This window comes from Desulfarculaceae bacterium (genome assembly GCA_020444545.1).
Lineage (GTDB): Bacteria > Desulfobacterota > Desulfarculia > Desulfarculales > Desulfarculaceae > Desulfoferula.
The window spans coordinates 170321-283681 of sequence record JAHLKT010000001.1 but is presented as its reverse complement, the minus strand read 5'-3'; the positions used below and the strand labels follow the sequence as shown (position 1 = coordinate 283681).

Sequence of the window (113361 nt, the reverse complement as noted above, 5' to 3'; positions counted from 1 at the left end):
GCAACGCCGTCCAAATACTTGACCTCCCAACGCACATCGCGGGAGCCCCTGGTTTCGCGCATAATGACCGGGTAATGAGTGTTGGGCAGGATGAACTTGAGATCGTTGGGGTTGTCGGTCTCGAAACGGACCACCACCTCCCGCTCGCCAACCGGCTCGTCCAGATAGAACTCGTCAACCGCACCCCCGGAAGCATCGTGGGTCACGGTGCGGGTTCCCCGGAAGGTGCTGCCCAGGAAATCGTTGAATTGGGATATCCCGTACACGATCGGCAGGCTCCAGGTGCCCACCATGCCCCTTGGAAGGCAGTTCCCGGTAAGCGAGTGGTACCGGTAGAACGGCGAGTTGGTGCCCTCTTCGGGCAGATCCTCCCTGCCGTAGAGCGAGTCGTAATCTTGATACACCCCCCCGCAATAATTCCAGGAAGGGTGCACCCCGGGGATAATCGCGGCGACCAAGCCGGGGTCCAGGAAGTCCCACAAGGTGTTGTAGCTGATGCCGCCGCGCCACTCCTGGGTCAGGCGGAAGTCATAGCCCGCGGCGTGGGGCCAGGGGTCCAGGGGTATGACAAAGCAATCGCAGGTGGGGTGGCCCGAGGCCAGGCAGACGCGGTTGCGCCGCTCCACCGGCTCGCCGTTCATGGTCAGGCTCAGGTTGGCGCAGGAGCTCTCATGCAGCATGGAAGGGCGGGGCGGGGTGTAAATAAGCAAGGTTGACGGGGCGGTTACCGGCACCATGATCCCGGTTTCCTCGTCCAGGCGCACGGCGAGGACGTTAGGGAAAGGCTCCTCGAACATAAGCGAGAATTCCAGCGCCCGCCCCGGATGCTCGCCCCAGGTCCACTCCACTCTCAGGGCGCCGATATCCACCACCGGATAACGCACGCATCGTATGGTCACCGGGTCCGAGGCCATATCCACCGGCTGCCGGCTTTCATCGCAGGGAACGGTCCTGATCCGGCGCACTATCTCCGGATTCAACCCGCTGGGCGGCTGTATGGTCTCGGAGGCATCCACACCCCTTAATAAATCGATATTTTGGGCGGATATGAGCGTGCCCGCGGGCGGAGGGCCGTAACTGGTTTCAATCTCATCGTAGCCGCAGGACACGCGGGGAGGCCCCCAATAGTAATTGATGACCCCGGCGTCCTCCAAAACGTTGCCGCCATTGGGTTCGCTGAAGCCATCCGGCCCGCTGACCTGCAGAAGAACCCATTGGCAGCCGTCGATGTAGCTCAAGTCCCAATGAAGGCAGGCGTTGCGCGCAAGGAAAAAAGGAAGGTACACCTCGCCTGCCTCATGGCCCCACACCATGGCCAGGGGTTCGGTGGCGCCGGGGACCTCGGGAGGAGCCTCGCTGTCCCCGGAGCTTGCCTCCCCACGCAGGCGGATCTTCACCGGCTTGCCCCAGGCCACTGGCGCGGGAGGGACCATGTTCTCCCGCAGGGTGGCCCAAAGGGGCGCGGCCAGGGCGGTGCCGATCTCGGCGGTCACCAGGCCGCCTTCGGGCAGGCGAAACTCGCCGCCGATCTCATGGACCGGGGTGGAGATTTTTCGCACCTTGAAGCGGCGCTTTTCGCTCATGGCCGCCACCTGGCCGCTTTGGTCCAGGGCCTTCACCTGCCACCAGTAGGTCCGGCCGGGCTTGAGGCCTTTTTCGCGGATAGGCAGGTCGAAGTAGCCGCGCGTCAGTTCCTTGCTGGTGAACAGGGGCAGGGGCTTGCCGCGGCGGCCGGGCCGGGGGCCGGGGCGGGTGGCCAACACCTGCAAGACGTAGCGCAGGGGCCGGGTCCCGTCGGAGCCGCGCACCGGCTCCCATTGCAGGCGGCGAGAGGTGGCGGAAAGGGTCGCCTGGTCTTGCGGATGGGTGAGGTGGATTTTTTTCATGAAACCCCCCTGGGGGCTTGAAGGGTTCTTGTGCCTTTTCTCCGGGTGGGTGCTTTGGCTTGCCGGGCTGAAACCCCTATGGCCATACTGTTTTAATTGTAACCAAGCTTGGGCGGCAATTGCCATGCCTGCCCGAGGGGGCAGAGGCGGCGGGCCTGGCCCCAAAACAAACCATCCGTGGCCGCCCCTTGGGGACGCCACGGATAATTCAGGGGTTTTGCCTGGATCGCGCAAGGGCCGGGCAGGGGCCCTTGGCCGAAGACGGGTCTATTTCATCATGCGCAGGTTGATGAAGTTGCTGCGGTCGAAGCCGAGCTTCTTGAAAAAGGCCAGCATGTCGCCGGAGTCCCAGCGCACGGTGGTGTAGATATTGGCCACGCCGCGCTCGGCCAGGGTGGCGAAGAGCTTCTCGGCCAGGGCGGCGCCCACTCCGGCGCCCATCTCGCCCGGCTCCACTCCCACCAGCTCCAGCCAGCCCGAGAGGTCGGTGCCGAAATGGCCTATCTTGATCTCGCCCAGGATGAAGCCCACCACCGAGCCGTTCTTTTCGGCCACAAAGCCCAGGCGGTACTCGTTGTCCACATGCTTGGCCAGCATGTCCATCCAGGGTTGGGGGACCTCATGCCGGGTCACATGACCTTGGATGCGCTTGACCTCGGCCAGGTCCTCGGATTTCATGGCGCGCAGATTCACGGGTTCTCCCTCGCCTTGCCGTTAATCGATGCGGATGATCTTGACGTTCTTGCCCACCCACTCCGGCGGCAGGTACACCCGGCCGGAGTTGCCGCTCTGCTTGACCTCCTTTTCGATCATCTCCTCGCCGAAGACTTCGAACTTGGCCTTGTGGCGGCTGTCGGGGGCGATATCGCCGGGTTCGGGCTTGCCCCTGGGGCTGCTTTTGTCGCTCTGACTCATTAGAGAGGCCCTCAAGGTTGGTATAGACCGGCACGGTGCGGGTCCTTGGCGTCCCCGGGGCCGTGCTTGTCGGTACTTAAAATGTAGCTACATTGTGACTCTAGGCCACGGCTCGACGCCTTGTCAAGGAAATTATCAAGCGGTCCAGAAGCGATGGGGGTCGAAACGCCTAATTATTTCGAGCTCTTCCGTCGTGGGTTCCGGCGTGGTTTCCAGCTCCGCAGCCACAGCCAGCTCCCAGCCGGTCTGGTCGGCCACCTGCGCCCGGCTCACCCCGGGGTGCAGGCTGGCCAGCACCGCGCGGCCCTGCTCGAAGCTGAACACCCCCAGAGAGGTGATGAGCGCGTCGGGCCCGCCTTGGGTGAGCCCCTGGCCGCCGCGCCAGCCGGGGCCGTCGCCCCAGCCCGGCGAGGTGATGTAATCCACCCGGGGCACCAGGCGGCGGCGCTCGTGGTTCATGATGATCAGCAGGCGTCCGGCCAGGCAGGCGATGTCCGCCCCGCCTCCGGAGCCGGGCAGGCGCACCATGCCCCCCGGCGTGTCCACCCGGTGGGTGTTCACGTTGCCGAACTGGTCCACCTGGGCCCCGCCGATGAAGCCCAGGTCCACCCGCCCCCCGGACAAGAGGCTCATCACCTCGTCCAGGCCGCAGACCTTGAGCGCCCGGGCCTGGTTGGGCGTGTCGCCCATGGTGATGATGGGGCCCTGGGCCGGCTGGTCGCGGAGCACGCCGTTTTCGAACAGGCCCACCGCATTGGGGGCGTGGGTCTGTTTGGCCAGCATGAAGGCCAACAGCGGCAAACGCATGCCCACGAAGACCACCTCGCGGTCGGCGATGCGCCGGGCTGCGGCACAGACCATGATCTCGCCGGGGGTGTAGCCGCTCACCAGCCGTACTCCACCGGCGCGGAAGGCAGGCTGTGTTGGGTCATGAGCCCCCGCAAACGGGCGCTGCCCAGCTTGGCCAGATAGTCCTCCCGGCCGTTCAGGCCGAAGACCCACTCCTCCAGCCAGGCCTGGGCCTGGTCGGGATCGCGGGTAGCGGCCGCGTAATCAAGATAAAAGGGGTTGTCCAGGTCGTAGTAGCCCTGCACCGGGGCGGGGTGGGCCCCCCAGGGCACCTCGCAAACGTGATCCACCAAAATGCCCGGCACCAAGGTGCGGTCCGGGTCGCGGCGGATCACCTCCGTGTCCACCAGCTCCTCGCAGGTCAGAAGCACCTTCTTGCTGGCCATGGCCGCCTGGCGGGTGAAGCCGCTGGCCCCCCACGCCTGGCCGTTGCCCTGGGCATCGGCTCGCTGCACGTGGATCAGGGCCAGGTCGGGGTTGAGCGCCTTGATGGCCAAGAGCTCCTGCCCGCTGTGGGGGCAGGTCATTTTCTTGAAATGGGGGCTGTCCTTCACCATGTCGCTGCCCAAGGGCGAGCGCCCCACGGCCATGGGCAGGCCCCGCGCCCCGGCCTCCAGGGCCAGGGTGATGGAGAAGTTGCTGTGGTCGATCACCTCCAGCGGCCGGGGCAGGCCCTTTTCCACCGCGCGGCGAAAGTTGTAGCCGATGCCGGTGGACACGTTGCCCACCCAGGCGGCCACCACCCTCCGGGCCAACCCGGCGGCGATGATTTGGTCGAAGCTGATGTTGGATATGGGCGCGATGAGGGTGAGGTTACCGATACGCTGGCGGATCAGCTCGTGGGCCGCGGCATAGGGGATCATGCCCTCCAGGCCGCAGGACAGGGCCACGCTGTCGCCGGGGCGCGCCAGGCGCTCGATGGCCTGGTCCAGGCCGCATACCTTGTCCGCCGGTTTGGCCATGCCCTCCCGCTCCGCTGTGCTCCGAATTCAATAGCAGACCGGCGCGGCCGGCCACAAGGCGCTTTAGAGGAACTCCCGCCCCGCCTCGGGCTTCTTGCGCACGATTTTTTTCATGAGCGGCGCGGCCTCTTTCAGCACCGTGCCCACCGGCCGGGGCCGGGGCCCGGGCTGGTCCAGGCCCATCTTGGCCGCCTTGAGGGGCTTGAAGGTCAGGGCCTCGGCGCTGAGCATCTTTTCCTTGGCCGTGAAGTTCACTCCCAGGATCTTGCGCCGTTGCAGCTCCACCGGGTCCAGGGAGCGCAGATACGAGGCCAGCATCATCAGGTCGTGGTTGGCCTCGAAGGTCAGGATGTCGCGGTTGACCTCTTCCATGAGCTCCAGGGCCTTTTGGCGCTCCGCCTCCAGGGCCTCGGCTTCGGCCACCAGGCCCTGGTAGAGCCCCTTGATCAGGCTGGCGTAGCGGGCGCTCTTGGTCAGGCCCCGGATGCGGGCCAGCCCCACCGCCGGGGCCGCCTGGCCCACTCCCCGGGGGGAGGGCGGGTCCACCCCGGCGATGGCGAAGAACTCCTCCCACGCCGCCTGGGCTCCCAGGGCCCGGCCCAATAGGGCGCGGTGGCGCTCCCACAGGCTGATGCCCCCCAGCCAGGCGCTGGCCGCCTCGGTGACCAGGAGAATCTCCTCCTCCACGATGCGCCGCTCGCGGAAGTAGTTCTGGATGACCTCTTGCTTGACCGCTTGTTGCAGAGCTTGGATGTATTGTTCGTCAGGCATGGCTTCGCCGGGGGTTGGGGCCTATTAGCTTGTTAGGCGGGGCGCCTTTTGGTAGCTTTCCCTCATGGAGTACACCATGCCCCACGTAAGCATAATCTGCAAGGCCAAGACTCCGGCCGCCCGGCAGCAGGCCGAGCGCCTCGCCGCCTGGCTGAGCGAGCGCGGCTCCAGCTCCCTGGTCCTGGAGGCGCGGGGCGGAGAGCCGGGCGCGGGCAACGGCCCGGAGAGCCCCCTGCCGCCCGAAACCGGGCTGGTGGTGGTCCTGGGCGGCGACGGCACCATGCTGGGCGCGGTGCGCCAGGTGGTGGCCAGCGGCCTGGAGCAGGTGCCGGTCCTGGGGGTGAACCTGGGCGGCCTGGGCTTCCTCACCGCCCTGGGGCCGGAGGAGCTTTTGCCGGCCATGGAAAAGGTGCTCCAGGGACACTACGCCGCCCCGCCCCGCCTGATGCTCGACGCCGAGGTGCGCCGGGGAGGCGAGACACTCGACGGCTTCACCGCGCTCAATGACCTGGTGATCAACAAGGCGGCCCTGGCCCGCATCGTGGAGATGAAGGCGGCGGTGGACGGCCACGGCCTGACCACCTTCAAGGCCGACGGCCTGATCATCTCCACCCCCACCGGCTCCACGGCCTACAACCTCTCGGCCGGGGGCCCCATCTGCCATCCGGCCCTTAACTGCATCGTACTCAGCCCCATCTGCTCCTTCGCCCTTACCAACCGGCCCCTTCTGCTGGGCCCCTCCATGGAGCTGTGCGTCACCCTGGGCGAGCGCTCCGGGGACACCACCCTGACCTGCGACGGCCAGGTGGGCCTGGAACTGGAGCCCGGCGACGAGATCCGCATCAAGCGCTCGGCCCATTCGGTGCGCCTGGTGGAATCGCCTTTCCGCGACTACTTCGAGATTCTCAGAACCAAACTGCGCTGGGGGTAGCCCTAGTCTTCCTGGGGCAGGATCAGGCGGAAGGTGCTGCCCTCGCCGGGCGTGCTTTCCACCTGGACATGGCCGCCGTGGGCCAGGACGATCTTGCGGGCGATGGCCAGGCCCAGGCCGGTGCCGCCGCTCTTGGTGGTGAAAAAGGGGAAGAATATCTTCTCCAGCTCACCGTCGGGGATGCCCATCCCATGATCGCGCACCTCCACGATCACGTGGTCTCTATCCCGGCGGGCCTCCACCAGCACCTCGCCGCCCTGGGGCGAGGCCTGCACCGCGTTGTTGATCAGGTTGATAAGTACCTGCTTTAGCCGCCCCGCGTCCCCGGCCAGGCCCAGGCCGCCCTCGGGCAGCTTGGAGGCCAGGCCCACCCCCTGCTCGCTGGCGCTGGAGCCGGTGAGGGTGAAGACCTCGGCCAGGAGCTCCTCCAGGGCCAGGGGCCGCCGTTGCAGGTCCAGGGACCGGGAATAGTCCAGCATCTGGCGCAGCAGGTTCTCCATGTGGCGCACCTGGTCCACGATGATGTTGAGCTGGCCCCGGTAGGGGTGGCTGGGCTCCAGGTCGCGCTGGATGCGCTGGGCGAAGCCGCCGATGGCGATGAGCGGGGTCTTTAGCTCGTGGGCCACCGCCGCCGCCGCCTGGCCCAACAAGGCCAGGTTCTCGGCCTCCTTGACCCGCCGGGCCTCGCGCCGCTCCCGGTCCACCAAAAAGCCGGTGAGCCCGCCGGTGATGAAATACAGGGCCATCTCCGCCGCGCCCAGGAGCATGTGGTCGGCGCCAGCCCCGGCTCCCCACCACAGGTCCAGGTAGTTCAGGGAGACCAACGCCGCGCAGATGAGCCCGCCGGTGAGGCCGAAGAGCAGGCTGGACATGAACAGGGGCAGGAACAACAGGCGCTGCACCAGGGCGGCCAGCTCGGGCCGGGTGGGGGCCAGGTAGTGGTTGGCCAGGCTTAAGCCCGCCAGCAACAGCACCACCGGGGCCACCTTGAGCCAGGTGGGGATGATGCTCCAACGGCGGCGCATTTCGTTGAACAAGGGGCCGGCTTCTCCTTGCGGATCGGAGGGGCAATGGCGCGAAATTGCCCTCAGCATATCACCTGGCCTCGGCCCAACCAAGCTGCCGGGAATTCTTTTTACTTGGCGGTTGGGGCCGGGGCGTGCTACCAAATTCATTAGCGAACTTTTGCCGCGCCCAAAGCGCGGAGGTCTATGTTGCGAGCCCTGCAAGGAGACTCATCCATGGTGCGCCTACACCGCGTTTTGGCCCTCACGGCCCTCGTCGTCACCCTGCCCCTCATCATGGCCATGGGCTTCGGCGGCAGCGAGGCCCCCACCCGGATTCCCGAGCCCAAGGTCAACTACCTGGTAACCCTGACCGATCAGGGCGGCACCACGGTCGAGCTGAGCCACTTCTCCATCGAGGGCGTGGGTTTCGTGACCGGCGAGATGGGCCGGGGCGATCTGGCCGTGCCCCTGGACAAGGTGAAATCGGTCCAGATCCGCCGCCTGGACGGCGAGACCAAGGCCACCCTGGGCATGGCCGACGGCAAGACGGTGAAGGTGATCCTCAAGGGCGACCTCAAGGCCACCGGCAAGACCGCTTTCGGCAACTACCGCATCCCCCTGGACGAGGTCAGCTCCATCGTCATCAAGGGCATCGGCCGCTAGGGCCTTCCCCCTCAGCCGGAGGGCGGCCGCCGGGGCAAAAACAGGCGCACCAGCACCAGGCCGATGACGAAGCCGCCGATGTGGGCCATCCAGGCCACCCCCGGCCCTCCGCGACCCACCACCTGCAACAGGAACCAAACCCCCAGCACCACCACCGCGGGCACGCGGATCAGCTGCACGTAGAACAATAGCCACAACAAGACCACCACGTTGGCCCGGGGGTAGAGCAGGAAATAGGCCCCCAGCACCGCCGCGATGGCTCCGGAAGCCCCCACCATGGGCAGCTGGGAGCCCGGCGAGGCGATGACGTGGGCCAGGTTGGCCAACACCCCGCCCAGCAGGTAGAACAGCCCGAAACGCACCGGCCCCAGGCGGTCCTCGATGTTGTTGCCGAAAATCCACAGATAGAGCATGTTGCCCGCCAGGTGGAAAAATCCGCCGTGCAGGAACATGCAGGTGAGCAGGGTGAGCGGCTGGGGCAGCCAGGCCAGCATCTGGGGCGTGGGCTGCTCGCCGGTGAGCCAGGCGGGCACCACCCCGTACTGGTATAGGAATACGTACTCCGCCCGAGGGGCCAGGCTCAGCTGGTACAGGTAGACCAGGACATTGAGCCCGATGATGCCCAGGGTCAGGTAGGGGATGCCCTGGGTGGGGTTTTCGTCCTTCAGGGGCAGCAAGCCGCATCCTCCGGGTGGGCCGGGCCGCCCTTGCGCGTTGGGCGGACCTGGGTATAGGTTTTAGCATAAGCGTCAACCAGGGGGACAGGACAGGGCACGGCCTTGAGCAAGAACGCCCATATCGCCACCTTCGGGTGCCAGATGAACGCCTACGATTCCGAGCGCATGGCCGGGATGCTGGCCAAGCTGGGATACGGCCGGGCCGAAAGCCCCGAGGCGGCGGATCTCATCGTGATCAACACCTGCTCGGTGCGCCAGCGGGCCGAGCAAAAGGTCTACTCCTACGTGGGCGAGCTAAAGCGGCTCAAGGCGGCCAACCCCGAGTTGATCATCGGAGTGGGCGGCTGCGTGGCCCAGCAGGAAGGCGACAAGCTGCTCAAGCGCCTGGCCCATCTGGACTTCGTGTTCGGCCCCGGCGCCCTGGAGCGCCTGCCCGAGCTGGTGGACCAGGCCGCCCGGGGCCGCCGCCTGGCCCTCACCGACCTTAAGGTAGTTCCCCCGTCCCAGCTCATCGTGCCCGCCGACCCCGGCCTCAAGGCCCTGGTCACGGTGATGACCGGCTGCGACAACTTCTGCTCCTACTGCGTGGTGCCCCACGTGCGCGGCCGCGAGAAATCGCGCCCCGCCGGGGAGATCGTGGAAGAGGTGAGCGCCCTGACCGAAGCCGGGGTGCGCGAGGTGCAGCTGTTGGGCCAGAACGTGAACTCCTACCGCGACCCCGGCGAGGGCCTGGACTTCGCGGGCCTCTTGGCCCGGGTGGCCGAGGTGCCCGCCCTGTGGCGGATTCGCTTTACCACCAGTCACCCCAAGGACCTGGGCCGCCCGCTCATGGAGGCCTTGGCCGGTATCGACAAGGTGATGGAGCAGCTCCACCTGCCGGCCCAATCGGGCAGCGACCGCGTGCTCAAGGCCATGAACCGGGGATACAACCGGGCGCAGTATTTGGAGCGGGTCGCCGAGCAACGGGCTCTGGTGCCCGGCCTGGCCCTGGGCGGGGACATCATCGCGGGCTTCCCCGGGGAAAGCGAAGAAGAATTCAATGAGACCTTGAGCCTGCTGGCCGAGGTCCGCTACGATTTTCTATATAGCTTCAAGTATTCCGACCGGCCTTTCACCCGGGCGGGCAAGATGGGCCGCAAGCTGAGCGAAGCGGCCAAGAGCGAGCGTTTGGTGCGCTTGCAGGCCTTGCAGCGGGAGATCGGCCTGGAGGAGCACCGGGCCCAGGAGGGCCGGGTGGTGGAAGTGCTGGTGGAGGGGCCGGCCAAAAAAGGCGAAGGCCTGATGAGCGGGCGTTGCCGGGCCGGAAGGGCGGTGAACTTCCCGGGCGGCCCGGAGCTGGCCGGGCGGCTGGTCTCGGTGCGCATAACCCAGGGGCGGGAGAACTCGCTGGTGGGCGAGCTGGCCGAGGCCGGAGAGTGAGCGAAGCCATGATCCCCATGACAGTGCAAGGGCTGACCATAGACCCCGCGTCCAACAGCCCCATCCTGATCCTCCAGGAGATGACCGGCGAGCGGACCCTGCCCATCTGGATCGGGCTCCTGGAGGCCACGGCCATCGCCAGCGAGCTGGAGAAGGTCTCCTTCTCCCGGCCCATGACCCACGACCTGACCATGAGCCTGCTGGGGCACCTGGGCTGCGCCATCCGCAAGATCGAGGTCACCCAGCTCAAGGAAAACACCTTCTACGCCTTGATCCATCTCGAAGGCCCCCAGGGGACCAGCGCCATCGACTCGCGCCCCTCGGACGCCATCGCCCTGGCCCTTCGGGCCGAGGCGCCCATCCTGGTGGCCGAGGAGGTGCTCATCGCCGCGGCCGCCTCGCCGGACAAGGGCCGGGTCCGCCAGGGCAAGGACTGGAAAGATGTCCTGGAAGGCATGGACCCCGAGGATTTCGGCAAGTACAAGATGTGAGGCCCCTGGTCCGCGCCGCCCCAGCGGCCGGACGGCAAGAGGGCTGGGCAGTTCCTGCCCGGCCCGCTCTGGGGTATACTGAGCGACCGGGCAACAGGGCCCGGACAAGCTCGCCGGCCGGCGGGCGGGGGAAATTTCAGCCTTCGGCTGCCTCGCCACGCCCCGCAACAATCAGGTTCTTTGCCCTCCCGGAGCCCGGCCGTCGGCCCAGCCGGGAGGTCTGGTCAGAGGAATCGCCCTCAACCGCCTGCCCCGCGGAGAGACATGCTGGAGAACGGACCCATTATACTGATCGTCGACGACAGCCGTCTGGCCCGCGCCGCCACCTCCGCCAGCCTGCGGGCGGCGGGCTACCAGGAAATCCTGGAGGCGGGCAGCGCCGAGGAGGCCATGGCCCTCCTGGAGGATGGCGGCCCGGGGGTGGACCTGGTGCTGTTGGACATCGTGCTGCCCGATGCCGACGGCATAACCGTCTGCGCCCGCATCAAACAGAGCAAAGAGCTAAAGGGCATCCCGGTGATCATGGCCACCGCCCAGGACGACCAGGAAAGCCTCAAGGATGCTTTCAAGGCCGGGGCCATGGACTACATCACCAAGCCCATCAAGGAAGTTGAGCTCACCGCCCGGGTGCGCTCGGCCCTGGCGCTCAAGCTGGAGATGGACCAGCGCAAGGCCCGCGAAAAGGAACTGCAAAGGCTCACCCGCCAGCTGGCCAAGGCCAACCAGGAACTGCGCCTGCTCTCGGGCCGCGACGGCCTCACCGGAGTGGCCAACCGCCGCTTCTACGAGGAGCAGCTCGCCCGGCAGTGGGCCCATTGTCAGCGGGAGCAAACCCCCTTGGGTATGCTGATGATCGACATCGACCACTTCAAGGGCTACAACGACCGCTACGGCCATCTGGCCGGGGACGACTGTCTGCGCCGGGTGGCCCAGGCGTTGGAGGCGGGCCTCAATCGGCCGGTGGACCTTTTGGCCCGCTACGGCGGCGAGGAGTTCGTGGCCATATTGCCCTACACCGACGACCAGGGGGCCATGGTGGTGGCCGAGGCCCTGCGCCGGGCGGTGGAGAAGCTGGGCCTGGATCATGCCGGAGCGTCCACCGGCATAGTGACGGTAAGCGTGGGCGCGGCGGCTTGCCTGCCCAACGCGGAACTGGCCCCGGAGGCGGTGTGCGCCGCCGCCGACCAGGCCCTCTATGCGGCCAAGCAGGCGGGCCGCAACCAAGTGAGCCTGGGGAGGGTGGAAATCGCCGCCTGAGGCTGGCTAGCGCCGGGAGAGAAAACTGTGATCGATCTGCACACCCACACCCTGTTCAGCGACGGCGAGCTCTTGCCCTCGGAGCTGGCCCAGCGGGCTTCGGTCCTGGGCCTGGAGGGCCTGGCCTTCACCGACCACGCGGACATGAGCAATTTGGAGACCGCCCTGCCCGCGCTCCTGGCCGCCGCCCGCGCTCTGGACGAGCAGCACGCCATGCGCATAATCGCCGGGGTGGAGCTGACCCATTTGCCGCCCGCGCTCATCGGGCCCTGGACCCAGAGGGCCCGCGCCCTGGGGGCCCAGATCGTGGTGGTGCATGGCGAGAGCCCGGTGGAGCCGGTGGCGCCGGGCACCAACCGCGCGGCGCTCGAGGCCGGGGTGGACGTGCTGGCCCACCCTGGGCTCATCACCCCGGAGGAATGCGCCCTGGCCGCCGAAAAAGGCGTCATGCTGGAGATAAGCGCCCGGGGCGGGCACAGCCTGGGCAACGGCCGGGTGGCCCGTCTGGGCCTGGCCGCCGGGGCCTCGCTGGTCATCAACACCGACGCCCATGCCCCCCGCGACCTCATTGATCACGCCTTCGCTCTCAAGGTCGGCCTCAACGCCGGGCTGGAGCCGGAGCAGGTGGAGCAGTGCTTCACCAACGCGCGGCGCCTGCTGGACCGGGCCCAGGGAGCGGCGGTCTGATTCCGCGAGGCCATGCCTGAGGATTCCCCACTGATCATGCGCCTGCAAGCGGCCCTGGCCCAAGGCCCCGCCGCCCTGCTGGCCGTGTGCGCGGCGGAGCTGAGCACCCGCCGGGGCATTGATGATCCCGGCGCGGCCCGGGCCGTGGCCAAGGACGCCGAGCTGGGCCGTCTGGCCGCGCGCCAAGCCCCCGCCTCGGAGCTGGCCGCGCGCATTGCGGTCCTGGCCGGGGCCGACCGCTGCCTGGGCTGCGGCTCCTGCTGCCGGGTAAGCAGCCCCACCCTTTACGCCGAGGATTTGCCCCGTCTGCAAGAAGCCGGGCTGGGCCATGAGGCGCTGATCACCCTGCGGCCTGGCGAGCGGGTCTACTCGGCCCGTTTGGGCCGCTTCCAGGTCTTGGCTGAGGAACTGATAAAGCTACGCGAAGAGGGCGGGGCCTGCTCCCGCCTTACGCCGCGCGGCTGCGGAATTTATGAGCAACGGCCCTTGCAATGCCGCTGGCTGGAGTGCTGGTCCGGCCGCAACGCGGGGCAACTGACGGAGCGTCCCCGCCTGGGCCGCGCCGAGCTGCTGGCCGATGACCACACCGCCCGAGCCCTTGCCCGCGAGTACGAGGCCAAGGTCCCGGCGGCACAGCTGCACGCCGCCTTGGCCGCCGCCGCCGAAGGCGACACCGAGGGTGCCGAGCAAGCCCTGGCCTTGCTGGAGCTGGATCACCGCCTGCGCGCGGGCATCAGCGCCAAGTTCGGCTATGCGCCCGAAACGCTGCCTCTGATCCTGGGACGGCCCGCCCTTGAGGTCGCGGCCAACTACGGCCTGGAAGTGGCCTTGGAAAACGATCAGCCGATTCTGCGCCGAAAAGCCTAAGGCCCGCCTTTTTCGGCCCACAGCCCCCGTTTGGCTTTGCGTGCCTCTCTCTCCGCTCGCCGAAAATCGGCCTTGTGGCGGTAGTTGAAGCGCCGGTACACCCGCGCCCAGCCGCCCGCGATCATCTCTTGGTTGAGCATACGGCCATCGGGCAGATACACGAAGGCCAGCAGCCGCCCGTAGCGGTCGCGGTAGTCGCTTAGGGGCCGGCCGTCCACCAGCTTGACCATGTCCCCCACCTTTACGAGCGCCCGCGCGGCCTGGCGTGCCGCCTGGCCCGCGGCCGCCTCCTGTTCCGGCGTGCGGTGGTGCCGCCGAGCCCGGCGGGCCAGGCCCTTGCTGTGGCCGGTCTCGGGCGCGTCCACTCCCAACAAGCGCACCAGCTCCTCGCGGCCCTTGATGCTAACCAGGATGGTGTCCCCGTCGTTAATGTAGACCACCTGGGCCGTGCGGCTCCCTGCCTGGGCGCTCAGCGCCAGGCAGAGAACCAGGCCCAGCGCGGCCAGAAGGCGTGCCGGGCGCATGGCTACAGGCTCACCCGCAGGCCGTCGTGGGCCACGGTCACCGGCATGGCCAGGCCGTGCTCCGCGAAGGCCCGCTCGGCCAGGGCCTGCCAGGCGGCGTGGTCGTGGGGGATGGGGTAGGGCGCGCCGTCCGCGCCGCAAAGGGGCTCGGCTGGCGCGTACTTCTTGAGCATGGCGTTGGCCGGGTCGTCGCCCGGTATGTGGTCCTGGCAGGAGAGATGCGCCAGGTACACCCGCCCCGGCTGCCAGCGCTTGAGCTGGGGCAGGGCGTTTTGCAGGCTCAGGTGGTTGGCCCGGTTCACCTTGGGCTCGTGCACGAAATGGCTCTGGCACACCAACAGGTCCAGGTCCGCGAAGGCGTCTGGATCCATCGGGCGCACCATGTCGCTGGTGTAGCCCAGGCGGAATGGGCCTCGCGGGGTGGCCAGGGTGATCACGTAGCCCACCGAGCCTTTGGGGATGGGGCCGTGGTCGGTCTTGACCGGCGCGCAGCCCAGCTCCAGGCCAAAGGGCGCGCCTGCCAGCTCCGTGCCCGGCTCGGCCAGGCGCTTTTCCAGCAGGCTGCCCAGGAGGTAGCCGAAGCGAATCTCGATCTGCTCCCAGGCCGTGGGGCTGGCATAGACCGGAATGGGCGACCAATCATCGGGCGGCAGGTTGCGGCGGTAGCAGAGCAGCTCGTCCAGGCCCAGGTAGTGGTCGCCGTGCTCATGGGTGATGAGCACCGCGTCGGGCCGGGGCAGGTCCTCGCGCACCAGCTGGGCGCGCAGGTCCGGGCCGGGGTCGATGAGCAGCCGGGCCGGGCCTTCCAGCCACAGGCTGGTGCGGGTGCGGCTCTGGCCGATAGCCCTGAGATGGCGGCAAGTGGCGCAGGGGCACTGGTGCTCGGGCAGGCCCCAGGCCCCGCCGGTGCCCAGAAAAATCAGCTCCATGCTATACTCCCTTGCACGGGGCTCGTCCCCGAAAGGCCCACTTTAGCATCCCGCTAATCGCGAGGAAACCATGCCCCCGGAGCAAGCAACCAAACGTCCCGCCCCGCTCAGGGTCTCGGCCACCGTGGTGGTGGACGCCGCCACCCTGGAGCGGGCCCGGGCCAAGGCCGTGGAGCACGAGATGAGCTTTTCCAGGTATCTGGAAAAGGCGGTGCGCCTCTACGGCAAGGTGCTGGACAAGAAGGTCTCGGTGGTGCCCCGGCCGCTCTAGGCCAAAGGCCGCTCGGCCACGTGCAGCCAGGCCACGCCCTTGGTCAGGGCATGGCTGCGCGCGCCTAGCAGCCCGGCGGCCTCCATCTCGCCCCGGAACTCAGCCGGGGTGGGAAACTCCCGGATAGTCTCGGCAAGGTAGCGGTAGGATTCCTCGTCGCCGCTGATGAGCCCGCCCACCTTGGGCAGCAGATGCATGAGGTAGCGCGTGTAGATGCGCCGCACCCAGGGCTTCTGGGGGGTGGTGAACTCCAACACGTAGACGCGGCCGCCTGGTTTGAGCACCCGGCGCATCTCGGCCAGGGCCGCGCCCCGGCGGGGGATGTTGCGGATGCCGAAGGCGATGCTCACCGCCGCGAAGGTCTGGTCGCCAAAGGGCAGGGCCGTGCCGTCGCCGGCCAAGAGGCGCACCCGCGCCCCTCGCTTGGCGACCTTTTTTACCGCAGGCCCCAGCATGGCCGGCACCAGATCCAGGCCCACCACCAGGGGATTGGTGGGCAGGGCCGCCTCGGCCAGGGCCAGGTCGCCGGTTCCCGTGGCCACGTCCAGCACCTTGTCGCCCGGCTGCAGGCGCATGGCCAGGGCGGTGAAGCGCCGCCAGTGCAAATCCTGCCCCGCGCTCAAAACATGGTTAAGCAGATCGTAGACCGGCACCACCTGGTTGAAGATGCGCCGCACCTGCCCGATCTGGGTGGCCTCGTCCCTCATGGGGCCAGCACCAGCCCGGCCACGAAGCGCGGGTCCACCTCGGCCTTGGGGTCCAGGCGGCCCAGCTCGTCCCGCAGGCGCGAGAGCAAACCGCGCAGGGCCCGCCCGGCCAGGGCGGCCTGGCCCGGATCGGGCAGGGCCTTGAGCGAGGCGGCCAGCTCTTTTTCCAGCTCCCCGGCCAGGCCCTTTTGCAGGGCCCTCACCGCCTCGCCCAGGCGATCCAGCGGTATGGGAGCCAGGCCCTCCAGGTCCATTTCGCGGCGGGCCAGCCAGGTGCCGATGAGGTGGCTCAGCTTGATCTCGGTGACGTCCACCGGGAACAGCGCCTCCTCCATGAGCCGCTTGATCGCCTCGGGCTCGATGCCCATCAGGTCCAACAGCAGCACCCCCCAGAACTCGGCCTGGTCCAGGGCGCTCCCCGCGGCCTCCAGGTCGGCCAGGCTAAGGAAGGCGCGGTACTCGCGGCCCTGGTCCATGGTGGGGTCGTAGCAGCGGGGGCGCGGGTAAAGCATCCCGGCCAGCCAGCGGTCCAGGGGCGGCTCCAGCAGATGCAGGCCCGTGGGGGTCTTGCTCAGCCAGCCCTCGCTGGTCAGCTCCCAGGCCCGCTTGTTCAGGCGGCGGATGGCGCCCGCGCCCTGGCGGGCCAGGGCGGCCAGGCCCAGGCGGGCCACGATCTGCGAGGCCTTGGCCTCGTCGCCACCGCTGAGCACTCCCAGGCCCAGGTTGACCAGGCCCAGGCTCTCCTTGGCCGCGCGGGCCACCTCCTCGGGCGAGGCCGGGTCGGCCTCCAGGGCGGCCACCCCGCAGGAGGCGATGTAGGCCACCTCGGAGCGCAACAGGTCCGCCGCCTCGCCGCTCAGACGGCTGGCGGCCACGGGCAGGGACTCGCCCTCGGGCAACAGACCGGCCATGCGGTCGCCCCGGGGCGCGCCGGGCTCCCCGCCTCCCGCCTTGGGCGAGAGCTTGTCCCAGACCGCCTCGCCGGGGGCGGGCTCGGCCCAGAGCTCCAGGGCCTCCAGGCGCGAGGGGAAGCCGTGGTCGGCCATACGCCCGTTGCGCCAGCGGGTGGCGTACTCGTCCAGCTCGGTGAGCCCCTCCCAGAGCACCGCCTCCAGGGCGCTGCTGTAGGTCTCGGGCTGCTCGCTCTTCATCAAGACCAATATCTGGGCCACGAAACCCTTGGTCTTGGGGTTGATGAATTCGATGAAGTACAGGCCGTCCAGGGTGAACTCGGGCAAATCGTCGGGCGGCTCCTGCTGCTCCTGGCTGGGCAAAAACTTGACCACCTTGATCCAGGAGTTAAGGAGCAGGGCCAGCACCTCCAGATCGGCGGCGGCCAGCCAGCGCTTGAGGCGCTCGGTCCCGGCGTCCATGATCAGGGGCAGCCACACCTGGTAGCGGGCCGGGTCGAAGCTCTCCTGCCACCAGCCGGTGAGGTCCAGCAGGTAGGCGAGCTGCTCGTCGCCGCACAGCTCGATCAGCTCGCCCGCGTCGCCCGGCCCCACCTCCAACACCGTGGCCGCGAACTCGTCCACCGGCAGGGCCTGAGTCAGGGCGGCGCTGTCCTGGGCCAGGATGATGAGCTTCTCGCGCTCCAGGCCCCGGGTGTTGAGCACCGTGCGCAGGCGCTCCTCTTCGCTCAGGCCGTGCCACAGGGCCTCGGCCTGGCGGGGGTCGCGCTTCTCCAGCTCCAGGATTTCGCCGGGCTGGGCGATGATGCGGCTGATTTCGTGCTTATCCATGATTCCTCAGGAGCAGGCGCCGCAACGGCGGCAGGTCTCGGGCGCGCAGGGCGGGCTCTGGGCTTCGCGGCGGGCCCGCGCCGCCTCGGCCCAAAGATAGTCCCGGCTCACCCGGTGGTCAACAATCTCCCAGGGGAAGGCCTCGTCCCGGCCCCGCTCCCGGTGGGCGTAGAACTCCGGGTCCACCCCGGCTTCCACATAGGCCCGCTCCAGGGACTCGCCCCGGGCCAGCACCTCCAGGAGCGGGGTGATGCGGCGGTCGCCCCGGGCCAGCACCGCCTGCAAGCGGGCGAACTTGGGCACGTCGCTGGTCACCTTGAGGTTGGCCCCGGGGGAAAGCGCCTTTTTGATGCGCTTCATGCGCTGGGCTATCAGCTTGAGCGGGGCCATGGCCTCCCACTGGAAGGGGGTCCAGGGCTTGGGCACAAAGGCGCTGAGGCTGGCGGTGACCCGCCCCAGGTGCCCCTTGGCCCGTGAGAAGCTGACCACCTGGGAGCGCACCCGCCCCACCAGGGCGATGAGCTCCTCGATGTCCTGGTCGGTCTCGCCGGGCAGGCCCACCATGAAGTAGAGGCGCAGATTGGGCACCCCCGCGTTGATGAGCGTTTCCACCGCGCGGGCCAACTCGGCCTCGTTGAGGTGCTTGTTTATCACCCGCCTGAGGCGCTCGCTGCCCGCCTCCGGGGCCAGGGCCACGGTCTGGTGGCGGCTGGCGGCCAGGGCCTCGGCCAGGCCCGGAGTCAGGCGGTCGGCGCGCAAGCTCGACACCGACAGCGAGCCGCCCGCGGCCACGATGTCCGAGGCCAGGCCCTCCACGCCCTCGATGTCGCTCACCGCGGCCGAGACCAGGCCCAGCTTGCCGCCCTCGGCGGCCACGGCCAGGGCGCGCTGGCTGAACTCCGGCCCCGCGCCCAAGCGGGGCGGGCGGTACACGTGCCCGGCGGCGCAGAAGCGGCAACCATGGCCGCAGCCCCGCCCCACCTCCATGAGGGTCATGTCGCCGAACTCCACCCCGGGCGCGGAGATGACGCTGCGGGCCAGACCCGAGGCCGGGCCCAGGTACTTGGGGGCCGCGATGCGCGCGGGCAGGCCGGACGCGGGGGTCACGTCTTGCAGGGTGCCGTCGGGGAGGTAGGCGACTTCGTAGAGCGAAGGCGCGTAGAAGCCCACCACCTCGCGGTTCAGCCAGGCCAGGGTCTCGGCGCGGGTGCCGCCGGGCAGGCGCTCCAGGGCCTCCAGGAAGGGCGTGAGCACCACCTCGGCCTCGCCGAGCAAGAAGGCGTCCACCACCTCGGCCAGGGGCTCGGGGTTGAGCATGGCCGCCACCCCGCCCGCGATGACCAGGGGGCCGCGCCGATGCGCCGCCCGGGTGCCCAGGCCGGCGTGGTCCAGCATTTTTACGAAGTTGGGCGCGTCGTTTTCAAAGCACAGGCTGGCCAGCACCAGGTCGAAGGAGGCCACCGGCCGCGAGGACTCCAGGGTGAGCAGCGGCGCCCCGGTCTTGGCGTAGAGCGGCTCCTCGGCCCGGCCGGGCAGGAAAGCCCGCTCGCACAGGGCGTCGGGCCGCGCATTGATGATGCGGTAGACGGTGTGCAGGCCCAGGTTGGCCATGGCCACCTGGTAGGTGTTGGGGAAGATCAGGGCCACGTTCAGGCGGCCGCCGGGGTCGGAGCAGACCGATCCGGTCTCCTGGGCCAGGAGGCGTTGATGATGCTCCACCAGGGGCCAGTTGGATGAGGCCAAGCTAAAATTATCCTTTGGTTACGCCCAGTAATCAGAGTTGGGCCAAATATAGCACAATCCCGCGCCCTTGACCCGGCTGCCCCGGCGTGTCAGGATTGGTTTCCAGCGCGCCTGCCGCGCGCCCCAGGCCGGGAGGGCCCATGGACGACAATACCAAGCTGGAATTCCTCAAGGCCGTGGCCGCGGCCGGCGACAAGGCCAACATGTGGAGCGTGGGCGAGGGCCTGGGCCTGGAGCGCACCCCCACCGAAAACCTGGCCGTGGAGCTGATGGAGATGGGCTATCTGGAGATGGCCAGCCTCAGCGGCGCGGTGCGCCTGACCGCCAAGGGCGGCGAGGAGCTGGCCGGGGCCGAGGGGGCGGAGAAGGCCCCGGACCTGGAGCAGCTTCTGGAGCGCATCCTCGGGGCCGGGCTGGACCTGGGCCCGGCGGCCAACGCGGACCTCAAAGTGGACATCGCCACCCTCAAGGCCGCCCTGGGGCGCAGCCGCCCCCTGAACCCGGTGGTCAAATCCTGCCTGGCGGCCATCGACGGAGCCTTGGAAAAAGCGGGCCCCCCGGCGGCCAAGCTGCGCGCCCAGCTGGCCGCGCTCAAACCCGCCTAGAAAAAACCAATCGCCACAAAAAAACGGGGACGGGCAAGCGCCCGTCCCCGCCTAACGCTGTATTGAGGCCTAGGAGCAGCTGCCGCTGCATCCGCTGGTGGAGCAGCTCGCGCCGCTGCCCAGGGGGTTTTCCGCGTTCACGGAGAAGCCCTGTTGCCAGCCGTTGTCCACGAAGTCCACGGTCACTTTGCCGCTGGACTGGGACAGTTCCTTATCGATGAGGTAGGTCAGGCCGTCAACCTCGTACTTGTCGTCATTGTCTTTTGGTTCGTCCAGAACCAAGCGCAGGGAAGGACCGCCTCAGCCGCCGGACTGCAAGAAGACCCTGAGCGGCTGGTCCAACCCCTTTTCCTTCATAAAGCTCTGGATGGCCTCACTGGCCGCGGGGGTTACTTCGACCATGATAATTCCTTTCTGCCCTGCAATCGGGAAGCTTATCTTCTCTGTTCCCATAGAATATGGCAACTAAAGTGGGCTTGTGCAAGTGGCGAAAGCGATTTTTCGGAAAAATTCCTAGGACAACGACTGGGTAATTGGGCGGGTATCGGAGGCCACTATCCCCTTATCATAAGTGGGTTAATATAATTTAAGTATAAATTAAATATACAATATAAAATTAATAAATAAGCAATAACCGCCAAACTAAAAGAGCCCGCCCGGGACCTCTCCCGCTCTCCGCGCCTAGTCCTTCCAGACCGGTTTACGCTTTTCAAAGAATGCCTTGCGGCCCTCGATGGAGTCGGTGGTCTCGCTGAGCAGCACCACCATGTTGCGCAAATAGGAGATGGCCTTGGTGTACTCCAGGTCGCCGATGTGGTTGAAGGCCTCCAGGCCCAGGCTCATGATGGAGCGGCTCAGGCCCTTGAGCTGGTTGGCCAGGGCCAGGGTGGTCTCCAAGAGCTCACCGCGGGAGGTCACCTGGTTGATCATGCCGATGCGCAGGGCCTCGCGGGCGTCGATGCGCTCGCCGGTGCAGATCAGCTCCAGGCCCTTCTTGCGCCCCACGGTGCGGAAGAGGATGGCCATGACCATCATGGGCCACACCCCGATCTTTATCTCCGGCACCCCGAACACCGAGTCGTAGGTGGCGATGGAGAGGTGGGGCAGCATGGCCAGGCCGCAGCCCCCGGCCAGGGCGTAGCCGCTGATCATGGCGATGGAGGGGGTGGTGATGCGGTTGAACACCAGGCACAGGTCCGCGTAGCCCTGGAGGTTCTCCTTGCCGGCCAAGACCGACTCGGCCCCGAAGTCGCCGATGTCGCCCCCGGCGCAGAAGGCCTTGCCCCCCTCGCCGGAGATGACGATCACCCGCACCCCCGGGTCCTGGTCCGCCTTGTCCACGCACCGGGCCAGCTCGCGCATGTTGGCGAAGTCGAGGCGGTTCATCTTTTCGGGCTGGTTGATGGAGATCCAGGCGATCTGGTCCTCCACGCGGTACAGGATCGGTGGGCCGGCCATGACTAGCTCCCCTTGCTGCCTGGTGTTACCGGAGCGGATACCCCTGATGCTCGATCACCTAGTATACTGATGCCGGCGGCAATGATCAAAAGCGCATCGCCCCGCCGCCGCAAGCCGCCGAGCAAATAAAAACGGCCCGCCCGATGGGGCGAGCCGTCTTCATTTTTGGGGTTGGTCGGGACGACTGGATTTGAACCAGCGACCCCTGCGTCCCGAACGCAGTGCTCTACCAAGCTGAGCCACGTCCCGACTGGGATAGAATATCTACCGCAGGGGCAGGCGCTTGTCCACCTATTTTCCTTCGGCCAGGGCGGCTATCTCCGGAGAGGCCCCGCCCACCGCATCCAAAAAGTTGAGCAGGATGCGCATGGTGGCGCCCCAAATCATGTCTCCGTCCTGATACAGGGCCACCTGCCGAAGCGGCATGCCCTCCCACATCATGTCCACGGTCTGGTAGGAAGCCCGGTCCAGCATCCGCGCCAGGGGCACTATTACCAGGTGATCCACCTCCACCGGATTGGGCTCGAAACGCGCCGCCGGGTCCACCAGGCCCACGAAGGGCGTGACCAGAAAGCCGGTGATGGTCACCACCTGGTCCAGGCGGGTGATCAGCTCCACCTGGTCCGGGGGCACCCCCACCTCCTCATGGGTCTCGCGCAAGGCGGTGGACTTGGAGTCCTGGTCCTCGGGGTCGCGCATCCCGCCCGGAAAGGAAACCTGGCCCGCATGGGAGGGCAAATGCTCTGTGCGCTTGGTGAACACCACCTGCACCCGGTCGCCGTCGTCCCACAGGGGCATGAGCACCGAAGCCGGGCGCACCTCGTCCAGGCGCTCGCGGGCGGGCCGGTGCTTGGCCAGGGCCGTGCAAAGGGCCTGGCTCACCGCCGCCTGTCTGGGGGTGAATCGGGTGTCCATAGAATTAAAAAAATACCTTAGCCCGGCGCGCGGGGAAAGCCCCTGGCCCAAAAAACCTGCCCCGCCGCTCGGCTTGACCGGCCTCGGCGGACAATGGCAACATGGCAAAATCCCAACCACCCCGCCAAGCGAGGCAAGGAAAATGATGCGAACCACCGCCCGGCTGTTGTTGCTTGCGGCGCTGGCCCTGGCCCTGGGCCTGGGCGCGGCCTGCGGCATCGCCCCCAAGGTGCCGCCCTCCGGTTTCCTGACTAACTACGACGCGCTCCAGCCCGACCCCGAGGTGGAGGGCCTGTACTGGTGGGCCAAGAAGGGGGTGGACTGGGCCCAATACCACGCCCTGTTGATCGACCCGGTGGAGGTCAAGGTGGCCAAATCCTCGTTCAAGGACTCCCTGGAGCCCGGCGAGGCCCGCATGATGGCCGACAAGCTCCGCCAGACCGCCATGAAGGCCTTGGTGGGCAACTATCCCCTGGCCAGGCGGGCGGCCCCGGGGGTGCTGCGCCTCTCGGCGGCCCTGGTGCACCTCAAGCCGGTGCAGCCGGCGGTGAACGTGGTCTCCGCGGCCCTGCTCATGGTGCCGGTGGACGTGGGCGAGGCGGCGGTGGAGGTGAAGTTTAGCGACAGCGTCAGCGGCCGCGTGCTGAGCGAGCTGGTGATCAGCAACCAGGGCAGCATCGCCCAGATCGGCAAGGTCTGGACCCGCTGGGCCCAGGTGGACGAGGCCTTCGTGCAGTGGGCCATCCTGCTGCGCAACGCCATCCGCCGCCCCTGAGCGAAACTTCTTCCATAGGGGCCTTGACAAGTCCCGCTCCGTGGTTATCTTCTGAGCATATGCACATAACTCGCCCGGCGGGCCTGTTCGCCGCCGGGACTTAAGCTATAAGCACGGAGTAATAAAATCATGATCATCGCAGTTCCCGTCGAGGGTATGAACGGCCTGGACGCTCCGGTGTCGGCCCATTTCGGTCATAGCGCCGCCTTTGCCTTGGTCCCGGTGGAGGGCCAGGATATCGGCGAGCCCCAATTCATCACCAATGGGGGCCACGGCCCCGAGGGCTGCATGGGCCCGGTGAACAAGCTCAAGGCCGCCGGCGCCGACGCGGTGGTGGTGGGCGGCTTGGGGGCGCGCCCTCTGTCCGGCCTGCAAGAGGTGGGCATCGCGGTGTACCACAGCCAAGGCGTGGAAAGCCTGGCGGATGTGGTGCGCATGGTGGTGGATGGCAAGGCGGCCCGCTTCGCCCCCACCCAGGTGTGCCAGGGCCACGGCGATTGCCACGGCGAGGGCCACGCCCACTAGCCGGCGGTAAAAATATCGAATCCGGAAGGCGCTCCCCGCACGGGGGGCGCTTTTCTTTGGGGGGGCTTAGAGCAGACGCTCCAACTCGGCGTCGATCTCGTAGCGGATGATCTTGTTGCGCAGGGTCTTGCGGTCGATGCCCAAGACCTTGGCGGTCTCGCTGCGGCGGCCGCCCAGGCGCTTGAGGGTGCCCAGGATGTGGCGGCGCTCCACCTCGGCCAGGGTGAGCCCCGTCTCTTGATGGCGCTCCACCTTGCAGGTGCCCGCCGCCTCCAGGTCGTCGCGGTCGATCAGGGGCTTGGAGGCCAAGACCACCAAACGCTGCACCGCGTTGCCCAGCTCGCGCACGTTGCCCGGCCAGGAGTAGCTGGTCAGGGCCTCCAGGGCGCGGGGGGTGAAACCGCGCACCCGGGTGGGGGCCAGGTAGCGGAAGCGCTCCAAAAAGTGATCGGCCAAAATGGGCACATCCTCGGGGCGCTCCCGGAGCGGGGGCAGGTGGATGTGCACCACGTTGAGGCGGTAGAAGAGGTCCTGCCGAAAGCTGCCCTGGGACACGGCGTGGGTCAGGTTCTGGTTGGTGGCCGCGATGAGCCGGGTATCCACCCGGATCACCCGGTTGGAGCCCACCTTGCAGATGGCCCGGTCCTCCACCGCCTTCAAGAGCTTGGCCTGCATCTCCAGGGAGATGTTGCCTACCTCGTCGAAGAACAGGCTGCCCCCGCCGGCCAGCTCGAACTTGCCGATCTTGTCGTCCGCCGCCCCGGTGAAGGAGCCCTTCACGTGGCCGAAGAGCTCGGACTCGAACAGGGTGGGCACCAGGGTGGAGCAGTCCACCGGCACGAAGGGGTTTTCGGATCGCTTGGAGTGCTCGTGCAGCAGGCGGGCCAGGAGCCCTTTGCCCGTGCCCGACTCGCCGGTCAAGAGCACCGTGGTGTCGGTGGGGGCCACCTTGAGCGCGGTCTCCATGACCTGGGCCATGGCCCTGCTCTGGTGGATCAGGTGGTTGGCCGCGGTGCGCCGGTCCAGCTCGGCCCGCAGATAGGCGTTCTCCAGCTCCAGGCGGCGCTTTTCGCCCGCCTTGTCCACCGCCTGCCTGAGTTCGTCCGGGGTAAAGGGCTTGGCCACGTAGTCGAAGGCGCCCAGCTTCATGGCCTGCACCGCGGTGGAGATGGAGCCGTGGCCGCTGATGATGATCACCACCGCCTCGGGGTCCTGCTCCCGGATGTGCCGCAGTACGGTGAGCCCGTCCATGCCCGGCATACGCAAATCCAGCAGCACCACGTCATAGGCCCAGCGCATGAACAGGGCCAGGCCGCTCTGCCCGTCCTCGGCCAGCTCCACCGCGTGGCCCACCCGCTCCAGGGTCTCCCGGCAGGCGTCGCGCATGATGAAGTCGTCGTCAATGACGAGGATTTTGAGGTTCTTTGAAACCAAGGGCGGTCCGGGTTGTGACAGGTGGCGGAAAAAGGCCAATCTAGCCCAGTTTGTTCCTTTTTTTACATGCGCTCCGCCCGGGTGTCAACCCGGAGCGAGGCCTGCTTTTCGTTGACAGCCCGGGCCTCAGGCCGTAGTTTTGTGCGAGCCTTAAACCCGGTTTCTCCAGAATTGCGGGACTCATGAGCCAGAACTACCAGGCCCTGCACACCGACTTTTATCAGCTGACCATGTCCGCGGCCTATCACGGCCACGGCATGAACCGCACGGCCACCTTCAGCCTCTTCGCCCATGGCCTGCCCGCCCAGCGGGGCTACATCCTGGCCGCCGGCCTGGCCGACGCCCTGGACTATCTGGAGCGCTTCCGCTTCACCCCGGATGAGATCGAGTACCTTGGCTCCCTGGACCGCTTCACCCCCGGGTTCCTCGACTTTTTGGCCGGGCTGCGCTTCAGCGGCGAGGCCTGGGCCCTGCCCGAGGGCACGGTCTGCTTCGCGGGCGAGCCGCTCATCGAGATCACCGCCCCGCTCATCGAGGCCCAGCTGGTGGAGACCAGGCTGATCCAGATCCTCAACCTGCACTCCACCCTGGCCAGCAAGGCGGCCCGCTGCGCCCTAGCTGCCCAGGGCCGCGCCTGCGTGGACTTCGGCCTCAGGCGCACCCAGGGGCGTGAGGCGGGCTGGGCCGCGGCCCGCTCCTCGGCCATCGCCGGGTTCGCGGGCACCAGCAACGTGGAGGCCTCCCGCGACCTGGGCACCATGCCCATCGGCACCATGGCCCACGCCTTTGTGGAGGCCTTCGGCGACGAGCTGGCCGCCTTCCGCGCCTTTGCCGACACCTTCCCCAAGGGCACCGTGCTCCTGGTGGACACCTACGACAGCATGGAGGGCCTGCACCGCGCGGTGCGGGTGGCCGCCGAGCTCAAGGCGGCGGGCCACCAGCTGGTGGGGGTGCGCCTGGATTCGGGCGATCTGGTGGGCATGAGCCGGAAGGCCCGCGAGATTCTGGACCAGGCGGGCCTAAAGGACGCCCGGGTGGTGGTTTCGGGCAGCCTGGACGAGACCCGCATCCACGAGCTGGTCAGCCAAGGGGCGGCGGTGAACACCTTCGGAGTGGGCACCAAGATGGCTTCCTCGGCCGACGCGCCCTATCTGGACCTGGCCTACAAGCTGGTCAACTACGACGGCCGCCCCACCCTCAAGCTCTCCACCGGCAAGGAGACCTGGGCCTCGGCCAAGCAGCTCTGGCGCCACCACGGCCCTGACGGCCTGATGACCCACGATGTCTTGGGCCTGCGCGATGAACAGCAGCCCGGCCGGCCGCTGCTGGAAAAGGTGATGGCCGACGGCCACCGCCTGGCCCCGGAGCCCGGCTGGCGCGCGGCCCAGGAGCGCTTCCAGGCCCAGGCCGTCGCCCTGCCCGAGGCCTGTCTGCGCCTGGTGGATCCCCAGCCCCTGGAGTACATCCCCAGCCCCGAGCTGGAACGAGTGCAGGCCCAGGCCCGCGAGGCCGCCCTCCAGATTCGCTGAACCCTCTTCAGCCCCCTTCCTCCCGGCCGCCCAGGTCTGCTACCCTTTTAGTTATGGGGGGCCAACTGCTCCAGGGGAGCAAGGAGGGCTGCCATGAGCATCATCACCATATCCGGAGAAATGGGTTCCTGGCGCGACGAGCTGGCCGAGGAGGTTTGCCGGCTGGGACGGCTGGAGTGCGTGGACCGCCGCACCCTCATGGAGGCGGTGGCCGGGCTGGTGGACCTCTCCCGCGACGAGCACCAGCTCCTGGCCGAGCAAGGCCCGGCCTTGCTGGACCTTAACAACCGCAAGCGGCGGGTCTTCGCCTCCTTCCTGGAGAGCGTGGTACTGCAATACGCCCAAAAGGGCGACGCGGTGCTGGTGGGCCGGGGGGCCAACCTGCTCTTGCGTCTGGTGCCCGGGGTGCTCCGGGTGCGCACCGTGGCCCCCCTGGAACTCAGGGCCCAGCGCCTGGCCCGGGGGGAGGGCCTGGAGCTGGACCGGGCCCGCCAGCTGGCCACGGTGGTGGACCAGCAGCGGCGGGCCTACATCGCCCATGTCTTCGGGGCCGACTGGGCCTCTCCCCTGAGCTACGACCTGGTCTTGAACATGGGGCGGCTCTCCCTGGAGCAGGCGGCCAACACCGTGTTGGGCCTGGCCGCGCACAGCGAGTTCGAGCTCACCGCCGAGGGGATGCGCCTGCTGGGCGACATGGTGCTGGCCTCGCGGGTGAGGCGCGAGCTGGTGGCCGAGATGGACCTGCACGCCCTGGAGGTGTCCTGCGCCGAGGGCCAGGTGACCCTGAACGGCTACGTGGCCGACGCCGAGGCCGCCCGCCAGGCCCTGCGCCTGGCCGGCGGGGTGGATGGGGTCATGGAGGTGGCCTCCAGGCTGGAGGTTTCGCCCACCATGAGCCGCTTCTTGCCTTAGCCCGGCGGCTTCGCCAGCCACCGGTTAACTGCGTTGCTGGCGGCGCTCGGGCCTCGACGTAGCATTGGCTACGCCTCCGGCCCGCGCTCGCCAGCGAGCCGCTGGCGGCATAGCGGGTCGTGAAGCGACCTGCTTTCACCAACGTCATTAGCTCCCGTTGAGACCATTTGGCGGCCCAAGCCTTGGGCCGCCTTGTTATCCGGCCGCTGGCTGTGCCGCTTCCGCGAGGCCTGAGTTTTCTTGGGAAATAATGAGAGATCTGATTCCGCCTGGTTTCCGTTTGATCGGAGGCCAGGCGGTTTTGTTAATCGGCGCTTTTCTGAGTTTCGGATTGAGGCTTGCTCGGCTTGGCGGCCGCGGGCTTTTTGTCTTCGTCGCCCAGGTCGAAGTCGCGGGTGAACACCAGGTCCACCCCGTTGTCCCGGGTGGTGCCCACGGTGCTTTCCACCGAGAAGTAGCGCGACAGGCGGTACTCCAGGCCCACGTTCTGGCCGCCGTAGGGCCCCAGGTTCTGGCGGTAGCGCAGGTAGAGGTCCTCGCTCAAGTACTTGCCCGCCTCCAGGGAGGGCCCGGCCGAGAGGGTGTTGTGCACCGTGACCACGTCGGGCGATAGGTCGGGCCCGAAGATGCGGCTCATCTCCTTGGCCCCCACCTGACCCAGCAGGGCCAGGGCCTGGGCCGAGAGCTCCTTGCTCTGGCCCTTGTTCAGGTCCGCGGCCGGGCGTCCGAAGATGATGGTGCTCAGGATGTCGGCCTGGCTCATGGGGGGCAGGGAGCCCAGGTTGACCACCGGGTCCATGGCCGTGCCGGCCACGTTGACGAACACCGTGGTGGAGCCCATGAACAGCCTGGCCTCGGCGCTCAGGGCCGGGTCGGGCTGGGTCTTGCCCTGGAAGTCGGCCTTGCCCTCGAGCACCTCGAAGCGCCTGCCCGCGATGATCACCAGGCCCTTCTGGATGACCACCGCGCCGTTGAAGATTAGGGGTTGGCCCGGCTCCTTGGTCAGGTGCAGCCCGCCGCCCGCGTCCAGCCAGCCGTCGTCCAGGCTCACTCGGGCGGGCTTGCTCAGCTCGGCCCGGAGGTCCACCTTGAGCCCGTCCAGGGCCGGGGGCAGCGCGAAGCGCTTGTCCTTCTTCTCCAGGGGCGGCGGCTCCTGGCCGGGCTTGAGGATCACCACGTCGCTCATGCCCGCGGGCTCGGCCAGGCCGTAGCGCACGATGATGTCGCTGATGCCCACCCGCCCGGTGAGCACCGGGCGCTTGAAGTCGCCGCTGAGCTTCACCTGGGCGGTGGCGTCGAACTGGCCCACCGTGCCCAGCACCACCAGGAGGTCCTGGCTCTTCAGGCTGAGGTCCAGGGCGCCGGGGTTTCCCAAGGGCAGGCTCAGCGAGCCCGCCAGGCTCAGCTCCCCCTCGCTGTTGGCCGAGGCCCGGCGGATGGCGATGCGGCTGCCCTCCAGGCCCAGATCCAGCTCGATGTCCTCCACGATCTGGCCGCTGGAGCTTATGATGAAGCTGCCGTCCTCCAGGGAGAAGTCGCCGTGCAGGCTGGGCTGGTAAATGGTGCCGTCCACGGTGAGTTCCAGGCGGGCCCGGCCCATTATCCGCTCCAGGCCGGGCAGGAAGGGCGCGGCCAGGCCCAGGGGCAGGTCGTGGGCCGAGGCCTTGAGCTGGATGCCCTCGCCGCCGGGCTCCCACACCGGCGGGCGCAGGCTGATGGTCAACCCGGCCCGGCCCTCCAGCTCCATTACCTCTTGCCCGCCATAGGAGGCGCGCCCGGCGATGGTGAGTCGTTCGTCCCGGTAGTTCCCCCGGAACTCCACCATGGTGGGCTGCATCCCCGGCCACTCCAGCTTGCTCACCCGGCCCTCCAGCTCCAGGCGGGGCTGGTTGAGCAGGCCGTCCACCTTGGCCAGGCCGTCCAGGCGGGCGGCGGCGGGCAGGCCGGGCTGGTGGCCCAGGGCGTGGGAGAGCTTGATGCCCTTGAAGGCGACCTTGGCGTTAACCGCCCCGTCGGCCGGGGAGATGTCGCCCTGGAAGCTCAGGCTCTCCCGGCCCTGACCGATCTCCAGGCCGCGCACCCGCACCTGCTCCCGGCCCAGGGTCACCCGGGCCTCGCCCTTTTGCGACCAGCGCCCCAGGGGCCCGCGCTCGATCCAGCCCTTGCTCAGGGTGGCCCGGAGGGGCAGGGTGAGCAGGTCCTTGCTGTCCAGGCGCAGCGCCAGGCCGGTGTCCGGCCCCTTGGCCTGCACCACCAGGCTGCTCGACTGGGCCCCGAACTCGGCCCGGAGCGCCAGGTCCTCCAGGAAGATCTCGCCCGAGATCACCCCGGTGGCCAAAATGCTGGCCGTGCCCAGGAGGCGGGGCCCCAGGTTTTGCAGCTCGGCGTTCACCATCACCGAGCGGGCCAGCAGGTTGCGGGTCAGCATGTGGTTCAGGTTGAGGCGCACCCGGAGGTCCGGGCTCTTCCAGGGGCCGCTGATGCCCCCCCGCGCCTCCAGGCTGCCGCTGATCACTATGGGCGGCACGATCTTGGCTTCACGCAGGGCGTGGTTCAGGCCGCGCACGTCCGGGGTCTTGAGGCCGAAGCGCAGGCTCAGCTCTTCGGTCGAGACCTGGCCCCGGGCGTCCAGGTCCAGCAGGGGGGCCTCCAGCTTGAGGCGCTCCACCCGCCAGGCCGCTCCCGCGTGGGCCCCGGCCGCCTCCAGGCGGCTTATCTCCAGGCCCTCTCCCGCCCGCGAGCCTTCCAGCTTCAGCTCCCAGGCCAGGTCTTGCCAAGCGCCCCGCACCGTGGCCCGGCCGTTGAGCAGCGCCCCGCCCGCCCAGGCGGGCAGCTTGCCCAGGATGGCCTGGGGCGGCTTGAGCCCGTGGAAGGCCAGGTCGCCCTGCAGGGTCAAGGGCTTGTCCTTGGCGGGCAGCACCAGCCGCCCCTGCCCGGCCAGGCGGCCCCAGGGCGCGCTCAGGGCCAGGCTGCTTATGCTCACCGCCTCGCCCTCCAGGGCGGCCTCCAGCTTCAGGGGCCCGGCGCTTATGCCCTGGTAGGCGGCGTGGCTCAGGTCCAGGGCCAGGCGGGGCTTGCTGCCCTCCAGGCCGGGCCAGGCCGCGCTGCCCAGGCGCCAGGAACCGGCCAGCTCGGCCTTGACCGGCAGGCCCCAGGAATCCAGGCGCACCCGCTCCATCTCGCCGCCCAGGTTCATGGCCCCGCTTTCGGGCTCCACCTCGCCCAGGAAGCTCACCGTCTGCTTGTCCTGCCGGAGCGAGCCGCTGACCTTCAGCTTGCTCCAGGGCCCCTTGGCGTTGAGGGTCAGGGACAGGGGCCCGGCGGTCGGCGCGGGCAGGGGCCAGGCAAAGGGCAGGGCGGCCGGATCGATGCGTTCGGCGGTCAGCTCGGCGCGCAGGAGGTATGGCTCCTGGACCCCCAGCACCCCCTTGAGCAGGGCGCGGCTCTGGCCATGCTTCAGCTCCAGCTCCTCCACCCGTAGCTGCTTTTCGTCCAGGCCTGCCCTGAGGTGCACCGACAGAGGCTCGCTCAGGCCCTTGAGCCCCAGGCGGGCCCGCAACACCTTGGCCGTGGCCCGAAGGCCCCGCTGATCCAGGGACAGGCTGCCGCTCAGCTCCAGGCCTTCCAGATGGTGCAGCGGCCCCAAGAGCCCCTCGGGCGCGCTCAGGGCCCCGCCGGTGATGTTCAGGCGGCTCAAACTGATGGCCAGCTCCGGGGCTCCGCCTGATCCCGAGGGCAGGTCCCAGGGTAGGTTCACCCGGGGGCGCACCGCGGTGAGGGAATGTATCTTCACCCGCCCGCCCAAGAGGGCCAGGAGGTTGTAGGAAAGCTCCAGGCGCTCCACGGAGAGCAGGGTGTGCTCCCCGCGCACCAGGGCCAGGTCGCGGGCCGTGGCCTGGAAGAGCAGGTTGCCCTCCAGGGCGCCCAGCTTCAGCTCGGCCCCGGTGGCCTCCTTGACTCCGCTCTCAATCTGGGTCACCGCCCAAGCGCGGAAGGCGTCGGAGCGGCTGAGCACCCAGCCTCCCACCCCCAGGGCCAACAACAGGGCCGCGAACAGGCCCAGAATCAGCCAGAGGAGGTATTTCCCGCGCCGCGCCATCAGAAGGCCTGCCCCACGCTCAGATAGGCGTCGTAGCGGTCATAAGGCTCGTTGGAGGGCGGGTTGAGCTGGTAGCCGATGTCCACCCGAAGCGGCCCCACCGGGGTGTTGTAGCGCAGGCCCACGCCCACGGTGTAGCGCAGGCTGCCGAAGGTGTCCTCCACCCGCTCCCAGGCGTTGCCTGCGTCCATGAACACCACCCCCCCCAGCTCCTTGTACAGCGGGAAGCGCACCTCCACGCTGCCCACGGCCATGGACTCGCCGCCCAGGGGGCGTCCCTGGGAGTCCAGGGGGCCCAGGCGCTGGTAGGGATAGCCGCGCACCGAGTCCGCGCCGCCGGGGAAAAAGCGCCGGAAGATGGGCACCGTCTCGGTGCCGGGCAGGGCCCAGGCCATGCCTCCGGACGCCCGCATGGCCAGGTACCAGCGCTCCCAGGGCAGGGGCAAAACGTGCCGCAGGTCGGCCTCGGCCCGAACGAAGCCCAGGTCCGAGCCCAGGGTCTGCAGGGCGGTCTCCACCTCCAGGCGGCCGTAGGTGCCCTTGGTGGCGTCCAGGAGCGAATCGCGGCTGTCGTAGATGATGCCCATGGGCACCGAGGATATGAAAAAGGTCTGGTTCTCGAAGGAAGGGTCCGGCACCTGGGTCTTGAGCTCGCGCATCCGGTCCTGCTCCATGTTGTAGCTCACGTACCAGGACCAGTCGTTGTTTATCGCGTATTCCACCGCCGGGGTGATGAACAGGCGGTTGTTGATGTAGGCCTCGGTGTCGCGTTGCTCGATGCCGCCCCGGGTCACCAGGGTGGAGCGCCGGTTGAAGATGTAGGGCTTTTTAAGGGTGCCCACCAGGCCGGTGTAGATGGAGCTCAGCTTGCCCTCCACCGAAAGGGTCTCGTCCCAGCCCAGGATGTTGCGGTTGATCTGCTGGATGCGCACCCGGAAGTGGTCCTCGGTGCCCCAGCCCACGCCCAGCTGGATGCTGTGGGGATCGCGCTCGTGCACCTCGATGGCGATGGGCACCATGTTGCCCTTGGCCTGTTTGTACAGGGGGCTCAAAGCCACGGAGGTGAAAAAGCCGCTGGAAAGCAGGGCGCGCTGGGTCTCCTCCATGGCCTTGTAGGAGTAGGGCTGGCCCCGGGTGTAGGTGGCCTCTTCCAGGATGAAGCGACGGCTGATGCGTTGGTTGCCTTTCACCACGCTCTCGCCGAAGAGATAGCGCGGGCCGGGCTTGATCTTATACACGATCACCGCCCGCTGGCGCTCGGGGTAGACCCGCACCTGTCCCAGCACCTGGTTGGCCGGCCGGGCCTGGTTGGCGAAATACCGGCTTATGTCGCGCTTGGTCTGCTCGTACTTGTCCAGGATGAAGCGGTCGCCGGGCTGGAGTCTGAGGAGCTCTTCCACGTCCTCTTCCCACAGGCGGCGGGTGTCGTCGTCCTCCCAGACCAGGTCGGTCTTGTCCACCAGGGTGGGCGGCCCCTGCTTGGCCACGAAGGTCAGGTGCACCGCCTTGTTGGCCTCCACCCGGCGCTCCTTGAAGCTCACCTGGGCCGAAAAGTAGCCCTGCTCCTTGAAAAGCTGCTCCAGGCGGCGGATGTCGCGCTCGGCGGAAAGGCGGCTGAAGGGCTCTCCCAGCTTGAGGGCCAGGCCGGGCGGGGGCTTGCTCTCGATCACCTCGCGGGCCTCGCGGTCGCTGACGACCGAAAAGCCCTCAAAGTTCACCGAGGCCACCCGCCAGGGCGAGTCCGGGCCCTGGCTGTCCAGGCCATAGCTATCCATCGGGTCGCGGCCACCCTCTACTTGGGCCACGGCCGGAACGGCGACCAGCAGCAAAACCAGCCCCCAAAGGGCCATGGCGAGTAACCTGCCCATGACCTTTGATGATATGCTATCAATGCCGGGGCAACAAGCAGGGCCGCGAAAATACCCCCCTTTTGCATGGGGTCAACTTCCGGCCCCGGCAGCGGCGGTCCGCGCGACACGGTGCAGCATGAGCCAGAGCCAAACCGATCCCCAGGTGCTTTCCGCCCTGGCCCGGCCGGATTTCTATCCCCACCCGGCCGCCGGGGTGGAGCACATCCAGACCCACATCAGCCACGTCTTTTTGGCGGGCGAGTTCGCCTACAAGCTCAAGAAACCGGTGGACCTGGGCTTTTTGGACTTCACCAGCCTGGAGGCCCGCAAGGCCATGTGCGAGCGCGAGCTTCTGCTCAACCGCCGCCTGGCCCCCACGGTGTATTTGGAGGTCCTGGCCGTGGCCCAGGGGCCGGAAGGCCTGGCGCTCATGCCCCTGGACGCGGGAGGTCAGGCGCGGGAGTACGTGCTGAAGATGCGCCGCCTGGACCAGGCGCGCATGATGGACCGCCTCCTGGAGCAAGGCGAGGTGAGCCCGGAGCAGGTGCGCGCCCTGGCCCGCCTGCTGGCCGATTTTTACGCCGAGGCCGGGCGCGGCCCGGAGGTGGACTTTGCCGGCAAGCCCGAGCAGGTGCGCCTCAACGTGGAGGAGAACTTCCGCCAGACCGAGGCCTACCAGGGCATCAGCGTGGCCCCCGCCCGCTGGGAGGCCATCCGCGGCTACAGCCTGGGCTTTTTGCGCCAAGGCTGGAGCCTGTTTCAGGAGCGGGTGGCCGGCGGCCACATCGTGGACGGCCACGGCGATCTGCACTCGGGCAACATCAACCTGCCCTTGGAAGGCCCGCCGGTGGTCTTCGACTGCATCGAGTTCAACCAGCGCTTCCGCCACCAGGACGCGGCCTGCGACCTGGCCTTTCTGGCCATGGACCTGGACCACCACCAGCGCCCGGAGCTGCGCGCCGCGCTCATTGAAGAGTATCTGGCGGCCAGCGGAGACCGGGGCCTGGAGGAGGTGCTCAATTTCTACCTCTGCTACCGCGCGGTGGTGCGGGCCAAGGTCTTTGGCTTCATGCACGACGACCCCGGGGTGGAGCTGGCCGAGCGCTTCCGCGATCTGGCCCGGGCGCGGGCCTATTTCCGCCAGGCCGCGCAATACGCCGGAGGCGAGTCGCCTTATTTCCTGGTGTGCCTCCTGGGCAAGATGGGCACCGGCAAGAGTTGGCTGGCCCGCCGCCTGGCCGAGGCCACCGGCTGGGCCCGGCTGAGCAGCGACGTGGTGCGCAAGCAGCGGGCGGGCATGAACCCCCGGCAAAAGAGCAGCGACGCCTGGGGCCAGGGACTCTACGGCCCCACGGCCACGGAGGACACCTACGAGGCCATGTACCGCCGGGCCGCCTCGCGCCTGGCCATGGGCGACAGCGTCATCGTGGACGCCTCCTTCCGCGAGGACGCCCGGCGGCGGCGTTTTCTGGAGCTGGCCCGGGAGCAAGGGGCCGCGCCTCTTTTCGTGGAGGTGTATGCTTCCGAGGAGGTGGTGCGCGCCCGCCTGGCCCGGCGGGAAGCCAAGGGAATCTCGCCCAGCGACGGCCGCCGCGAGCTGATGGCCGCCCAGGCCGCCAGCTGGGAGGACGCCTCGCCCGAGGTGGCTGAGCACCTGCTCTTGGTGGACGGCGGCGAAGAGGGGGAGGTCAAGCTGGCCCAGGTGCGGGAGCGTCTGGCCGGGCTGGGCTACCAGAGCGAGGAGGAGCAAAGCGCATGAGCAAGAGCTGGACTGCCCTTCAGCAGGAGCGCCTGGCCGCCGCCCGGGGAGACATCCCCGCCGAGTTGGTCTTTAGCGGCGGCCGGGTGGTCAACGTGTTCACCGGCAAGCTGGAGCGCGTGGGCGTGGCGGTGCACCGGGGCCGGGTGGTGGGCCTGGGCGCTTACTCGGGACGCCGCGAGGTCAAGCTGCATGGGGCCTACCTGGCCCCGGCCTTTATCGAGGGCCACATCCACGTGGAGTCCTCGCTGTTGGCCCCGGCCAGCCTGGCCTCGCTAATGGCCCCCCACGGCACCTGCGCCCTGGTGGGCGACCCCCACGAGATCGGCAACGTCATGGGCCTGCCCGGGGTGGAGGCCATGCTCGCGGCCAGCGCCCGTTTGCCCATGACCTTTTATTTCACCGCGCCCTCCTGCGTGCCGGCCACGGGCATGGAGGACTCCGGGGCCGATCTGGAGGCCGCCGACCTGAGCCGCTTGGCCCGCCACCCCCGGATCATCGGCCTTTCGGAGATGATGAACTTTCCCGGCGCGGCGGGCGGCGACCCCGCCGTGCTGGCCAAACTCAAGGCCTTTCGCCACAAGCCCCGCGATGGCCACGCGCCGCTGTTGAGCGGCAAGATGCTCAGCGCCTACCTGGCCTCCGGGCCGGAGAGCGAGCACGAGGCCATCTTGCTCAGTGAGGGGGCCGAAAAGCTGGCCCGGGGCATGTGGCTGATGATCCGCCAGGGCACCAGCGCTCACAACCTGGAGGCCCTGCTGCCCCTGGTGAACCAACGCACCGAGCGGCGTTGCCTGCTGGTCAGCGACGACCTGGAGGCCGACACCCTGGCCGCCGAGGGCCACCTGGACCGCCTGCTCCGCCTGGCCGTGGCCCACGGCCTGGATGCCATGACCGCCCTGCGCCTGGTGACGCTCAACCCGGCGCGGCGCTTCGGCCTGGCCCGCCGCGGGGGCATCGCGCCCGGCTGGCGGGCCGACCTGGTGGTGCTGGAGGACCTCAAGCAGTTCTCGGTGCGCCAAACCTGGTTTGGTGGCCGCCTGGTGGCCCAGGACGGCCAGTGCCTGGCCCCCTGCCGGGCCGCCTTCCCGCCGGGGGCCAAGGACACCATGCACACCGGCCCCCTGAGCGCGGCCAGCTTCCGGGTGAAGGCCACGGGCCGCCGGGCGCGGGTGATCGGGGTGAGCCCCGGCCAGATCATCACCGAGAGCCTGGTGGAGGACGCGCCTGTCGAGAACGGCCGCCTGGTGGCCGACTCGGCCCGCGACCTGGCCCGCCTGGCGGTGATCGAGCGCCACCACGCCTCCGGCCGGGTGGGCCACGGCCTGGTCAAGGGCCTGGGGCTCAAGCGCGGCGCCCTGGCCAGCACCGTGGGCCACGACTCGCACAACCTCATGGTGGCCGGGGTGGACGACCAATCCATGCTCACCGCCGCCCGCCGCCTAAAGGAGCTGGGCGGCGGCTGGTGCGTGGCCCATGGCAAGGAAATCCTGGCCGAGCTGCCCCTGCCCATCGCCGGGCTGATGAGCGACGCGCCCCTGGAGCAGTTGCTCAGCGGGCTCACCGAGCTGGAGCGCGCCGCCGCCCAGGTGTGCTCCCTGGCCTCGCCCTTCATGGCGCTCTCTTTCCTGGCCCTGCCGGTGATCCCTCATCTCAAGCTCAGCGACCGGGGGCTCATAGACGTTGACGCCTTTCAGCCGGTGGAGCTGTTCGTGGACTGATGGAGCAGGGCGCAACCCATAGGCTCCTGGCCACGGACCCGGCCTCGGCCGAGCCCGGGCGCAACGAGATCACCGCCCTGTTGGCCTTGGCCGGAGGCGGCGAGGAGCCCGAGCCCCGCCAGGCCCGCTATTGGCTCTCCGCCTGGGTGGCCGCCCGGCCCGAGGCCCTGGAGCAGGCCCTGGCCCTGTTGCCCCTGGCGCCGGGCCCGGCCCGCGAGGCGGCCGGGCAGTGGCTCTTCGCCCCGGAGCTGGCCGACGAGCTGCCCCTCCGGGCGCGTCTGCTGGCGGGCATCGAGGCGCTATGCCGCCTGGCCGCCGAAATGCCCGAGCCCTGGCTGCTGGAGGGCCTGGCCGAGCTGGCCGTGGCCAAGGAGGACGACTTCCTGGAGTCGCTCCTGGCCTGGGCCCAGGGGGCGGAGTGGGCCCGCCGGGTGGTGGCCCTCTTGCCCCCGGACACGCCCCTGCCCGGCGCGGCCGGCCCCCGCCTGTGGCTGGCCCGCATGGAGATGGGCCCCCAGCGGGCCGAGCGCATCGCCCGCCTGGCCGACACCGGCTGGTGGGGCAGCCTGGCCGGCATGGACCGCGAGGCCCTGGGACTGGCCCGCCGCCTGGTGGGCGACGCCCCGGACGCGGTCGGCTCCGCGCCCCTGGCCTGGCCTGCCGGGCCAAAGGGCCTGGAGGTGCTGGATCAGACCGCCCGCCTCATCCTGGCCGAGGGCCGGGCGGCCTGCGAGGTCGCGCGGCGGGTCTCCCTGGAGCTGGACCGGGTGGTGATCGTACTGGGCAACGCCTCCCTGGGCGCGCCGCCCCTTTGGGCTCTGCCCGGCCCCTGGGATCAGGAGGCCGCCGCGCTTCTGGCCCACTGCGCCCTGCCCGAGCCCCCTCGGGAGCGGGCCGCCGAGCTGGCCAATTTGCGGGCTCGCCGTCTGGGAGGCCCCAGCCTGATCAGGACCCTGTGGCAAGCGCGGGCCGCCTGTGTCCTGGCCGGGGAGGAGCTGGCCGCCTGGCAGCCCCTCCTGGACCAGGCCGAACCCTGGCTGAGCGGGGAGCAGCGCGAGGCCCTGGCCCAGGGCACCCTGGGCCTGAGCATATCCGGCCCGCCCTGGGAGCGCGCCCGCCGCCAGGCCCGCGCCGCCCTGGCCCACTGCACCGTCTTGGAGCGGCAATGCCGCAGCGCCCTGCGCCTGGTTTACGGTCTGGCCGACCAGGGCGGCCCGCCCCTGGTGCTGCCCTGGGCCGACAAGTTCGCCGCCTCCACGGCCAAGGGAGGGGACCACGCCTATCTGGCCGGGGTTGTTGGCTTACTGTCCCGGCTGGACCCGCCGCCGCTGATGCTGCTCATCGACGAGACAATGCATCCCGGCTTCCCCTCCATGAACCTGTTGCTGGCCGAGGCGGCCAAGGCCGAGCCCGCGCTGGGGTTCCGGGGAGTGGGGGCCTTCGCGGGCCAGCCCGAGCCCACTGACCTGGCCCAGGCGGTGCTCCAGGCCGCGCGAGAGGCCAACCTGGTGGCCCTGCGCCCCGCGCCCGGCCCGCACCCCGAGGCCACCCTGGCCGCGGCCGCGCGGGGGGAGGGCGGGGGCCTTCCCCTGACTCCGGCCAGCCGGGACGGGGCCGCCTGGCTCTTGGCGGGCACGGACCTGGCCGAGCTGGGCGATGCGTCCGCGCCGTCCGCGCCCGGCGAGCCTCCGGCCTGGCTGCTCAGCGAGAACGGCTTCGCGCCCCTGGGGGCTTGGCTGCGCCACCGGGTGGCCGCCCTGGCCGGGCTGTCCCCGCCCACCGGCCGCCGCTGGCGCGGCTATCAGAGCGCCTGCTCCCTGGGCTGAGCCCGGCCGGGTTTACCCTGGCCAACCGGGGGTTTGCAAGGCCGGGGCCCCGGTGTTAAGCTGGCCGCAGCAAAGGAGCGGCCCTTGGCGCGCAAGAAAGAGCAAGACTGGTTCGACCGGACCGACCGCGATATCCTGGCCTGGATGTGGAAAAGCGACCACCCCTGGGCCGGGTGGCGGCACGTGCTGCTCAAGCCGCTCAAGGTGGCCTACCTGGCCCTGCGCAACTCCTATCTGGACCGCCTGCCTTTCCAGGCCAACGCGCTCACCTTCATCACCCTGCTGGGCCTGGTGCCCGCCCTGGCCATCAGCTTCTCCCTGGCCAAGGGCCTGGGCTTCGCCGATGCCCTGAACAAGCTCCTGATCAACGAGTACACCGCCAGCCAGGCCAAGGTGCTGGAGTACATAATCACCTATGTGCAGCAGACCAAGGTGGGCACCCTGGGCATGGTGGGTTTGGCCCTGTTGGTGATCACCCTGGTGCTCACCCTGTCCAGCGTGGAGGAGACCTTCAACCGCATCTGGGAGGCGCCCCACGGCCGCGCCTGGGCGCGCAAGTTCACCGACTACCTCTCGGTGCTGATCATCTGCCCTCTCTTGGTGCTGGCCTCCACCGGCCTGTGGGCGGGGCTCTCCTCTCATTCAGTAGTGCAGTGGGTGCTGGAGAGCGCCTACGTGGGGCCCCTGGCCCAGTTCGCCCTCAAGCTGGGGCCCCTGGTGCTCATAATGGCCGCCTTCGTGTTTTTGTATCTCTTTTTGCCCAACACCCGGGTGCCCTTCACCTCCGCCCTCATGGCCGGCATCGTGGCCGCCCTGCTGTGGTGGGTGGTGCAGAGCATCTACATCAAGTTCCAGGTGGGGGTCTCGCGCTACAACGCCATTTACGGCGGTTTCGCCTCGCTGCCCCTGTTCATGGTTTGGTTGCAGGTCAGCTGGCAGGTGCTATTGTTCGGGGCCGAGCTGGCCCACGCCCACAACCTGGTCAAGCGGGGCACCCCGCCCAAGGCCATCACCACCCACCTGAACCCGGCCCAGCGCGAGGCCTTGGCCCTGGGCATCATGCAGAAGGTGGCCCAGAGCTTCGCGGTGGGCAACGAGCCCTGGTCGGTGACCCGCCTGGCCGAGGCCCTGCGGGTGCCCAAGGGCGAGGTGTGGAGTGTGGTGGACGACATGGAGCGGGCCGGGCTGGTGGCCGAGCTGAACCTGGAGGACCACGTGATCCCGGGCCGCTCGGTGGAGCGCATCCTGGTGTGCCACGTTTTGGGCGCGGTGCGCGGCGACCTGGAAGAGGGCCGCGAGGGCGGACTTAGGCGCGAGGACCCGGCCCTGGTGGAGCTGGTGGGCAAGGTCAAGGCGGCCGAGGACCAGGCCCTGGGCAATCTGCGCCTGGTGGACCTGGCCGAGATCCGGCCCGGCAATCCCGTTTCCTGCTCCCCCGAGCAAAAGCCGACCGAGGAAAGCGCATGAGCGACACCCTGAACCAACAAGGCGCGGCCCCGGGAAGCCCCGGCGCCCTGGAGCGGGTCAACGACCGCTTCGACCTCAACTGGAACGAGGTGCTGGTGGGGGCCTCGCGCCTGTGGCTGCCCGAGCTGGCCGAGCCCACCGCGTACATCGAAAAGCGCATGGCCGCCTCGGCCGAGGGCGAGGCCGAGCTGCCCTACTGGACCAAGCTGTGGCCCGCGGCCATGGTCATGGCCCAGTTCGCCCTGCGTCTTACCAAGAGCAAAGAGCCGCTGTTGGAGCTGGGGGCCGGGCTGGGCCTGCCCGGCCTGGTGGCCGCGGCCGGAGGGCGGCCGGTGGTGCTCAGCGACCTGGACCCCGACGCCATGGAGTTCGCCCGCGCGGCGGCGGAAAAAAGCGGCCTGGGCGATCTGGTGAGCGTGCGCCGCCTGGACTGGAACGCCCCGCCCGAGGACCTGGGCGCCTTCGGCACCATCCTGGGGGCCGAGGTGCTCTATCACCCACCGCTCTACCCCCGCCTGGTGGAGCTTCTGGACGAGCTGCTCACTCCGGGGGGCACCGCCTTCATCAGCCACGAGGCGCGGCCCTTTGCCATCAGCTTCTTCGATCTGGCCGACGCCCGCTTCAGCGTGCGCCGCACCACCAGCCGCCTGGGCAAGGGCGAGGACGCAACGACCGTGTATCTCTACGCGCTTACCAGGCGCGAGGCCGCATAACTACAGTCTGCTCGTAGACTAAACCGAAAATTTGCGTGGAATATGACCGCCGGCACAGCCAGGCGCCGGAAGACAAGGCGTCTGGCTAGCGAGGGCCGGAGGCGTAGCAAAAGCTACGTCGAGGGCCGAGCGACGCCAGCAACGCAGTATTCCGGTGGCTGGCGAAGCCGGACTAATCCAACATTTTTAGGATGTCGCTCAGCTCGCCCTTGATCTGATCCACCATGCCCGCCCGCTCCTCGGGCGCGCCCTCGCCGGAGAGCTCGTCCAGGCGCTTCTTGGCCCCGGCGATGGTGTAGCCCTCCTCGTGCAGGAGGGTCTTGATGATCAAAAGGGTCTCCAGGTCGGAGGGATGGAACAGGCGCTGGCCGCTGGCCGCGCGCACCGGCTTGAGCTGGGGAAAGCAGCTTTCCCAGTAGCGCAGCACATGGGTGTGGGTGCCCAGCAAGCGGGCCACTTCGCCTATGCGCAGATATGGCTTGTCAGGTATTTCCAAGGTCACCGCTCCCCTCGCGCCTACGGTGACTATAGCACGAAGTTCGCTAGGCGCGTAATGTGGCCTCGAACTTGGCCAGGAGGCCGTCCACCAAGGCCTGGTAGCCCGGGGTCACCTCCTCGTAGGTGAGGGTGCGCTCCTCGGACTGATAGGTCAGGCGCAGGCCCAGGGACTTCTGATCCTTGGCCAGGGGCTTGCCCCGGTACAGGTCGAAGACCTCCACCGACTTGAGCCAGGGGTCGTCCACGGCGCGGGCCGCGTTCAAGACGTCGCCGGCGCGCACCGATTCGTTAAGCACCAGGGCCACGTCGCGCACCACCTCGGGGTAGCGGGGCAGGTGCTTGAACTCCTTGAGGCGCACCGCCATCTCGGCGATGAGATCGAAGTCCAGGTCCAGCACGTAGGCCGGGCGGTCGATGTCAAAGGCCTTGGCAGCGCGCTTGCTCAGGCGGCCCATCTCGCCCAGGGGCTTGCCTTGCAAGCTCAGGCGGCACCATTCGGCCGGGTCCAGATAGGGCGGGGCGTCCTCGGCCAGCTCGAAGGCCAGGCCGGGCAGGTCCAGGGCGGCGGCCAGATACTCGGCCACGCCCTTGATGTGACTCAGGCTGGCCACCACCTCGCCGCCATACCAGGAGGCCGGGGCCATGAGCCCGGCCAGCACCGCGCCCAGGCGGAAGGTCTCCTGGGGCAGGGTCTCGCCCGGGCGGTCCATGAACACGCGGCCCACCTCGAACAGGCCCACGTCGGGCACCCGGTGGGCCAGGTTGCGCGCGGCGGCGCTGAGCAGGCCGGGCAGCAGGCTGGTGCGGAGCTCCGAGAGGTCCTCGCTCAGCGGGTTCATCAGCTTGACGATGGCTCGGCGGGGGTCGTCGGGCGTTAGTCCCAGCTGGTCCGCCGCCTTGGGGTGGGCGAAGGAATAGGTGATGGCCTCGTCCAGGCCCTGGGCGGCCATGGCGTCGCGGGCCAGGCCCCGGGCGCGCTGGGGCCAGGGCCGGGGCGCGGCCCCGATCTCGGCCTTGGGCAGCACGGAGGGGAAGTTGTTGTAGCCCACCACCCGGGCTACCTCTTCGTAGAGGTCCACCGGGCGCTCCAGGTCGGTGCGCACCGCGGGCGGCTCCACGACGATGGCGTCCTGGTCCGGTCCGTCGCTGACCGCCAAGCCCAGGCGCTTGAGGGGATCGGCTACCTGGTCCTTGTCCAGGGGCAGGCCCAGGAACTTGGCGGTGCGGCTCACGCTCAGGGGAATCTTGGGCGCCTGGTAGGGAACCGGGTAGGCGTCGATGATCCCGGCGGCCACCTGGCCCCCGGCCAGCTCGTCCATGAGCAGAGCGGCGCGGCTATTGGCCCGGGCGCAGCCCTCCAGGTCGATGCCACGCTCGAAGCGGTAGGCCGCCTCGGTGCTCAGCCCCAGGTGCTTGCTGGTGCGCCGGATGGTCAGGGGATCGAAGAAGGCGCTTTCGATGAGCACGTCGGTGGTGTCGTCGGTGACCTCGCTGTTGAGCCCGCCCATGACTCCGGCCAGGCCCACCGCCCGGTCCGCGTCGCAGATCAGGAGATCGCTGCCCTTGAGGGTGCGCTCCTGGCCGTCCAGGGTCACGAACTTCTCGCCTTCGGCGGCCATCTTGACCACGATCTTGCGGCCGGCCACCTGGGCGAAGTCAAAAGCGTGCAAGGGCTGGCCCAGCTCCAGGAGCACGTAGTTGGTCACGTCCACCACGTTGCTGATGGGCCGCACTCCGCAGGCCATGAGCCGGTCGCGCATCCACAGCGGCGAGGGGCCGATCTTTACATCCTTGACCAGACGCCCGGTGTAGCGCGGGCAGGCCTGGGCGTCGTGCACCTCGATCACCGCCTGGCCCTCGATGCCCGGCTGCTGCTCGGTAGGCTCGCAGGGGGGCAGCTTGAGGGGCTTGTTCAACAGGGCGGCCACGTCGCGGGCCACGCCCAACACGCTGAGCGCATCGCCCCGGTTGGGGGTGATGGATATCTCCAGGACCTGGGTCTCCAGGTTGAGCAGATCGGCCAGCTCGCGGCCCAGCTCCACGTCCGGGTCCAGTTTCATCAGCCCGCTGTGATCGTCGCTAAGGCCCAGGTCGCGCTCGGAGCAGAGCATGCCGCAAGAGACTACGCCGCGAATCTTGGCCTTGGTGACCTCGATCTCGTCCTCGCCCAACACCGCGCCCACCTGGGCCATGGGCGTGATCATGCCCGCTTCCAGGTTGGGGGCCCCGCAGACCAGGGTCTCGGTTTCCCCGTTGCCGCAGTCCACCTTGGCCAGGCGCAAACGGTCGGCGTTGGGATGGGGCTCGACCGCCAGGACCTTGGCGGAGATGACCTTCTTGAGCCCGGTAAATCGGTCGATCACCCCGTCCACTTCCAGGCCGGCGTTGGTCAACAGATCGGCCAGGTCTTGGGCCGAAAGGTCAAAATCCACGAAGTCCCGCAACCAATTGAGCGGTACGAGCATCAGGAACTCCTAAAACTGGCGGATGAAACGAAGGTCGTTGTCGTAGAACATCCGGAGGTCGTCAATGCCCCAGCGAAGCATGGCAATGCGCTCGATGCCCATGCCGAAGGCGAAGCCGGTCACCTTGTCGGGATCGTAGCCCACGTTCTTGAAGACGTTGGGGTCCACCATGCCCGAGCCCAGGATCTCCAACCAGCCGGTCTGGCTGCACACCCGGCAGCCCTCGCCCTTGCACACCACGCAGCCGATGTCTACCTCGGCGCTGGGCTCGGTGAAGGGGAAGAAGCTGGGGCGGAAGCGCACCGGCACGTCGGGGCCGAAAACCTGGTGCACGAAGTTGATGATCACGCCCTTGTACTCTGCGAAGGTGATGTCCTCGCCCACCATCAGCCCCTCCACCTGGTGGAACATGGGGGTGTGGGTGGCGTCGGAATCGCGCCGGAAGGCCTTGCCCGGGCACACGATGCGCAAGGGGGGCTTGACCTTCTCCATGGTGCGTATCTGGGCCGAGGAGGTGTGGGTGCGAAGCACCACCTGGTCGGAGATGTAGAAGGTGTCCTGCATGTCCCGGGCCGGGTGGTCCGGGGGCATGTTCAGGGCTTCGAAGCAATACCAGTCCAGCTCCACCTCCGGGGTCTCCACCACCTGGAAACCCATGCGGTTGAAGACCTCCAGGATGAGGCGCTCGGTCTGGGTGATGGGATGCAGCCGTCCCCGGCGGGGCCGGATGCCCGGCAGGGTGGCGTCCACCCCCGGGCGCCAGGCCACGGCGCGGCCGGCCGCGCTCAGACGCGCGGCGGCCTCGCTGAAAGCCTGTGCCAGCTCGTTCTTGACCTGGTTGGCCAGCTGCCCGAAGGCGGGGCGCTCCTCGGGGGGCAGGGTGCCGGTCTTGCGCAGCAGTCCGGTGAGCAGGCCCTTGCGTCCCAGATAACGGGTGTTCAGCTGCTCCAGGGCGTCCTCGCTGCCCGCGTCGGACACCTCGGCCAGGGCCTGGTTCTTTAGCTCGATCAGCTCCTGCTGCATGCGCCGGCCGCCCTTAGGCCGCCTGCTTGGCCAGGCCGGCCACCGCCGCGAAACCGGCGGGGTCGCTGATGGCCAGCTCGGCCAGGATCTTGCGGTCCAGGGCCACCGAGGACTTGTTCAGCCCGTCGATGAGGCGGCTGTAGCTCAGGCCCTGCTCGCGGGCCGCGGCGTTGATGCGCACGATCCACAGCTTGCGGAACTGGCGCTTCTTCACCTTGCGGTCGCGATAAGCGAAAGACATGGCGCGTTCCACGCTTTCACTGGCCGAACGCAGCAGCTTGCGGCGGCCGCCCACGAAACCCTTGGCGGCTTTGAGCACCTTGTTGCGGCGCCGGCGGGCTTTGAATCCGCGTCTTACTCGAGGCATGGTCTCTTATCTCCCGCGCTTAAGTGCCCTACAGGTTGGGCAGCAGGCGCTTGATTCCCTTTTCGTTGGCTTGGTCCACCAGGGCGCCCTGGCGCAGGCCGCGCTTACGCTTGGTGGTCTTCTTGGTCAAAATGTGGCTGGCGTACGCCTTGTTGCGCCTGATGCGCCCCCCGCCGGTGGCCTTGAAACGCTTGGCCGCGGCGCGGTTGGTTTTGATCTTGGGCATGCTCTTATGACTCCGTTTCCTTATATATCCGGCCCGGCCTCAGTTGGCCGAGCGCGGCGAGATGAACACGTGCATGAAGCGGCCCTCCATGCGGGGTTCGCCGTCGGGCTGGCCGATGTCGGTCAGATCCTCCAGCACCCGCCTCAGCAGCTGCACGCCCAGTTCGGGGTAGGCGATCTCGCGGCCCCGGAACTGCACCGTGATCTTGACCCGGTTGCGCTCCTCCAGAAAACGCCTGGCGTTGCGCATCTTGAAGCCGAAGTCGTGATCCTCGATCTTGGGCCGGAGTTTTACCTCCTTGACCTGGGTCAGGCTCTGACGCTTCTTGGCTTCCTGGGCCTTCTTGGCCTGCTGATACTTGTACTTGCCGTAGTCCATCACCCGGCAGACCGGCGGATCGGCGTTGGGCGCCACCTCCACCAAGTCCATGCCGGCCTCGGACGCGATCCTCATGGCCTCATCCGTATCCACCACTCCCACCTGGTTTCCCTCGTGGTCCACCAATCGCACCATGGGGGAGCGAATCGCGGTATTCACCCGCACGCGTTCTTGCTTGGCTATGGTCCTTCTCCTCCTCTTCTCACCAATCGGGGGTTCTGCTGACCTAGAACCCCTTGGCCGCCCGGCGCTCCCGCCCTCTTCGGCGCAGTCGCTCCACGGGTTCGGCCTCCTCCTCCTTGAGCATCTTGATGAAGCTCTCCAGGTCCATGGTCTCGAGGTTCTTGCCGCTGCGTAGGCGCGGGGTCACCTCGCGCTGGTCAACCTCTCGGTCGCCCAGGATGACCATGTAAGGAACTTTCATGAGCTGGGCCTCGCGCACCTTGGCGCCCAGCTTTTCGTTGCGCAGATCCACCTCGGCCCTGATGTCGGCGTCCTTGAGGGCGCCGGTGATCTCCTGGGCCCACTCGTCGGCCCGGTCGGTCACGGTGAGCACGCGCACCTGCTCCGGAGCCAGCCACAGGGGGAAGGCCCCGGCGAAGTGCTCCACCAATACGCCGATGAAGCGCTCGATGGAGCCCAGGATCACCCGGTGCAGCATCACCGGCCGCTTGGCCTCGCCGTCCGCGTCGGTGTAGGTCAGCTCGAAGCGGTCGGGCAGGGTGAAGTCGCACTGGATGGTGGCGCACTGCCAAGAGCGCTTCAGGGCGTCGTAGAGCTTAAAGTCGATCTTGGGGCCGTAGAAGGCGCCGTCGCCCTCGTTGATCTCGTAGTCCTTGCCGCTGGCCTCCAGGGCCTTGGTCAGCGCGGCGGTGGCCCGGTCCCAGTCCTCGTCGCTGCCGATGGACTTCTCGGGCCGGGTGGAGAGCTCCAGGGTGTACTCGAAGCCGAAGAGCTCCATGAAGTCGGTGACAAAGTCCATCACCGCCAGGATCTCGTCCTCCAGCTGGTCCGGCCGGCAGATGAGGTGGGCGTCGTCCTGGGTGAAGGCGCGCACCCTGGTCAGCCCGTGCAACACGCCGCTTTTCTCGTGGCGGTGCACCAGGCCCAGCTCGAAGTAGCGCAGCGGCAGCTCGCGATAGGAGCGGCGCTTGGACTTGTAGATGAGCATGTGGGCCAGGCAGTTCATGGGCTTGATGCCGTAGGCGATCTCGTCGACTTCCGTGAAATACATGTTCTCGCGGTAGTTGTCGAAATGCCCCGAACGCTCCCACAGCTCCCGCTTGAGGATCTGGGGGCCCTGCACCATGGAGTAGCCGCGCCGAAGGTGCTCGGCCCGCTCCAGGCTCTCGATGAGGTTGCGAAGGATCATGCCCCGGGGATGCCACACCACCATGCCCGCGCCGATCTCGTCGTGGAAGCTGAACAGCTCCAGCTCGCGGCCCAGCTTGCGGTGGTCGCGTTTCTTGGCCTCCTCGATGAGCTGCAAGTGGCGCTTGAGCTCCTTGCGGTCAAAAAAGGCGGTACCGTAGATGCGGCTGAGCATGGGGCCCTTTTCATCGCCCCGCCAATAGGCCCCGGCCACGCTCAGGAGCTTGAAGGCGCCCAGCTTGCCGGTGGAGGGGATGTGGGGGCCGCGGCAGAGGTCGGTGAAGGCGCCCTGGCGGTAGATGCCCACCTGGTCGTCCTCCAAGCCCTCTATCAGCTCCAGCTTGAAATTCTCGCCCTCGTCGCCGAAAAATTTAAGCGCCTGGCCCTTGTCCCACAGGTCGTGCTCAAAGGGGGCGTTCTGCCGGACTATCTCGGTCATCTTCTGCTCGATGGCCGGAAGGTCCTCGGGGGTGAAGGGGCGCTCGTAGTCGAAATCGTAGTAAAAGCCGTCCTGGATGGACGGGCCGATGGCCACCTTGACCCCGGGGAACAGCTCCTTGACCGCCTCGGCCATGATGTGGGCGGCGGAATGGCGCAGGATGTCCAGGGCCTCGGGGTCGCCGGGCAGAACGGGAGTGAGCTCCGCGCCCGGGGCCACCGGGGCGGAGAGGTCCAAGAGCCGTCCGTTATCGCGGGCGGCGATGGCTTTTTTGGCCGCTTTGGGGTCCTGAGCGGACAGGGCCTCGGAGGCGGAGATGTATTCGCTGCTGGCGCTCATGTCTTGGGCCAAAACAAACAAAACTCCCTTCACCTGGCGCAAGGCCCCTACCCGGCTAGTTGCCGGCTCTTGGGGCCTGCGGTCCAGGCCGGGTCTGGTAGGCACGCCGGGATTTGAACCCGGGACCTCTACCGTGTCAGGGTAGCGCTCTCCCCCTGAGCTACGTGCCTGAAATTGAAACCTTCTTCTACCAGCCGCACCCTACACTGTCAACCGGAATCACCGCCCGGAGGCGCTTCCGGAGCCCGTGGGGGCGCTTTGTCACTGACTCTGTTCCCAGGGGTAGGCAACCTTGCCCGAGCCGCCGCTGGCTCCGCTGCCGTTTCCGGTGCCCTGGGCGGCGGCGGGATTAATATTTTGTTTCGTATTCGGCTGGTTGGCGCTGCCGGCCTTTTGCGGGACCTGCTGCGCGCCGCCGCTTTGGGCCTGATTTCCCTGGCCGCTTTGCCCCTGTTCCCAGGGATAAAGCTGCTGCTTTTGCTGCTGTTGCTCCTGTTGCTGCGGTTGCTCCTGTTGCTGCTGCTGGGGCTGCTGCTGCTGGCCGCCCTGGGGGGCCTTTTGCTGCTGGCCGCCCTGCTCCCAGGGATAGGCCTTTTTCTCCTGCTGGTCGTCCTGTTTTTTGCGCCCGTCCGGGCCGATCTTCCAGCGATCCGGGGCATATTGCGGGCCGGACTGGCTGGGCGCCATGGCTCCGGGATAGGGCGCGCCCTGGCTGCCCGGCTGGCGGGGTATGATCACCACCTCCAGGGCCCGCTTGTCCTGCTCCACCACGTTGATGAGGAAATCGCCGTAATTCTGCACCATTAGCTTGTCAGCCAAGGCCGAGGGCGAGCCCTTGAGAACCAGGGAGAAGCTGGCCTTGCCCGCGCCGGCCGAGACCCGCTGCACCGACTCCACCATGTCGCTCATGCTCATCATGGCCTTTTCCAGGCGCATGAGCTGGCCCAACGAGCGCACTCCCGAGACCTTGAGGGCGATCTCGCGGGCCGCCGGGCCGGCATCGCCCAGCTTGGCCGAGAGCCGGGCCATGAGATTGCGCACCGAGTCCTCCACCTGGGCCAGGATCTTGGGATAGGCGCTCGGCTCGGGGGTGGCGTGGAAGGTGGGCCCTTCGGTCTCCTCGATGGTTATGACCTGGCCCGAGGCGGTGTTCAGGGCTAATAGCTGCACCAGGGGCGGCGGGACGATCGTTTGGGGAGTCACCAGGGGATAGGTGCGGATGCTGCCCAGGAGCACCACCTGGGCCCCGGCCTGGCGCGCGAACTCCAGGGCCTGGGACTCCGAGAGCACCGGCTGGCGCATGTCCGGGGTCAACAGGGCCTTGAGGGGCCTGGGGTTCACGATGCGGATGCCCATGCCCTTGAGCACCTTGGCCAGGGGAGCCGGGGCCTCGGGCGCGCCGGGCAGCCCGGACCACCAGTACACCGGCGGCCGCCCGGGAGCGGTCTCCTCGCTCACCATGATCAGCATGGTGCCCAAATGGGAGGTGGGCAGCTTGAGCGCCGCGCGGATCAGGGCCTGGGTCAGGGCCCGCTGGTCGATGGTAACCGAAACCAGGGCCAGGAAGTCCTGGCCCGAGGGGGCCGAGGCCACCAGGGAGTAGTTGGTGATGTAGCGCTTGGAGTCGGCCAACACCTGCTGCTGCAACAGGGACAGGTTGGACCTGAGGGTGGCCGGGTCCAGAGAGCTGACCGCCGCCTGGGCCACGGCCCGGGAAAGGGCGTCGGCCACGGCCGCGTCCTTGGCCGCCGCCTCGTTGCTCCCCAAGGGGGCGCGGCCCATCACCATGAAGGTGTCGGCCCCGGCCGGCAGGGCCGAAAGCACCAGGGCCAGGATAACCAGCAGCTTGATCAGGCTCTTCATCGTCGCTACCCCTTATGGGACCAGAAGCCGGCCACCCGTTGGCTGACGCCCGCGTGGTCGTCGGCATTGTGCCAGTGCAGGCCCTCCACCCCGCGGAACCAGGTGAGCTGCCGCTTGGCGTAGGCCTTGGTTGCCTTAATCATATCAAACAGCGCGTCATCAGGCTGCATGGTCCCGCTCAAGGCGGCCACGGCCTGGCGATAGCCCAGGGTGGCCAGGCCCGGCGCTTCCGGGGGCGTGCCCGCGGCCAGCAGGCCCTCCACCTCGGCCAGGAGCCCGCCCTGCCACATGGCCCGGGCGCGGGTCTCGATGCGCTGGTTCAGCTCCTCGCGGGGCCGCTCCAGGCCGATGAACAAATGCGCGTAACGCGGCTCGCTTTGCTTGTGTTTCTCCTGCCGGCGGCTGAAGGGCTCGCCGGTCTGGAGGCACACCTCCAGGGCCCGTAGCACCCGCTGGCGGTCGTTGGGGTGCAGGCGGGCGGCGGCCTCGGGGTCGCGCTCGGCCAGGCGGGCGTGCATGGCTTCGGCACCTTGCTCGTCCCAGGCCTCGGCCAGCTCTGCCCGCAGCGCGGGGTCCACCTCCGGGACCGGGACCAGTCCCCAGAGCAGGGCCTTGATGTACAAGCCCGTGCCGCCCACCACCAGGGCTTTTTTGCCCCGGGCGTGGATGTCCGCGATGGCCGCCTGGGCCAGCTCCGCGTAGCGCGCGGCCGAGAAGCCCTCGGCCGGGTCGGCCATGTCGATCAGGTGATGCCGCGCCTGCGCCTGCTCCCCGGGGGTGGGTTTGGCCGAGCCGATGTCCAGGCCCCGGTAGACCTGCACGCTGTCCGCGCCCACGATTTCGGCGTGGTGCTCGCGGGCCAGGCGCAGGGAAAGGGCGGTCTTGCCCGCCGCGGTGGGCCCGGCCAGCACCACCAGGGCCGGTGCCTCAGGAGCCATCGCCGCTCCGGCGGAACTGGCGGTCCAGCTCGTGGCGGGTGAGCAGGAGCATCACCGGGCGGCCGTGGGGGCAGGTGAGGGGCGCGGGCAGCTGGCAGATCTGGTCCACCAGCTCCTCCAGCTCGCGGGGCTTGAGCCGCTGGCCCTGGCGCACCGAGCCGTGGCAGGCCAGGGAGCGGAGCGCGGTCTCCACAAACTCCGGGGTCTCCGCCTCCAGGCCGCTGGCGCTCATCTGGCTGAGCAGGTCGCGCACCGCCGGGCGGGGGTCGCCCCCGGCCAGATGGGGCGGAACCGCCTGGATGGCCCAGGTGGCCCCGCCGAAGGGCTCCAGCTCCAGGCCCAAACGGGCCCACTGCTCGGCCTGCTCCCCGGCCCAGGCCGCCTCGCCGGGGCTCAGCTCCATGGTCAGGGGCGACAACAGTCCCTGGCGGGGCAGCTCGCCCCGGGCCAGGCCCGCCTTTAGCCGCTCGTAGGTCAGGCGCTCGTGGGCCGCGTGCTGGTCCACCAGCACCAGGCCCTGGGGCGAGGAGCAGAGCACGTAGAGCCCGTGCAGCTGGCCGATCACCGTGAGCTCCTCGGCCTTGGTGTAGAGCGGTTGCAGACGCTTGGCCGCGCCGCCGGGCAGGGCGGCGTCCGCCGGGGGAGGCGGGGAGGCGTGCTCGGCCGGGCGCGACGGCGCACTGGGCTCGGCCACCCGGGGCGGCGGGGCCGCGGGCCCCCGCGCGGGCGCGGCATAGGGCCGGGGCGGGGCGCCCTGGGCCACCACCGGCCGGGCGCTGGGCTTCACGCCGCGCCCCTTGCTCAGGCCCCGCCGCAGGGCCCGGGCCAGGGCGTCGTGCACCTCCTGGGAGCGGGTGAAGCGCACCTCGGTCTTGGCCGGGTGCACATTCACGTCCACCAGCTCCGGGTCCAGGGTAAGGTGCAGCACCACCACCGGCCTGCGGTTGTCGGGCATGAGCCCGCGATAGGCTTGGTTCACCGCGTGCAAGAGCACCTTGTCGCGCACGAAACGGCCGTTCACAAAGGTATAAACCTGGTCCGCGGTCGAGCGGCTCAGCGAAGGCAGCCCGGCCAGGCCCTCCAGGCCCAGCACATCCTCGCTCTCCTCCAGGCGCACCATGGCCTCGGCCGAGGCGCGGCCCAGCAGGGACGCGGCCCGCACCGCCAGATCCTGGCCGCCGGACAGATCGTAGGTCACCTGATTGCCCACGCTGTAGCGGAAGGCCACCTCGGGCCGGGCCAGAGCCAGGCGCACCAGGGCCCCGGCCAGGTGGCCGCTTTCCGTGGCCTGGCTCTTTAAAAACTTGCGCCGCGCCGGGGTGTTGAAGAAAAGGTCCTTGACCTCCACCAGGGTGCCCACCGGGCAGCCCACCTCTTCCACCGCCTTGATGGCCCCGCCTTCCACCCGCGCCTGGGAGCCCGCCTCGTCACTCTCCCGCCGCGAGCGGAGCAGCATCCGGCTCACCGCCGCGATGGAGGGCAGGGCCTCGCCCCGGAAGCCCAGGGAGCCCACATGGGTCAGGTCCGCCGCGCTGGCCACCTTGCTGGTGGCGTGGCGCTCCAGGGCCATCAAGAGATCGTCGGGCCCCATGCCCGCGCCGTCGTCCACCACCCGGATCAGCTTGCGCCCCCCGGCGGCCACCTCCACCGCGATACGCCGGGCCCCAGCGTCCAGGGCGTTTTCCACCAGCTCCTTGAGCACGCTGGCCGGGCGCTCCACCACCTCGCCGGCGGCGATCTGGTTGGCGACTTCCTCGGGCAGCAGGCGGACCGGTCTGGGGGGGATAATAGCTTGCATAGTCTAGAAGATATAGCACAGCCCCCACGGGGCTGACCACCACGGGCGCTTGTGTCGCGCGCAAGGCTGGTGTAAGCTGGCCGGGCCGGGGATGGGCCCCCAAGGTTTATCTTCGTGCCGGGCCCCCGCTGGGAACTATGGAGTGCCTTCTTCCTTCCTGCGGGGTGACCCGGCGGGAACAAGGAGCCGACGCATGAGCCCCAAAAAAGAGCCGCCTCTGGACCGCCTGACCCCGCGCCAGGAGTCCTTGCTCAAGGCCTCCAAGGAGATCATCGTCAAGTTCATCGAGAGCGGCCGCATGTCCGTGGCCGCGTTCGAAGAGGCCTTTCCCCAAGTCTACAACACCCTGAAAGATACGCTGGGCAAGGACAAAGGCTAAGGCCTTATCGCCCCCTGTCTGCCGGCCCCGATAGCTTGTCTATCGGGGTCGCGCCGTTCTGGGCGCGACAATAAATCCGGCCAAAGGGCCGCTTCCTCAATTTCCCCGAAATAGTTGTCATGGCGAGGGCCGCCGCCCAAGGCGGTTGTAGAAAGTGGAGAGCTGTTTGCGGCGGGCCGTGGCCATCTTCCCTGGAGTTGGCTCCCCCTCTCTCGCAAGCTTGGGCAACTTTCCTTACGCACCACACTAAAGCCACGAGGTCACCTGCTGGCGGGCAGAGATTGCCGCGTCGCGGCCAAGAAGCCGCTCCTCGCAATGACAAGGCGTGATGTGTGGGGAAGTGGGGGGACGAGAGCAACCTGCTTTTTTTTCCTGCTGCCCCCAATAGCTCTGCTATTGGGGTCGCGCCGTTCTGGGCGCGACAAGAAACGCCCTTTACTCCGGCGCTCTCGTGTAGAAAACCTTGGCCAGGTAGAGCCCCTGGGGCGGGGCCTTGGGCCCGGAGTAGAGGCGGCTGCCCGCGGCGGCCATCTCGGCCATGGCCTGGGGCAACAGCTCGCCCCGGCCTACCTGCACCAGACTGCCCGCCAGATTGCGTACGCTGTGGCGCAAAAAGCCGCTGGCCGTGAGGCGAAGCTCCACCATGCCGTCGGAAAGCTGGTTCAGCTCGGCGCGGTGGATCATGCGCCTGGTGGTCAGGCCCGGCTCGGACCCGGCGGTGGAGAACGCGGCCAGGTCCACCTCGCCCACCAGCCCTGCCAGGGCGGCGCGCATGGCCGCCAGGTCCAGCCCGGCCTTTAGCGGCCAGCAGTGGGGCTCCAAGAACAGCGGGGCCTCGGCCCGGGGCCAGAGGTAATAATGGTAGGTCTTGCCCTGGGCGCTGAAGCGGGCGTGGAAATCCTCGGCCACCGGCCCCAGGGCGCGGGGCCACACGCCGCCAGGCAACAGGGCCCTGAGCCCCCTGAGCATCTCCGGCGCGGCCAGGCGGCTGGTGGTGCTGAAGCTGGCCACCTGGCCCCAGGCGTTGACGCCGGCGTCGGTGCGGCCCGAGGCCTCGATGCGGATAGGCTGGTCGCACAGGCGCGACAGGGCGGCCTCCACCGCCCCCTGGATGGTGGGCTCGCCGGGCTGCACCTGCCAGCCGGCAAAGCCCGCCCCGCGATAGGCCACCGCCAAGGCCAACCGGCGGCTCTCGCCTTCCGGCTCCCGCTCCACGAAGGGCAGGTCCAGGGGCGGGAAACGGCCGGCCAGGCGCTCCCAGAGGGTGGGTGGCTCCATGCCCATGGCCGCCCCTACGGGGTGCAGGCCAGCTCGGTCAGGCCCTCGGTCTCGCCCAGGCCCAGCATGAGGTTGGCGTTCTGCATGGCCTGGCCGCTGGCGCCCTTGCACAGGTTGTCCAGGGCCGAGAACAGCTTGATGAGCCCGGAGCGCGGGTCCACGGCCACGCCGAGCTGCACCCGGTTGGTGCCCCGCACCTCCTTGCAGGCGGGCAGCCGCCCGGGGGGCAGGGGCCGGATGAAGGGCTCGTCGCCATAGGCCGCCTGCCAGCACTCCCGCACCGCTTCCGCGTCCGCGCCTGCCCGAGGCCGGGCGTAGATGGTGCTCAGGATGCCCCGGTCCATGGGCAACAGATGCGGGGTGAAGGTGAGCCGCACCTCTTGGCCAGCAGCCACGGAAAGCTCCTGCTCCATCTCCGGGGTGTGCCTGTGGCCGTCCACCGCGTAGGCCTTGAAGTTCTCGTGCACCTCGCCGTGGATCAGGCCCAACTTGGCCGAGCGCCCCGCGCCGGACACGCCCGAGGCGCTGTCCGCGATGAGGCCTTCGGGCTCCACCAGACCGGCCTTGAGTAGTGGCGCCAAAGCCACCAGCACGCTGGTCACGTAGCAGCCGGGGTTGGCCACCAGCCGGGCCCCGGGGATCTCATCGCGGTAGAACTCGGGCAGGCCGTACACCGCCTCGGAAAGCAGCTCGGGCGCGCTGTGGGGGGCGTACCACTCTTCGTACACCGCCCGGTCCCGCAGCCGGAAGTCGGCCGAGAGGTCCACCACCTTGGCCCCGGCGTCCAGGAGGGCCGGCGCGGCGGCCATGGCCGCCTTGTGGGGCACGGCCAGGAAAACCAGCTGCGCGCCCCCGGCCAGGGTGGCCGGGTCGTGGTCCACGAAGCTCAATTTCCCCATGCCTTCCAGGGCACCGAAGACCGCGTCCACTGGCTGGTCCTTGAACTGGGCCGAGCTCACCGCGCTCAGCTCCAGGCCGGGATGCCCGGCGATAAGCCTCATTAACTCCACTCCGGTGTAACCGGAGCCTCCCATGATGGCGACCGGAATCATGGCATTCTCCCCAAAAAGAAGGGGAAGGCCCGCTTGGACCTTCCCCGGAATAGCGAGCTGAAGCGCTCTTAGCGCTTGGAGTACTGGAACCGGGCGCGGGCGCCGGGCTGACCGTACTTCTTGCGTTCCTTCTTACGGGCGTCGCGGGTCAGGAAGCCGGCCTTCTTGAGCTGCTTGTGCAGCTCGGGGTTCAACTCGGCCAGGGCCTTGGCGATGCCGTGGCGCAGGGCGCCGGCCTGGCCGGCATGGCCTCCGCCGCGCACCGTGGCCATCACGTCCATCTTGTCCAGGTTGTCGGTCATGGCCAGGGGCTGACGGACCATCTGGATCAGGACGCCGCGGGTGAAGTACTGGTCGGCCAGCTTGCGGTTGACCATGATCTGGCCGCTGCCGCCGGGCACCAGCCAACAACGGGCCACCGCGGTCTTGCGTTTGCCGGTGGAGTATACGCGGGTGTCGCTCATAATCTAAAAGCTCCTCCGCCCTAGCTCAGGCTCAAAGTCTGAGGCTGCTGGGCCTGGTGCGGATGCTCGGGGCCCACGTAGACCTTCAGCTTCTTTAGCATCTGGCGGCCCAGGCGGTTCTTGGGCAGCATGCCCTTGACCGCGCTGATCAGCACGCGCTCGGGGTGGGTATCCATCATACGCCGGGCGTTGATGGAAGTGATGCCGCCGGGATAGCCGCTGTGGCGATGGTACATCTTCTGGTCCATCTTGCGGCCGGTAAGTGCCACCTTCTCGGCGTTGATCACCACGATGAAATCGCCGGTGTCCACGTGAGGGGTAAAGATGGCCTTATGCTTGCCCCGGAGCCGCCGGGCCACTTCACTGGCCAGACGCCCCAGAATCAGGTCGGTGGCGTCCACCACGAACCATTCCCGGCTGATGTCTTCTTTTTTGGCTACAAAGCTCTTCATGACCTTAAGCCTAACTTGTAATCTCGGGCGGATAGGGCGTAGGTCGCCCTCGCTTGTCGAAGCTGTATTTATAGGGGTTGGACCCCGTTCTGTCAAGGGGTGGAGGAAATAAAGCCGAAGGCTTTTTCCCGCAGTCTAATAGCCTCCCACGTTGAGCAATTCGCCGAAACCGCCCAGCGAGATCACGAAGAACAAGCCCCGCTGGTTGATGTCGTCCACGTAAAAGGCCTTGAAACCCCAACACTGCGCGTCGTAGCCCAGCTCGTACTGGGCCTCGAACTGGTTGCCGGTGTCGAAGTCGTAGCGGTTGACGAAGCCTACATACCACTGCTGGGTCAGGGCGATCTTGAGCCAGCCGTTGATCTGCTTCACCCCGGTGTTGTCGTAGCGCCAATCCAGGGTGATGGTATCGCCCCGGTTGTCCTCGGCCCGGGCCAGGAAGTCCACCCGGGTGAAGCTGTTGTCGTAGAGGTTCCAGGAGGTGGTGTTCTCGAAGTAGAGCTTGTCGGTGGGCAGCAACTGGGTGGTGGCCGACACCTCGCCCCAATATTGCCCGCCGTTGTCCTCGCGGTAGGTGTTCACGTCAAAGGAGTGATACACGTTGAAGCGCAGGAACTCGCGGTACACCGGCACGATCTCCCCGCTGTTGGGGTCGGCCGACATGACTTTGTAGGTCAGGGCGTTCTCGATGCCGTAGCTGACCGCGTTGGTGCGCTGGGAGCCGAACTGGGCCAGGTCGGGGATGCTGTCCTCGTCCAGGCTGGGCCGGTAGGCGTAGGTCATCACCGGGCGGAAGGCGTGCTTGATCTTGTAGGGGTTCTCGGCGGTGCCGAAATCGAACACCCGGTAGAGGTAGGTGCTGGCCCTGGCGTTGAACTCGTACACCTGATTCAGGCCCGCGTCCTTGGGGTCGGTTATGCTGTCGTCGCCGTTTACCGAGTAGAAGCGCTGCCGCCAGGTGAAGCTGGGCTCCAACTCCAGGTAGTCGCTGAAGTTAAGCGGCAGGCTGATCACCGGGGCCACGTCCGAGATGAAGCCGGTGCTGCCTTCCTCGCGGTAGTTGTAGGTGAAGCTGGAGCCCATGGCGAAGTACAGGCCGGTGTTGCCCAGCTGCTGGGTGGTGGCGTCGAAGCTGAAGGTGGGCAGCGATTGCAGGATGTTGTCGTTGTTGCCCGTGGTGTCGTCGTAGTAGATGACCCCCGCGTTGAAGCTGGCCGAGGACCAGTAGCGGGTTACGTTGACGGTGTTGGTGCGGGTCAGGCTGGTGTTGGGGTCCAGGTTGCGGCCGAACCACTGGGCCAGGCGGCGGTCGGAGGCGTTGAAGCCGCTGTAGCCGAAGGTGAACTCCCGGAGGTAGTCCTGGTCGCTCACCAAGTCGATGTTGGCCTTCAACTCCATGGTGTCGTTGAAGAAGCTCTGGTCGGCCATGCCTCGGAACCAATAGCGCGAGCTGTAGGGCTTGGCGTTCTTGCCTTCCTTGTAAAGTGCCTCGCCCGCCTGGTCGTTTGGCATGTAGTCCAACATGAACATGCCCTTGGAGCCCGGGTCCAGGGAGTAGCGGTATTCCAGGCCCAGGTCCAACCCGCGCTTGGTGTAGTAGTTCAGCGTGACCGTGGCGTCCATGTCTTCGCCGAGGGTCTGGTAGTAGGGCAGGCTGAAGATGAAGCCGTCGCGCTGGCTCTGGCCGAACTGGGGAGCCAACATGCCAGACTGGCGCTTGAACTTGGCCGGGAACATCAGGTAGGGGGCCCACAGGATGGGCACGCCTTTCACGCGGAAGGCGGTGTTTTTGGCGGTGCCGTAGCCTTCCACGGTCACTTCCATGTCCTCGCCGGTCACCTGCCAGGCGGGGTCGGCCCCGTCGCAGCTGGTGAAGCTGCCCTGCTTGATGGTGTAGGTCTCCTTGCCGGTCTTGGCTATCTCGGCCCCGGAAAGGTAGTAGTTGTTGGTCTTTATGAAGATGCGGCCCTGGTAGATCTTGCCGGTGCTGTTGTTCAGGTCCACCACCATGCTCTTGCCGGTGATGTCCTGGGCCGGGGTGGCCAGGCGCACCCGCCCCTCGGCCTCGGCGATCAGACTATTGGCGTCCAGGCTGATCTTGTCGGCCATCAAGCGGGTCTTGCCCCGCACGATCTCCACCTCGCCCTCGGCGCGGTAGGTGGCGGTCTTTTCGTTGTAGACCACCCGGTCGGCGCGCACGTCCACCGGACCCTGGGCGTCCACGCGCATCAGGGTCCCCTGGGCAAAGGCAGGCCCGGGGCTAATAAAGAGGCCGGCCAAGCCGGCCAGAATGATCAAGACTAGGATGTGCCGTGATAGACGCCTGATTGCGAGCACTTCCACCTCCAACAAGGCGTGTGGCGCGTTAACACTTTTGCTAGCGCACCCTAGCAGATGGAGCAATTTAAGGCAAGTCGCTTGTACCCCCGGAGAGGATGGTGCGGGCCTCGCCTACCGTAAAAAGGCTTCCGGTGACCAAAACCGCCCCACCGGGACCGGCCAGCTCCCGCGCGCGCTCCATGGCCCGGCCCAGATCGGGCTCTATCTCGCCGGGCGGGGCGCCGGGGGGGGCAGCCTCGGCCAGGCGCTGGGGATCGGCCGCGCGGGCGTACACCGGCCGGGAGTAGACCACCCGGTCGGCGGCGGGCAATAGCAGGCCCAGAAGAGTGCCGATCTCCTTGTCGGCCATCACCCCCACCACCATGACCAAAGGCTTGCGGCCCCCGCGCATGGCCTCCAGGCTGGCCAAGAGCGCCTTGGCCGCGGAAGGGTTGTGGGCCCCGTCCAGCCAGAGGTCCGGCTCGTCGGGTTGGGAGGGCCAGCGCTCCAGGCGGCCCGGCCAGCGCACCTGGGTGAGCCCCCGGGCCAGGTGCCCGGCGGTGAGGGGCAGGCCTTTCTCCGACAACACCTCGGCCGCGCCCAGGGCCAGCAAGGCGTTTATGGGCTGGTGGGCCCCCACCAGGTTGGTGGCCACGTCGCTGAGCTTCCACAGCCGCCCGTTCAGGTCGAAGCGGCCGCCGCCGCGCCGCTTGAAGCCCAGCTCGCGCCCCCGGCGGTAGACCGGGGCCTTGCGCTCGGCGGCGGTGTCCTCCACGATGCGGCGGGCGCTGGGCTGCATCACCCCGTGGATCAGGGGCACCTTTTTCTTGATGATGCCCGCCTTCTCGAAGGCGATGTTCTTCAGGCCCTTGCCCAGGTAATCCTCGTGCTCCAGGCCCAGGTTGGTGATCACCGTGACCAGGGGCTCGCAGATGTTGGTGGCGTCCAGGCGGCCGCCCAGGCCGGTCTCCATGATGGCCAGATCCACCCCCTCGCGGCGGAAGTGCTCAAAGGCCATGGCGGTGACGAACTCGAAGTAGGTGGGCGGCTCCCGCTGGTCCACCACCTCCCACACCGCCTTGCACAGCTGAACCACCTTGCGCTGGGATATCTCCTTGCCGCCCACGCGGAAGCGCTCGGTGAAGCGCTCCAGATGGGGCGAGGTGTAGAAGCCCACCTTGACCCCGGCCTCCGTGAGCGCCGCCTCCAGCATGGCCCCCACGCTGCCCTTGCCGTTGGTGCCGGCCAGGTGCACGCAGGCCAGGCCGCGATGGGGGTCGCCCAGGCCCTTTAGCAGGTTGCGGGTGGAGCTAAGGCCCAACTTGATGCCGAACTTTTGCAGCTCGTAGAGCTTGGTCACGGCGCGCTGATAGGGACTGGGAGAAGGCATTGGGCTTAGACCTCGGTCAGGTTGGCGAATTCCAGCAGGAGTATTTTCAGACCGTGGCGCTGAAAATGCACCAGGATTTTTTTGCCCCCCTGGTAGCCCATGACCCGGCCGGTGCCGAAGGTGGCGTGGCTCACCTGGCCGCCCACCGGGAAGGGGCGGTCCTGGCGCTGGCTGCCCCGGCTTACCGGATTGGCGGGCGCGGCGTCGGGCACCGCGAACACCGCCTCGGGCGGTGCCTCCATGAGCCCGCCGGGCAGCTCGGCCAAAAAGCGGCTCAGCTCGTTGCTCACCACCCCGCGCCCCCGCTGGTAGGACTCCTTGGGGGCCAGGATGGTCAGCTCGCCGGCGGCCCGGGTGCAGGCCACGTACATCAGGCGGCGCTCCTCCTCCAGGGCCTCGGGATCGGTGAGGGCGGGAAGGGGGGGCAAGCGGCCCTCGGTGGCCCAGAGGATGAACACGTGGGGCCACTCCAGGCCCTTGGCCGAGTGCACCGTGCTCAGGGTGATGCGCCCCCCGCTTTGCTCGTCGGCATAGGTGTTGGGCGGCTCCAGGACCACCTCGGCCATGAACTCGGCCAAAGAGGCGAAGCCCCGGGCCAGGCCGGGCAGCTCCTCCAGGTCGCGCAAGCGGCGGGGGTAGTCCTCATAGGCCTCGCGGCACACCGGCTCGTAATAGTCGGCCACCGCCTCCACCATGCTCATGGGCGTGGCCGAGGGGTCGGACAGCTCGCTCATCAGCTCCACCAGGGCCGCGAACTGGGGCCCGCCCAGGCCGGGGGCGCTGGCCAGGCGGCCCAGGTAATGCTCCGGCGAGGGAGCCTCCACCAAATGCCGGATGGCGCCCTGGGCCTTTTTGGGCCCCACCCCGGGCAGGAGCATGAGGATGCGCTGCCAGGAGAGGAAATCGCTGGGGTTGGCGATGACCCGCATGTGGCTGATGGCGTCCTTGATGTGGCTGGCCTCCAGGAACCGAAAGCCGCCCACCTTGACGAAGGGGGTGCGTCCGGAGGTCAGCTCCAGCTCCAGCTCGTAGGAGTCGCGCGAGGCGCGGAAGAGTACCGCGATCTCCTCGGGCTTGGTGCCCGCGGCGGTGAGCTCGGCGATGCGCCTGGCCACCAGGCGGGCCTGGCCCCGGTCGTCGCGGGGCCGCCGCAGGGCGGGGCGCTTGCCGCCCAGGCGCTCGGTGAACAGCTTCTTGTCGTAGCGCCGCCAGGCCTGGGAGATCACCTCGTTGGAAAGGTCCAGGATGGCCTGGGTGGAGCGGTAGTTCTGCTCCAGCTTGACCACCTTGGTGCCCGGATAGTTGTCCGGGAACTCGAAGATGTTGTCCAGGCGCGCTCCCCGGAAGCGGTAGATGCTCTGGGCGTCGTCGCCCACCACCATCACGTTGTCGTGCTCGCTGGCCAAAAGCTTGAGCAGCCGGGCCTGCACCGCGTTGGTGTCCTGGTACTCGTCCACCAGCAGGTGCTGCCAGTGGCTGCTGAAGCGCCGGCGCAAATCGTCGTTGTCGGCCAAAAGCTGCTCGGCCAGGAACAACAGGTCGTCGTAGTCGGCCAGGTGCTGCTCGCGCTTGGCCTGGGCATAGCCTTCGGCCGCCTGGCTGATCTCGTCCAGATATGCCAGCAGATGCCCGGCCCACTGCTCCACCGCGTCCTCGATGCTCAGCTCCAGGTTACGCGACTTGCCGATGATTTCGTGGATGGAGCGGGCGCGGGGGAAATGCTTGTCGCCCTTGGTCTTGAGGCCCCGCTCGTTCACCACCCCCTTGACCAGTTGCTCGGAGTCGCCCCGGTCGATCACCGTGAAGTTGCGGTCCAGGCCGATGCGCGGGCCGTGGGCCCGGAGCAGTCGGTAGCAAAGCGAATGGAAGGTGCCGCCCTTCACCCGGCCGCAGGCCTCGTTAAGGGCCTTGGCGCGGTTCAGCATCTCGGCCGCCGCGCGGCGGGTGAAGGTGAGCAGCAGGATGCACGAGGGGTCCACTCCCTGCTCCACCAAGTAGGCCACCCGGTGCACCAGGGTGCGGGTCTTGCCGGAGCCCGCCCCGGCGATGACCAAGACCGGGCCGCCCTTTTGGCCGGCAGCCAAACGCTGGGCCGGGTTCAACCCCTCCAGGGCGGGGGAGAACAGATCGTCGCGGGTTTGCCTCACGAGGCGAAGTGGGCGCTGAGGGCCGCGATCAGGGCCTCTATGGTGAAGGACTCGGGCTGGATGGCCACCTCGAGGCCGTAGCCCCGGGCGGTGTCGCCGGTGATGGGCCCGATGGCCGCGATGGTCAGCTCGCCGCTCTTGCTGCGGCGGGCCAGCTCGGCCTGGCCGGCCTGGTCCAGCATGGCCATAAGGTTGGTCACGGTGCTGGAGGCGGTGAAGGTGATCACGTCCAGGCCTTCGTCCAGGGCCTGGGCCAGCAGCTCGGGCGAGCCCTCGGGCGGCACGGTGCGGTAGGCGGGCACCACCTGCACCAGGTTGCCCCACTGGGCGATGGTTTCGGGCAGCACCTCGCGGGCCTCGGCCGCGCGGGGGATCAGCACCCGCTGGCCGGTGAGCCCCTGGCTTTGCAGGGCCTCGATGAGCCCCTCGGCCTGGAAGGTGCGCGCGGTTACGTCGGCCACCAGGCCCCGCCGGGCCAGCATGGCGGCGGTGGCCGGGCCGATGGCGGCCAGCTTGCATCCGGCCAGGGCGCGGGCGTCGCTGCCGCCTTCGATCAGGGCGTCGAAAAAGGCCTCCACCCCGTTGGGGCTGGTGAAGATCACCCAGTGAAAGTCTTCCAGAATCTCGATGGCCGTGGCCAGGGGCGCCGCGTCCTCGGGCGGCAGGAAGTCGATGGTGGGCACCTCGATGACCTTGGCGCCCAGGGCCTTGAGCCCCTCGCTGAGGGCCGAGGCCTGCTTGCGGGCCCGGGTAACTAAGACGCTCCTGCCGAAAAGCGGCATCTTCTCGAACCAGGCCAGCTCCTGGCGCAGGGCGGCCACCTGGCCCACGATGGTTATGGCCGGGGCCTTGAGCTTGGCTCCGGCCACCTTGGCGGCCAGGTCGGCCAGGGTGCCGCTCACCGTCTCCTGCTGGGGGGTGGTGCCCCAGCGGATCGCCGCCGCCGGGGTGGCCGGATCGCGGCCCGCCTTCATCAGGCTCTCGCAGATGTGGGGCAGGTTCTTCACGCCCATCAGGAACACCACCGTGCCGATGGAGGCCAGGGCGTCCCAGTTGATGGTGGAGCCGGGCTTGGTGGGGTCCTCGTGGCCGGTCACGAAAGCGACTTCCGTGGTGGCCCGGCGGTCGGTCACCGGGATGCCCGCGTAGGCCGGGGCCGCGATGGCGCTGGTCACCCCGGGCACGATCTCGAAGGCGTGGCCCTCGGCGGCCAGGGCGCTGGCTTCCTCGCCGCCCCGCCCGAACACAAAGGGATCGCCGCCCTTGAGGCGCACCACAATGCGGCCCTGGGCAGCCAGGTCCACCAGAAGCTGGTTGATCTGCTCCTGAGTCTTGGTGTGGTCGCCGCCCTTTTTGCCCACGTAGATGCGCTCCGCCTCGGGCGGGGCCAGGGCCAACAGCTCGGGGTTGGCCAGATAATCGTAGACCACCGTGTCGCAGGTGGTCAGCAGCTTGGCTCCCTTGGCGGTGATCAGGCCGGGGTCGCCCGGCCCCGCGCCCACCAGATAGACCTTGCCGCTCATTGGGGCGCCTCCCCGTAGACCTCGGCCAAAATCTCCCGGCCGCCGCCGTCCAAGACCTCTTGGGCCACCGACTCGCCCATGGCCGCGGCCTCGGCCGGGGGGGCCAAGCCGCCGCCGGTCACCAGGCGTTCGCCGCGAAGGTCGGCCACCAGGCCGGAGAACTTGACGATGCCGTTTTCCACCACCGCGTGCCCGGCGATGGGCACCTGGCAGCCGCCCTCCAGGCGGGCCAGGAAGGCGCGCTCCGCGTCCACGGCGGCGGCGGTGTCGGGGTGGTTCAGGGGCGCGATGAGCTCGCGCACCAGGGGGTCGTCCGCGCGCATCTCCAGGCCCAGGGCCCCCTGGCCCACGGCCGGGAGCATCTGCTCAATGGGAATCAGCGCCCGCTCCACCTCCAGGCCCAGGCGGGAGAGCCCGGCTTCGGCCAGGATGATGGCGTCCAGGCCTTCCTCTTCCAGCTTGCGCAGGCGGGTGTCCACGTTGCCCCGGAGGGGCACGATCTCCAGATTGGGCCGAAGGGCCAAGAGCTGGGCTTGCCGCCGCAAGCTGCTGGTGCCCACCCGCGCCCCGGAGGGCAGGTTCTTTATCTCCACCGCGATGGGGCTGATCAGGGCGTCGCGGGGGTCTTCCCGCCGGGCCACCGCGCCCAGAGTGAGGCCCTGGGGCAGCTCGGAGGGCACGTCCTTCATGGAGTGCACCGCCAGGTCGGCCGCCCCCGCCAACAGGGCATCCTCGATCTCCTTGACGAAGAGCCCTTTGCCGCCCACCTGGGCCAGGGGCACGTCCAGAATCTTGTCGCCGGTGGTCTTGATGATGTTCATTTCCACGGTCAGGCCGGGATGCAGCTCGCTCAGGCGCGAGGCGATCCAACCGGCCTGGGCCAGGGCCAACTTGCTCCCCCGGGTGGCGATGGTCAGCTTGGGCATGGGCATTGGCCTAATGGCAGGAGGCGCAGGAGGAGGCGGTGCAGCCGGCGCAGCCGCCGCCGCTGCTGGAAGTCATCTTGCCGTCCGAGCCGCTCTTGGAGGCGAAGCCGCTCATCAGGCGCTCCACCTTGGCGCATTCGCACTTGGGGCAGACGACCTTCTCGCTCTTTTTGAAAACCAGCTGCTCGAACTCGTGTTCGCAGCGGGGGCAATGAAACTCGTATATGGGCATGTCCTTCGTTCCCGGGCGCTAGCGGCCCTTGCCGGGGCGGGTCTAAGTTTGTGCGTGTCCTAAAACCATAATACCGGCCCGGACGCGGGGCAAGCCTCAGACGGCCAGGCCTTCCACGACCATGGCCAAGAGCAGCGGCAGGTTGATCTCGTGGTGCCCGGTGATGCTGATGCCCCGGCCGCCGGTGAGCACCGGGCGGGTGACCACGTTGGTCATGGGCCGGTAGTGGCGGATCATGTCCAGGTTCACGGTGGTGAAGTCCTTGACCTCGTTGCCCAGGTTGCGCGCGGCCGAAAGGGCCTTTAAGAACACCTCAGGCAGCATCACCGCCGAGCCCACGTTGAACAGCACCCCGCCCTTGAGCTCGGCCACCTGGGCCGTGAAGCGGCGGAAGTCCACGTGACTGGCCTGGCCGGTGGCCGCGCCGTCGAAGCTGGGATGCATGTGGATGATGTCCGCGCCGATGGACACGTGCACCGTGGCCGGCAGGCCCAACCGGGCCGCCGCGGCCAAAAGCGAGACCGAAACGCAGTTGGGGTTGGCTTCCTGCAAGGCCCGCCCCACAGCCAGGCCCAGCCCGGCCCCGGGGTCGGCGGCGATGGCCCCGTTGATGAACTCCCCGGTCTGGCGGGCGGTGCCGAAGCTGCCGTCGGCCAGGGCCTCGGCCACGTCCTCGCTGGTGCGTCCGGCCAGGGCCATCTCGGTGTCGTGCACCACTCCGGCCCCGTTGAAGGCCAGGCCGGTGACGATGCCCCGCTCCATGGCGTCTATGATCAACGGGCTCAGGCCCACCTTGATCACGTGGGCCCCCATGGCCAGCATCACCGGCTTGTCCGCCTTGCGGGCGGCGATCACCGCCCCGGCGGCGGCGCGCAGATCGTCAGCGGCCAGCACCTTGGGCAGGGAGGCCACGAACTGGTTCAAGCTGCCCCCGGCTTGCCAGGGCTTGCCCAGCATGTCGGCTGCCACCTTGGAGGGCCGCATGTCCAGGTCCGAGAGCTTGAGCTTGCTCAGGTCGATGGGTTGCTTGCTCATTGACTGCGTCCGAACAGGGTGAGATCCACCAGCTCGCAGATCATGTGAATGGAAAAGGCGTGCAGCTCCTGGATTCGCGGGGTCTCGTCGCTGGGCACCTGGATGAGGATGTCGCACAGGGGGCCCATGGCCTCGCTGTTGCGCCCGGTGAGCCCGATGGTGGCCAGGCCCCGCTGGCGCGCGGCGCTAAGGCCGGCGATCACGTTGGGGCTGCGCCCCGAGGTGGAGAGCCCCAGCACCATGTCCCCGTCCACGGCCAGGGCCTTTATCTGCTTGGAGAACACCTGGTTGTAGTCGTAGTCGTTGGCCACGGCGGTGAGGATGCTGCTGTCGGTGGTCAGCGCGATGGCCGGCAGGCCGGGCCGCTCCATGAGATAGCGGTTCACCAGCTCGGCGGAGAGGTGCTGGGCGTCGGCGGCCGAGCCTCCGTTGCCCATGGCCATCAGCTTGCCCCCCGCGGCCAGGCCCCGCGAAACCAGCTGGGCCGCGGCCACCACCTGCGCCAGGCCGGTGCGCAGAAACTCCTGATGCACCTCAATGGACCGCCTAAGGGCGGCCTCGGCGATTTCCTGCATACCTAACGTTCTCCGGATGACTTAACAGGCCGTAGAAAGGCTAAATTATCCGTGGCGCTCCTCATTGTCAAGGCCGCCGCTTGCCGCCCTTGCCCCGTTCCTTGCCCCGGAAAATCAGGCGCAAGGGGGCCAGGTCCAGCCCCAGCACCCGCCTGAGCTCGTTGTTCAGGTAGCGGCGGTAGGAAAAATGCACCCGCTTGGGGTCGTTGACCATCAGCACGATGGTCGGGGGGCGGGTGGCCACCTGGGAGGCGTAGTAGATCTTGAGCCGCTTGCCCTTGATCAGGGGCGGGGGATGGTGGCCCATGATGCCCTCGATGGCCTGGTTGAGCTGTCCGGTGCTAACGCGCCGGGTGTACTCGGAAAAGACCCGCTCCACCGTGGGCAGGAGCTTGCCCACCCCCTGGCCGGTCTTGGCGCTCATGAACAACAGCGGGCTCCAGGGGGCGAAGCGGCGCGCCTGTTCCAGCTCGCGCTCCAGGATGCCCCGCCGGTAGTCGTCGTCCTTGACCAGGTCCCATTTGTTCACCACCATGATTAGGGCCCGGTGGCTGGCCAGGACGTGCCCGGCCAGCTTGAGGTCCTGGTCGGTGATGCCCTCGTCGCCGTCCACCAAAACCGCGGCCACGTGGGCCCGCTCCACCGCCCGGAGCGAGCGGAACACCCCGGCCTTTTCCAGGCCCCGGTTCACCTTGCCCTGGCGGCGGATGCCCGCCGTGTCGATGAGCACGTAGGGCTTGCCATTGAACTCCAGAGGGGTGTCCACCGCGTCGCGGGTAGTGCCCGGCACGTTACTGACCACCACCCGGGGCGAGCCGGTCAGCGCGTTGATCAGGCTGGACTTGCCCACATTGGGCCGCCCCACCAGGGCCAGGCGGATCTCCTCCTCGCCTTCCTCGTCCTCGCGGTCCTCGTCCGGGGGCAACAGCTCCAGCATTTCGCGGCACAGGTCCAGGACGCCCAGGCCGTGGGCCGCGCTGATGAAGTGCAGATGCTCCACCCCCAGGGCGTAGAACTCGGCCGCCGCGTCCTCCAGGGAGGGGCTGTCGGTCTTGTTCACCGCCCAGATCACCGGCTTCTGGGTGCGCCTGAGGGTGCGGGCCACCTCTTTGTCCTGCGGGGTCAGCCCCGCGCGGGCGTCGGCCAGGCAGAGCACCAGGTCCGCTTCGCCCAGGGCCAGCTCGATCTGGGTGTGCACCTCGGAGGCAAAGGCCTGGTCCGCCGGCGGGTCGAAGCCGCCGGTGTCCACCAGGGTCACCTCGCGCCCCTCGATCTTGGCCCGGCCGTAGAGCCGGTCGCGGGTCACGCCGGGCATGTCGTCCACCAGGGCCCGCCGGGTGCGGGTCAGCCGGTTGAACAGGGTGGACTTGCCCACGTTGGGGCGTCCCACTATGGCAACGATGCCGCTCATTATTCCACCTTGCCTAAAAAGGCGAAGCTTGCGGGCCCCAAACGGCCGCCCACCTCGCAAACCACCCGGCCCAGGGCGGTGTAGCCCGCCAGGCTGGGGTCGGCCATGACCCGGCCCAAACTGGTGAGGGCCGGGGCCACCGAGGCCTCGAAGTGGGGGCGGTTGCGCCGCCGGGTGAGGAAGCTGAAGGCCCCCAGGGCCTGCATCAGGCGGCTGGCGCTCACCGCCGCCCACCCGGCACGGAAGGCGTCCTGGTCAAAGGGCCCCTCCGCGCCGCGCAGCTCCAAGTATTGGTTCAGCAGCCGGTCCCTGAGCCCCCAGGGGAGCTGGACATAGGGATCGTGCAGCAGGGAGGCCAAATCGTACTGGGCCGGGCCCAACCGCGCCCCCTGAAAATCCACCAACCCGTAGCGCCCCCGGTGATAGACGATGTTGCGGCTCTGGAAATCGCGGTGCACCAGGCCCCGGGGGGTTGCCTCGCCCGCCTGGCGGCAGAAGTCGGTCAGCTCGTCCTCCAGCTCGGGAGGCAGCTCCTCGGTCGGCCAGCCCGCCGCGCCCAGGACCAGCTCGCGCATGAAGTAGCCCGCCTCCTGCTCACGCAAAACCTCCGGGGTCAGCTCCGGGGTGTCGTAGCAAAGGCTGGTGTCCAGGCCCTCGTGGCCCTGGGCCTGCAAGCGGGCCAGCATGGCCAGCACCGGGGCGTAGAGCGCGGCCACCGCCTCCTGGTCGCTCCCCGCCGCCAGGGCCGCGTCCATGAGCGAGCCGCTGCCCAGGTCTTCCATGAGGAAGCGCCCCTCCCGCTGGTCCGCGGTCAAAACCCGGGCCACGGGCAGCCCCAAACGGCCCAGGTGGTTGGCCAAGTACTCCCAGGACAGGTTCTCCGGTGGGTTGCTTGGGTTGCTCATGGCGATCAGGGAGCGCATCCCAGCTTTGACCCGCCAAAAGCGGCGCAGGCTGCCGTCGGCGGCCATGGGCTCCACGGCCAGCTCCGGGACCGCCTCGCCGGGCCAGGCCCGCCGCACCCAGGCCAGGGTCTCTTCTTGCTGCCGGTCCTCAGGCATGGGCTCCACCTTGCAAGCGGCCCGAGGCCGCGAAACCGTCTCCCAACACCGCCTTGCTCACCTCGGCCCCGGGCAAAATCCGTGCCCCGGGCAGGAGCAACGAGTCCTTGAGCCGCGCCCCGGCGGCCACCACCGCGCCCGGCCCCAGCACCGCGAAACCGTCCACCTCGGCCTCGGGGCTGATCTCCGCCCCCGGGGCCAGCACCAGCCGCCCTTCCGGGGCCAGGGCCTCCAGGCCGGGAGGCGGGGCCTCGAACAGGGTGCGGTGCAGCTCCCAATAGCGCTCCGGCGCGCCCAAATCGTCCCAAAAGCCTTCCAGCCGCTGGCCCAGCACCAGGCCGCCCACGGCCAGGGCGGCGCGCACTCCCTCCACCAGAGTGGAGTAGCCCTCGCCGGGCAGATAGTCCAGCAGCCGGGGGTGGATGGCCGCCAGGCCGGAGTAGGTGAGCCAGCGGGCGTCGCCGGGCAGGCCCGCGTCGCCCTTGAAGCCCAGCACCCCCAGCCCCTGGTCCAGGGCCACGGTGTTTATCTCCGGCCGGTCTATCAGGCCCAGGACCGCCAGGGCCCCGCTCGCCTCCAGGCGCTCAATGAGCAGGGGGAGCCGGGCCGTGGCCAGCACGTCGGAGTTGGCCAGCAAGAAGGGGTGGTTCCCCAGGGCATCCCGCGCGGCCACCAGGCCGCCGCCGGTGCCCAGGATCACCGGCTCGTGGCTTTCCACCACCTCCAGGCCGTTGTCGCCCTGTTCCGCCAGCCACCTCTCCACCATGGGGGCCAGGTAGTGGGTGTTGACCACCGCCCGTTCCACGCCCCACGCGGCCATGCGCTCCAGCCACAGGCCGAGCAAGGGCCGGTTCATCACCGGCATCAGGCACTTGGGGCGTTTGTCGGTCAGCGGCCGCATCCGGGTGCCCAGCCCGGCGGCCAGGATCATGGCCCGCATGGGCGACTCCTTACCAGGTTGCCGCCAAGATTAACATAGGGCCAGCGCGGCCACCAACCCCACGGGCTTGACCCCAAGCCCCGGGGCGGGTAATCCTCTGATAAGCCCTACCTGGAGGATGCTCTTGTCCCTTCGCCTCGCCCGGCTGCTGGCCGCCCTGATCCTCTCCCTGGCCCTGTTTTTGCCGGGGTGCTTCGATTATGACCTGGAGCTGGTGATAACGCCCGAGGGCGGCGGCTTTTTCAGCGCCACCCTCCAGCTTCCCGAGGGCCTGGCTTCCCAGTTCAAGGCCGGGCCGGAGGAGATACTGGCCCCGGAACCCCAGCTCATCCGCAAGGCGGCCGGGCCCGGCGTGGTGGACCTGGTGCAAGCCGCGGCCTTCGGCCTCCTGGACCAGCTCAAGACCCAGCGGGTGCGCTTCAAGCTGGAGCGCATCGACATGGGGCTCGTCGGCATTGGCGACGACACCTACCGCCTCACCGGCTGGCTGCGCTCCCTGGAGGGCGACCGCCCGGACCGCGACCAGCCCCTGGGCACCGAGCTGGACGACCGCCTGCCCCCCGGCGCCGCGCCCCGGCAGGCCGAGGACCCGGCCGCCGCCCAGGCCCAGGAGCTTCTGGCCGCCAGCCTGGCCGGCCGCTACGTGGGCATGACCTGGGTGGTGCCGGGCAAGATACTCAAGGCCTGGGGCATCAACATCGCGGGCCAACGGGTGGAGCCCACGGTGGACGCCAAGGCGGGCCGGGTGCAGTGGCGGGTGCCCCTGGCCCTTTTGGCCAACGCCAAGGTGCGCCACACCCTGATCTTCCGGGCCGACTTCAAGGGCTCGGTGCGCTTCAAGGCCGAAAACGTGCACAAGGTGGAGAGCAAGTGGTTCGAGGAGCCGGCCCCGGCGGACAAGGCCCCGGAGGGCAAGGACAAGGACGCCAAGCCCGGGAGCGCATCCCCGGCGGGAGCCAAGCCATGAACCGACAGGTGGTGCAAAACACCCTGGCCCAGTCGCTGGTGGTGGGCATCCCCGGCCCCGAGGCCGGGCCCGAGGAACTGGAGTTGGTGGCCGGGCGGGGCCTGGGCGGGGTGATCCTTTTCGCGCGCAACGTGGAGTCGCCCGCCCAGGTGTGGCGGCTCTGCTATGATCTCCGGCGCGCGGCCTCCGAGGCGGACCGCCCCTCCTTGCTCATGCTGGTGGACCAGGAGGGGGGCAGCGTGGCCCGCTTGCACGAACCCTTCAGCGACGGCCCGGACCTGGCCGCCTTGGGCGATGCCGACGAAGCGGCGCTCAGGGCCCACGGCGCGCGCCTGGGCCGCGAGCTGGTGGCCGCGGGTTTCAACTGGGACATGGCCCCGGTGATGGACGTGCACGCCCTGGAAGGCGGCATCATGGCCCGCCGCAGCCTGGGGGCCGACCCTGAGCGGGTGGGCCGTTTGGGCGCGGCCTTTATCCAGGGCATGCAGGCCGAGGGCTGCCTGGCCTGCGCCAAGCACTTCCCAGGCCTGGGGCGCACCACCCTGGACACCCACAAGGTGCGGCCCGTGGTGAATCTCAGCCGGGTGGAGCTGGAGGCGGTGGAGTTGCCGCCCTTCGCGGCGGCATCCCAGGCCGGGGTGGCCGGAGTGATGATCTGCCACGCGGTCTATGAGTCCCTGGACCCCGAACATCCGGCTTCGCTCTCGCCCACGGTGATCCAAGGCCTGCTGCGCGGCGAGCTGGGCTATGAGGGCCTGGTGATCAGCGACGACCTGGAGATGGGCGCGGTGGCCGGGGGCATGGCCCCGGAGGACGCGGTGGTTCAGGCCTATATGGCGGGCAACGACATCATCCTGATGTGCTCCAAGCCGGAGTTGGCCCTGGCCGGGCTGGACAAGCTCACCGCCCTGGTCATGGCCGGGGAGATCGACCCGGAGTTGGTGGCCGAGCGCGCCCGGCGCATCGTGCGCCTCAAGCAGGGCCTGGCCCCCCTGCCGCCGGACCTGAGCGTGCTGCGCGCGGTCCTGGCCGATAATCAGGGCGCGGCCTGAGAATCACACCTCATCTGAAAATTTTCTCATTGCGAGGAGCGGCCTCCTGGCCGCGACGCGGCAATCTCTGCTCGGCAGCAGGCGCCTGGGATGTTCGCCGGCGTCGCAACCGGAGAAGGTCATCCGCTACGGGCAGAGATTGCTTCGCCGTTGGGCGGCTCGCAATGACAGTCGTATTCGATGAGAGATTATTCTGCTGGCCCCGCTAGCTCTGCTATCGGGGTGGCTGAGCGCCAGCGAAAGCCACAAGAAACGCGGCTAGGCCTCGCGCTGCTTCAGCCCCTCCAACAGGCGGGCGTGCAGGTTGTCGAAGCCGCCGTTGGACATGACCAGGCACAGGTCGCCGGGCTTGAGCTCGTCGAGCAGGCCGGCCAGCAGGGCGTCGCTGTCGGCAAAGGCCTGGGCGGGCACGCCCCGGGCGCTGAGTTCATCTGCCAGGCGGGCGCTACTGAAGCGCTCTTCGGGGGGCAGCTCCTCCACGCCGGGTGGCTCGCGCAGCAGAACCACGTCCGCCGCGCCGAAGGCCCCGGCGTACTCATCCTGAAAGCGTTTGGTCTTGCTGGTGTTGGTGCGCGGCTCGAACACCGCCACCAAGCGCCCCGCGCCCGGCCGCCAGCCGGGCAGGCCGTAGCGGGCCACCGCCTTGGTGGTCTCGGCCACGGCGGTGGGGTGGTGCGCGAAGTCATCCACCACCACCACGCCCCCGGCCACGCCCCGCACCTCCTGGCGGCGCTTGACCCCGCCGAAGCCGGCCATGAGCCCGGCCGCCTGGGCCGGTTCCAGGCCGCCCGCGCTGAGCGCGGCCACGGCGGCCGCCGTGTTGAGGGCGTTGTGCTCGCCGGCCAGGGGCGAGGCGAAGTTCAGCTCCCAGCCCTGGGGCCCCCGCAGGCGCAGCTGGGCCCCGCCGCTCTCGGCGGGCTCCACGCCCATCAGCGACCAGTCCCAACCCGGCCCCCGGCCATAGGTCTGCACGGTGCAGGCCGCCTGGGCCGCGCGGGCCATCACTGCCTGGCTCTCGCCCCAGGCCACCAGGGTGCCGTCCTGGGGGATGCGCTCCACCAGCATGTCAAAGGCCGCCTCAATGGCCGCCAGGTCCGGGTAGATGTCCGCGTGGTCGAACTCCAGGCTGCTCAGGATGGCCACCTTGGGGCGGTAGTGCACGAACTTGGGCCGCTTGTCAAAGAACGCAGTGTCGTACTCGTCGCCCTCCACCGCGAAGTGGGGCCCCGCCCCGTCGCGGAAGTTTTGCCCGCCCTCGCGCATGATGCCCCCCACCATGAAGCCGGGGTCCAGCTTGGCCCGCAGCAGGGCGCTGGCCAACAGGGCGGTGGTGGTGGTCTTGCCGTGGGTGCCTGCCGCCACCAGGGAGATGCGCTCGCGGATGAACCACTGGGCCAGGGCCTGGGGCAGCGACAGATAGGGCAGGCCCATCTGGGCCAAACGGGCCACCTCCGGGTTGTCGGCCCGGATCACGTTGCCCACGATCACCACCTCGGGCGCGGGCTCCAGGTTGGCCGGGTCGAAGCCCGAGGCCACGGGCACGCCGCGCTCGGCCAGGAAGGTGCTCATAGGCGGGTAGAGCGGCCGGTCCGAGCCCCGCACCTCCAGGCCCTGGGCGGCCAGCCCGGCGGCCAGGGCGCCCATGGCCACCCCGCCGATGCCCATCAGATAAACGCTCTTGGGCTTGTCCGGCGCGCGGTTCAGCGCGGGATCGAGGATCACGCCGTCTCTCCCAACACCCGCCAGGCGATCTCGTGCACCTCGCGGCGCAGCGGGTTGATCTTGTCGTTGTCGCGGCCATAGGCCACCCGGTTGGTGAGCAGCACCACCCCCCGCCCGCTGGCCGGGTGCCACCACAAGGAGCAGCCGGTGAAGCCCAAATGCCCCACCGTGCCCAGGGGCGCGTTGGGCCCGGCCAGGGAGTCCGGCCCGCTGGGGGTGTCGAAGCCGAAGGTGCGGCCCGAGCCCGGGGTGGCCTGGTCGCGCGCGAATATCTCGGGCATGTCGTGGGCCAGGGCCTGGGTCATGGCCGCCACCTGGCGCGCGGTGCCGAAGAGCCCGGCGTGGGCCCCCACTCCGCCCAGGGAGAAGCAGTTCTCGTCCTCCACCTGGCCGTGAATCTTGGGGCGGCCCGGCAAGGGGCCGCAGGGCGCGATGCGCTCCAGGGGCCAGGGCAGGGCACGGTCCAGGGGCAGATAGCGCGGGCCTTCCACTCCCAAACGGGCCTGCAAGGCGGCCAACGGCTCCTCCAGGCCGGTGGTGAAGCCGTGCTCCAGCAAGAGGCCCAGGGCCAGGTAGCCCAGGTCGCTGTACAGGGCGCGGCTGCCCGGCGCGTGGGCCAGGGGCTCGTTCATGAGCATGGAGCGCAGCAGGGCCCGGCGCAGCTCGGGAGGCTGCTTGTCCAGGGCCTGGAAATAGGGCTGGTAGGCCGGGAAGCCGGCGGCGTGGGCCAGGAGCTGGCCCGGGGTGATCTCGTCCTTGTCCTCGGGCACCGCCTGGCCCCAGAGGTCGTAGAGGATGGCGTCCCAGGCCAGCACGCCCTCGCGGGCCAGCTCCACGGCCAGGGGGGCCCCGGCCAGGGGCTTGGTCAGGGAGGCCAGGTCGAAAACGGTGTCCTCGCTGGCCTCGCCGGCCGCGAGGGTCAGTTGAGGCTCGCCATTGGCCCAGAGCAACAGCACCGCCGCCGGGGCCGCGCCCGAGGCCACGCCCCGCTCCAGGGCTTCACGCAGCGCCGCCTCAGACAAGGCCCACCCCCACGGTGAGGGTCCCGGCCGCGCCGTCGATCTCGGCCATGGCGCCCAGGGGCAGCAGACGGTTGGCCGCGCCGTGGCCCACGGGCAGGCCCCTGACCACCGGCACTCCCAGGGGCTCCAGGCGGCGGGCCACCGCCTCCAGGGCCTCGGGCGGGTCGGCCTCCCCGTTGCTCAGGCGGCCCACGGCCACCCCGGCCACCGAGGCCAGGGCCCCGGCCAGCTCCAGCTGAGTGAGCAGGCGGTCCAGGCGGTAGGGGGCCTCGCCAATGTCTTCGATGATGAGCACCGCGCCGCTCAGCTCCGGGAACCAGGGCGTGCCCAGCAGATGGCAGAGCAGGGTGAGGTTGCCGCCCAGCAACGGGCCGGAAGCTTTGCCGGGACGCAGGGCTTCGCCGCGCAGCTCAGCGGGCCAGGCCGGGCGGCCGCTGAACAGGGCGGCCAGATCGTCCAAGGAGGCCTGGTCCAGGCGGGGTAGCTGGGTGATCACCGGCCCGTGCAGGGCCACCAGGCCTTGGGCGGCCAGGGCGTTGAGCAGGCTGGTAAGGTCCGAAAAGCCCAGCACACAGGGCCGGGCCGCGGCCAGGGCGGCCAGGTCCAAGCTAGGCAGCAGGCGGGAGCAGCCGAAGCCCCCCCGCGCCGCGATCACCGCGCCAAAGGCCTCGTCGGCCAAGAGCTCGCCCAAATGGGCGGCCCGGTCGGCGTCTGGCCCGGCCAGATAGCCGTCCACGGCCAATACCTGGGGCCCGGCGATGATCTCGCGCTCCGGGGCCAGCCCGGCCAACACGGCCAGGCCCGCCTCCAACTCGGCGGGCTCCACCCGCCCGGCCGGGGCGGCCACGGCCAAAGGCGCGCCGGGCCGGGGCCAACGGGGGGGAGCGGCCTTAATCATGAGATCATTGGTTGCGCAGGTAGAGGATGCGCAGGCCCTTGAGGGTCAACAGCTCGTCCACCGACTCGATGGTGGACGAGTGGGCGGCGATGACCGGGGCCAGGCCGCCGGTGGCCATCACCTTGCATTTCACCCCGCGCTCGGCGTTGATGGCGTTGACCAGGCCGTCCACCAGCCCGGCGTAGCCGTAGATGATGCCCGCGTTCATGGAGCCGATGGTGTCCTTGGCCACCACCGCCTTGGGCCGCGCGAAGATCTCCACTCGGGGCAGCTTGGAGGCGCGTTGGAACAGGGCCTCGCAGGAGATCATCACTCCCGGGGCGATGGCCCCGCCCAGATATTCCCCGGCGGCGGAGATGCAGTCGAAGGTGGTGGCCGTGCCGAAGTCCACCACTACCAGGTCCTGCTTGCATTGCTCGTAGGCCCCCACCGCGTTAACGATGCGGTCGGCCCCCACCTCGCGAGGGTTGTCGTAGAGGATGGGCATCCCGGTCTTGATGCCCGGGCCCACCAGCAGGGGGCTCAGGCCGAAGTAGCGGCGGCAGAAGCCCTCGTAGGTGCTGGTCAGCGGAGGCACCACCGTGGAGATGATCACCCCCTCGATGCTGCCCATGGCCACCGGGCTGGCCGCGAACAGGTTGCTGAACAACACGCCCAACTCGTCGCGGGTGCATTCCCGCTCGGTGCGGATGCGCCAGTCGGCCACCAGCCTCTCGTCGGAGAATACCCCCATCACCGTGTTGGTGTTGCCCACGTCGATGACCAGCAACATTTCTAGCTCTCCGACCCCAGCGTCTTGATCACCACTTGTTTCAGCTCCTCGGCCACCTGTTCCATGAGGGCCGGGTCGGTGGCTTCCACCATGATCCTGAGCTTGGGCTCGGTGCCCGAATAGCGCAGGAGCAGGCGGCCCTCTTCGCCCAGGCGCTCTTCCTGGGCCTTCATGGCCTTGACCAGGGCTGGCTGCTCGGCGAGAGGCGGTTTGCGCTTCACCGGCAGGTTGATCAGCACCTGGGGCAGGCGGGTCATAATGCTCTTGAGCTCGCTAAGCGGCTTGCCGGTCTGGACCATCACGCTGAGCACCTGCAAGGCGCTGGCTATGCCGTCGCCGGTGGTGTTGTGGTCCAGGAACAGGATGTGGCCGCTCTGCTCGCCGCCCAGATTGTAACCTCCCTTGCGCATGGCTTCCACCACGTATCGGTCGCCCACCTTGGTGCGCAACATTCGGATGCCCCGCTCCCGCAGGCACAGCTCCAGTCCCAGGTTGGACATCACCGTGGCCACCAGGGTGGCGTGGTTCAGGCGGCCGGCGGTCATCAGATGATCGGCGCAGATGGCCATCACCTCGTCGCCGTCCACCACCTCGCCCTTTTCGTCCACCATGATCAGGCGGTCGCCGTCGCCGTCAAAGGCCAGGCCGATGTTCGCCTTATTTTCCTTGACCAGGGCGGCCAGGCCCTCAGGGTGCAGGGCGCCCACTCCGGCGTTGATGTTGGTGCCGTCGGGCTCGGCGCCAATCACCGCCACCTCGGCCCCCAGCTCACTGAACACCGCCGGGGCCACCTGGTAGGTGGCGCCGTGGGCGCAGTCGATGGCCACGGTGAGGCCGTCCAGAGTGTATTCCACCGGGAAGGAGTTCTTGAGGAACACGATGTAGCGGCCCCGGGCGTCATCGATGCGCCGCGCGCGGCCCACCCGCCCCGGCTGGGGGCCTTGGCCGTTGCCCCCGGCCTCCAGCATCTTCAGGGCAAAATCCTCCATCTCGGCCTCCACCGCGTCGGGCAGCTTGAAGCCGTCGCGGCCGAAGACCTTGATTCCGTTGTCCTGATAGGGGTTGTGGCTGGCGCTGATGACGATGCCCGCCGCGCAGCGCATGTTGCGCGAGAGGAAGGCCACGGCCGGGGTGGGCAGGGGGCCCACCACCAAAACGTCGCGGCCCATGGAGCACAGGCCGGCCACCAGGGCGTTTTCGAACATGTAGCCCGACAGACGGGTGTCCTTGCCCAGGATCACCCGGCGTCGCTGGTCGCCGGTGCCCAGCACGTGGGCCACCCCCTGGCCGATGGCCACGGCCATCTCCACGGTCATGGGGGGCTGGTTGGCCACCCCGCGCACCCCGTCGGTGCCGAATATCTTGCGTTCCACCTTGCCTCCCATGGCGGCTATGGCCTTACTTTTTTTTCTCCGGGGCGGGCGGGGCCTCGGCGCCGGGCTTGCCCGGGCGAGGCCGGATGTGGATCACCGCCTGCACCGTGTTGGGGATGAGCCGGATGGCCCGCCCGTCCGGCGGGCGCAGATTGGCCTTGAGGGTGGTGGTCTCCTTGAGGCCGGTGACCTCCAGAGGCACGGTCCAGATCCAGTCCAGGTCGGTCAGCTCGGCCTTGAGGCCGCTCACCGTAACATCGGCGGGCTTGAACTCCACCTCGTGGACCTCAAAGCCCGGGGCGGGGTTGCCCTTGATCACCGGGCGCACCGCCGCCTTGCGGCTGTAGCGGTGGGCGATGACCAGCCGGAGACGCGCCGGGCTGATGCGCACCACCTCCACCCCCGGCGGCAGGCTCAGGTCCTCGGGCAAGACCTGGAAGATGTGCTCGCCGGTGCCCATGCCGGTCAGGTCCAGCTGCTTGGCCTGGGGCCGGGTGGCCACCTGCCGGACCAGGCTCTGGGGGCCGTAGAGCCTAAGCTCCACCTCGCTGGCCACCTGGTTGGCCACCACCATGTCGGCGGCCAGGCCCGTGACCACCACCGGCAGGCGCACCGTGACCTCGGCGTTCTCCTGGCCCACCACCAGGGCCCACAGGAACACCGCGATGCCCAGGGAGATCAGCTTGAGCTGCCAGTTCCGGGTGATGAACCTAAGCACTCTTGCGCTCCCGCTTCCAGAACCGGCGCGAATGCTTCTGGCCGATCTGGAAAAGCTCGTTGAGCTTGTTGCGCAGGGCCACCGCGTCCAGGTCCTGGGTGAGCTGGCCGCCCACGGCCAGGCTGACCCGGCCCCGCTCCTCGCTGACCACCACCGCCACCGCGTCGGTCTCTTCGGTGAGGCCCATGGCGGCCAGGTGGCGGGTGCCCACCTGGCGGCTGCCGTCGGAGCTGGTGGACAGGGGCAGCACGCAGCGCGCGGCCACGATGCGGTTGCCGCTGATGATCACCGCCCCGTCGTGCAGGGGGGTGTTCACGTGGAAGACGGTGGTCATCAGCTCGCGGCTGACCACGGCGTCCAGGCGCACCCCGGTGTCCACGTAGTCGGCCAGGCCGATGCGCCGCTCCAGCACGATGAGCGCCCCGGTCATGCGCGAGGCCAGGGTGACCGCGGTGCGGGACACCTCCTCCAGGGTGGCGGCGGCCTGCTCGTGGCCTCCGGCCAGCATGGGGCCTCGGCCCATGCGGGCCAGGGCTTTGCGGATGTCGCTCTGGAACAGGATGATGATGACCAGGATCAAGGAGGCCAGGAAGGACTGGATGATCCAGTGGATGGTGACCAGGTGCAGCTGGCGGGCCAGGACCATGGTGAGCAGCACCACCCCCAGGCCCATGAGCATCTGCATGGCCCGGGTGCCCTTGACCAGGAGGATGACCTTGTAGACCACAAAGGCCACCACCCCGATGTCCACCAGGTCCAGCCAGCGAATCTGGAAGAAGGGGGCCAGCAGGTCAGTCAACACCGCGCGCCTCCTGTTCCATCACCGCATCGCAAACCTGAAGGGCCTCCTTGAGCGGGGCCACGTCGTGCACCCGCACCATGTCCGCCCCCAGGGCCGCGCCCAGGATGTGCACTCCCACCGAACCCCAAAGCCGCTCGCGGGGCTCCTCGCGCCCGGTGAGGGTGCCGATGAAGCGCTTGCGGCTGGCCCCCAGGAGCACCGGATAGCCCGCCGCCGACAAGGCCGGCAGGTTGCGGATCAGGGTCAGGTTGTGCTCCAGGGTCTTGCCGAAGCCGATGCCCGGGTCCAGCACGATGCGCTCCGGGGCCACTCCGGCGTCTTGGGCCAGCTGGGCCTGGGCGCTCAGGAAGTCGCGCACCTCGGCCACCACGTCGTCGTAAAGGGGCTCCTTCTGCATGGTGCGGGGTTCGCCCTGCATGTGCATGAGGATCAGGCCCGCCCCACGCTCGGCGGCCAGCTGGGCCATGCGTTCATCGCCCCGGAGGGCGGTCACGTCGTTGATGATCCGGGCGCCCGCGTCCAGGGCGGCGGCGGCCACCTCGGCCTTGTAGGTATCGATGCTGATCACCGCGGGGCAGTGGTGGGCCAGGGCCTCGATCACCGGCAGCACCCGCTCCATCTCCTCGGCCGCGCTGGTGGGGTCGGAGCCGGGACGGGTGGACTCGCCGCCCACGTCCAGGATGTCGGCCCCCTCCTCGGCCAGGGCCAGGCCCTGCTCGATGGCCCGGGACGCATCGTGGAACAGGCCGCCGTCGCTGAAGGAGTCGGGGGTGACGTTGATCACCCCCATAATCAGAGTGCGCGGCCCCAAATCCAGGCCGCCGGCGGGCAAGGGAATATGACGGACCGGCCTAATCACCGGCCTCGCCGCCACCCCCTTCCGGGGGCGCGGGGGCGGCGGGGGGCGCGGGAGGCTCCTCCGGGGCCGGGGGGGCTTGCTCGGGCTCGGGCGGCTTGGGGGCCCGGGGGCGCGGCTTGCCGGTGATGATGGCCTCCACCGCCTCGAAGTCCAAAGTCTCTTCCACCAACAAAGCGCCGGCCAGTTCGTGCAGGCTGTCGATGCGCTCGCCCAGAATGCCCTTGGCCGAGTCGTGGGCCTGCACCACCAGCTTCCTCACCTCGTGGTCGATGGCCCGGGCGGTCTCCTCGGAGTAGTCGCGGTGCTGGGAAATCTCGCGGCCCAGGAAGATCTGCTCGTCGCCCTTGCCGAAGGTCAGCGGGCCCATGGCCTCGCTCATGCCCCACTCGCAGACCATCTTGCGGGCCAGATCGGTGGCGCGCTCCAGGTCGTTGCCTGCGCCGGTGGTGAAGGTCTCCAGGACCAGCTCCTCGGCCGAGCGGCCGCCCAGGAGCACCGCCAGGTTGTTGACCAAATAGTCGCGGGAGTAGGTGTGGCGCTCGTCCACAGGCAGCTGCTGGGTAAGGCCCAGGGCGCGGCCGCGGGGGATGATGGTCACCTTGTGCACCGGGTCGGTGCCCGGGGTGAGCATGGCCACCATGGCGTGACCCGCCTCGTGGTAGGCGGTGGTCTTTTTCTCTTCGTCGGACAGGATGAGGCTGCGGCGCTCCGAGCCCATCATCACCTTGTCCTTGGCCTTTTCGAAGTCCACCATTTCCAGGCGGTTCTTGTTGTCGCGGGCCGCGATGAGGGCGGCCTCGTTGACCATGTTCTCCAGGTCCGCGCCCGAGAAGCCGGGGGTGCCCCGGGCCAGGATGGCCAGGTCCACGTCCGGGGCCAGGGGGCTGCGCCGGGTGTGCACCCCCAGGATGGCCTCGCGGCCCCGCACGTCGGGCACCGGCACCACCACCTGGCGGTCGAAACGGCCGGGGCGCAGAAGGGCGGGGTCCAAGACGTCGGGCCGGTTGGTGGCCGCGATGAGGATGACCCCCTCGTTGGACTCGAAGCCGTCCATCTCCACCAGGAGCTGGTTCAGGGTCTGCTCGCGTTCGTCGTGGCCGCCGCCCAGGCCGGCCCCGCGATGGCGTCCCACCGCGTCGATCTCATCGATGAAGATGATGCAGGGCGCGTTCTTCTTGCCCTGGGTGAACAGGTCGCGCACCCGCGAGGCGCCCACGCCCACGAACATCTCCACGAAGTCCGAGCCGCTGATGGAGAAGAAGGGAACCCCGGCCTCGCCGGCGATGGCCCGGGCCATGAGGGTCTTGCCGGTGCCCGGGCTGCCCACCAGGAGCACGCCCTTGGGGATGCGTCCGCCCAGGCGGGTGAACTTTTTGGGGTCGCGCAGGAACTCGATGATCTCGGTGAGCTCCTCCTTGGCCTCTTCCACCCCGGCCACGTCGTCAAAGGTGATGCGCCGCCCCTCGGGCTCGGTTTGCAGGCGGGCCCGGCTCTTGCCGAAGCTCATGGCCTTGCCCCCGCCCATCTGCATCTGGCGCATGAAGAATATCCATATGCCGATGAGCAAAATCATGGGGAACCAGGAGACCAGGACGGTCATGTACCAAGGTGAGTCGTCGGCGGGCTTTACATTGATGCGCACGTTTTTGGAGCGCAGATCGCTGATCAGCTTGGGGTCTTCCGGGGCGTAGGTGCGGAAGCGTTTGCCGTCGCCGGACCAGCCGCGCACCTCGTTGCCCTGCATCTCCACGCTGGTAACCTGGCCCTTTTCAACCGCCGTCAAAAAGTCGGAATAAGGGAGCTTCTCGCTGCCCTGCTCTGGGCGGCTGAAAAAGTTGAACAAGAGCACCATCATCAGGCTGATGACCAGCCAGAGGGCCAAGTTTTTGTAGAGGGGATTCAACTAAACTTCTCCGCCGTGAGGGCCCGAAGCGGCTGAAAAACCACTTCTAACCATTAAAAGTCATAGTATATGGCCACCCCTGGGGGGTGTCAACGAAAGTGACACGTAAATAGGCGCTCTCAGTGCCTTTTAGGCGCGCGCGCTCGGCCACGGCCCAAGGCGCGGCCCACCAGGAGCCCCCCGCGTCGGCCAGGATCAGGGTGCGCTCACGCCACCAGGCCGGGGTCTTGTAATCCATGAGAATGCGGCTCAGGCGTTTGGAGCCCGGCGCGCCCAGGGGGTGGAAGCGCTCGCCCGGGACCGGGGGCCGAAGCTCCAGGGGCCAGGCCAGGGCCTCGGCGGGCAGGCAGGCCACCGGCCCCCGCCCGGCCAGGGAGGGCTTCTCGTGCACCAGCTCCAGGCAGAGGCGCGCCCCCAAATGGGGCAGATCCACCGTGGCCGGGCCGTGCAAAGTGATGCCCTCGGCCGGAGGCAACGCGGCCAGGCCCAGGCGCAGGGCCCCGGGCTCCCGCCAGGCCATGAGCCCGCCGGGCAGGGTCAGCTTGCGCCCCGCCTGTCCGGCCAGCAGTTCGAGCATTTGCTCCACGTGCAGGGCCAGGAGGCCCTGGGACTCGCCGCTCAATTCCTGGACCGCAAAACGCAGGAGGCGGCGTTGCCGGGCCAGGGGCAGTCCGGCCAGGGCCTCGGCATCCAAGAGCAGGCTGTGGCCTTGGCGGCGCAGGAGCTTTTCGGCATCCCGGGCGCAACGCTCCTCCCACAGCGCCTCCTCGTCCGCCGCCAGGGCGGCCAGGCGGGCCAGGGCCGAGGGAGCGCGGGGGTTAACCAGCTCCCGGGCCAGGGGCATTAGCTGGTGGCGCACCCGGTTGCGCAGGATCGACAGGTCCTGGTTGCTGGGGTCCTCGCGCCAGGGGTGGCCGCCTTGGCGCAGCCAGGCGCGCAGGGCGCCCCGCTCCAGGGCCAGCAGGGGCCGCCACCAGGGCGGGCTCCAGGGGCGCATGGCCGCCAGCCCGGAGGGGCCGCTGCCGCCCAGCAGGCGCATCAAGACAGTCTCGGCCTGGTCCTCCAGGGTGTGGCCCAGGGCGATGGCCTTGGCCCCGGCCTCGGCGGCCATGGCCAGGAGCGCTTCGCGCCGGGCCTGGCGGGCCGCGTCTTCCAGGGAGCGGCCTTCGCGCTCCACCTCCACCCGGCGCAGCAAAAAGTCCGCGCCCAGCTCACCGGCCAGGGCGGCCACGAAGGCGGCGTCATCGCCGGACTCGGGGCGCAGGCCGTGGTCCACGTGGGCCAGGACCAGCCGCCAGCCGTGCTCCGGGGCGGCCAGGGCCAGTAAACGGGCCAGGGCCATGGAGTCCGCCCCGCCGCTGACCGCCGCCACCACCGGTCCCGCTCCGGGCAGGGGGCCGCCCAGGGGCGGGTTAGCGCGCTTGACGCGGTCTGGGGGCGGGGATAAGCTCAAAACAGTACTTTCTCTAAACTGGTCATGGTGAAATGCAACAGCCCGAGATCGTTTCGGTCAATATTAGTTCTACCAAAGGCGTGGTCAAAAAGCCCGTATCCGAAGGCTGCCTGGAGCCCGATGTGGGCCTGGTGGGCGACGCCCATTCCGGCCCCTGGCACCGCCAGCTTTCCCTCTTGGCCCTGGAGTCCATCGACTTCATGCGGGCCAAGGGTGCCGAGGTGAACCCCGGCGACTTTGCCGAGAACGTCACCACCAAGGGCATCGAGCTGCACACCCTGCCCGTGGGCACCCGCCTCAAGCTGGGCGAGGTGGAGGTGGAGGTGACCCAGATCGGCAAGGAGTGTCACGCCGGCTGCGAGATACGCAAGCTGGTCGGCGACTGCATCATGCCGCGCCAGGGCATCTTCGTGCGGGTGCTCAACCCCGGCACCGTGAAGGCCGGCGACCCGGTGCGCCGCCTGGACGGATAGCGGAGCCCCGGCCTTGGGCGAGGTGCAGGGTATCAGCGGCAAGGGCTGCACCTACTTCCTGCGCGGCCGCTGCACCCGCACCGTGAGCCCGGAGCATAGCGCGGCCACTCGTTGCCATCTGCTGGAGGCCCGCCGCGCGGTGGGGGCGGCCACCCTGGACCGCCTGGACCGCCTGAAAAAGCTGGCCGACCCCGGCGACCGCGAGGTGGCGCGCCGCCACGTGATCCAAAAGAATCTCAACGAGATTACCAAACTGACCTGCCCACGCTACGTGCCCAAGAGCTCCCTGGGCCAGGTGTGCCAGCACCAGCATCTGGTCTCCTGCCTGCTGCTGTTGCCCGAGTGCTTTGAGCGCTGCGAGCACTTCATGCCCCGCCGCGAGTACCCCGAGGATCGGCGGAGCGGCGCATGAGCCAGAACCCGCGCAATCCGTACCCCACCGTAGACATCATCATCGAGCTGTCCCGGCCCGGACGTCCCGTCGTTTTGGTGCGGCGGGCCAACCCGCCCCACGGCTGGGCCCTGCCCGGCGGCTTCGTGGACTACGGCGAGAGCCTGGAGCAGGCCGCCCGGCGCGAGGCGGCCGAGGAGACCGGCCTGACGGTTGAGTTGGTGGCAATGCTGGGGGCCTACTCCGACCCGGCCCGCGACCCCCGCCAGCACAACCTCTCGGTGGTGTTCATTGCCAGGGCCGAAGGCGAGCCCAAGGGCGGCGACGACGCGGCCGAGGCCAGGGCCTTTGCCCTGGATCGCCTGCCAAAGCCCCTGTGCTTCGACCACGGGCTGATTTTGGATCATTACCGCCGCTGGCGGGCCGGAGAGCGGCCCGGCGCGCCGGTGCAGGAGGGGAGCGAATAAATGAGCGACCGCCGGTTGACCCCCGAGGAACAAGAGGCCCTGCTGAAGCTGGCCCGGCGGACCATCGCCGGGCTGGTGGGGGTCCAAGGGAATGACGCCCTTCCCCCGGACCTGCCCGGCCCGGAGATCGAGCGGGGGGCCTTCGTGACCCTGCACGAGCACGGCCGCCTGCGCGGCTGCATCGGCAACTTCGTGGGACAGGGACCCCTGAGCCAGACCATCGAGGAGATGGCCGTGGCCGCGGCCAGCCAGGACCCCCGCTTCCCGCCCCTACGGCGCGAGGAGTTGGATCAGGTCGATCTGGAAATCAGCGTGCTGAGCCCGCTCAAGCCCATCGAGGACGTGAGCGAGATAGAGGTGGGCACCCACGGCATCTACATCATCAGCCCCCGGGGGCGGGGGGTGCTCCTGCCCCAGGTGGCCACGGAATACGGCTGGGACCGCGACACCTTCCTGGATCAAACCTGCGTGAAGGCGGGCCTAGCCCCGGGATGCTGGAAAGACCCCAGCACCCAGATACTCATTTTCTCGGCCCAGATTTTTTCGGAAGAGCAGGGCTAGCCCTTGGCCGCCTCGGCCGCGGCCTTGCGGTTGGCCTCGAACTTCTCCTTGAGGCGGAGGGCCACGCTGGCCGGAGCCAGTCCGTTGATGTCCCCGCCCAGCTCGGCGGCTTCCTTGACGATGGTGGAGCTGACGTAGAACCACTTGTAGTCGGTCATCAGGAAGACCGACTGCACGTCGCGGGAGAGCTTGCGGTTCATCAGGGCCATCTGGAACTCATACTCAAAGTCGCTGAGCGCCCGGATCCCCCTGAGGATCACGTTGCTGCCCTGGTTGACCACGTATTCCACCAGCAGGCCGTCGAAGGTGTCCACCGAGGCGCCGGGGATGTCCTTGATCACCTCGTTGATCATGTCCAGGCGCTCGGGGATGCTGAACAGCCCCTTCTTCTCGGGGTTGACCGCCACCGCCACGATTACCTTGTCGAAGATTTCCAGCCCGCGCCGCAGGATGGAGATGTGCCCGTTGGTGATGGGATCAAAGGAGCCGGGATATATGGCGGTCTTCATTTCCAACCTCTCTAGGGTCGTTGGGGCAGTGAGAAAAAACTTAGCTCGCTCTGCCCGTAGCGGCGATGGTCAACGGCGATGAGGCCCTCCGGGGCCTCGGGGCGCTCCTGGGGAGCGTGTTCGATGATCAGGCGGCCCTCCGGGGCCAAAAGCCCCTTGTCCGCCGCCAGGGCCAGCACCTTGGCCACCTGCCCCTTGCCGTAGGGCGGGTCGGCCAGGATGAGGTCAAAGGGCGCGCCCTCCTCCAGGGAGGCGGAGGCGGCGGCCAGGCCGGTGGTTATCACCCGCCCACGCTCGGTCAGGCCCAGGGCGGTCAGGTTGCCCTTGATCACCTTGGCCACGGCCGGGCTTTTCTCCACGAACAAACAGGACGCCGCGCCCCGGCTGAGGGCCTCCAGGCCCAGGGCCCCGCTGCCCGCGAACAGGTCGGCCACGCGGGCCTCTGTTATGTCCGGGCCCAGTATGTTGAACAGGGCCTGGCGCATCTTGGCGGCGGTGGGCCGGGTGCCCAGCCCCGGGGGCGCCTTGATGGGCCGCCCCCGGAGCTCGCCACCGGTAATCTTAAGCAATCGGCCTCCGCCCCTACAGGTACTTGGCCGCCAACAGCTCGGCGATCTGCACCGCGTTGGTGGCCGCGCCCTTGCGGATGTTGTCGGCCACCAGGAACAGGTCGATGCCGCGCTCCTGGCTGATGTCCTCGCGGATGCGGCCCACCAGGGTCAGGTCCTGGCCCGCGGCCATCAGCGGAGTGGGGTAGACCAGGTTGGCCGGGTCGTCCACCACCTTCACGCCGGGGGCCTTGGCCATTATCTCGCGCACGTCCTCGGCGCTGAGCTTTTCGCGGGTCTGGAGGTTCAGCGCCTCGGAGTGGCCGTAACGCACCGGCACCCGCACGCAGGTGGCGCTCACCTTGATGCTCTCGTCGCCCATGATCTTCTGGGTCTCCAAGACCATCTTCATCTCTTCCTTGGTGTAGCCGTTGTCCTTGAAAACGTCGATGTGGGGCAGCAGGTTCCAGGCGATCTGCTTGGGATACACCTTCACCTCCGGCTCGCGGCCCTCGTGCAAGGCCTTGAGCTGGTTCTCCAACTCCACGATGGCCTTCTGGCCGGTGCCGCTGACCGCCTGATAGGTGCTAACCACCACCCGCTCCAGGCCCGCCGCCTTGTGGATGGGCTCCAGCACCACCACCATCTGGATGGTGGAGCAGTTGGGGTTGGCGATGATGCCCTTGGTGGTGTAGCCGGCCACCGCGTCGGGGTTCACCTCGGGCACCACCAGGGGCACCTCGGGGTCCATGCGCCAGGCCGAGGAGTTGTCCACCACCACCGCGCCCGAGGCGGCCGCCACCGGGGCGAAGTCCTGGCTGGTGCCGCCGCCCGCGCTGAACAGGGCGATGTCGATACCCTCGAAGGAGCCGTTGTCCAGCACCTGCACCGGGATGTCCTCGCCCTTGTAGTTAAGTTTTTTACCCTTGGAGCGCTCCGAGGCCAGCAGGCGCAGCTCGCCCACCGGGAAATCCCGTTCTTCCAGACACTGGATCATCTGGTTGCCCACGGCGCCCGTCGCGCCGCACACCGCCACCTTGAAAAGCTTGCTCATGACGTTCAACTGCCTCTCTATGTCCAAGGGTTCGTAGGCCGCCCGGCCAAGGGGCCGGGTTGGCCACGGCTCTTATTTAGCCGGGCCGGGCCCTTATTGCAAACTCTTTGTGTGGGAAATTTTGAGGAAACCGGGTTCAGCCTGAATATTTCACGAAGGTCGGGTGTCCGGCCGCGCCAGCCACCGGCATACGGTGTTGCTGGCTGCGCTCGGGCCTAGACGTAGCCATGGCTACGCCTTCGGCCCTCCCTTGCCAGACGCCTTGTCTGCCGGCGGCTGGCTGTGCCGGGCCAGAGTGCAAACCGTGCCCTGACGGCACGGGTGGCTTTTTCAAAATGGCCCCATGAATGCTAGTCGGTTGCGTGATGCCACCCAACCCTCATGAAATACTCAGGCTAATGCCCGGTGATCTGTTTTCGCGTTTTCATGATGAGCCCCCCGGCGCTGACCAGTCCGCTGAGGTAGGGGTCCACCGGATCGGCCTGGAAAGCGCGCTCCTGGTCCTCGTCCTCGATCAACCCGGAGAACAGGTCCAGGCGCAGACGGTCGCCGTCGTGCACCTTGGTCGCGGCCTCGGGGCACACGAACACCGGCAGGCCCAGGTTGTAGGCGTTGCGGTAGAACATGCGCGAAAAGCTGTGGGCGATCACCGCGCCCACCCCGGCGGTCTTGATGGCCAGGGGGGACTGCTCCCGCGAGGAGCCGCAGCCGAAGTTGCGCCCGGCCACGATGAAGTCGCCGAAGCCCAGCTGCTCGGCGAACTCGGGCCGCAGGTCGGCCAAGACCACCCCGGCCCAGGCGCGGGGGTTGCGCTGGTTCAGGTAGCGGGCGGGGATGATGGCGTCCGAGGAGATGTGGTCTCCGAAGACCCAGGCGCGTCCGGAAATCATGAGGCCACCTCCTTGGGGTCGGCCACCCGCCCCAGGATGGCGCTGGCCGCGGCCACCGCCGGGCCGGCCAGGTAGATGCGGCTGCCCGGGTGCCCCATGCGGCCCCGGTAGTTGCGGTTGGCCGTGGCCACGGCCACCTCGCCCGGGGCCAGAACCCCCAGGTGCCCCCCTGCGCAGGGCCCGCAGGAGGGCGGCCCCACCATGCCCCCGGCGGCCACGAAGGTCTCGCTGAGCCCCTCCTTGAGGGCGGCCAGCGCCAGAGCCGGGGTGGCTGGGATGACCATGAGGCGCACCCGGGGGTGCACCGAGCGGCCCTTGAGCACCTTGGCGGCCACGCGCAAATCCTCCAAACGGGCCGCCGCGCAAGAGCCGATGAACACCTGGTTCACCGGCTCGTAGCCCGCGCTGTGGGCCGGGGCCACGTCGTGGGGCAGGTGCGGCCGGGCGGCCAGGGGCTCCAGGCCGGTGGCGTCCAGCTCCACCACCCGGCTGTAGGCGGCCTCCGGGTCCGGGGCCACCGAGTGCCAGGAACGCTGGGCCTTGTCGGCCAGGTAGTCGGTGGTGGCCTGGTCCACCGGGAACAGGGCCGCCTTGGCTCCGCTTTCCACCATGAGGTTGCAGATGGTCTGGCGGGCCTCCATGGAGAGCTCCGCCGCCAAGGGGCCGTGGAACTCCAGGCTCTGGTAGTCGGCCCCTTCCGGGCCCAGGAGCTTGAGCAGGGCCAGGGCGATGTCCATGCCCCCAACCCAGGGGCCCATCTCTCCCCTTAGCTCCACCTTGATCGTCTCGGGCACCTTGAACCAGGCCTTGCCAGTGACCAGGGCCGCGGCCAGGTCGCTGGCCCCCACCCCGGTGGCAAAGGCCCCCAGGGCGCCGTAGGTGATGGCCCGGCTGTCGCCGCCGATGATCAGCTCGCCGGGTAGGGCCAGGCCCTGCTCGGTCATCAGCACGTGGGAAACCCCCACCCGGCCGCCTTCGAAGCGGTGCACCAGGCGGTGGGACGAGGCGAACTCGCCCATCTCCTTGGCGATGAGCGCGCTGGCCACGTCCTTGTTGGGGGTGAAGTGGTCGGCCACCAACACCACCCGGGCCGGGTCGAAGACCCGCTCGCCGCCGGCCTCCTTGAAGCCGCGCATCATCAGGGGGGCGCTGAGGTCGTTGGCTAAAACCATATCGATCCCGGCCTCCACGATGGCGCCGGGCTCCACCGAGGGGAGCCCGGCGTGGGAGGCCAGGATCTTCTGGCTCATGGTCTGGGGAAGGTTCAAAGAGTGCGCTCCTGTGCTTTCACCGCCGGGGCGTGGGTCTTGAGGTACTCCAGGCGGTTCAGGCCGTTAATAAACGCCTTGGCCGCGGCCACCATAATGTCGGGGTCCGCGCCCTTGCCCAGAACCACGTGTCCGTCTCCGCCTAATCGTACCGTCACTTCACCCTGGGCGTCCAGTCCCCCGGTGATGGCGCTGATAGTGAAGCGTAGGAGTTCGGCCTTGGAGCCGGTGATCTTGTTGATGGTGTTGTACACCGCGTCCACCGGGCCGGAGCCGGAGCCGAACTCCTGCTTGAGCTCCTCGCAATCATACAGGCGCACCGTGGCCGTGGGCACGGTCACCGTGCCGCTGACGATGTTCATATAGTCCAGGCGCCAGCGCAGGGGTATGCGCAGGATCTCGTCGGCGATGAGCGCCTCCAGGTCCTCGTTGAAGACGTCCTTCTTCTTGTCGGCCAGGCGCTTGAAGGCGTCGAAGAGCTTTTCGAAGCTCTCCTTGTCCAGGGCGTAGCCCATCTCCTTGAGCCGGGCGCCCAGGGCGGCGCGGCCCGAGTGCTTGCCCAGCACCAGGCTGTTCTGGCCCACGCCCACCTCTTCGGGGGTCATGATCTCGTAGGTCAGGGGCTGTTTGAGCACCCCGGCCACGTGGATGCCCGCCTCGTGGGCGAAGGCGTTGGCCCCCACGATGGCCTTGTTGGGCTGCACCACGATGCCGGTGATCATGGACACCAGGCGGCTGGCCGAGTAGAGCTCGTCGCGCTTGATCTGGGTGGTGAGGCCCAGCTCGGCCTCGCGGGTGGCCAGCATCATCACGACCTCCTCGACGGAGGCGTTGCCCGCGCGCTCGCCGATGCCGTTGATGCAGCCCTCCACCTGGCGGGCTCCGGCGGTGATGCCGGCCAGGGAGTTGCCTACGGCCAGGCCCAGGTCGTCGTGGCAGTGCACGCTGGTGGTCACGTCCTTGAGGCCCGGCACCTTCTCATAGAGGAACTTGAAGCGCTCGATGTACTCGTGAGGCATGGTGTAGCCCACGGTGTCGGGGATGTTGATGGTGGTGGCTCCGGCGTCCAGGGCGGTCTGGATGGCCACGGCCAGGAACTCGGGATCGGTGCGGGTGGCGTCCTCGGCGCTGAACTCCACGTCGTCGCAGAAGCTCTTGGCCAGGCCCACCCCGGAGGTGATCTCGGCCAGCACCTGCTCGCGGGTCATCTTGAGCTTGTGCTCCAGGTGGATGTCGCTGGTGGCGATGAAAACATGGATGCGCTTTTTCTCGGCGTCCTTGATCGCCTCCCAGCAGGTTTTGATGTCCTCATGGCGGGTGCGCGAGAGGCCGCAGATCACCGGGCCCTTCACGTTCTGGGCGATGAGCTTGACCGAGTCGAAGTCCCCGGGGCTGGAGGCGGGGAAGCCCACCTCCATGATGTCCACGTTGAGCTGGGCCAGCTTCTGGGCCAGGCGCAGCTTTTCTTCGTGGTTCATGGAGGCGCCGGGCGACTGTTCACCGTCTCGCAGGGTGGTGTCGAAGATTTTTACGTGGTTGGACATGGCTTCAATTCTCCCTAAATTCAATGGATTACTAACCAGATGACTCCCCACCGGAACACATCGCCTGGAGTCGTCTGGTTAGTGGGATATGTCGAGTGGGAACGGTAAGACTAGGAAAGGGGCAATCGCTCGTGATCGGCCACGGCGGCGGCCTCGTCGGCCTTGGCGGCCTCGAGCTTGGCGGCCTTCTTCTTGGCCAGGAAGCGCGCGGCGAAGGGGCCGCCCAGCACGTAGGCGGCCAGCAGCGCGAAGCCCATCACCTGGGGCTGGATGGCCACCAGGATGAACAGCAGGACCGTGCCCACCATCCAGTTGAAGGACTTCAGCTTGGAAATGCCCAGCTCCTTGAAGGAAAGGTAGGGGATGGAGCTGACCATAAGGAAACTGAGCACGAAGACCAGGGCCACCAGCAGCCAGGGATTTGGCGGAGCGCCGGGGGCCAGCTCGGTCCACATGAGCACCAGGGTGGAGACCACGCTGGCCGCGGCCGGGATGGGCAGGCCCACGAAGTGGCTGGTGCCTACTTTTTCGGTCTGCACGTTGAAGCGGGCCAGGCGCAGGGCACCGCAGGCCACGAAGAGGAACCCGGCGGCGAAGCCCAGGCGGTCCAGGGACTGGAGGCTCCACATGTAGAGCAGCACCGCGGGCGCCACCCCGAAGGCCACCAGGTCGCAGAGGGAGTCATACTCCACCCCGAACTGGCTGGTGGTGTTGGTGGCGCGGGCCACCTTGCCGTCCAGGCCGTCCAGCACCAGGGATGCCAGGATGGCCAGGGCCGCGAGCATGAAGTTGCCCTGGATGGCCTCGGTGGCCGCGAAGAAGCCGGAGAAGAGGCTGGCGGTGGTAAAGAGGTTGGGCAGAACATACGCCCCCCGCCGGCGCGCTTCGCGCCGCTCTTTGCGGGAACGTTTGTTGCGTCGGCCCATGTTAAACCTCCGCGATCACCGTTTGCCCGGCCCGTACTTTCTGGCCGGGAGCCACCCGCACATCCGCCTCCGGAGGGAGGTAGAGGTCCAGGCGGGAACCGAATCTAATCATACCGTACCGTTGGCCGCGCGCCAATGCAACCCCCCCGGCCACCCAGCATTCGATGCGCCGGGCCACCAGGCCGGCCACCTGGGCCACCACAATGGTAGCCCCGCCGCGCCCGGCCAGGGTCAGCTCCACCCGCTCGTTGGCCGTGGGTGCCTCGGGGCGGTCGGCGGGCAAATAGCCGCCGGGATGGTGCTCCACCTTCATCACCCGGCCCTCCAGGGGGGCCCGGTTCACGTGCACGTCAAAGATGTTCATGAAGATGGAGACCATGAGGCAATCGCCTCCGGGCACGCCGGGGTGGGTGGCCTGGCGAACCACCACCACCTTGCCGTCGGCCGGAGAGAGCAACGCGCCCGGCCCGGCGTCGCTGGTGCGCGCCGGGTCGCGGAAGAAGTTGAGGATCAGGGCGAAGACGATCCACAGGGGAGCGGCCAGCCACCAGGGCAGCAGGGCGCTGGCCACCAGGGCCAGGACCAGGGAGCCCAGTACATAAGGCCAGCCGGGGCGGGCCAGGGGGAACTTGTCCATGCCGGTTCGCGGGCTCAGGCCGAGGCGCCGCGCAGGTCGGCCAGGATCTGCTCCATGCGGTCGCGGCCGGCCAGCTTCAACTTTTGCAGTTGCTTGCGCTCCACCTGCTCCTCGGTGGTCAGGTAGAGACGCTGGTTCATCTCGTCCAGCTTTTTCTCCAGCTCCTGGTGCTCTGCCCAGAGCTGGGCCAGCTCGGGTTGGTCCTCCAGGTTGGCCTGGATCATGGCGATGTCGTTGGGTTCCATGTTCTTTTTCCTTATTTCTTTGGCTTGCCCCGGCCGGTTTCTCCCAGGGCGAATATACAGGTTACCTCGGCGCTGACCGTTACCAGGCCGGGGGTTAGTTCGGTGTTGGCCTCGGCGCTTTTGGCCAGACGCATGGCGGCCAGGGGCACCGGGCGCTCCGCCGCGCCGGCTTTGATCTTCTTCACCGGGCCCAGGGGCGCTCCGGCGGCCTCGGCCAGGGCCTGGGCCCGCGCCTTGGCGTCGGCAAAGGCGGCGGCCAGGGCCTGGCGCTGGGCCGAGGCCGGGTCGGCCAGGCCCCAGCGGGGGCCGTCGATGCTGTTGGCGCCGGCGCCCACCGCCGCGTCCATAAGCGCGCCCAGGCTCCCCGCCTCGCGGCTGCTCAGAGCCAGGCGGTGGCTGGCCTCGTAGGCGATCACTTCGCTCTTTTGCTGAGCCTTGTTCCAGCGGGTCACCGGCCGCAGCCAGTAGCCGGCGCTCTCCAGGGTGTCGCCCTTGCCCAGCTTGGCCTTGAGCGCGGCGCGCACCTTGGCCATCACCGTGGCGTTGGCCTGGGCCGCCGCTTTGGCGGTGGCCGCGCGGCTGGTCACGCCCACCGTGAGCCGCCCCAAATCCGGGGCCAGCTCCAGGGCGGCCCGCCCCTGCACGCTGATGGTGGCCGGGCCCACGGCCCAGGCCGGAACAGCCAGGAGACAGACGAGGCAGATGAGGCTAAGGGCGGTCACGCGGCGCATGGCATACTCCCCGCCGGAATAGAGGGACTCATTATAACACGCGGCCGGGCCGCTTACTGCACCAGGCGGTATTCATCCAGGGGCAGCCCGAAGCGCACCTCCGCGTCCGAGGGGCGGCAGTAGCGGGGCCTGAGGGTCAGGGGCGAAACCCCCTGGCCGCGCTCCAGGCGGCGTTCGCCCATGAGGGCCAGCAGGCCGGGCCGGGGCTGGTCCAGCTCCTCACCGGCCAGCTCCAGGCCGGGGGCCAGCTCCTCGGGCTCCAGCAGGCGCGCCCCCGGGCCCAGAAGCAGGGCCGGGGCCTCGATGCGCTGGGCCAACAGCTCGGGGCTTATGGCCATGTCCGGCTCCCGGCGGGCCAGACGGCCGGTTTGGTATTCGAACGAGGCCGCGTACAACAGGCCCCGCCGCGCGTCGGCCAGGGCCCAGATGGTCTTGTCGGTCATGGGGGCGGCCTCGGCCAGCAGGCGCAGGCTGCTCACCCCGATCACCGGGAGATCGAGCCCCAAGGCCAGGCCCTGGGCGGTGGCGATGGCCACGCGCAGGCCGGTGAAGAAACCGGGCCCCAGGGTGACGGCCAGGCCTTCCAGCTGGGCGCGCTCCACCTGTGCCTGGGCCAGCACCGCCTCCACTCCGGGCAGCAGGCGCTGGGAAAAGCCGGGGCCGGGCTCCAAATAAGCCTCGGCCAGCACCCGGCCGCCAGCGGCCAAGGCCGCGCCGCCGCCGGAGAGCGAGGTGTCCAGGGACAGGACCAGCACGGCCCCGCCCCCTACTGGGCGCCCCCGCCCACGATGCGGGCGATGTCGTTGTAGAAGATGAAGACCATGAGCAGGATGAGAAGCACCATGCCCACCTGCTGGGCCTTTTCGCGGGTGGACACCGATACCGGCCGTCGGGTGATCGCCTCAATGAGGAAGAAGAAGATGTGGCCGCCGTCCAGGGCGGGGATGGGCAAAAGGTTCAGGATGGCCAGGTTCACCGAGATGAGCGCGGCCAGGCTGATCAAGGGGGCCAGGCCCTGGCTGGCCGCCTGGCCCGCCACCTGGGCGATCATGATGGGCCCGCCCAGGTTGTCCACCGAGACCTTGGCCTGGATGATCTTGACCACGCTCATGACGATGAGCTCGCCGGCCCAGTAGGTCTTTTGGGCGGCCAGGACTATGGCCTGGCCCAGGCCCACGTCCTGGACAACCATCTCCTGGCTGGCCACGATGCCCACCCGAAACACCCGGTGCTTCTCGCCGAAGATGTCGGTGGTCTCCTCCTCGCGGGGATGGATCACCACGTCCTTGCGCTGGTTGCCCCGGGCCAGCTCCACCCGGATGGGCTTGCCGCCCGAGCCCTGGATCAGCCGGACCATGTCGGTCCACTGGTCCACGGCCTGGCCGTTGATGGCCAGCACCCGGTCGCCCTTTTGCAGCCCCGCCTCCAGGGCCGGGGAACCGGCCAGCACGTCGCCCACCGAGGTGGTCATGGTGGGCAGGCCCCAGACCATCATCAGGAAGAAATAGGCGATGAGCGCGAAGGCGATGTTGGACAGCGGCCCGGCCGAGACTATGGCCAGTCGCCAGCCCACCGGCTTGTGGGAAAAGCTCCGGGCCTCGTCTTCCGGGGCCACCTCGTCGCTGGGGCTCTCGCCCACCATGCGCACGAAGCCGCCCAAGGGGATGGCCGAGAGGCGGTAGTCGGTCTCGCCCTTCTTGAAGCCGATCAAACGCGGGCCGAAGCCCAGGGAAAAGGTGCTCACCCCAACCCCGGCCTTCTTGGCCACCAGGAAGTGGCCCAGCTCGTGCACGAAAATCAGCACGCCCAGCATGATGGCTGCCCACAAGATGGTCATGCCGCTTCTCCTTGCTTGGCGGCCCAGGCGCGGGCTTGGGCGCGGGCCTCGCGGTCGGTCTCCAACACCTCGGCCACGCTGTTCAGGGGCCGGGTCTGGTGGGTGTTCAGCACGCCTTGCACGCAGGCCGCGATCTGGCCGTAGGAGAGCTTGCCCTCCAGGAACAGACCGACCGCCACCTCGTTGGCCGCGTTGAGGGTGGCCGGGGCGCTGCCTCCGGCGCGTCCGGCGGCCAGGGCCAGGCCCAGGGCCGGGAAGCGCTCCAGATCCGGGGCGCGGAAGGTCAGCGAGGCCACCTGGGTCAGGTCGAGTTGGGGCAGGTCCAGGGGCAGGCGCTGGGGGTAGGCCAAGGCGAAGGCGATGGGCGTCTTCATGTCCGGCTGGCCCAGCTGGGCTATGAAAGAGCCGTCCACGTACTCCACCAGCGAATGCACCACGGACTGGGGATGCACCACCACCGTGATCTCGTCGTAGTCGCGCCCGAAGAGCCAGTGGGCCTCGATCACCTCCAGGCCCTTGTTCATCAGGGTGGCCGAGTCGATGGTGATCTTGGGACCCATGGACCAGTTGGGGTGATCCAGGGCCATGGCCGGGGTCACCTTGGCCAATTGAGCCTGGGAAAAGTCGCGGAAGGGACCGCCGCTGGCCGTCAGCCAGATGCGCTTGACCGCGCTCCGGTCGTTGCCCATGAGCGCCTGGAAGATGGCCGAGTGCTCGCTGTCCACCGGGATGATGGCCGCGCCGCTCTCCGAGGCGGCGGCCATGACCAGCTCGCCGGCGGCCACCAGGGTCTCCTTGTTGGCCAGGGCCACGTCGATGCCCGCCTTGAGGGCCGCGTAGGTGGGCAAGAGCCCGGCCGCGCCCACCATGGCGCTGACCACCAGCTCCGCCCCGCAGCCTGCCGCGGCCTCCAGATAGCCCTGGGGCCCATGCACGATCCGGCATTTGAGCCCGGCGGGCAACAACGCCTTGAGCTTGTCCGCCGATTCGGCGTCCAAGACGGCCACCAGCTCGGGCTGCACCAGGGCCGCCTGGGCGGCAAGGGCCTCCACCGAGCGGGCGGCGGCCAGGCTTTTCACCCGGAAGCGCTCGCGGTGGGCCGCGATGACCTCCAGGGTGCTCAGGCCGATGGAGCCGGTGGAGCCCAGTATGGCCAGGTTCTTTACGCCCACAAGAGCATCCTAAGCAGCAAGAACACCGCCACCCCGGCCAGGATGCCGTCCACCCGGTCCAGGATGCCGCCGTGGCCGGGCAGGATGTTGCCCGAGTCCTTCACTCCGGCGGCCCGCTTGAGGGCCGATTCCACCAGGTCGCCGCCCACGCTGACCAGGGCCAGCGCCAGGCCCAACAGGGCCCCGGCTCCGGCGCCGGTGTCGGGCAGCCACAGGGCCGCGAAGATGGCGGCCAACCCGGCGGCGAGAATCGCGCCCCCGGCCACGCCCTCGATGGTCTTGCCCGGGCTGATGCCCGGAGCCAGCTTGTTCTTGCCCCACATGTGCCCCGCGAAGTAGGCCCCCACGTCGGCGGCCACCACGCAAAGCAGGGCGAAGAGCAGCAGCACCCGGCCGTTCGGCAGGCCCAGCAGCACGGTGAGGGCCGCGAAGAGCCCCCCGCTGTAGGCCAGGCCCCAGCCCCGCTTGAGGGCCTCTTCCCAGGACTGGCCCAGCTCCGGGCCGCTGAGGGCGCAGACCAGCACCAGGGCCAACAGACCCAGCACCAGGGCGCCGATGGCCGCGCCGCCGCCGCCCAGGCCGGCCAGGGAGACCAGCCCGGCCAGGGCCACCCCGGCCAAGGCGGGCAAACGCCAGGGGCCGGGCAGCACCATGCGGGTGTACTCGTACATGCCCAGGCCGGCCAGGCCCGCGATGATCAGGCCCAGCACCCACAGGGGCAGCAGCAGGATAAGGGCCAGAGCCGCGCCGGCCAGGGGCAGGCCGGTGGCCGCGCGAAGGGCCAGACTGCTCATGGGCCGGCGTCGGGTGGGCTGGTCCATCAGCCTTTTCCGTTCAGTTGGTCGCCGGTTTGGCCGAAACGGCGCTCGCGGTCGGCGTAGGCCTGTAGGGCCTTGGCCAGCTCGGCCTCGCGGAAGTCGGGGAAAAAGGTGTCGGTGAAGTAGAACTCGGCATAAGCGATCTGCCAGAGCAGGAAGTTGCTCACCCGTAGCTCGCCGCTGGTGCGGATCATCAGGTCCACCTCGGGTAGGCCCTGGGTGTAGAGCCGCGCGGCCAGGGCGTCCTCGTCGATGGCCTCGGGGTCCAGCTCGCCGCGCGCGGCCTCGGCGGCCAAGCGGCGGGCGGCCTGGGTCAGCTCCTGGCGGCCGCCGTAGCTGAGCGCCAGGGTGAGCACCATCTCGCTGCCCCCGGCGGTGGCGGCCATGGTCTCGTCGAGCAATTTCTTGGTGCCCTTGGGCAGGCGCTCGATGCTGCCGATGGCGTTGAGGCGGATGCCCTGGTCCAGCATCTCCTGGCGCTCTTTTTTCAAAAAGCGGCCCAGCAGGCGCATCAGCGCCTCGACCTCGGCCTTGGGCCGGGCCCAGTTTTCCTCGCTAAAGGCATAGAGAGTCAGGGCGGCGATGCCCAGTTTGCGGCAGGAGCGCACGATCACCCGCACGCTCTCGGCGCCTTCCTCGTGGCCGCGCACCCGGCGCCAGCCCTGGCGCTTGGCCCAGCGGCCGTTGCCGTCCATGATCACCGCCACGTGGCGGGGCAGGGCGGAGCGATCCAGGCTCGCCAGGGGGTCGGTTTTGGTGGATTGGGAAGCCATGATCGCGGCTCGGCCCGGCGGCCTAAAACTCCAGGATCTCCTTTTCCTTCTCTTCCAGGAGCTCGTCCACCTTGGCCACGAAGTCGTCGGTGATCTTCTGCACCTCGTCCTGGCCCCGGAAGGCGTCGTCCTCGCTGATTTCGCCTTCCTTCTTGAACTCCTTCAGGATGTCGTTGGCCTCGCGGCGGGCGTTGCGGATGGCCACCTTGGTCTCCTCGCCCATCTTCTTGACCACCTTGACCAGCTCCTTGCGGCGCTCTTCGGTCAGGGCCGGGATGGCGATGCGCACCACCTTGCCGTCGTTGGCCGGGGTCAGGCCCAGGTCACTCTTGAGGATCGCCTTTTCGATGGCGCCGCAAGAGCTGGGGTCCCAGGGCTGGATGAGGATCAGCCGGGGCTCGGGCACCGAAACACTGGCCATCTGGTTCAGCGGGGTGGGCGCGCCGTAATAGTCGGCCCGTACCCCGTCCAACAGCGAGACCGAGGCCCGTCCGGTGCGCACCCGCTTGAAGTCGCGGTTCAAGGCCTCGATGGCCTTGTCCATCAGATCTTTGGCTTCTTTTTTGGCGTCTTCAATCATGGCTATACCTCCACCCGGGAGCCCACCGCTTCGCCCAGCAGCACCCGCTTGATGTTGTCGGGCTCCAGAAGGTTGAAAACGATAACCGGCAGCTTGTTGTCCCCCGCCAGGCTGATGGCCGTGGAGTCCATGACCTTCAGGTGCTCGGCCAGCACCTGGTCGTAGGTCACGGTGGGATACTTGACCGCCTCGGGGTGGGTGACCGGATCGGAATCGTAGATGCCGTCGACCTTGGTGGCTTTCAGGAGCACCTCGGCCCCGATCTCCTGCGCGCGCAGGGCGGCGGCGGTGTCGGTGCTGAAGTAGGGGTTGCCGGTCCCCGCCCCGCAGATGACCACCCGCCCCTTTTCCAGGTGGCGGATGGCGCGGCGGCGGATGTAGGGCTCGGCCACCTGGGGCATGGTGATGGCGGTCATCACCCGGGTGGGCACCCCCAGGCGCTCCAGGGCGTCCTGCAAGGCGATGGAGTTGAACACCGTGGCCAACATGCCCATGTTGTCGGCCTGCACCCGGTCCATCTTGGCCGCGCTGGCGCTCACTCCCCGGAAGATGTTGCCCCCGCCCAGCACCACGCCGAGCTGCACGCCCAGTTCGTGGGCTTTTCTCACCTCTCCGGCCACGTAGTCCAAAACCTCCAGCGAGATGCCGAAGGAGGCTTCGCCCATCAGGGCTTCGCCGGAAAGCTTTAAAAGTACCCTACCGTAGGCGGGGCTGGGGCTCACGTTGTCCTCCCGGACCGGCTTAGCTCTCCTCGCCCAACACGAAGCGGGAGAAGCGCCGGATCTGAATGTTCTCGCCGGTCTTGGCCCGAAGCTCGTTCACCAGGTCTTCGATGGTCAGGTCGGTGTCCTTGACGAAGGCCTGGCTCATCAGGCAGCTCTCGGACACGAACTTCTTCATCTTGCCGACGACCATCTTCTCGGCGATGTTCTCCGGCTTACCCTGCTCCATGGCCTGGGCCTTGTAAACCTCGCGCTCGCGCTCCACCACCTCGGCCGGGAGATCTTCCTCGCTGACGCAGAGGGGGTTGGCCGCGGCGATGTGCATGGCCAGGTCCTTGGCAAAGGCGCCGAACTCCTCGGTCTTGCCGGTGAAGTCGGTCTCGCAGTTGACCTCGACCATCACGCCCAGCTTACCGCCGGCGTGAATGTAGCTGGCGATCTGACCCTCGCTGGCGGTGCGGCCGGCGCGCTTGGCGGCCACGGACAGGCCCTTCTGGCGCAGCCAGTCGACGGCCTTTTCCATGTCCCCGTCACACTCGCCCAGGGCTTTCTTGCAATCCATCATGCCCGCGTTGGTTTTATCGCGCAACTCTTTGACCATGGCGGCGGTGATGTTCACGGCGATCTACTCCTTACTAAAACTATGGCTAGCGGGCCCACCCCTTTCGGCGGGCCCGCCTTGCTTCAAGACAAACAGAAGATTAGGCCTCGGGCTTTTCCTCGCTCGCGGCGGCCTCGGCCTCGGCCTTGGGCTCGGGCTTGGCCTCGGCTTCGGGCTCCGGCTTGGCCTCGACCTCGGCCTCGGCCTCGGCGATCTCTTTCTTGGCCTCCACGGCCTCGGTCTTTTCCTTGCGGATCACCACCACCTCGGGGCCTTCCTGTTCCTCGGGGCGGCCCACGGTCAGCTCGGGCATGTCCTTGGGCATCTGCACGTCCTCGGCCTCGCGGGCGCCGCCGCGCTGCTCGCGCAGGGCCATGCCCTCGTTGGCGGCCGTGGCCAAGGCGCCGGAGATCAGGCGGATGGCCCGGATGGCGTCGTCGTTGCCCGGGATGAGGTAGTCGATGCCCTCGGGGTCGCAGTTGGTGTCCACCATGGCCACGATGGGAATCTTGAGGCGGCGGGCTTCGTTGACCGCGATCTTTTCTTTCTTGATATCCACGATCACCACGGCGGAGGGCAGCTTGCCCATGTCCTTGATGCCGCCCAGGTTGCGCTCCAGCTTGGCCAGCTCGCGCCGGAGGCCCATGGCCTCCTTCTTGGGATAGTTCTCGATGGTGCCGTCTTCCACGATGCCTTCCAGCCACTTGTAGCGCTCTACCGAACGCTTGATGGTCTGGTAGTTGGTGAGCATGCCGCCCAGCCAGCGGTGGTTGACGTAATACATGCCGCAGCGCTCGGCCTCTTCGGTGATGATGTCCGCCGCCTGGCGCTTGGTGCCCACGAAGAGCACCTCGCCGCCCTTGGCCACGGACTTGACCACGAAGTCATAAGCTTTGCGGAAGTAGACTACGGTCTGCTGCAGGTCGATGATGTGGATGCCGTTGCGGGCCCCGAAGATGTAAGGCTTCATCTTGGGGTTCCAGCGGCCGGTCTGGTGGCCGAAGTGGACGCCGGCCTCCAAAAGCTCACGCATGGTCACATAGGCCATGACTCTCCTCCAATTTCGGTTTTGCCTCCGCCTCCCGTTGAGTGGGCGAACCCACCGGCCGCCATGGCCGGCACCTGGCCCCGCCCCGGAAAGGCGTGTGTAGTTATGAACCGCAGAAGAATATCACAGGCCCCCCGGGGCCGCAAGGGCGGCCCCATGGGTTTCCCGTGGCGCTTGGTTTGCGATTCAGGAACGATAGTCCGCGTTTAGGTCCACGTAGTCCTTGGTGAGGTCGGTGGTGAGCAGCCAGTGCTCCTCATTACCCAGCCCCAGCTCCAGGCGCATCTCGTAGCGCGGCCGGGCCATGACCTTCACTGCCTGGGCCTCGGCCTCGGCTCCGGTGGCCACTCCGCCCTTGGCCACGGCCACGTTGCCCATGTAAATAGCCGTTTTCTCAGCCTCGAAGGGGTGTCCCTCCCGCGCGGCGTGGGCCCCGGCGGTGGATAGAATCCGGCCCCAGTTGGGGTCCCCGCCGGTCAGCGCGGTCTTTACCAACAGCGAATGGGCCAGGGCATAGGCCAGGCCCCGGGCCTGGGCGGCCGAGGCCGCGCCAGTGACCCGCACCCGGACCAGATGGCCCGCGCCCTCGCCGTCGGAGACCACCATGGCGGCCAGCTCCTGGCACACGGCGGTGACCGCGCCGCCCAGCCAGGCCAGGTCCGGATCGCCGGGGGTCAGCTCGGCATTATTTGCCTTGCCGCTGGCCAACAGGAGCACCGTGTCGTTGGTGGAGGTGTCGCCGTCCACGCTGATGCGGTTGAAGCTCTGCTCCACCGCCTCGGCCAATATTTCCTTGAGCGCCTCGGGCGAGGCGGCCGCGTCGGTGAGCACGAAGCAGAGCATGGTGGCCATGTCCGGCCGGATCATGCCCGCGCCCTTGGCCATGCCCACCACCCGGGTGTTGACCCCGCCCACCAAAGCCTCGCGCATGGCCATCTTCTTGAAGGCGTCGGTGGTCATGAAGGCCCCGGCCGCCTCGGGCAGGCCCTCGGGCTTCAGGTTGGCGGCCAGATCGGGCACCACCGCGTTGACTTTCTTGTCGTCCAGCACCAGGCCGATGACCCCGGTGGAGCATGGCAGAACTTCCTCCGCCGAGCAGCCCAGGGCTGCGGCCACCGCCGCGCAGGTGGAGTTGCAGGCCACCAGGCCGGGCTCGCCGGTGGAGGCGTTGGCCCCGCCGCTGTTGGCCAGGATGGCCCGCGCCCGGCCCGAGGCCACGTGCTTGCGGCTCACCTGCACCGGCGCGGCGGCCAGCTTGTTGGTGGTGAAAACCCCGGCCGCGCTCACCGCCTGGTCGGCGGCGATGAGGGCCAGGTCGGCCCGCCCGTCCTTGCGCAGGCCCGCCGGAGCGGCGGCGGCCGAAAAACCGTCCACCACGGCCTTTACCTCGTGGTTTTCCTTGAGCGGGGCGTCGCCCAGATCGGGAAGCTGGTCCATGGCGCTTGTCTCCTTCGGCTGCCTTCCCCGGCGGGGAGGGTGGTTCGCCTGGACATATACCACAGGACGGGAGGCGCGCCCATTTCAGGATGCGCCCAATCAGGCGCAAAAAAACCCGGCCGCGCGGGGCGGCCGGGCTGTAAGCTCGCTTAAAGCCGGGGGCCTACTTGCGGCCGCAGCACTTCTTGTATTTTTTGCCGCTGCCGCAGGGGCAGGGATCGTTGCGCCCCACTTTTTTGCCCTGGCGCTGCACCGTCTCGGGCTGGGTCTCTTCGCCGCCGGAGAAGGACATGGGCACCTCCTCCTCCGGGGCCATGGCCTGGAGGTCTTCCTCCGAGGCGATCTGCACCCGCATCAGGCTGCCCACGGTCTCGTGCTTGATGAGCTCCACCATGTCCGAGAACATCTCGAAGCCCTCGCGCTGATACTCCCTGAGGGGGTCCTTCTGGCCGTAGCCCCTGAGGCCGATGCCCTCCTTGAGGTGGTCCATGTTGAGCAGGTGGTCCTTCCACAGGCTGTCCACCCGGTCCAACAGAATCCAGCGCTCCAGCTGGCGCACCGTCCCGGTGCCGTAGTTCTTTTCCTTGATGGCGTAGAGGGCCAGGGCCTGGCGGCCCACTTCCTCGGCCAGGCCGTCCGCGTCAAAGCTTTCGATTTGGCTCAGGTCGGGCGCGAAGCCGAAGGCGTTGGTCACCGCGTCCTTGATGGCTTTCTGGTCCCACTCGGCGGCCGGGGTGCTGTCGTCGGCGTGGCTCAGCACCACCTCCTCGGCCAGCTCCTCGAACATCTCCTGGATGGACTCGTGCACTCCCTCGCCGGTCATGGCCGCGCGGCGCTGGGCGTAGATCACCTCGCGCTGCTTGTTGAGCACGTCGTCGTACTCCAACAGCTGCTTCCTGATCTGGAAGTTGCGGCCCTCCACCTTGCGCTGGGCGTTCTCAATGGCCTTGGAGATCATGCCGTGCTCGATGGGCTCGCCTTCCTCCATGCCCAGCTTGCCCATGATGCCCTTGATGCGGTCCGAGCCGAACAGGCGCAGGAGGTCGTCTTCCAGGGAGAGGTAGAAGCGGCTGGAGCCCGGGTCGCCCTGACGGCCGGAGCGGCCCCGGAGCTGGTTGTCGATGCGGCGGCTCTCGTGGCGCTCGGTGCCCAGGATGTGCAGGCCGCCCGCGGCCATCACCTGCTCGCGCTCGGTGGCGCACAGGGCGGTGTACTTGGCCAGGGCCTGCTCATAGGCCTCGGGCTCTTCCTTGGGGTCGGCGTCCTTCAAGGCCATGGCCTCGGGGTTGCCGCCCAGCACGATGTCCGTGCCGCGGCCGGCCATGTTGGTGGAGATGGTCACCGCGCCCTTGCGCCCCGCCTGGGCCACGATCTCGGCCTCCTTGGCGTGGTGCTTGGCGTTCAATACGGTGTGAGGCACGCCCAGACGCTTTAGCTTGGCGGCGAGCATCTCCGAGGTTTCCACGCTCACCGTGCCCACCAGCACCGGCTGGCCCTTGGAGTGCAACTCCTGGATCTCCTCCAGCGCGGCCTGGTATTTCTCGGCCTCGGTGCGGTACACCGAGTCCGCGTGGTCCATGCGGACCATCTCGCGGTGGGTGGGGATGACCATCACATCGAGCTCGTAGATCTTATGGAACTCCTCGGCCTCGGTGTCGGCGGTGCCGGTCATGCCCGCCAGCTTGTCGTACATGCGGAAGTAGTTCTGGAAGGTGATGGTGGCCAGAGTCTGGTTCTCGCTCTTGACCTTGATCTTTTCCTTGGCCTCCAGGGCCTGGTGCAGGCCCTCGGAGTAGCGGCGGCCGGGCATGAGGCGGCCGGTGAACTCGTCGACGATGACCACCTCGCCGTCCTGCACGATGTAGTCCACGTCGCGCTTGAACAGGGCGTGGGCCTTGAGCGCCTGGTTGACGTGGTGCACCAGCTCCATGTAGCGGGGGTCGTAGAGGTTGTCCACCTTGAGCATCTGCTCGCAACGGACCACGCCCTGATCGGTGAGGCTGGCGGTGCGGCTCTTTTCGTCGACGGTGTAGTCGTCTTCTTTCTTGAGCCGGGGGATCAGGCGGTCCACCTGCATGTAGAGCTGGGTGGACTTCTCGGCCGGGCCGGAGATGATCAGCGGGGTGCGCGCCTCGTCGATGAGGATGGAGTCCACCTCGTCCACGATGGCGAACTGGAACTCCCGCTGGCACAGCTCGGCCAGGTCGAACTTCATGTTGTCGCGCAGGTAGTCGAAGCCGAACTCGTTGTTGGTGCCGTAGGTCACGTCGGCCCCGTAGGCCTCGGTGCGCTCGGCGTCGTCCAGGCCGTGCACGATGCAGCCCACGCTCAAGCCCAGGAACCTGTAGATCTTGCCCATCCAGGCCGCGTCGCGCTTGGCCAGATAGTCGTTCACCGTGACCACGTGGACCCCGCGCCCGGTGAGGGCGTTCAGGTACACCGGCAGGGTGGCGGCCAGGGTCTTGCCCTCGCCGGTCTTCATCTCGGCGATCTTGCCCTCGTGCAACACGATGCCGCCGATGAGCTGCACGTCGTAGTGCCGCTGGCCGATGGCCCGCTTGCCCGCCTCGCGCACCGCGGCAAAGGCCTCGGGCAGCAGGTCGTCCAGGGTTTCGCCCTGTTCCAGGCGTTGGCGGAAGGCCGGGGTGAGCGCGGCCAGTTCGGCGTCGCTCTTGGCCTCCATGGAAGGCTCCAGCGCGTTGATGGCGTCCACCAGCGGCTGCATTCGCTTGAGTTCACGCTCGTTCTTGGAGCCCACGATTTTGGATATGAATTTGCCCAGCATGGTTCCTATTGTGGTCCTAAAGGCCGAAAAAGCAAATCCCGACGCGAGCCCTCGCGCCGGGAAGAACCATAACTACACGTTCCTGCTGATTAATTCAGGATGTAATACATTGGGTTGGTGGGCACTCCCGACAACAGGACTTCGTAGTGCAGGTGAGGGCCGGTGGAGCGGCCGGTGCTGCCCACCGTGGCGATGGCATCGCCCCGGGCCACCTTTTGGCCGGCTTTCACCTTGATCTTGTTCAAATGCGCGTAGCGGGTGACGATGCCGTGGCCATGGTTGATGGCCAACATGCGCCCAAAGCCGCCCTCGCGACCCGCGAAGGTGACCACGCCGGGGGCCGGGGCCACGATGGGGGTGCCCCGCCGGGTGGAGATGTCCAGGCCCGCGTGGAACTGGCTGGTCTTGCTGAAGGGAGAGATGCGGCGTCCGTAGCCCGATGTGACCCAGCCGCGCACCGGCCAGATGGAGGGCGTGGCCGCCAGGATGGAGCGGCGCTCGTGCAGGAAGGCGGCCAGGTGCTGTTGCATCTGGCGCTCGGCCTCGCTGGCGGCGCTCAGGCGGTCCAGATCGCGCTGCAACACCTGCAAGCGGCGCTCGGCGCTGGTGGTGGCCAGGCGTATGCCCGCGCCGCTGGTGGTGCCTTCGCGGCCGCCCACGCCGAAGATCTCTTCCTGGGCGCCGGGCTTGTCCAGGTTGGCCATCACCCGGAGGCGTTCGTTGAAGCCGCGCAAGCGGGCCACCTGGCCCTTGAGCTCTTCCAGGCGATCGGCAAAGGCCTGTATCTGGGCCTGCTGGCGCTGGCTTTGCAGGTGATAGGCCTGCAAGCTGGGCATCTGGCCCACCGCGCCGTAATACTCACTGAACCAATAAGCGGCAAACGCCAAAGAAGCGGCCAAGGCAACGAGGAAGACGGGAAGAAAGGCCCGGGGAAAGCGCAACCGTTTGACTCGGTCGCACCCCTCTTCCGAGAAGATCAAGAGAGTGATTTTTTTGGCCACGTCTTACCTTACTGAGGGGCCGGTGACCGGGTGGACCACCCGGAGAATAGACTCACAAAAAACGTTCCAGCACCTTTATCATGATGCACGGGCAGAGTCAACCCAGAGAATAAGCCCGACCCGTGGGCTGTCATTACAAAATTGTCATTATATTCCGGCGATTAGGCCCGAGGATGCCGCCGGAGGCCCTAGGCCCCGCTGACCGAAAGTCCCTTGAGCAGCAGGCTGGGCGAGCCCTCGCGGCCCGAGAACTTGAGGTCCGAGCCCACCGCGGCCACCGACCCGAAAAGCTCCAGGGCCTGGCCCGCGATGGCGATGGACTTCACCGGGCGCACCCGGGCCCCGTTTTCCACTAAAAAGCCCGAGGCGCCGAAGCTGAACTCGCCGCTCACCGGGTCGGCGGTGTGGCCGCCCATGATCTCGCAGATGACCAGGCCCCGGCCCATCTCGGCCTCCAGCCCGGTCTGGCTCAGCTCGCCCGGCTCTATGTAGAGGTTGCTAAAGCCCACCCCGGGAGGGCCCTTGAGCGAGCCGCGCATGCCGTTGCCCGTGCTCTGTTGTCCGGCGCGGGCGCCCCATAGGCGGTCGTAGATGAAGCCCCGGAGCACCCCGCGCTCCACCAGGACCTTCTTGGCCATGGGGGTGCCCTCGTCGTCCAGGGAGCCGGAGCCCAGGCCCCGGGGGTAGAGCCCGTCGTCGATGATGCTCACCAGGGGGCTGATTATTTCCTGGCTTTCGCGCCCGGCCAGCAGGGAGCGGCCCTTGAGCAGGCTGTCGCCTTGCAGCGAGGCGGCCAACAGGCCCAAAAACTGCACCGCCACCTCGTTGTCCAGGATCACGTCGTAGCGGCCGTCGGGCACCGGGCGCGCGCCCAGGAAGGCCGCCGCGCGGCGGCCCGCCTCGGCCCCCAAGGCCTGGCAGTCGATCTCGGAGAGGAAGCGGGCGCTGTGACTGTCCCAGCCCATCTCCTGCTCGCCGTTTTCGGCGGCCATGGCCAGGGCCCCGGCCGAGACGTTGGTGCCTTGGTGGGTGAAATCCAGGCCCTCACTAGACCACAGGCGCACCGTGGACACCGCCGAGCCGTACTCGGCCGGCTGCACGTGCACCACGCGGGAATCGGCGGCCAAGGCGGCGGCGGCCAGCTCCTTGGCCTTGGCCACCTTGTCCTCCACCGGCTCGGCGGCCAGCTCGGGGTCGAAAACCTCCACTTGGGGCGGATCGGCCACCGGCGCGGCCAGGCTGAAGCCCGGCTCCGGGTCGCTGGCCGCGGCCGAGGCCAGAGCCTCGTCGGCCGCGCGCTCGATGCCCGCCGGGTCGCCGCCGATGACGTAGGCGAAGCCCGGGCGGCCCTCCGCGATGACCCGCAGGGCCAGGCCGCTGGAGGTGGACTCCTGGAACTTGTCCACCTCGGCGCCGCGCACCCCGATGCTCACCGACTGCGAGTGCACCGCCGCGATCTCCCAGGCGTCGGCCTTGCTCTTGTCCAAGGCCGCGCGGGCCAACTCCATCTGGCGTTCCAATTCCATGGCCTATAGCTCCAGCAGCATGGCGATCTCGTCGCAGTCGGGGAACTTCACGCAGTTGAGGCAGTCGGCCCAGATCTTGTTGGGCAACTGTTGCTTGTCCACTTCCTGGAAGCCGTAGTGGGCGAAGAACTTGGGCACGTAGGTCAGCGCGAAGATCTTGTTGAAGCCCAGGGTGACCGCCTCGGAACAGCAGGCCTCCACCAGCTTGCCGCCCCAGCCCTCACCCTGGCGCTCGGGCAAGACCGCCAACGAGCGCACCTCGCAGAGATCCTCCCAGCAAAGATGCATGGCGCAGGCGCCCACGGCCTGGCCCTCCGCGTCCTCGGCGATGACGAAGTCCCTGAGGAACTCGTAGAGGTCGGTGAGGGGACGGGCCAAAAGCACTCCCTGGCCGCCGTAGTGGGCCAGGAGCCGGTGAATGAAGCGCACGTCTTGTTGGCGAGCTTTGCGTATCATGCCTGCCGCTCCGGGTGAAAAGGACGTTTCATTGTAGCGTGCAGGCCAGGCTGGGTCAAAACGGCAAGGATCAGGAGCAGGAAGTGGTGCATTTCTTGGGGACCTGCGTGCTCAGACCGAATTGGTTGCCACGGTATGTCTTGAGCAGGCCTTCAAAGAAAGTTTGGAAGGAATCGATCACCTTGCGGTCGAAGCGGGAGCGATGCCCCCGCGACAGGGGGGTGAAGGCCTTGTAAAGGTCTTGCTTCAGGGGCACCGGGTTTTCCGGGCCCGGATAAACGAAGGCGCCTTCGGAGGCGATCAATACGTTTTTCCCCGAAAGGTCGTGGGCCTTGTTGGCTTGGTTCTCTGCCAACCCGTTGGAATGCATGGAGGGTTGTTGGGTGAACTCCGTCAGGCCGGTTTCCTTGTTCACTTCGGGCTTGTAGATGTTGTCGCCCAGGCGGCGGATGGGGTCGTCCGACTGCATGTCCGCTTTTTTTATTTCAAACTCTTCCCAATATTTCTCAAAGGGAAGCGTTCGCTCCACTTGCATGGCGTAGAGGAGCTTGTTGCCCTGAGCCCGGCGGGAGAGGCCGGCCACATAGTCACCTGGTTTGGCCACCCGGCGAATGATCGGCTTGCAGCAAGCCAGGGTGCAGAAGCCGTGGAAGGGGTTGGGCGCGAACCCGGTTGCGTGGGTCACCACGTATACATAGAGGTCCGGCATACCGGCGGCCCGAGGTTATTTGGTCTCGCGGACCAGGCGGAAGCCCAGGGTCCCGTACTTGGAGGCGGGGTGGGCGAAGTTGCGGTTGGCCGAGCGCAACACCAGGGGGCCGCCGAACCAGCTGCCGCCCCGGCGCACCCGCCACTCGCCGTTCACCGGCCCCAGGGGGTCGCTCACCGGCCCCTTGGGGTAGGGGGCCAGCCAGTCGGCCACCCACTCCCAGACGTTGCCGTTCATGTCGTAGAGCCCCCAGGAGTTGGGCGGGAAGCTCTTGACCGGCGCGGGGGCGTCGGGTTTGAGGCCCCGCTTCTCGTAGTAGGTCTGGCACTCGCTGGTCTTGCGGCTGTTGTTGGCGTACATGGCCAGGTTGCAGTTGATGCCGTCGCCCCAGGGATAGGGGCCTTTGCTGCCCGCCCGGGCGGCGTATTCCCACTCCGCCTCGGTGGGCAAACGGTAGGTAGCCTTGCCCATGTGGTTGAGCTTGTAGATGAACTGCTGGGTCTGGAACCAGGAGACCTGCACCACCGGGGAGTTGGGCCCGCCGGGGCGCTTGGCGGTGAACCAGCGGGAGCCCATGACCTCATGCCACTGCTTGAGCGTCACCTCGGTGGTCTGCATGTAAAAGGGCTGGGTCAGGGTGACTTTGTGCTCCTCCTCCCGGTGCTGGTGGCCCACCTCGCTGTCCGGGCTGCCCATCATGAAGCTGCCCGGCGGAATGAGCACGAATTCCATGCCCAGGTCGTTGCTCACCTCTTTGGGCAAGGACGCATATTGGGCCGGCAGGGCGCCGTAGTCGGGTTGGCTCCAGGCCGAGGCCGGGCCCAGGCAGACCAGGGCCAAGGCCACCAAGAGGACGGCGAGGCGATGGCGGGAATGGTTCATGGACGCTTCATCCCAAAAAACTTAGGTTGCGGGGTGTTCTAGCTTGCATGGTGCCACAGCCGCGCGGGCTGCCACAAGCCCCGGCGCGGCTAGTCGGCGCGGGTGACGTAGGCAGCCAGCTTGTGCTGCAAGCGGATGCGGCTGGCCGCGCCCTGGGCCGCGTCCAGCTCGGCATAGGGGCCCACCCGCACCCGGAAGCGGCGGCCCGCCCCCTGCACGTTCACGATAAGCATGTAGGCCCTATAGCCGCTGTCTTGCAGGCGGCGGGCCAGGTCCAGGGCCTGGCGCTTTTCGGAGAACGACGCCACCTGCACCGCGAAACGGCCCTTGGCGTCGGCGGGCTTGGCCGTGGGCACGGCGGCGGGCTTCTCCGGGGCCTTGGCCTCGGGGGCCGGAGCGGGGGAGGGCTTGTCCGGGGACTTGGCCGCCACCTGGGGCACCGGCTTGGCCTGGGGCGCGGGCTTGGCGGTTGGTTTGGCCGGGGCCGTGGCGGCGGCCGGGCGCTGCTGCTTCACCCGGTCGTAGAACTTCAGGTCCGGATCCTTGAGGCGCTGGGGGGGCGGCGGGCTGTCCGGGCCGAAGAAGCGCTCCCAGCCCACAGCCTGCTTTATGCTTGCCACCTGCTCCGGGTTGGCCAGGGAGCCCTGGCCCACCAGCACCCCCAGGATGAAGGCCCAGCAGATAAGGAAAGCGCTGAGCGCCCACAGGGCCCAACGCGAGCGCGGCTTGGTCTCCTTGGCCGCCTCGCGCCGTGGGCTTTTTTGGGTGCCGCGCTTTTTCAGCATGGGGCCTACATCTTGTCCGGGGCGTGGACCCCCAGCAGGCCCAGGCCGTTGGCCAGCACCTGGCCCACCGCCTGGGTGAGCACCAGGCGGGCCGCGCTGACCCCGGGGTCGTCCACCAGCACGTGGGAGGCGTTGTAATAGGAGTGGAAGGCTCCGGCCAGCTCGTGCAGGTAGTAAGTGACCCGGTGGGGCTCCAGGGCCAGGGCCGCGCCCAGCACCAGCTCGGGGAACTCGGCCAGACGGCGGGCCAGGGCCACCTCGGACTCGTCGCTCAGGCCGCTGAGGTCGGTGTTGGCCGGGTCGGGCAGGGGCACCCCCTGGTCGGCCGCCTTGCGCAGGATGGCCCGCACCCGGGTGTGGGCGTACTGCACGTAGAACACCGGGTTGTCCATGGACTGGGCCTTGGCCACCTCCAGGTCGAAGTCCAGCTGGGCGTCCGAGCGCCGGGTGAGGAACAGGAAGCGGGCGCTGTCAGAGCCCACCTCGTCCACCACTTCGCGCAGGGTGACGAACTCGCCGCCCCGGGTGCTCATGGCCACCGGCTCGCCGTTGCGCAGCAAGTTGACCATCTGCACCAGCACCACGGTTAGCTCCTCGGGCTCGCGGCCCATGCCCGCCAGGGCGGCCTTGACCCGGGGCACGTAGCCGTGGTGATCCGCGCCCCACACATCGATTAGCCCGGTGAAGCCGCGCTGAAACTTGTCCAGGTGATAGGCGATGTCGCTGGCGAAGTAGGTGATCTCGCCGTTGGAGCGCTTGACCACCCGGTCCTTCTCGTCGCCGAACTCGGTGGCCTTGAACCACAGGGCGCCCTCGGACTCGTAGATGAGGCCGCGCTGGCTCAGGGCGTCGAAGGCCCGCTGCACCGCGCCGCCGGCCACCAGGGAGCGCTCGCTGAAGTAGTTCTCGATCTTCACCCCAAAGGCGGCCAGGTCGTCCCGGATGCCGTCCAGGATCTTGTTGCCCGCCCACTCGCTGGCCAGGGCCACGGCATCGTCCTGGGGCATGTCCAGCAGGCCCGCGCCCTGGGGCGTGGCCATCAGCTCCTCGGCCAGGTCCTTGATGTACTCGCCCTTGTAGTGGTTGTCCGGGAAGGGCTCGCCGGAGCCCCGGAGTTGGCGGGCGCGCACCAGGACGCTCTTGCCCAGGGTGGCCATCTGGTTGCCCGCGTCGTTGAGATAATACTCGCGTGGGGCCTCGAAACCGGCGAAATCCAGCAGGCGGGCGATGGTGTCGCCCAACACCGCACCCCGGCCATGGCCCACGTGCAGCGGGCCGGTGGGGTTGGCGGACACGAACTCCACCAGCACCTTCTGGCCCGCGCCCGCCTCGCCTTGGCCGTAGCTTTCGCCGGCGGCCAGGATCTGGGGCAGCACGGCCAGCCAGGCGGCGGGCTTCAAGAAAAAGTTGATAAAGCCGGGGCCCGCGATCTCGGTGCGCTCGATGACCTCCGCCGTGCCCAGCTGGGCCACCAGGGCCTCGGCGATTTGGCGGGGGTTCTTCTTGCAGGGACGGGCCAGCTGCATGGCCAGGTTGCTGGCCAGGTCGCCGTGGTCGGCCTGCTTGGTCTTTTCCACCACGAACTCGGGGGCGCTCACCTCGGGCAGCTCGCCCGCGGCGCAGGCAGAGGCCAGGGCTGCGGTTAGCAAATCACTGATGGTCTTCTTCATGCCCGGTCTTCGTCCTTGTCCCTGGGTAGGCCCATGTCGCGGGTGTAGTCGGCGCATTTGATCACCGACCCCTGCTCGTAGGAGTACTTCTTTTTGCAATCCACCCGCCAGGCGCAGACCACGCACATGGTGGGCTCGGCCGAGGTGATGGGGTCTTTGGGTTTGTCGCTCATGGGGCTAATTCTCCACGCAAAAGAGCAGCCCAAAACTACCTTTGCCGCCCTCCGGGGTCAAGGCCGGTGCACCCGGCGGTTGGCCGCCCCCAGGGAGCAGGTGATCTCGTAGGATATGGTGCCCGCCCATGCGCCCAGCTGGTCGGCGCTTATTTCTGCCTCGCCCGAGGAGCCCAAGAGCACCACCTCGTCGCCCGCCGAGGGCAGGGGATCGAAGCCCGCAAGCTCCACCATGAAGGCGTTCATGCACACCCGGCCCCGGATGGGGGCCAAGCGGCCGTTGATGAGCACCGAGGCCGCGTTGGAGGCGTGGCGGGGGTAGCCGTCACTGTAGCCCGCAGCCACCACGCCCAGCCAGGTCTCTTGGGGCGCCTCCCAGGTGCAGCCGTAGGACACGCAGGTCCCGGCGGGCACCTTTTTCACCAGCGCCAAGCGGCTGGCAAAGCGCATGGCGCCCTGTAGCTCCACCCGGCCCGCGCTGGCCTCGGCGGGCAGGCCGCCATAGAGGCTGATGCCCAGGCGCACCAGGCCCGGCCCCCGAGGCGCGCCTTGGGGAGGGGCCAACACCCCGCCGCTGGCCGCCAGGCTGGACTGGGCCAGGGCGTGGCCCTTGGCCCGCGCCTCGGCCAGGAGCAGGGAGAAGGCCTCGGCCTGGCCACGGGCATAGGCGTCGCCGGGCTCGCCGCTGGTGGCCAGGTGGCTGGCCAGGCCCTCCACCCGGAGGCCGGGCAGGGCGGCGGCGGCGCGCAAAAGCTCCAGAGCATCATGGGGATGCACCCCCAGGCGGCTCATGCCGGTGTCTATTTTTAGATGACAGGCGGCCTCC

At 68.4% G+C, this 113361-nt stretch carries 109 protein-coding genes and 2 tRNA genes (2 of these 111 only partly in view); 25 read left to right on the top strand and 86 right to left on the bottom strand.

The genetic code is table 11. From position 1 onward, the window contains the following. The 6 genes from KQH53_01335 to KQH53_01310 form a co-directional block, all read right to left on the bottom strand. Positions 1-1886, bottom strand: the 5' portion of a protein-coding gene (locus tag KQH53_01335) for a hypothetical protein (protein ID MCB2225289.1). It extends 181 nt beyond the left edge of the window; the window shows 1886 of its 2067 coding nt (coding positions 1-1886); its start codon is at positions 1884-1886; the stop codon falls past the left edge of the window. Positions 1887-2153: 267 nt separating this feature from the next. Next, complete coding sequence (locus KQH53_01330; GenBank protein MCB2225288.1) at positions 2154-2579, bottom strand: GNAT family N-acetyltransferase; 426 nt, start codon at positions 2577-2579, stop codon at positions 2154-2156. A gap of 21 nt (positions 2580-2600) precedes the next feature. Further along, positions 2601-2801, bottom strand: coding sequence for a DUF2080 family transposase-associated protein (locus tag KQH53_01325; protein MCB2225287.1), 201 nt, complete (start codon positions 2799-2801; stop codon positions 2601-2603). Between the two features lie 135 nt (positions 2802-2936). Next, positions 2937-3689, bottom strand: a complete 753-nt coding sequence (locus KQH53_01320) for a hypothetical protein (GenBank protein MCB2225286.1) — start codon at positions 3687-3689, stop codon at positions 2937-2939. Continuing rightward, the gene (locus tag KQH53_01315; GenBank protein MCB2225285.1) at positions 3686-4612 is read right to left on the bottom strand and encodes a hypothetical protein; all 927 of its coding nucleotides are present in this window, start codon (positions 4610-4612) and stop codon (positions 3686-3688) included. Before KQH53_01315 ends, KQH53_01320 begins: the two co-directional genes overlap by 4 nt. A 63-nt stretch (positions 4613-4675) precedes the next feature. Beyond that, entirely contained in the window at positions 4676-5383 is a 708-nt protein-coding gene (locus KQH53_01310; protein MCB2225284.1) for a hypothetical protein, read from the bottom strand. 76 nt (positions 5384-5459) lie between these two features. On the opposite strand from KQH53_01310, the gene KQH53_01305 reads away from it, so the two are divergent. After that, the gene (locus KQH53_01305; GenBank protein MCB2225283.1) at positions 5460-6314 is read left to right on the top strand and encodes an NAD(+)/NADH kinase; all 855 of its coding nucleotides are present in this window, start codon (positions 5460-5462) and stop codon (positions 6312-6314) included. Positions 6315-6316: 2 nt separating this feature from the next. Here the strand turns inward: KQH53_01305 and KQH53_01300 are convergent, their stop codons facing one another. After that, on the bottom strand, positions 6317-7351 hold the full coding sequence (locus tag KQH53_01300) for a HAMP domain-containing histidine kinase (GenBank protein MCB2225282.1): 1035 nt from the start codon (positions 7349-7351) through the stop codon (positions 6317-6319). Between the two features lie 204 nt (positions 7352-7555). Here KQH53_01300 and KQH53_01295 point away from each other — a divergent pair, with 204 nt between their 5' ends. Continuing rightward, a complete protein-coding gene (locus tag KQH53_01295) occupies positions 7556-7984 on the top strand; it encodes a hypothetical protein (protein ID MCB2225281.1) in 429 nt (142 codons plus the stop codon). Positions 7985-7995: 11 nt separating this feature from the next. On the opposite strand, the gene KQH53_01290 is transcribed toward KQH53_01295, so the two are convergent. Further along, on the bottom strand, positions 7996-8661 hold the full coding sequence (locus KQH53_01290; GenBank protein ID MCB2225280.1) for a rhomboid family intramembrane serine protease: 666 nt from the start codon (positions 8659-8661) through the stop codon (positions 7996-7998). A gap of 102 nt (positions 8662-8763) precedes the next feature. Between KQH53_01290 and miaB the strand changes: the two genes are divergently transcribed. The 5 genes from miaB to KQH53_01265 all read left to right on the top strand — a co-directional run bounded on the left by miaB (position 8764) and on the right by KQH53_01265 (position 13382). Further along, positions 8764-10080 carry a tRNA (N6-isopentenyl adenosine(37)-C2)-methylthiotransferase MiaB gene (miaB, locus tag KQH53_01285; protein MCB2225279.1) on the top strand — a complete coding sequence of 439 codons (1317 nt, stop codon included), beginning with the start codon at positions 8764-8766 and terminating at the stop codon, positions 10078-10080. Positions 10081-10088: 8 nt separating this feature from the next. Beyond that, complete coding sequence (locus KQH53_01280; protein MCB2225278.1) at positions 10089-10571, top strand: bifunctional nuclease family protein; 483 nt, start codon at positions 10089-10091, stop codon at positions 10569-10571. A 264-nt stretch (positions 10572-10835) separates the two neighbouring features. Continuing rightward, entirely contained in the window at positions 10836-11828 is a 993-nt protein-coding gene (locus KQH53_01275) for a diguanylate cyclase (GenBank protein ID MCB2225277.1), read from the top strand. A gap of 27 nt (positions 11829-11855) precedes the next feature. After that, positions 11856-12515 carry a histidinol phosphate phosphatase domain-containing protein gene (locus KQH53_01270; protein MCB2225276.1) on the top strand — a complete coding sequence of 220 codons (660 nt, stop codon included), beginning with the start codon at positions 11856-11858 and terminating at the stop codon, positions 12513-12515. A gap of 12 nt (positions 12516-12527) precedes the next feature. Then, a complete protein-coding gene (locus KQH53_01265) occupies positions 12528-13382 on the top strand; it encodes a YkgJ family cysteine cluster protein (GenBank protein ID MCB2225275.1) in 855 nt (284 codons plus the stop codon). On the opposite strand, the gene KQH53_01260 is transcribed toward KQH53_01265, so the two are convergent. Together KQH53_01260 and KQH53_01255 are read right to left on the bottom strand one after the other, a co-directional pair. Continuing rightward, on the bottom strand, positions 13379-13906 hold the full coding sequence (locus KQH53_01260) for a thermonuclease family protein (GenBank protein ID MCB2225274.1): 528 nt from the start codon (positions 13904-13906) through the stop codon (positions 13379-13381). The two genes, KQH53_01265 and KQH53_01260, sit on opposite strands and share 4 nt — an antisense overlap. 2 nt (positions 13907-13908) lie before the next feature. Further along, entirely contained in the window at positions 13909-14835 is a 927-nt protein-coding gene (locus KQH53_01255) for an MBL fold metallo-hydrolase (protein ID MCB2225273.1), read from the bottom strand. Between the two features lie 70 nt (positions 14836-14905). On the opposite strand from KQH53_01255, the gene KQH53_01250 reads away from it, so the two are divergent. Beyond that, positions 14906-15106 carry a hypothetical protein gene (locus KQH53_01250; protein MCB2225272.1) on the top strand — a complete coding sequence of 67 codons (201 nt, stop codon included), beginning with the start codon at positions 14906-14908 and terminating at the stop codon, positions 15104-15106. Here the strand turns inward: KQH53_01250 and KQH53_01245 are convergent. The 3 genes from KQH53_01245 to KQH53_01235 are packed head-to-tail and all read right to left on the bottom strand — an operon-like array spanning position 15103 to position 19298. Next, complete coding sequence (locus KQH53_01245) at positions 15103-15813, bottom strand: class I SAM-dependent methyltransferase (GenBank protein ID MCB2225271.1); 711 nt, start codon at positions 15811-15813, stop codon at positions 15103-15105. The two genes, KQH53_01250 and KQH53_01245, sit on opposite strands and share 4 nt — an antisense overlap. Then, entirely contained in the window at positions 15810-17555 is a 1746-nt protein-coding gene (locus KQH53_01240) for a hypothetical protein (GenBank protein MCB2225270.1), read from the bottom strand. The genes KQH53_01245 and KQH53_01240 overlap by 4 nt, the downstream gene beginning before the upstream one ends. A 6-nt stretch (positions 17556-17561) precedes the next feature. Next, positions 17562-19298: a radical SAM protein gene (locus KQH53_01235; protein ID MCB2225269.1), complete on the bottom strand. Its 1737-nt coding sequence runs from the start codon at positions 19296-19298 to the stop codon at positions 17562-17564. A gap of 140 nt (positions 19299-19438) precedes the next feature. On the opposite strand from KQH53_01235, the gene KQH53_01230 reads away from it, so the two are divergent. After that, the gene (locus KQH53_01230; protein MCB2225268.1) at positions 19439-19903 is read left to right on the top strand and encodes a hypothetical protein; all 465 of its coding nucleotides are present in this window, start codon (positions 19439-19441) and stop codon (positions 19901-19903) included. A gap of 69 nt (positions 19904-19972) precedes the next feature. On the opposite strand, the gene KQH53_01225 is transcribed toward KQH53_01230, so the two are convergent. The 4 genes from KQH53_01225 to KQH53_01210 form a co-directional block, all read right to left on the bottom strand. Further along, a complete protein-coding gene (locus KQH53_01225) occupies positions 19973-20185 on the bottom strand; it encodes a hypothetical protein (protein ID MCB2225267.1) in 213 nt (70 codons plus the stop codon). Between the two features lie 399 nt (positions 20186-20584). Further along, positions 20585-21361, bottom strand: a complete 777-nt coding sequence (locus tag KQH53_01220) for an enoyl-CoA hydratase/isomerase family protein (GenBank protein ID MCB2225266.1) — start codon at positions 21359-21361, stop codon at positions 20585-20587. A gap of 172 nt (positions 21362-21533) precedes the next feature. Then, positions 21534-21610: transfer RNA gene (locus KQH53_01215), tRNA-Pro, on the bottom strand. Between the two features lie 42 nt (positions 21611-21652). Beyond that, positions 21653-22276, bottom strand: coding sequence for a CoA pyrophosphatase (locus KQH53_01210; protein ID MCB2225265.1), 624 nt, complete (start codon positions 22274-22276; stop codon positions 21653-21655). A gap of 142 nt (positions 22277-22418) precedes the next feature. Here KQH53_01210 and KQH53_01205 point away from each other — a divergent pair, with 142 nt between their 5' ends. Continuing rightward, positions 22419-23051 (top strand): DUF3313 domain-containing protein, encoded by a 633-nt coding sequence (locus KQH53_01205; protein ID MCB2225264.1) that lies wholly within the window; start codon positions 22419-22421, stop codon positions 23049-23051. Between the two features lie 129 nt (positions 23052-23180). Beyond that, entirely contained in the window at positions 23181-23576 is a 396-nt protein-coding gene (locus tag KQH53_01200; GenBank protein MCB2225263.1) for a dinitrogenase iron-molybdenum cofactor biosynthesis protein, read from the top strand. Positions 23577-23642: 66 nt separating this feature from the next. On the opposite strand, the gene KQH53_01195 is transcribed toward KQH53_01200, so the two are convergent. Then, a complete protein-coding gene (locus KQH53_01195) occupies positions 23643-25010 on the bottom strand; it encodes a sigma-54 dependent transcriptional regulator (protein MCB2225262.1) in 1368 nt (455 codons plus the stop codon). A gap of 182 nt (positions 25011-25192) precedes the next feature. Here KQH53_01195 and KQH53_01190 point away from each other — a divergent pair, with 182 nt between their 5' ends. Both KQH53_01190 and KQH53_01185 read left to right on the top strand, forming a co-directional pair. After that, a complete protein-coding gene (locus tag KQH53_01190; protein MCB2225261.1) occupies positions 25193-26539 on the top strand; it encodes a nicotinate phosphoribosyltransferase in 1347 nt (448 codons plus the stop codon). Positions 26540-26632: 93 nt separating this feature from the next. Continuing rightward, the gene (locus KQH53_01185) at positions 26633-27451 is read left to right on the top strand and encodes a cytidylate kinase family protein (protein MCB2225260.1); all 819 of its coding nucleotides are present in this window, start codon (positions 26633-26635) and stop codon (positions 27449-27451) included. A 304-nt stretch (positions 27452-27755) separates the two neighbouring features. Here the strand turns inward: KQH53_01185 and KQH53_01180 are convergent, their stop codons facing one another. Together KQH53_01180 and KQH53_01175 are read right to left on the bottom strand one after the other, a co-directional pair. Continuing rightward, positions 27756-31550: a translocation/assembly module TamB domain-containing protein gene (locus KQH53_01180; GenBank protein MCB2225259.1), complete on the bottom strand. Its 3795-nt coding sequence runs from the start codon at positions 31548-31550 to the stop codon at positions 27756-27758. Next, complete coding sequence (locus KQH53_01175; protein ID MCB2225258.1) at positions 31550-33379, bottom strand: BamA/TamA family outer membrane protein; 1830 nt, start codon at positions 33377-33379, stop codon at positions 31550-31552. The genes KQH53_01180 and KQH53_01175 overlap by 1 nt, the downstream gene beginning before the upstream one ends. Positions 33380-33536: 157 nt before the next feature. On the opposite strand from KQH53_01175, the gene KQH53_01170 reads away from it, so the two are divergent. The 5 genes from KQH53_01170 (at position 33537) to KQH53_01150 (ending at position 40886) form a co-directional block, all read left to right on the top strand. After that, positions 33537-35159, top strand: a complete 1623-nt coding sequence (locus KQH53_01170; GenBank protein MCB2225257.1) for an AAA family ATPase — start codon at positions 33537-33539, stop codon at positions 35157-35159. Then, positions 35156-36880, top strand: coding sequence for an adenine deaminase (gene ade, locus KQH53_01165; GenBank protein ID MCB2225256.1), 1725 nt, complete (start codon positions 35156-35158; stop codon positions 36878-36880). Before KQH53_01170 ends, ade begins: the two co-directional genes overlap by 4 nt. Then, complete coding sequence (locus KQH53_01160) at positions 36880-38706, top strand: hypothetical protein (protein MCB2225255.1); 1827 nt, start codon at positions 36880-36882, stop codon at positions 38704-38706. Before ade ends, KQH53_01160 begins: the two co-directional genes overlap by 1 nt. Before the next feature lie 84 nt (positions 38707-38790). Then, positions 38791-40173 carry a YihY/virulence factor BrkB family protein gene (locus KQH53_01155; GenBank protein ID MCB2225254.1) on the top strand — a complete coding sequence of 461 codons (1383 nt, stop codon included), beginning with the start codon at positions 38791-38793 and terminating at the stop codon, positions 40171-40173. Beyond that, positions 40170-40886, top strand: a complete 717-nt coding sequence (locus KQH53_01150; protein ID MCB2225253.1) for a hypothetical protein — start codon at positions 40170-40172, stop codon at positions 40884-40886. The genes KQH53_01155 and KQH53_01150 overlap by 4 nt, the downstream gene beginning before the upstream one ends. Positions 40887-41058: 172 nt before the next feature. Here the strand turns inward: KQH53_01150 and KQH53_01145 are convergent, their stop codons facing one another. The 11 genes from KQH53_01145 to mutL form a co-directional block, all read right to left on the bottom strand. After that, the gene (locus KQH53_01145; GenBank protein ID MCB2225252.1) at positions 41059-41382 is read right to left on the bottom strand and encodes a MerR family transcriptional regulator; all 324 of its coding nucleotides are present in this window, start codon (positions 41380-41382) and stop codon (positions 41059-41061) included. 46 nt (positions 41383-41428) lie between these two features. Further along, on the bottom strand, positions 41429-43849 hold the full coding sequence (gene pheT, locus KQH53_01140) for a phenylalanine--tRNA ligase subunit beta (protein ID MCB2225251.1): 2421 nt from the start codon (positions 43847-43849) through the stop codon (positions 41429-41431). Positions 43850-43858: 9 nt separating this feature from the next. After that, the gene (pheS, locus tag KQH53_01135; GenBank protein MCB2225250.1) at positions 43859-44872 is read right to left on the bottom strand and encodes a phenylalanine--tRNA ligase subunit alpha; all 1014 of its coding nucleotides are present in this window, start codon (positions 44870-44872) and stop codon (positions 43859-43861) included. A 13-nt stretch (positions 44873-44885) separates the two neighbouring features. Further along, the gene (gene rplT, locus KQH53_01130; GenBank protein MCB2225249.1) at positions 44886-45239 is read right to left on the bottom strand and encodes a 50S ribosomal protein L20; all 354 of its coding nucleotides are present in this window, start codon (positions 45237-45239) and stop codon (positions 44886-44888) included. 28 nt (positions 45240-45267) lie between these two features. Beyond that, complete coding sequence (gene rpmI, locus KQH53_01125) at positions 45268-45465, bottom strand: 50S ribosomal protein L35 (GenBank protein MCB2225248.1); 198 nt, start codon at positions 45463-45465, stop codon at positions 45268-45270. A gap of 39 nt (positions 45466-45504) precedes the next feature. Next, positions 45505-46026 carry a translation initiation factor IF-3 gene (gene infC / locus KQH53_01120; protein MCB2225247.1) on the bottom strand — a complete coding sequence of 174 codons (522 nt, stop codon included), beginning with the start codon at positions 46024-46026 and terminating at the stop codon, positions 45505-45507. A gap of 43 nt (positions 46027-46069) precedes the next feature. Continuing rightward, positions 46070-47992 carry a threonine--tRNA ligase gene (gene thrS, locus KQH53_01115; protein ID MCB2225246.1) on the bottom strand — a complete coding sequence of 641 codons (1923 nt, stop codon included), beginning with the start codon at positions 47990-47992 and terminating at the stop codon, positions 46070-46072. A gap of 95 nt (positions 47993-48087) precedes the next feature. Then, positions 48088-48162, bottom strand: a tRNA-Val gene (locus tag KQH53_01110). A 91-nt stretch (positions 48163-48253) separates the two neighbouring features. After that, complete coding sequence (locus tag KQH53_01105) at positions 48254-49855, bottom strand: hypothetical protein (GenBank protein MCB2225245.1); 1602 nt, start codon at positions 49853-49855, stop codon at positions 48254-48256. A 5-nt stretch (positions 49856-49860) separates the two neighbouring features. After that, positions 49861-50793 (bottom strand): tRNA (adenosine(37)-N6)-dimethylallyltransferase MiaA, encoded by a 933-nt coding sequence (miaA, locus tag KQH53_01100; protein MCB2225244.1) that lies wholly within the window; start codon positions 50791-50793, stop codon positions 49861-49863. Next, positions 50783-52591, bottom strand: coding sequence for a DNA mismatch repair endonuclease MutL (gene mutL, locus KQH53_01095; protein MCB2225243.1), 1809 nt, complete (start codon positions 52589-52591; stop codon positions 50783-50785). Before mutL ends, miaA begins: the two co-directional genes overlap by 11 nt. Before the next feature lie 193 nt (positions 52592-52784). Here mutL and KQH53_01090 point away from each other — a divergent pair, with 193 nt between their 5' ends. Beyond that, positions 52785-52970 carry a hypothetical protein gene (locus tag KQH53_01090; GenBank protein ID MCB2225242.1) on the top strand — a complete coding sequence of 62 codons (186 nt, stop codon included), beginning with the start codon at positions 52785-52787 and terminating at the stop codon, positions 52968-52970. Positions 52971-53405: 435 nt separating this feature from the next. Here the strand turns inward: KQH53_01090 and truA are convergent, their stop codons facing one another. From truA to KQH53_01015, 15 genes are all read right to left on the bottom strand, one after another. Beyond that, a complete protein-coding gene (gene truA / locus KQH53_01085) occupies positions 53406-54248 on the bottom strand; it encodes a tRNA pseudouridine(38-40) synthase TruA (GenBank protein ID MCB2225241.1) in 843 nt (280 codons plus the stop codon). 14 nt (positions 54249-54262) lie between these two features. Next, a complete protein-coding gene (gene argC, locus KQH53_01080) occupies positions 54263-55300 on the bottom strand; it encodes an N-acetyl-gamma-glutamyl-phosphate reductase (protein ID MCB2225240.1) in 1038 nt (345 codons plus the stop codon). A gap of 68 nt (positions 55301-55368) precedes the next feature. Continuing rightward, positions 55369-55764, bottom strand: coding sequence for a 30S ribosomal protein S9 (gene rpsI, locus KQH53_01075; GenBank protein MCB2225239.1), 396 nt, complete (start codon positions 55762-55764; stop codon positions 55369-55371). 20 nt (positions 55765-55784) lie between these two features. After that, a complete protein-coding gene (gene rplM, locus KQH53_01070; GenBank protein ID MCB2225238.1) occupies positions 55785-56216 on the bottom strand; it encodes a 50S ribosomal protein L13 in 432 nt (143 codons plus the stop codon). A 135-nt stretch (positions 56217-56351) separates the two neighbouring features. Next, on the bottom strand, positions 56352-58445 hold the full coding sequence (gene lptD, locus KQH53_01065) for an LPS assembly protein LptD (GenBank protein MCB2225237.1): 2094 nt from the start codon (positions 58443-58445) through the stop codon (positions 56352-56354). Between the two features lie 175 nt (positions 58446-58620). Further along, on the bottom strand, positions 58621-59925 hold the full coding sequence (locus KQH53_01060; GenBank protein MCB2225236.1) for a bifunctional folylpolyglutamate synthase/dihydrofolate synthase: 1305 nt from the start codon (positions 59923-59925) through the stop codon (positions 58621-58623). 5 nt (positions 59926-59930) lie between these two features. Further along, a complete protein-coding gene (locus tag KQH53_01055) occupies positions 59931-62072 on the bottom strand; it encodes an ATP-dependent helicase (protein MCB2225235.1) in 2142 nt (713 codons plus the stop codon). After that, positions 62069-63595: a uroporphyrinogen-III C-methyltransferase gene (gene cobA, locus KQH53_01050; protein MCB2225234.1), complete on the bottom strand. Its 1527-nt coding sequence runs from the start codon at positions 63593-63595 to the stop codon at positions 62069-62071. Before cobA ends, KQH53_01055 begins: the two co-directional genes overlap by 4 nt. After that, positions 63592-64521 carry a hydroxymethylbilane synthase gene (hemC, locus tag KQH53_01045; GenBank protein MCB2225233.1) on the bottom strand — a complete coding sequence of 310 codons (930 nt, stop codon included), beginning with the start codon at positions 64519-64521 and terminating at the stop codon, positions 63592-63594. Before hemC ends, cobA begins: the two co-directional genes overlap by 4 nt. A 10-nt stretch (positions 64522-64531) precedes the next feature. Continuing rightward, positions 64532-64753: a zinc ribbon domain-containing protein gene (locus tag KQH53_01040; GenBank protein ID MCB2225232.1), complete on the bottom strand. Its 222-nt coding sequence runs from the start codon at positions 64751-64753 to the stop codon at positions 64532-64534. Positions 64754-64849: 96 nt separating this feature from the next. Then, positions 64850-65788 carry a hypothetical protein gene (locus KQH53_01035; protein MCB2225231.1) on the bottom strand — a complete coding sequence of 313 codons (939 nt, stop codon included), beginning with the start codon at positions 65786-65788 and terminating at the stop codon, positions 64850-64852. After that, a complete protein-coding gene (locus tag KQH53_01030; protein MCB2225230.1) occupies positions 65785-66363 on the bottom strand; it encodes a D-sedoheptulose 7-phosphate isomerase in 579 nt (192 codons plus the stop codon). The genes KQH53_01035 and KQH53_01030 overlap by 4 nt, the downstream gene beginning before the upstream one ends. Positions 66364-66430: 67 nt before the next feature. Beyond that, on the bottom strand, positions 66431-67774 hold the full coding sequence (gene der, locus KQH53_01025; protein MCB2225229.1) for a ribosome biogenesis GTPase Der: 1344 nt from the start codon (positions 67772-67774) through the stop codon (positions 66431-66433). Further along, complete coding sequence (locus tag KQH53_01020; GenBank protein MCB2225228.1) at positions 67774-68835, bottom strand: phosphotransferase; 1062 nt, start codon at positions 68833-68835, stop codon at positions 67774-67776. The genes der and KQH53_01020 overlap by 1 nt, the downstream gene beginning before the upstream one ends. Continuing rightward, complete coding sequence (locus KQH53_01015) at positions 68828-69775, bottom strand: NDP-sugar synthase (GenBank protein ID MCB2225227.1); 948 nt, start codon at positions 69773-69775, stop codon at positions 68828-68830. Before KQH53_01015 ends, KQH53_01020 begins: the two co-directional genes overlap by 8 nt. Before the next feature lie 124 nt (positions 69776-69899). On the opposite strand from KQH53_01015, the gene KQH53_01010 reads away from it, so the two are divergent. Continuing rightward, positions 69900-70742, top strand: coding sequence for a hypothetical protein (locus tag KQH53_01010; protein MCB2225226.1), 843 nt, complete (start codon positions 69900-69902; stop codon positions 70740-70742). After that, on the top strand, positions 70739-71794 hold the full coding sequence (nagZ, locus tag KQH53_01005; GenBank protein ID MCB2225225.1) for a beta-N-acetylhexosaminidase: 1056 nt from the start codon (positions 70739-70741) through the stop codon (positions 71792-71794). The genes KQH53_01010 and nagZ overlap by 4 nt, the downstream gene beginning before the upstream one ends. A gap of 258 nt (positions 71795-72052) precedes the next feature. Here the strand turns inward: nagZ and KQH53_01000 are convergent, their stop codons facing one another. From KQH53_01000 to tilS, 10 genes are all read right to left on the bottom strand, one after another. Further along, the gene (locus tag KQH53_01000) at positions 72053-73516 is read right to left on the bottom strand and encodes a UDP-N-acetylmuramate:L-alanyl-gamma-D-glutamyl-meso-diaminopimelate ligase (GenBank protein ID MCB2225224.1); all 1464 of its coding nucleotides are present in this window, start codon (positions 73514-73516) and stop codon (positions 72053-72055) included. Next, positions 73513-74538: a beta-lactamase family protein gene (locus KQH53_00995; GenBank protein ID MCB2225223.1), complete on the bottom strand. Its 1026-nt coding sequence runs from the start codon at positions 74536-74538 to the stop codon at positions 73513-73515. Before KQH53_00995 ends, KQH53_01000 begins: the two co-directional genes overlap by 4 nt. Further along, entirely contained in the window at positions 74531-75436 is a 906-nt protein-coding gene (locus KQH53_00990; GenBank protein MCB2225222.1) for an LD-carboxypeptidase, read from the bottom strand. The genes KQH53_00995 and KQH53_00990 overlap by 8 nt, the downstream gene beginning before the upstream one ends. 4 nt (positions 75437-75440) lie before the next feature. Further along, positions 75441-76208 carry a type III pantothenate kinase gene (locus KQH53_00985; protein MCB2225221.1) on the bottom strand — a complete coding sequence of 256 codons (768 nt, stop codon included), beginning with the start codon at positions 76206-76208 and terminating at the stop codon, positions 75441-75443. Between the two features lie 2 nt (positions 76209-76210). After that, positions 76211-77593 (bottom strand): phosphoglucosamine mutase, encoded by a 1383-nt coding sequence (locus KQH53_00980; protein MCB2225220.1) that lies wholly within the window; start codon positions 77591-77593, stop codon positions 76211-76213. 13 nt (positions 77594-77606) lie between these two features. Next, complete coding sequence (locus tag KQH53_00975; GenBank protein ID MCB2225219.1) at positions 77607-78299, bottom strand: hypothetical protein; 693 nt, start codon at positions 78297-78299, stop codon at positions 77607-77609. Further along, a complete protein-coding gene (gene cdaA / locus KQH53_00970) occupies positions 78292-79101 on the bottom strand; it encodes a diadenylate cyclase CdaA (GenBank protein ID MCB2225218.1) in 810 nt (269 codons plus the stop codon). Before cdaA ends, KQH53_00975 begins: the two co-directional genes overlap by 8 nt. After that, complete coding sequence (gene folP, locus KQH53_00965; GenBank protein MCB2225217.1) at positions 79091-79891, bottom strand: dihydropteroate synthase; 801 nt, start codon at positions 79889-79891, stop codon at positions 79091-79093. The genes cdaA and folP overlap by 11 nt, the downstream gene beginning before the upstream one ends. 61 nt (positions 79892-79952) lie before the next feature. Next, on the bottom strand, positions 79953-81863 hold the full coding sequence (gene ftsH, locus KQH53_00960) for an ATP-dependent zinc metalloprotease FtsH (protein MCB2225216.1): 1911 nt from the start codon (positions 81861-81863) through the stop codon (positions 79953-79955). Positions 81864-81909: 46 nt separating this feature from the next. After that, a complete protein-coding gene (tilS, locus tag KQH53_00955) occupies positions 81910-83316 on the bottom strand; it encodes a tRNA lysidine(34) synthetase TilS (protein ID MCB2225215.1) in 1407 nt (468 codons plus the stop codon). Between the two features lie 32 nt (positions 83317-83348). Here tilS and KQH53_00950 point away from each other — a divergent pair, with 32 nt between their 5' ends. Genes KQH53_00950 through amrA form a run of 4 tightly spaced genes read left to right on the top strand, consistent with a single transcriptional unit; the run spans position 83349 to position 85208 of the window. After that, entirely contained in the window at positions 83349-83789 is a 441-nt protein-coding gene (locus KQH53_00950) for an MOSC domain-containing protein (protein MCB2225214.1), read from the top strand. A 13-nt stretch (positions 83790-83802) separates the two neighbouring features. Beyond that, entirely contained in the window at positions 83803-84201 is a 399-nt protein-coding gene (locus tag KQH53_00945) for a hypothetical protein (protein MCB2225213.1), read from the top strand. Then, positions 84198-84647, top strand: a complete 450-nt coding sequence (locus KQH53_00940; GenBank protein ID MCB2225212.1) for an NUDIX hydrolase — start codon at positions 84198-84200, stop codon at positions 84645-84647. The genes KQH53_00945 and KQH53_00940 overlap by 4 nt, the downstream gene beginning before the upstream one ends. After that, complete coding sequence (amrA, locus tag KQH53_00935; protein ID MCB2225211.1) at positions 84648-85208, top strand: AmmeMemoRadiSam system protein A; 561 nt, start codon at positions 84648-84650, stop codon at positions 85206-85208. Here amrA and coaD read toward each other — a convergent pair. The 30 genes from coaD to alr form a co-directional block, all read right to left on the bottom strand. After that, positions 85205-85717 carry a pantetheine-phosphate adenylyltransferase gene (gene coaD / locus KQH53_00930; protein MCB2225210.1) on the bottom strand — a complete coding sequence of 171 codons (513 nt, stop codon included), beginning with the start codon at positions 85715-85717 and terminating at the stop codon, positions 85205-85207. The genes amrA and coaD overlap by 4 nt on opposite strands. 11 nt (positions 85718-85728) lie before the next feature. Continuing rightward, positions 85729-86286 carry a 16S rRNA (guanine(966)-N(2))-methyltransferase RsmD gene (rsmD, locus tag KQH53_00925; protein ID MCB2225209.1) on the bottom strand — a complete coding sequence of 186 codons (558 nt, stop codon included), beginning with the start codon at positions 86284-86286 and terminating at the stop codon, positions 85729-85731. A gap of 13 nt (positions 86287-86299) precedes the next feature. Continuing rightward, positions 86300-87319 carry an aspartate-semialdehyde dehydrogenase gene (locus tag KQH53_00920; protein MCB2225208.1) on the bottom strand — a complete coding sequence of 340 codons (1020 nt, stop codon included), beginning with the start codon at positions 87317-87319 and terminating at the stop codon, positions 86300-86302. Between the two features lie 395 nt (positions 87320-87714). Then, positions 87715-88209, bottom strand: a complete 495-nt coding sequence (leuD, locus tag KQH53_00915) for a 3-isopropylmalate dehydratase small subunit (GenBank protein ID MCB2225207.1) — start codon at positions 88207-88209, stop codon at positions 87715-87717. Further along, the gene (locus tag KQH53_00910) at positions 88206-89477 is read right to left on the bottom strand and encodes a 3-isopropylmalate dehydratase large subunit (protein ID MCB2225206.1); all 1272 of its coding nucleotides are present in this window, start codon (positions 89475-89477) and stop codon (positions 88206-88208) included. Before KQH53_00910 ends, leuD begins: the two co-directional genes overlap by 4 nt. Then, positions 89474-91021, bottom strand: a complete 1548-nt coding sequence (locus KQH53_00905) for a 2-isopropylmalate synthase (GenBank protein MCB2225205.1) — start codon at positions 91019-91021, stop codon at positions 89474-89476. The genes KQH53_00910 and KQH53_00905 overlap by 4 nt, the downstream gene beginning before the upstream one ends. Before the next feature lie 110 nt (positions 91022-91131). Continuing rightward, on the bottom strand, positions 91132-91947 hold the full coding sequence (gene pssA / locus KQH53_00900) for a CDP-diacylglycerol--serine O-phosphatidyltransferase (protein ID MCB2225204.1): 816 nt from the start codon (positions 91945-91947) through the stop codon (positions 91132-91134). 1 nt (position 91948) lies between these two features. Continuing rightward, positions 91949-92584 carry a phosphatidylserine decarboxylase family protein gene (locus tag KQH53_00895; GenBank protein MCB2225203.1) on the bottom strand — a complete coding sequence of 212 codons (636 nt, stop codon included), beginning with the start codon at positions 92582-92584 and terminating at the stop codon, positions 91949-91951. 14 nt (positions 92585-92598) lie between these two features. Continuing rightward, positions 92599-92829: a YdcH family protein gene (locus KQH53_00890; GenBank protein MCB2225202.1), complete on the bottom strand. Its 231-nt coding sequence runs from the start codon at positions 92827-92829 to the stop codon at positions 92599-92601. An 11-nt stretch (positions 92830-92840) separates the two neighbouring features. Beyond that, on the bottom strand, positions 92841-93560 hold the full coding sequence (locus tag KQH53_00885) for an SIMPL domain-containing protein (GenBank protein MCB2225201.1): 720 nt from the start codon (positions 93558-93560) through the stop codon (positions 92841-92843). Between the two features lie 53 nt (positions 93561-93613). After that, positions 93614-94315 (bottom strand): tRNA (adenosine(37)-N6)-threonylcarbamoyltransferase complex dimerization subunit type 1 TsaB, encoded by a 702-nt coding sequence (tsaB, locus tag KQH53_00880; protein ID MCB2225200.1) that lies wholly within the window; start codon positions 94313-94315, stop codon positions 93614-93616. A gap of 11 nt (positions 94316-94326) precedes the next feature. Further along, the gene (gene rseP, locus KQH53_00875) at positions 94327-95397 is read right to left on the bottom strand and encodes an RIP metalloprotease RseP (GenBank protein ID MCB2225199.1); all 1071 of its coding nucleotides are present in this window, start codon (positions 95395-95397) and stop codon (positions 94327-94329) included. Beyond that, positions 95394-96569: a 1-deoxy-D-xylulose-5-phosphate reductoisomerase gene (locus tag KQH53_00870; protein MCB2225198.1), complete on the bottom strand. Its 1176-nt coding sequence runs from the start codon at positions 96567-96569 to the stop codon at positions 95394-95396. The genes rseP and KQH53_00870 overlap by 4 nt, the downstream gene beginning before the upstream one ends. Beyond that, the gene (locus KQH53_00865; GenBank protein ID MCB2225197.1) at positions 96560-97390 is read right to left on the bottom strand and encodes a phosphatidate cytidylyltransferase; all 831 of its coding nucleotides are present in this window, start codon (positions 97388-97390) and stop codon (positions 96560-96562) included. Before KQH53_00865 ends, KQH53_00870 begins: the two co-directional genes overlap by 10 nt. Next, positions 97390-98160, bottom strand: a complete 771-nt coding sequence (locus tag KQH53_00860) for an isoprenyl transferase (protein MCB2225196.1) — start codon at positions 98158-98160, stop codon at positions 97390-97392. Before KQH53_00860 ends, KQH53_00865 begins: the two co-directional genes overlap by 1 nt. 22 nt (positions 98161-98182) lie before the next feature. Next, positions 98183-98740: a ribosome recycling factor gene (gene frr / locus KQH53_00855; GenBank protein MCB2225195.1), complete on the bottom strand. Its 558-nt coding sequence runs from the start codon at positions 98738-98740 to the stop codon at positions 98183-98185. Between the two features lie 2 nt (positions 98741-98742). Next, entirely contained in the window at positions 98743-99462 is a 720-nt protein-coding gene (gene pyrH / locus KQH53_00850; protein ID MCB2225194.1) for a UMP kinase, read from the bottom strand. Between the two features lie 19 nt (positions 99463-99481). Next, entirely contained in the window at positions 99482-100081 is a 600-nt protein-coding gene (tsf, locus tag KQH53_00845; GenBank protein ID MCB2225193.1) for a translation elongation factor Ts, read from the bottom strand. 82 nt (positions 100082-100163) lie between these two features. Then, positions 100164-101111: a 30S ribosomal protein S2 gene (gene rpsB / locus KQH53_00840; GenBank protein ID MCB2225192.1), complete on the bottom strand. Its 948-nt coding sequence runs from the start codon at positions 101109-101111 to the stop codon at positions 100164-100166. Between the two features lie 186 nt (positions 101112-101297). Beyond that, positions 101298-102548 carry a bifunctional glutamate N-acetyltransferase/amino-acid acetyltransferase ArgJ gene (argJ, locus tag KQH53_00835; protein MCB2225191.1) on the bottom strand — a complete coding sequence of 417 codons (1251 nt, stop codon included), beginning with the start codon at positions 102546-102548 and terminating at the stop codon, positions 101298-101300. 163 nt (positions 102549-102711) lie between these two features. Then, on the bottom strand, positions 102712-105333 hold the full coding sequence (secA, locus tag KQH53_00830) for a preprotein translocase subunit SecA (GenBank protein MCB2225190.1): 2622 nt from the start codon (positions 105331-105333) through the stop codon (positions 102712-102714). Between the two features lie 89 nt (positions 105334-105422). Next, positions 105423-106037 (bottom strand): M23 family metallopeptidase, encoded by a 615-nt coding sequence (locus KQH53_00825; protein ID MCB2225189.1) that lies wholly within the window; start codon positions 106035-106037, stop codon positions 105423-105425. A 485-nt stretch (positions 106038-106522) separates the two neighbouring features. Then, positions 106523-107860 (bottom strand): TldD/PmbA family protein, encoded by a 1338-nt coding sequence (locus tag KQH53_00820; GenBank protein ID MCB2225188.1) that lies wholly within the window; start codon positions 107858-107860, stop codon positions 106523-106525. Between the two features lie 3 nt (positions 107861-107863). Further along, positions 107864-108316 (bottom strand): N-acetyltransferase, encoded by a 453-nt coding sequence (locus tag KQH53_00815; GenBank protein MCB2225187.1) that lies wholly within the window; start codon positions 108314-108316, stop codon positions 107864-107866. A gap of 70 nt (positions 108317-108386) precedes the next feature. After that, the gene (locus KQH53_00810) at positions 108387-109025 is read right to left on the bottom strand and encodes a hypothetical protein (protein ID MCB2225186.1); all 639 of its coding nucleotides are present in this window, start codon (positions 109023-109025) and stop codon (positions 108387-108389) included. A gap of 15 nt (positions 109026-109040) precedes the next feature. Beyond that, complete coding sequence (locus tag KQH53_00805; GenBank protein MCB2225185.1) at positions 109041-109907, bottom strand: formylglycine-generating enzyme family protein; 867 nt, start codon at positions 109905-109907, stop codon at positions 109041-109043. Positions 109908-109996: 89 nt separating this feature from the next. Beyond that, positions 109997-110692 carry an SPOR domain-containing protein gene (locus KQH53_00800; GenBank protein MCB2225184.1) on the bottom strand — a complete coding sequence of 232 codons (696 nt, stop codon included), beginning with the start codon at positions 110690-110692 and terminating at the stop codon, positions 109997-109999. A gap of 5 nt (positions 110693-110697) precedes the next feature. After that, positions 110698-112362 (bottom strand): arginine--tRNA ligase, encoded by a 1665-nt coding sequence (argS, locus tag KQH53_00795; GenBank protein ID MCB2225183.1) that lies wholly within the window; start codon positions 112360-112362, stop codon positions 110698-110700. After that, complete coding sequence (locus tag KQH53_00790; protein ID MCB2225182.1) at positions 112359-112535, bottom strand: hypothetical protein; 177 nt, start codon at positions 112533-112535, stop codon at positions 112359-112361. Before KQH53_00790 ends, argS begins: the two co-directional genes overlap by 4 nt. A 57-nt stretch (positions 112536-112592) precedes the next feature. After that, positions 112593-113361, bottom strand: partial view of an alanine racemase gene (alr, locus tag KQH53_00785; protein ID MCB2225181.1) — the 3' portion only. Its footprint extends 374 nt past the window's final position; the window shows 769 of its 1143 coding nt (coding positions 375-1143); the start codon falls outside the window, past its right edge; its stop codon occupies positions 112593-112595.

Bases quoted from the DNA above. Each gene is read 5' to 3' on its own strand.
- KQH53_01325 (MCB2225287.1), bottom strand. From the start codon at position 2,801: ATGAGTCAGAGCGACAAAAGCAGCCCCAGGGGCAAGCCCGAACCCGGC.
- KQH53_01315 (MCB2225285.1), bottom strand. From the start codon at position 4,612: ATGGCCAAACCGGCGGACAAGGTATGCGGCCTGGACCAGGCCATCGAG.
- KQH53_01310 (MCB2225284.1), bottom strand. From the start codon at position 5,383: ATGCCTGACGAACAATACATCCAAGCTCTGCAACAAGCGGTCAAGCAA.
- KQH53_01305 (MCB2225283.1), top strand. From the start codon at position 5,460: ATGCCCCACGTAAGCATAATCTGCAAGGCCAAGACTCCGGCCGCCCGG.
- KQH53_01295 (MCB2225281.1), top strand. From the start codon at position 7,556: ATGGTGCGCCTACACCGCGTTTTGGCCCTCACGGCCCTCGTCGTCACC.
- KQH53_01280 (MCB2225278.1), top strand. From the start codon at position 10,089: ATGATCCCCATGACAGTGCAAGGGCTGACCATAGACCCCGCGTCCAAC.
- KQH53_01275 (MCB2225277.1), top strand. From the start codon at position 10,836: ATGCTGGAGAACGGACCCATTATACTGATCGTCGACGACAGCCGTCTG.
- KQH53_01265 (MCB2225275.1), top strand. From the start codon at position 12,528: ATGCCTGAGGATTCCCCACTGATCATGCGCCTGCAAGCGGCCCTGGCC.
- KQH53_01260 (MCB2225274.1), bottom strand. From the start codon at position 13,906: ATGCGCCCGGCACGCCTTCTGGCCGCGCTGGGCCTGGTTCTCTGCCTG.
- KQH53_01255 (MCB2225273.1), bottom strand. From the start codon at position 14,835: ATGGAGCTGATTTTTCTGGGCACCGGCGGGGCCTGGGGCCTGCCCGAG.
- KQH53_01250 (MCB2225272.1), top strand. From the start codon at position 14,906: ATGCCCCCGGAGCAAGCAACCAAACGTCCCGCCCCGCTCAGGGTCTCG.
- KQH53_01245 (MCB2225271.1), bottom strand. From the start codon at position 15,813: ATGAGGGACGAGGCCACCCAGATCGGGCAGGTGCGGCGCATCTTCAAC.
- KQH53_01240 (MCB2225270.1), bottom strand. From the start codon at position 17,555: ATGGATAAGCACGAAATCAGCCGCATCATCGCCCAGCCCGGCGAAATC.
- KQH53_01230 (MCB2225268.1), top strand. From the start codon at position 19,439: ATGGACGACAATACCAAGCTGGAATTCCTCAAGGCCGTGGCCGCGGCC.
- KQH53_01220 (MCB2225266.1), bottom strand. From the start codon at position 21,361: ATGGCCGGCCCACCGATCCTGTACCGCGTGGAGGACCAGATCGCCTGG.
- KQH53_01210 (MCB2225265.1), bottom strand. From the start codon at position 22,276: ATGGACACCCGATTCACCCCCAGACAGGCGGCGGTGAGCCAGGCCCTT.
- KQH53_01205 (MCB2225264.1), top strand. From the start codon at position 22,419: ATGATGCGAACCACCGCCCGGCTGTTGTTGCTTGCGGCGCTGGCCCTG.
- KQH53_01200 (MCB2225263.1), top strand. From the start codon at position 23,181: ATGATCATCGCAGTTCCCGTCGAGGGTATGAACGGCCTGGACGCTCCG.
- KQH53_01190 (MCB2225261.1), top strand. From the start codon at position 25,193: ATGAGCCAGAACTACCAGGCCCTGCACACCGACTTTTATCAGCTGACC.
- KQH53_01185 (MCB2225260.1), top strand. From the start codon at position 26,633: ATGAGCATCATCACCATATCCGGAGAAATGGGTTCCTGGCGCGACGAG.
- KQH53_01180 (MCB2225259.1), bottom strand. From the start codon at position 31,550: ATGGCGCGGCGCGGGAAATACCTCCTCTGGCTGATTCTGGGCCTGTTC.
- KQH53_01170 (MCB2225257.1), top strand. From the start codon at position 33,537: ATGAGCCAGAGCCAAACCGATCCCCAGGTGCTTTCCGCCCTGGCCCGG.
- ade (MCB2225256.1), top strand. From the start codon at position 35,156: ATGAGCAAGAGCTGGACTGCCCTTCAGCAGGAGCGCCTGGCCGCCGCC.
- KQH53_01160 (MCB2225255.1), top strand. From the start codon at position 36,880: ATGGAGCAGGGCGCAACCCATAGGCTCCTGGCCACGGACCCGGCCTCG.
- KQH53_01150 (MCB2225253.1), top strand. From the start codon at position 40,170: ATGAGCGACACCCTGAACCAACAAGGCGCGGCCCCGGGAAGCCCCGGC.
- pheT (MCB2225251.1), bottom strand. From the start codon at position 43,849: ATGCTCGTACCGCTCAATTGGTTGCGGGACTTCGTGGATTTTGACCTT.
- pheS (MCB2225250.1), bottom strand. From the start codon at position 44,872: ATGCAGCAGGAGCTGATCGAGCTAAAGAACCAGGCCCTGGCCGAGGTG.
- rplT (MCB2225249.1), bottom strand. From the start codon at position 45,239: ATGCCTCGAGTAAGACGCGGATTCAAAGCCCGCCGGCGCCGCAACAAG.
- rpmI (MCB2225248.1), bottom strand. From the start codon at position 45,465: ATGCCCAAGATCAAAACCAACCGCGCCGCGGCCAAGCGTTTCAAGGCC.
- thrS (MCB2225246.1), bottom strand. From the start codon at position 47,992: ATGAGCGCCAGCAGCGAATACATCTCCGCCTCCGAGGCCCTGTCCGCT.
- KQH53_01105 (MCB2225245.1), bottom strand. From the start codon at position 49,855: ATGAAGAGCCTGATCAAGCTGCTGGTTATCCTGGCCCTGGTGCTTTCG.
- miaA (MCB2225244.1), bottom strand. From the start codon at position 50,793: ATGGCTCCTGAGGCACCGGCCCTGGTGGTGCTGGCCGGGCCCACCGCG.
- mutL (MCB2225243.1), bottom strand. From the start codon at position 52,591: ATGCAAGCTATTATCCCCCCCAGACCGGTCCGCCTGCTGCCCGAGGAA.
- KQH53_01090 (MCB2225242.1), top strand. From the start codon at position 52,785: ATGAGCCCCAAAAAAGAGCCGCCTCTGGACCGCCTGACCCCGCGCCAG.
- truA (MCB2225241.1), bottom strand. From the start codon at position 54,248: ATGGAGCCACCCACCCTCTGGGAGCGCCTGGCCGGCCGTTTCCCGCCC.
- argC (MCB2225240.1), bottom strand. From the start codon at position 55,300: ATGATTCCGGTCGCCATCATGGGAGGCTCCGGTTACACCGGAGTGGAG.
- rpsI (MCB2225239.1), bottom strand. From the start codon at position 55,764: ATGAGCGACACCCGCGTATACTCCACCGGCAAACGCAAGACCGCGGTG.
- rplM (MCB2225238.1), bottom strand. From the start codon at position 56,216: ATGAAGAGCTTTGTAGCCAAAAAAGAAGACATCAGCCGGGAATGGTTC.
- lptD (MCB2225237.1), bottom strand. From the start codon at position 58,445: ATGCGCGTGGACGCCCAGGGTCCGGTGGACGTGCGCGCCGACCGGGTG.
- KQH53_01060 (MCB2225236.1), bottom strand. From the start codon at position 59,925: ATGCCTTCTCCCAGTCCCTATCAGCGCGCCGTGACCAAGCTCTACGAG.
- cobA (MCB2225234.1), bottom strand. From the start codon at position 63,595: ATGAGCGGCAAGGTCTATCTGGTGGGCGCGGGGCCGGGCGACCCCGGC.
- hemC (MCB2225233.1), bottom strand. From the start codon at position 64,521: ATGCCCAAGCTGACCATCGCCACCCGGGGGAGCAAGTTGGCCCTGGCC.
- KQH53_01040 (MCB2225232.1), bottom strand. From the start codon at position 64,753: ATGCCCATATACGAGTTTCATTGCCCCCGCTGCGAACACGAGTTCGAG.
- KQH53_01035 (MCB2225231.1), bottom strand. From the start codon at position 65,788: ATGAGCAAGCAACCCATCGACCTGAGCAAGCTCAAGCTCTCGGACCTG.
- KQH53_01030 (MCB2225230.1), bottom strand. From the start codon at position 66,363: ATGCAGGAAATCGCCGAGGCCGCCCTTAGGCGGTCCATTGAGGTGCAT.
- der (MCB2225229.1), bottom strand. From the start codon at position 67,774: ATGAGCGGCATCGTTGCCATAGTGGGACGCCCCAACGTGGGCAAGTCC.
- KQH53_01020 (MCB2225228.1), bottom strand. From the start codon at position 68,835: ATGCCTGAGGACCGGCAGCAAGAAGAGACCCTGGCCTGGGTGCGGCGG.
- KQH53_01015 (MCB2225227.1), bottom strand. From the start codon at position 69,775: ATGCGGGCCATGATCCTGGCCGCCGGGCTGGGCACCCGGATGCGGCCG.
- nagZ (MCB2225225.1), top strand. From the start codon at position 70,739: ATGAACCGACAGGTGGTGCAAAACACCCTGGCCCAGTCGCTGGTGGTG.
- KQH53_00990 (MCB2225222.1), bottom strand. From the start codon at position 75,436: ATGATTAAGGCCGCTCCCCCCCGTTGGCCCCGGCCCGGCGCGCCTTTG.
- KQH53_00985 (MCB2225221.1), bottom strand. From the start codon at position 76,208: ATGTTGCTGGTCATCGACGTGGGCAACACCAACACGGTGATGGGGGTA.
- KQH53_00980 (MCB2225220.1), bottom strand. From the start codon at position 77,593: ATGGGAGGCAAGGTGGAACGCAAGATATTCGGCACCGACGGGGTGCGC.
- folP (MCB2225217.1), bottom strand. From the start codon at position 79,891: ATGGGGGTGATCAACGTCACCCCCGACTCCTTCAGCGACGGCGGCCTG.
- KQH53_00950 (MCB2225214.1), top strand. From the start codon at position 83,349: ATGCAACAGCCCGAGATCGTTTCGGTCAATATTAGTTCTACCAAAGGC.
- KQH53_00940 (MCB2225212.1), top strand. From the start codon at position 84,198: ATGAGCCAGAACCCGCGCAATCCGTACCCCACCGTAGACATCATCATC.
- amrA (MCB2225211.1), top strand. From the start codon at position 84,648: ATGAGCGACCGCCGGTTGACCCCCGAGGAACAAGAGGCCCTGCTGAAG.
- coaD (MCB2225210.1), bottom strand. From the start codon at position 85,717: ATGAAGACCGCCATATATCCCGGCTCCTTTGATCCCATCACCAACGGG.
- KQH53_00920 (MCB2225208.1), bottom strand. From the start codon at position 87,319: ATGAGCAAGCTTTTCAAGGTGGCGGTGTGCGGCGCGACGGGCGCCGTG.
- leuD (MCB2225207.1), bottom strand. From the start codon at position 88,209: ATGATTTCCGGACGCGCCTGGGTCTTCGGAGACCACATCTCCTCGGAC.
- KQH53_00905 (MCB2225205.1), bottom strand. From the start codon at position 91,021: ATGTCCAACCACGTAAAAATCTTCGACACCACCCTGCGAGACGGTGAA.
- pssA (MCB2225204.1), bottom strand. From the start codon at position 91,947: ATGGGCCGACGCAACAAACGTTCCCGCAAAGAGCGGCGCGAAGCGCGC.
- KQH53_00895 (MCB2225203.1), bottom strand. From the start codon at position 92,584: ATGGACAAGTTCCCCCTGGCCCGCCCCGGCTGGCCTTATGTACTGGGC.
- KQH53_00890 (MCB2225202.1), bottom strand. From the start codon at position 92,829: ATGGAACCCAACGACATCGCCATGATCCAGGCCAACCTGGAGGACCAA.
- KQH53_00885 (MCB2225201.1), bottom strand. From the start codon at position 93,560: ATGCGCCGCGTGACCGCCCTTAGCCTCATCTGCCTCGTCTGTCTCCTG.
- rseP (MCB2225199.1), bottom strand. From the start codon at position 95,397: ATGACCATCTTGTGGGCAGCCATCATGCTGGGCGTGCTGATTTTCGTG.
- KQH53_00865 (MCB2225197.1), bottom strand. From the start codon at position 97,390: ATGGACCAGCCCACCCGACGCCGGCCCATGAGCAGTCTGGCCCTTCGC.
- KQH53_00860 (MCB2225196.1), bottom strand. From the start codon at position 98,160: ATGGCTTCCCAATCCACCAAAACCGACCCCCTGGCGAGCCTGGATCGC.
- frr (MCB2225195.1), bottom strand. From the start codon at position 98,740: ATGATTGAAGACGCCAAAAAAGAAGCCAAAGATCTGATGGACAAGGCC.
- rpsB (MCB2225192.1), bottom strand. From the start codon at position 101,111: ATGGCCTATGTGACCATGCGTGAGCTTTTGGAGGCCGGCGTCCACTTC.
- argJ (MCB2225191.1), bottom strand. From the start codon at position 102,548: ATGGACCAGCTTCCCGATCTGGGCGACGCCCCGCTCAAGGAAAACCAC.
- secA (MCB2225190.1), bottom strand. From the start codon at position 105,333: ATGCTGGGCAAATTCATATCCAAAATCGTGGGCTCCAAGAACGAGCGT.
- KQH53_00825 (MCB2225189.1), bottom strand. From the start codon at position 106,037: ATGGCCAACCTGGACAAGCCCGGCGCCCAGGAAGAGATCTTCGGCGTG.
- KQH53_00820 (MCB2225188.1), bottom strand. From the start codon at position 107,860: ATGGAATTGGAACGCCAGATGGAGTTGGCCCGCGCGGCCTTGGACAAG.
- KQH53_00815 (MCB2225187.1), bottom strand. From the start codon at position 108,316: ATGATACGCAAAGCTCGCCAACAAGACGTGCGCTTCATTCACCGGCTC.
- KQH53_00810 (MCB2225186.1), bottom strand. From the start codon at position 109,025: ATGCCGGACCTCTATGTATACGTGGTGACCCACGCAACCGGGTTCGCG.
- KQH53_00805 (MCB2225185.1), bottom strand. From the start codon at position 109,907: ATGAACCATTCCCGCCATCGCCTCGCCGTCCTCTTGGTGGCCTTGGCC.
- KQH53_00800 (MCB2225184.1), bottom strand. From the start codon at position 110,692: ATGCTGAAAAAGCGCGGCACCCAAAAAAGCCCACGGCGCGAGGCGGCC.
- argS (MCB2225183.1), bottom strand. From the start codon at position 112,362: ATGAAGAAGACCATCAGTGATTTGCTAACCGCAGCCCTGGCCTCTGCC.
- KQH53_00790 (MCB2225182.1), bottom strand. From the start codon at position 112,535: ATGAGCGACAAACCCAAAGACCCCATCACCTCGGCCGAGCCCACCATG.